The 87,713-nt window shown below is 70.1% G+C and carries 85 protein-coding genes and 1 rRNA gene (1 of these 86 cut by a window edge); 40 read left to right on the forward strand and 46 right to left on the reverse strand.

What is annotated here, in order from left to right; all coding sequences use genetic code 11:
• The 3 genes in view from ACYVIO_RS31405 to ACYVIO_RS31415 are tightly spaced (at most 35 nt apart) and all read right to left on the reverse strand, a layout consistent with a single transcriptional unit that may run on beyond the window.
• A protein-coding gene (locus ACYVIO_RS31405; protein WP_460654542.1) for a DUF998 domain-containing protein crosses the window boundary here: on the reverse strand, position 1 shows a 1-nt sliver of it. The gene continues 611 nt to the left of window position 1, outside the view; only 1 of the gene's 612 nt is visible here; the start codon is cut by the window's left edge — 1 of its three bases falls inside, at position 1; the stop codon falls past the left edge of the window.
• A gap of 35 nt (positions 2–36) precedes the next feature.
• The gene (locus ACYVIO_RS31410; protein ID WP_460654543.1) at positions 37–528 is read right to left on the reverse strand and encodes a Clp protease N-terminal domain-containing protein; all 492 of its coding nucleotides are present in this window, start codon (positions 526–528) and stop codon (positions 37–39) included.
• Positions 528–752: a hypothetical protein gene (locus ACYVIO_RS31415; protein WP_460654544.1), complete on the reverse strand. Its 225-nt coding sequence runs from the start codon at positions 750–752 to the stop codon at positions 528–530. The genes ACYVIO_RS31410 and ACYVIO_RS31415 overlap by 1 nt, the downstream gene beginning before the upstream one ends.
• Positions 753–875: 123 nt before the next feature.
• Between ACYVIO_RS31415 and ACYVIO_RS31420 the strand changes: the two genes are divergently transcribed.
• Genes ACYVIO_RS31420 through ACYVIO_RS31430 form a run of 3 tightly spaced genes read left to right on the forward strand, consistent with a single transcriptional unit; the run spans position 876 to position 2,292 of the window.
• Positions 876–1,214, forward strand: coding sequence for an ArsR/SmtB family transcription factor (locus ACYVIO_RS31420; RefSeq protein WP_460654545.1), 339 nt, complete (start codon positions 876–878; stop codon positions 1,212–1,214).
• Positions 1,211–1,690, forward strand: coding sequence for an SRPBCC family protein (locus tag ACYVIO_RS31425; RefSeq protein ID WP_460654546.1), 480 nt, complete (start codon positions 1,211–1,213; stop codon positions 1,688–1,690). Before ACYVIO_RS31420 ends, ACYVIO_RS31425 begins: the two co-directional genes overlap by 4 nt.
• Positions 1,687–2,292 carry a dihydrofolate reductase family protein gene (locus ACYVIO_RS31430; RefSeq protein ID WP_460654547.1) on the forward strand — a complete coding sequence of 202 codons (606 nt, stop codon included), beginning with the start codon at positions 1,687–1,689 and terminating at the stop codon, positions 2,290–2,292. Before ACYVIO_RS31425 ends, ACYVIO_RS31430 begins: the two co-directional genes overlap by 4 nt.
• A gap of 1 nt (position 2,293) precedes the next feature.
• Here the strand turns inward: ACYVIO_RS31430 and ACYVIO_RS31435 are convergent, their stop codons facing one another.
• Positions 2,294–2,950, reverse strand: a complete 657-nt coding sequence (locus ACYVIO_RS31435) for a peptidyl-tRNA hydrolase (protein ID WP_460654548.1) — start codon at positions 2,948–2,950, stop codon at positions 2,294–2,296.
• Positions 2,951–3,054: 104 nt separating this feature from the next.
• Here ACYVIO_RS31435 and ACYVIO_RS31440 point away from each other — a divergent pair, with 104 nt between their 5' ends.
• The 12 genes from ACYVIO_RS31440 (at position 3,055) to ACYVIO_RS31495 (ending at position 16,642) form a co-directional block, all read left to right on the forward strand.
• A complete protein-coding gene (locus tag ACYVIO_RS31440; RefSeq protein WP_460654549.1) occupies positions 3,055–3,846 on the forward strand; it encodes a thymidylate synthase in 792 nt (263 codons plus the stop codon).
• Entirely contained in the window at positions 3,843–4,304 is a 462-nt protein-coding gene (locus tag ACYVIO_RS31445; protein WP_460654550.1) for a dihydrofolate reductase, read from the forward strand. Before ACYVIO_RS31440 ends, ACYVIO_RS31445 begins: the two co-directional genes overlap by 4 nt.
• A gap of 139 nt (positions 4,305–4,443) precedes the next feature.
• Positions 4,444–5,724 (forward strand): toxic anion resistance protein, encoded by a 1,281-nt coding sequence (locus tag ACYVIO_RS31450; protein WP_460654551.1) that lies wholly within the window; start codon positions 4,444–4,446, stop codon positions 5,722–5,724.
• 36 nt (positions 5,725–5,760) lie between these two features.
• Positions 5,761–6,345 carry a hypothetical protein gene (locus ACYVIO_RS31455; RefSeq protein ID WP_460654552.1) on the forward strand — a complete coding sequence of 195 codons (585 nt, stop codon included), beginning with the start codon at positions 5,761–5,763 and terminating at the stop codon, positions 6,343–6,345.
• Positions 6,342–7,742, forward strand: coding sequence for an AAA family ATPase (locus ACYVIO_RS31460; protein ID WP_460654553.1), 1,401 nt, complete (start codon positions 6,342–6,344; stop codon positions 7,740–7,742). Before ACYVIO_RS31455 ends, ACYVIO_RS31460 begins: the two co-directional genes overlap by 4 nt.
• Positions 7,739–9,067 carry a hypothetical protein gene (locus ACYVIO_RS31465; RefSeq protein ID WP_460654554.1) on the forward strand — a complete coding sequence of 443 codons (1,329 nt, stop codon included), beginning with the start codon at positions 7,739–7,741 and terminating at the stop codon, positions 9,065–9,067. The genes ACYVIO_RS31460 and ACYVIO_RS31465 overlap by 4 nt, the downstream gene beginning before the upstream one ends.
• Positions 9,064–10,050, forward strand: coding sequence for a glutamate ABC transporter substrate-binding protein (locus ACYVIO_RS31470; protein WP_460654555.1), 987 nt, complete (start codon positions 9,064–9,066; stop codon positions 10,048–10,050). The genes ACYVIO_RS31465 and ACYVIO_RS31470 overlap by 4 nt, the downstream gene beginning before the upstream one ends.
• A complete protein-coding gene (locus ACYVIO_RS31475) occupies positions 10,050–11,198 on the forward strand; it encodes a hypothetical protein (protein WP_460654556.1) in 1,149 nt (382 codons plus the stop codon). The genes ACYVIO_RS31470 and ACYVIO_RS31475 overlap by 1 nt, the downstream gene beginning before the upstream one ends.
• Positions 11,199–11,572: 374 nt before the next feature.
• Positions 11,573–13,549, forward strand: coding sequence for a serine/threonine-protein kinase (locus tag ACYVIO_RS31480; RefSeq protein WP_460654557.1), 1,977 nt, complete (start codon positions 11,573–11,575; stop codon positions 13,547–13,549).
• Complete coding sequence (locus tag ACYVIO_RS31485) at positions 13,534–14,610, forward strand: protein phosphatase 2C domain-containing protein (protein WP_460654558.1); 1,077 nt, start codon at positions 13,534–13,536, stop codon at positions 14,608–14,610. The genes ACYVIO_RS31480 and ACYVIO_RS31485 overlap by 16 nt, the downstream gene beginning before the upstream one ends.
• A 29-nt stretch (positions 14,611–14,639) precedes the next feature.
• Entirely contained in the window at positions 14,640–15,917 is a 1,278-nt protein-coding gene (locus ACYVIO_RS31490) for a vWA domain-containing protein (RefSeq protein WP_460654559.1), read from the forward strand.
• A complete protein-coding gene (locus tag ACYVIO_RS31495) occupies positions 15,914–16,642 on the forward strand; it encodes an FHA domain-containing protein (protein WP_460654560.1) in 729 nt (242 codons plus the stop codon). The genes ACYVIO_RS31490 and ACYVIO_RS31495 overlap by 4 nt, the downstream gene beginning before the upstream one ends.
• On the opposite strand, the gene ACYVIO_RS31500 is transcribed toward ACYVIO_RS31495, so the two are convergent.
• Together ACYVIO_RS31500 and ACYVIO_RS31505 are read right to left on the reverse strand one after the other, a co-directional pair.
• Positions 16,639–17,079: a hypothetical protein gene (locus ACYVIO_RS31500; RefSeq protein WP_460654561.1), complete on the reverse strand. Its 441-nt coding sequence runs from the start codon at positions 17,077–17,079 to the stop codon at positions 16,639–16,641. The two genes, ACYVIO_RS31495 and ACYVIO_RS31500, sit on opposite strands and share 4 nt — an antisense overlap.
• A 118-nt stretch (positions 17,080–17,197) precedes the next feature.
• Positions 17,198–18,130: a GNAT family N-acetyltransferase gene (locus ACYVIO_RS31505; protein ID WP_460654562.1), complete on the reverse strand. Its 933-nt coding sequence runs from the start codon at positions 18,128–18,130 to the stop codon at positions 17,198–17,200.
• A 211-nt stretch (positions 18,131–18,341) separates the two neighbouring features.
• On the opposite strand from ACYVIO_RS31505, the gene ACYVIO_RS31510 reads away from it, so the two are divergent.
• The 3 genes from ACYVIO_RS31510 (at position 18,342) to ACYVIO_RS31520 (ending at position 20,349) form a co-directional block, all read left to right on the forward strand.
• Positions 18,342–18,764 carry a guanyl-specific ribonuclease gene (locus ACYVIO_RS31510; RefSeq protein WP_460654563.1) on the forward strand — a complete coding sequence of 141 codons (423 nt, stop codon included), beginning with the start codon at positions 18,342–18,344 and terminating at the stop codon, positions 18,762–18,764.
• 33 nt (positions 18,765–18,797) lie between these two features.
• Positions 18,798–19,310 (forward strand): DinB family protein, encoded by a 513-nt coding sequence (locus tag ACYVIO_RS31515; RefSeq protein ID WP_460654564.1) that lies wholly within the window; start codon positions 18,798–18,800, stop codon positions 19,308–19,310.
• Positions 19,311–19,386: 76 nt separating this feature from the next.
• On the forward strand, positions 19,387–20,349 hold the full coding sequence (locus tag ACYVIO_RS31520) for a glycoside hydrolase family 6 protein (protein ID WP_460654565.1): 963 nt from the start codon (positions 19,387–19,389) through the stop codon (positions 20,347–20,349).
• A 72-nt stretch (positions 20,350–20,421) separates the two neighbouring features.
• On the opposite strand, the gene groL (ACYVIO_RS31525) is transcribed toward ACYVIO_RS31520, so the two are convergent.
• A complete protein-coding gene (gene groL, locus ACYVIO_RS31525) occupies positions 20,422–22,047 on the reverse strand; it encodes a chaperonin GroEL (RefSeq protein ID WP_425835083.1) in 1,626 nt (541 codons plus the stop codon).
• Between the two features lie 253 nt (positions 22,048–22,300).
• Positions 22,301–22,636: an MmcQ/YjbR family DNA-binding protein gene (locus ACYVIO_RS31530; protein ID WP_460654566.1), complete on the reverse strand. Its 336-nt coding sequence runs from the start codon at positions 22,634–22,636 to the stop codon at positions 22,301–22,303.
• Between the two features lie 143 nt (positions 22,637–22,779).
• Here ACYVIO_RS31530 and ACYVIO_RS31535 point away from each other — a divergent pair, with 143 nt between their 5' ends.
• Positions 22,780–23,121 carry a PspC domain-containing protein gene (locus tag ACYVIO_RS31535; protein WP_460654567.1) on the forward strand — a complete coding sequence of 114 codons (342 nt, stop codon included), beginning with the start codon at positions 22,780–22,782 and terminating at the stop codon, positions 23,119–23,121.
• 122 nt (positions 23,122–23,243) lie between these two features.
• Positions 23,244–24,512, forward strand: a complete 1,269-nt coding sequence (locus ACYVIO_RS31540; RefSeq protein WP_460654568.1) for a M48 family metalloprotease — start codon at positions 23,244–23,246, stop codon at positions 24,510–24,512.
• Here ACYVIO_RS31540 and ACYVIO_RS31545 read toward each other — a convergent pair.
• Complete coding sequence (locus tag ACYVIO_RS31545) at positions 24,509–25,477, reverse strand: glycerophosphodiester phosphodiesterase (protein ID WP_460654569.1); 969 nt, start codon at positions 25,475–25,477, stop codon at positions 24,509–24,511. The two genes, ACYVIO_RS31540 and ACYVIO_RS31545, sit on opposite strands and share 4 nt — an antisense overlap.
• Positions 25,478–25,611: 134 nt before the next feature.
• On the opposite strand from ACYVIO_RS31545, the gene ACYVIO_RS31550 reads away from it, so the two are divergent.
• On the forward strand, positions 25,612–27,333 hold the full coding sequence (locus ACYVIO_RS31550; protein WP_460654570.1) for an ABC transporter ATP-binding protein: 1,722 nt from the start codon (positions 25,612–25,614) through the stop codon (positions 27,331–27,333).
• Positions 27,330–29,066 carry an ABC transporter ATP-binding protein gene (locus ACYVIO_RS31555; protein WP_460654571.1) on the forward strand — a complete coding sequence of 579 codons (1,737 nt, stop codon included), beginning with the start codon at positions 27,330–27,332 and terminating at the stop codon, positions 29,064–29,066. The genes ACYVIO_RS31550 and ACYVIO_RS31555 overlap by 4 nt, the downstream gene beginning before the upstream one ends.
• A gap of 49 nt (positions 29,067–29,115) precedes the next feature.
• Here the strand turns inward: ACYVIO_RS31555 and ACYVIO_RS31560 are convergent, their stop codons facing one another.
• Both ACYVIO_RS31560 and ACYVIO_RS31565 read right to left on the reverse strand, forming a co-directional pair.
• Complete coding sequence (locus ACYVIO_RS31560) at positions 29,116–29,658, reverse strand: rRNA adenine N(6)-methyltransferase family protein (protein WP_460654572.1); 543 nt, start codon at positions 29,656–29,658, stop codon at positions 29,116–29,118.
• 72 nt (positions 29,659–29,730) lie between these two features.
• The gene (locus tag ACYVIO_RS31565; RefSeq protein WP_460654573.1) at positions 29,731–30,861 is read right to left on the reverse strand and encodes a CapA family protein; all 1,131 of its coding nucleotides are present in this window, start codon (positions 30,859–30,861) and stop codon (positions 29,731–29,733) included.
• 134 nt (positions 30,862–30,995) lie between these two features.
• Here ACYVIO_RS31565 and map point away from each other — a divergent pair, with 134 nt between their 5' ends.
• Complete coding sequence (gene map, locus ACYVIO_RS31570; protein WP_460654574.1) at positions 30,996–31,766, forward strand: type I methionyl aminopeptidase; 771 nt, start codon at positions 30,996–30,998, stop codon at positions 31,764–31,766.
• Positions 31,767–31,891: 125 nt separating this feature from the next.
• Here the strand turns inward: map and ACYVIO_RS31575 are convergent, their stop codons facing one another.
• Together ACYVIO_RS31575 and ACYVIO_RS31580 are read right to left on the reverse strand one after the other, a co-directional pair.
• Positions 31,892–33,028 (reverse strand): Rv2578c family radical SAM protein, encoded by a 1,137-nt coding sequence (locus ACYVIO_RS31575; RefSeq protein WP_460654575.1) that lies wholly within the window; start codon positions 33,026–33,028, stop codon positions 31,892–31,894.
• Positions 33,029–33,065: 37 nt separating this feature from the next.
• On the reverse strand, positions 33,066–33,905 hold the full coding sequence (locus ACYVIO_RS31580; protein WP_460654576.1) for an NmrA family NAD(P)-binding protein: 840 nt from the start codon (positions 33,903–33,905) through the stop codon (positions 33,066–33,068).
• Positions 33,906–33,993: 88 nt separating this feature from the next.
• Between ACYVIO_RS31580 and ACYVIO_RS31585 the strand changes: the two genes are divergently transcribed.
• From ACYVIO_RS31585 to cpt, 6 genes are all read left to right on the forward strand, one after another.
• A complete protein-coding gene (locus ACYVIO_RS31585) occupies positions 33,994–34,776 on the forward strand; it encodes a TetR/AcrR family transcriptional regulator (RefSeq protein WP_460654577.1) in 783 nt (260 codons plus the stop codon).
• Between the two features lie 54 nt (positions 34,777–34,830).
• Complete coding sequence (locus ACYVIO_RS31590) at positions 34,831–36,594, forward strand: HSP90 family protein (RefSeq protein ID WP_460654578.1); 1,764 nt, start codon at positions 34,831–34,833, stop codon at positions 36,592–36,594.
• Positions 36,591–39,248: a hypothetical protein gene (locus ACYVIO_RS31595; protein WP_460654579.1), complete on the forward strand. Its 2,658-nt coding sequence runs from the start codon at positions 36,591–36,593 to the stop codon at positions 39,246–39,248. Before ACYVIO_RS31590 ends, ACYVIO_RS31595 begins: the two co-directional genes overlap by 4 nt.
• Positions 39,249–39,338: 90 nt before the next feature.
• A complete protein-coding gene (locus tag ACYVIO_RS31600) occupies positions 39,339–39,851 on the forward strand; it encodes a SigE family RNA polymerase sigma factor (RefSeq protein ID WP_460654580.1) in 513 nt (170 codons plus the stop codon).
• Positions 39,848–40,474, forward strand: coding sequence for a hypothetical protein (locus tag ACYVIO_RS31605; RefSeq protein WP_460654581.1), 627 nt, complete (start codon positions 39,848–39,850; stop codon positions 40,472–40,474). The genes ACYVIO_RS31600 and ACYVIO_RS31605 overlap by 4 nt, the downstream gene beginning before the upstream one ends.
• 335 nt (positions 40,475–40,809) lie before the next feature.
• Positions 40,810–41,343: a chloramphenicol phosphotransferase CPT gene (cpt, locus tag ACYVIO_RS31610; protein WP_460654582.1), complete on the forward strand. Its 534-nt coding sequence runs from the start codon at positions 40,810–40,812 to the stop codon at positions 41,341–41,343.
• Positions 41,344–41,347: 4 nt separating this feature from the next.
• Here the strand turns inward: cpt and guaA are convergent, their stop codons facing one another.
• The 8 genes from guaA to ACYVIO_RS31650 form a co-directional block, all read right to left on the reverse strand.
• Entirely contained in the window at positions 41,348–42,898 is a 1,551-nt protein-coding gene (gene guaA / locus ACYVIO_RS31615) for a glutamine-hydrolyzing GMP synthase (RefSeq protein WP_460654583.1), read from the reverse strand.
• Positions 42,899–42,900: 2 nt separating this feature from the next.
• Positions 42,901–43,599 (reverse strand): dethiobiotin synthase, encoded by a 699-nt coding sequence (gene bioD / locus ACYVIO_RS31620; protein ID WP_460654584.1) that lies wholly within the window; start codon positions 43,597–43,599, stop codon positions 42,901–42,903.
• Positions 43,596–44,750, reverse strand: a complete 1,155-nt coding sequence (locus ACYVIO_RS31625; RefSeq protein WP_460654585.1) for an 8-amino-7-oxononanoate synthase — start codon at positions 44,748–44,750, stop codon at positions 43,596–43,598. The genes bioD and ACYVIO_RS31625 overlap by 4 nt, the downstream gene beginning before the upstream one ends.
• Positions 44,750–46,051, reverse strand: coding sequence for an adenosylmethionine--8-amino-7-oxononanoate transaminase (bioA, locus tag ACYVIO_RS31630; protein WP_460654586.1), 1,302 nt, complete (start codon positions 46,049–46,051; stop codon positions 44,750–44,752). The genes ACYVIO_RS31625 and bioA overlap by 1 nt, the downstream gene beginning before the upstream one ends.
• Complete coding sequence (bsaP, locus tag ACYVIO_RS31635; RefSeq protein ID WP_460654587.1) at positions 46,044–46,229, reverse strand: biotin synthase auxiliary protein BsaP; 186 nt, start codon at positions 46,227–46,229, stop codon at positions 46,044–46,046. The genes bioA and bsaP overlap by 8 nt, the downstream gene beginning before the upstream one ends.
• The gene (gene bioB / locus ACYVIO_RS31640) at positions 46,226–47,215 is read right to left on the reverse strand and encodes a biotin synthase BioB (RefSeq protein WP_460654588.1); all 990 of its coding nucleotides are present in this window, start codon (positions 47,213–47,215) and stop codon (positions 46,226–46,228) included. Before bioB ends, bsaP begins: the two co-directional genes overlap by 4 nt.
• Before the next feature lie 444 nt (positions 47,216–47,659).
• On the reverse strand, positions 47,660–49,369 hold the full coding sequence (locus tag ACYVIO_RS31645) for a GMC oxidoreductase (protein WP_460654589.1): 1,710 nt from the start codon (positions 49,367–49,369) through the stop codon (positions 47,660–47,662).
• A gap of 1 nt (position 49,370) precedes the next feature.
• Positions 49,371–50,963 carry a succinic semialdehyde dehydrogenase gene (locus ACYVIO_RS31650; protein WP_460654590.1) on the reverse strand — a complete coding sequence of 531 codons (1,593 nt, stop codon included), beginning with the start codon at positions 50,961–50,963 and terminating at the stop codon, positions 49,371–49,373.
• Positions 50,964–51,100: 137 nt separating this feature from the next.
• Here ACYVIO_RS31650 and ACYVIO_RS31655 point away from each other — a divergent pair, with 137 nt between their 5' ends.
• Both ACYVIO_RS31655 and ACYVIO_RS31660 read left to right on the forward strand, forming a co-directional pair.
• Positions 51,101–52,546, forward strand: coding sequence for a hypothetical protein (locus ACYVIO_RS31655; RefSeq protein ID WP_460654591.1), 1,446 nt, complete (start codon positions 51,101–51,103; stop codon positions 52,544–52,546).
• A 76-nt stretch (positions 52,547–52,622) separates the two neighbouring features.
• The gene (locus tag ACYVIO_RS31660) at positions 52,623–53,201 is read left to right on the forward strand and encodes a TIGR03086 family metal-binding protein (RefSeq protein WP_460654592.1); all 579 of its coding nucleotides are present in this window, start codon (positions 52,623–52,625) and stop codon (positions 53,199–53,201) included.
• A 44-nt stretch (positions 53,202–53,245) separates the two neighbouring features.
• Here ACYVIO_RS31660 and ACYVIO_RS31665 read toward each other — a convergent pair whose 3' ends face one another.
• The 8 genes from ACYVIO_RS31665 to groES form a co-directional block, all read right to left on the reverse strand.
• On the reverse strand, positions 53,246–53,626 hold the full coding sequence (locus ACYVIO_RS31665) for a hypothetical protein (protein ID WP_460654593.1): 381 nt from the start codon (positions 53,624–53,626) through the stop codon (positions 53,246–53,248).
• 78 nt (positions 53,627–53,704) lie between these two features.
• Positions 53,705–54,433 carry an alpha/beta hydrolase gene (locus ACYVIO_RS31670; protein WP_460654594.1) on the reverse strand — a complete coding sequence of 243 codons (729 nt, stop codon included), beginning with the start codon at positions 54,431–54,433 and terminating at the stop codon, positions 53,705–53,707.
• A complete protein-coding gene (locus ACYVIO_RS31675) occupies positions 54,430–55,536 on the reverse strand; it encodes a GuaB3 family IMP dehydrogenase-related protein (protein WP_425835189.1) in 1,107 nt (368 codons plus the stop codon). Before ACYVIO_RS31675 ends, ACYVIO_RS31670 begins: the two co-directional genes overlap by 4 nt.
• Positions 55,537–55,569: 33 nt before the next feature.
• Positions 55,570–57,081 carry an IMP dehydrogenase gene (gene guaB, locus ACYVIO_RS31680; RefSeq protein ID WP_460654595.1) on the reverse strand — a complete coding sequence of 504 codons (1,512 nt, stop codon included), beginning with the start codon at positions 57,079–57,081 and terminating at the stop codon, positions 55,570–55,572.
• Between the two features lie 220 nt (positions 57,082–57,301).
• Positions 57,302–58,708: a hypothetical protein gene (locus tag ACYVIO_RS31685; RefSeq protein WP_460654596.1), complete on the reverse strand. Its 1,407-nt coding sequence runs from the start codon at positions 58,706–58,708 to the stop codon at positions 57,302–57,304.
• The gene (shbA, locus tag ACYVIO_RS31690) at positions 58,701–59,321 is read right to left on the reverse strand and encodes an RNA polymerase sigma factor ShbA (RefSeq protein WP_460654597.1); all 621 of its coding nucleotides are present in this window, start codon (positions 59,319–59,321) and stop codon (positions 58,701–58,703) included. Before shbA ends, ACYVIO_RS31685 begins: the two co-directional genes overlap by 8 nt.
• 220 nt (positions 59,322–59,541) lie before the next feature.
• Positions 59,542–61,161 (reverse strand): chaperonin GroEL, encoded by a 1,620-nt coding sequence (groL, locus tag ACYVIO_RS31695; RefSeq protein ID WP_460654598.1) that lies wholly within the window; start codon positions 61,159–61,161, stop codon positions 59,542–59,544.
• 120 nt (positions 61,162–61,281) lie between these two features.
• The gene (gene groES / locus ACYVIO_RS31700; protein ID WP_184798551.1) at positions 61,282–61,578 is read right to left on the reverse strand and encodes a co-chaperone GroES; all 297 of its coding nucleotides are present in this window, start codon (positions 61,576–61,578) and stop codon (positions 61,282–61,284) included.
• Between the two features lie 285 nt (positions 61,579–61,863).
• On the opposite strand from groES, the gene ACYVIO_RS31705 reads away from it, so the two are divergent.
• The 3 genes from ACYVIO_RS31705 to ACYVIO_RS31715 all read left to right on the forward strand — a co-directional run bounded on the left by ACYVIO_RS31705 (position 61,864) and on the right by ACYVIO_RS31715 (position 64,267).
• Entirely contained in the window at positions 61,864–62,376 is a 513-nt protein-coding gene (locus tag ACYVIO_RS31705) for a peptidoglycan-binding domain-containing protein (protein ID WP_460654599.1), read from the forward strand.
• A 93-nt stretch (positions 62,377–62,469) separates the two neighbouring features.
• Entirely contained in the window at positions 62,470–63,081 is a 612-nt protein-coding gene (locus tag ACYVIO_RS31710) for a peptidoglycan-binding domain-containing protein (protein WP_460654600.1), read from the forward strand.
• 22 nt (positions 63,082–63,103) lie between these two features.
• Positions 63,104–64,267 carry a class I SAM-dependent methyltransferase gene (locus ACYVIO_RS31715; RefSeq protein WP_460654601.1) on the forward strand — a complete coding sequence of 388 codons (1,164 nt, stop codon included), beginning with the start codon at positions 63,104–63,106 and terminating at the stop codon, positions 64,265–64,267.
• Between the two features lie 151 nt (positions 64,268–64,418).
• Here ACYVIO_RS31715 and ACYVIO_RS31720 read toward each other — a convergent pair whose 3' ends face one another.
• Entirely contained in the window at positions 64,419–64,868 is a 450-nt protein-coding gene (locus tag ACYVIO_RS31720) for an SgcJ/EcaC family oxidoreductase (RefSeq protein ID WP_460654602.1), read from the reverse strand.
• A 77-nt stretch (positions 64,869–64,945) separates the two neighbouring features.
• On the opposite strand from ACYVIO_RS31720, the gene ACYVIO_RS31725 reads away from it, so the two are divergent.
• Entirely contained in the window at positions 64,946–65,398 is a 453-nt protein-coding gene (locus ACYVIO_RS31725) for a MarR family winged helix-turn-helix transcriptional regulator (protein ID WP_460654603.1), read from the forward strand.
• Between the two features lie 42 nt (positions 65,399–65,440).
• Here the strand turns inward: ACYVIO_RS31725 and ACYVIO_RS31730 are convergent, their stop codons facing one another.
• The 13 genes from ACYVIO_RS31730 to ACYVIO_RS31790 form a co-directional block, all read right to left on the reverse strand.
• Positions 65,441–66,136, reverse strand: a complete 696-nt coding sequence (locus tag ACYVIO_RS31730) for an NUDIX domain-containing protein (RefSeq protein WP_460654604.1) — start codon at positions 66,134–66,136, stop codon at positions 65,441–65,443.
• Entirely contained in the window at positions 66,133–67,872 is a 1,740-nt protein-coding gene (locus ACYVIO_RS31735; protein ID WP_460654605.1) for a CTP synthase, read from the reverse strand. Before ACYVIO_RS31735 ends, ACYVIO_RS31730 begins: the two co-directional genes overlap by 4 nt.
• Positions 67,873–67,893: 21 nt before the next feature.
• A complete protein-coding gene (locus tag ACYVIO_RS31740; protein ID WP_460654606.1) occupies positions 67,894–68,919 on the reverse strand; it encodes a glycosyltransferase family 4 protein in 1,026 nt (341 codons plus the stop codon).
• The gene (murJ, locus tag ACYVIO_RS31745; protein ID WP_460654607.1) at positions 68,916–70,451 is read right to left on the reverse strand and encodes a murein biosynthesis integral membrane protein MurJ; all 1,536 of its coding nucleotides are present in this window, start codon (positions 70,449–70,451) and stop codon (positions 68,916–68,918) included. Before murJ ends, ACYVIO_RS31740 begins: the two co-directional genes overlap by 4 nt.
• An 82-nt stretch (positions 70,452–70,533) precedes the next feature.
• Entirely contained in the window at positions 70,534–71,337 is an 804-nt protein-coding gene (locus ACYVIO_RS31750) for a hypothetical protein (RefSeq protein WP_460654608.1), read from the reverse strand.
• Positions 71,337–72,281, reverse strand: a complete 945-nt coding sequence (locus tag ACYVIO_RS31755; protein ID WP_460654609.1) for a copper transporter — start codon at positions 72,279–72,281, stop codon at positions 71,337–71,339. Before ACYVIO_RS31755 ends, ACYVIO_RS31750 begins: the two co-directional genes overlap by 1 nt.
• Positions 72,278–73,459 (reverse strand): putative cytokinetic ring protein SteA, encoded by a 1,182-nt coding sequence (steA, locus tag ACYVIO_RS31760; protein WP_460654610.1) that lies wholly within the window; start codon positions 73,457–73,459, stop codon positions 72,278–72,280. Before steA ends, ACYVIO_RS31755 begins: the two co-directional genes overlap by 4 nt.
• Before the next feature lie 117 nt (positions 73,460–73,576).
• Positions 73,577–75,301, reverse strand: coding sequence for a DNA repair protein RecN (gene recN / locus ACYVIO_RS31765; protein ID WP_460654611.1), 1,725 nt, complete (start codon positions 75,299–75,301; stop codon positions 73,577–73,579).
• A gap of 6 nt (positions 75,302–75,307) precedes the next feature.
• Positions 75,308–76,252, reverse strand: coding sequence for an NAD kinase (locus ACYVIO_RS31770; RefSeq protein WP_460654612.1), 945 nt, complete (start codon positions 76,250–76,252; stop codon positions 75,308–75,310).
• 18 nt (positions 76,253–76,270) lie between these two features.
• Positions 76,271–77,089 (reverse strand): TlyA family RNA methyltransferase, encoded by an 819-nt coding sequence (locus tag ACYVIO_RS31775; protein ID WP_460654613.1) that lies wholly within the window; start codon positions 77,087–77,089, stop codon positions 76,271–76,273.
• Positions 77,090–77,103: 14 nt separating this feature from the next.
• Positions 77,104–77,976 (reverse strand): hypothetical protein, encoded by an 873-nt coding sequence (locus ACYVIO_RS31780; protein ID WP_460654614.1) that lies wholly within the window; start codon positions 77,974–77,976, stop codon positions 77,104–77,106.
• 1 nt (position 77,977) lies between these two features.
• On the reverse strand, positions 77,978–78,526 hold the full coding sequence (locus tag ACYVIO_RS31785) for a phasin family protein (protein ID WP_460654615.1): 549 nt from the start codon (positions 78,524–78,526) through the stop codon (positions 77,978–77,980).
• A gap of 188 nt (positions 78,527–78,714) precedes the next feature.
• Positions 78,715–79,824: an HAD-IIA family hydrolase gene (locus ACYVIO_RS31790; protein ID WP_460654616.1), complete on the reverse strand. Its 1,110-nt coding sequence runs from the start codon at positions 79,822–79,824 to the stop codon at positions 78,715–78,717.
• Between the two features lie 24 nt (positions 79,825–79,848).
• Between ACYVIO_RS31790 and ACYVIO_RS31795 the strand changes: the two genes are divergently transcribed.
• The 4 genes from ACYVIO_RS31795 to ACYVIO_RS31810 all read left to right on the forward strand — a co-directional run bounded on the left by ACYVIO_RS31795 (position 79,849) and on the right by ACYVIO_RS31810 (position 83,624).
• Positions 79,849–81,003 carry a DUF1015 family protein gene (locus tag ACYVIO_RS31795; RefSeq protein WP_460654617.1) on the forward strand — a complete coding sequence of 385 codons (1,155 nt, stop codon included), beginning with the start codon at positions 79,849–79,851 and terminating at the stop codon, positions 81,001–81,003.
• Positions 81,004–81,082: 79 nt separating this feature from the next.
• The gene (locus ACYVIO_RS31800; RefSeq protein ID WP_460654618.1) at positions 81,083–81,667 is read left to right on the forward strand and encodes a DUF1989 domain-containing protein; all 585 of its coding nucleotides are present in this window, start codon (positions 81,083–81,085) and stop codon (positions 81,665–81,667) included.
• Positions 81,664–82,776, forward strand: a complete 1,113-nt coding sequence (locus ACYVIO_RS31805; protein WP_460654619.1) for an oxidoreductase — start codon at positions 81,664–81,666, stop codon at positions 82,774–82,776. The genes ACYVIO_RS31800 and ACYVIO_RS31805 overlap by 4 nt, the downstream gene beginning before the upstream one ends.
• A complete protein-coding gene (locus ACYVIO_RS31810) occupies positions 82,773–83,624 on the forward strand; it encodes a polysaccharide deacetylase family protein (RefSeq protein ID WP_460654620.1) in 852 nt (283 codons plus the stop codon). The genes ACYVIO_RS31805 and ACYVIO_RS31810 overlap by 4 nt, the downstream gene beginning before the upstream one ends.
• Here ACYVIO_RS31810 and ACYVIO_RS31815 read toward each other — a convergent pair.
• Both ACYVIO_RS31815 and ACYVIO_RS31820 read right to left on the reverse strand, forming a co-directional pair.
• Positions 83,615–85,171, reverse strand: a complete 1,557-nt coding sequence (locus ACYVIO_RS31815) for a PucR family transcriptional regulator (RefSeq protein WP_460654621.1) — start codon at positions 85,169–85,171, stop codon at positions 83,615–83,617. The genes ACYVIO_RS31810 and ACYVIO_RS31815 overlap by 10 nt on opposite strands.
• Before the next feature lie 84 nt (positions 85,172–85,255).
• Positions 85,256–86,149 (reverse strand): hypothetical protein, encoded by an 894-nt coding sequence (locus ACYVIO_RS31820; protein ID WP_460654622.1) that lies wholly within the window; start codon positions 86,147–86,149, stop codon positions 85,256–85,258.
• Here ACYVIO_RS31820 and ACYVIO_RS31825 point away from each other — a divergent pair.
• On the forward strand, positions 86,114–87,055 hold the full coding sequence (locus ACYVIO_RS31825) for a hypothetical protein (RefSeq protein WP_460654623.1): 942 nt from the start codon (positions 86,114–86,116) through the stop codon (positions 87,053–87,055). The two genes, ACYVIO_RS31820 and ACYVIO_RS31825, sit on opposite strands and share 36 nt — an antisense overlap.
• A 555-nt stretch (positions 87,056–87,610) precedes the next feature.
• Here the strand turns inward: ACYVIO_RS31825 and rrf are convergent.
• Positions 87,611–87,713: ribosomal RNA gene (gene rrf, locus ACYVIO_RS31830) — 5S ribosomal RNA — on the reverse strand; the annotation flags it as partial.

Raw genomic sequence — 87,713 nt, forward strand, 5'->3', positions numbered from 1 at the left:
CCCGGGAGCGAGCAGACCGTGGGCGGGCGAGTGTCATCAGCGCTCGCCGCGATTGGCTGACGCTGCGACCTCGGCGCGCAGCGCCGGGCGGTCGACGGCGAGCAGGTCGAGGACGCGGGAAATCCTGCCCAGCTTGGTGTCGAGTACGCCGACGAACATGTGGGCGGCGGTGATTCGACCGCCGCCGAGTTCGGGGGACGCCTCCATGGCGCGCTTCAGGAGTTTGACCGTGGACTCGCCGATGCGGGGTTTGCGGGCGGGGTCTGGCGTTGCCGAGGGCAACTGTGCGACGTCGATCCGGACGCCGGCGACGGCGAGGCTCTGTTCCCACTCGCGATCCAGGGCAGCCCGTACGGCGTCGCGCGTCAGCCCGGCGGCGGCGAGCAGCCGGGCGGTCGCCGTACCGTCCAAAGCGGCCAGCGCCAGCAGGACGTGCTCGGGCTCGATCGTCGACGAACCGTCGTGCTGCGCCTCCTGGCGCGCTCCGCGAACCAGGACCGCGCGGACATCCTTGGCAGCAGTGTTCATCAGCGCCTCCTCAGGGCGACACCCGCGGCGATCAGCCGCTTGGCGTGTTTCTTGTGCACGGCCTGCCGGGTGACCCCCAGCACCTCGGCCACGTCGGACCAGCTCCAGCCGGTCCGCATCGCCTGCTCCACCTGGCTGTCCTCCAGCCGATCGGCCAGCCGCCGCAACGCGACGACCGCCGCCAGCCCGGCACCGGGATCTTCCGGATCCACCAACTCGTCCATCTAAGCAACCTAGGTTGACAGTCCCTGGATGTCAACCGGAGTTGCTAAAACCTCACCCTTGACCTCCGCGAATCCCAGCTCTATATTCAACACATCGGTTGATCAAGGAATTGGTTGATAAAGATGGAGTACGACGAAGCAGCACTCGACCGGGCCTTTCTGGCCCTGGCCGACCCGGTCCGGCGGTCGCTGATCGCCCGGCTGTCCCGCGGTCCGGCGACGGTGAACGAGCTCGCCGAGCCGTTCCCGATCACGCTCCAGGCGGTCTCCCGGCACATCTCCGTGCTGGAGTCCGCCGGGCTGATCACCCGGACCCGCGACGGCCAGCGCCGGCCGTGCCACCTCGCCCCGAGCGCCCTCGAGCAGCTGACCAGCTGGATCGACCAGTACCGACTGACCACCGAGCGCCGGTTCCGCGCAATCGACGCCGTCCTCGAAACCGTGAAGGAGCAGGACCAGTGAGCGACACGATCATCAACGCGCCCGCGAACACCCCGTTCATCGAGGTGCTCCGCGACTTCGACGCCACCCCGGCACAGCTGTTCAAGGTCTCCACCGACCCGAACCTGGTCTCGCAGTGGCTCGGCCCGAACGACCTGCAGATGGAGGTCGTCGAGTACGACGTCCGCCCGGGCGGCCGCTACCGCTACCTCCACCGCGACGCCGACGGCAACGAGTACGCCTTCCGCGGCGTCTTCCACGCGATCGAGCCCGGCGCGATGGTGATCCAGACCTTCGAGTTCGAGAGCTTCCCGGGCGAGGTCAGCCTGGAGAAGGCGACCTACACCGCGACCGAGAAGGGCGTGCAGCTGCGGGTCTGGTCGGTGTTCCCGTCGATCGAGGCCCGCGACGGCATGGTCGCGAGCGGCATGGAACGCGGCCTGAACGAGGGGCTGGACAACCTGACCGCCCTGGTCGCGAAGGAGACCGGCCGATGAGCCCGGTCGTCGTCGACATCACCGTCTCGCTGGACGGGTACGTCACCGGGCCGAACGCCGGCCCGGGCAACGGCCTCGGCGACGACGGCGAGGCGCTGCACGGCTGGGTCTTCGACGGCAACGACGACGACCGGGCCGTGCTCGACCGGAGCTTCGCCGAGACCGGCTCGGTGGTGCAGGGGCGCGGGCTCTTCGACGTGATCGACGCCCCGGACGGCTGGAGCGACGAGATGGGGTACGGCGCGAAGCCCACCGGCGAGGTGAACCCGCCGATCTTCGTCGTCACCCATGAGGCTCCCGCCCAGACCCGGCTCGGCGACCGCTTCACGTTCGTCACCGACCTCGCCGACGCGATCGACCAGGCCCGCAAGGCCGCGGGCGACAAGGAGACGGTGGTGATGGGAGGCGGCGAGATCTGCCACGCGGTCCTCGCGGCCGGCCTGGCCGACGTACTCCGCCTGCACGTTGCGCCCGTCGTACTGGGCGGTGGGACGCGGTTGTACCCAGCGGGCGACGCACCGAGAGTCGACCTGGACCTGACCAGCGCGATCTCGACGCCCCAGGCCCAGCACCTCACGTACGCCGTACGGAAGAAGGAGTGAGCTACTGCGGCTGGGCTGGGTGATCCGCGACGACGGTGCGGCTGCCGGGTTCTACCTCGGTGAAGCCTGCATCCTGTACGACGGGGAGGTTGCTGCGGAGCAACTGCTTCCACTGGGTGGGTGTGGCTGTCCGGACTGCCAGGTGGAAGTCGTCGGCGAGCCAGGCCTTGCGGGCGGTGTCCGACAAGGCCCACCAGGTCAGGTGGGCGGCGTGGCCTACCTGGGCCATGGTCTTGCCGGTGGACATCTCTAGGGTCGGGTTGACCCACAGCGTCGGCACTCCAGGCGACACGGCCGGTAGCTCGTCGTCTTCCAGGTCGGTGCCGGTGACCTGCAACTTCGAGAGGTCCTTCGGTACTTCGTCCAGCGGTACGGGTGGGAAGACTCTGACTTCGGCAGTTCCTCCGGTGATGGTGATCCCCGGGAGCGCCTCCGCTCGGCGCCACTCGATACCTCGCGCCCGGCGTACGACCTTGCGGATGCGGGCGTCCTGCCAGGCGTGCATCGCCTCGGCCCACTCGCCCTCGCCGGTCGAGCGCTCGTCGGCCAGGATCGCCAGTACGGCGCGCGCCGCGGTCTCCAGCGCGTCCGTCTGGGCCGGCCGGTCGTTCTTCTCCACGTGCAGCACCAGCGTCAGCACGTACTCCACATCACTCACCCGCGCGAGTCTGCCAGGCCGCCGTGAACGCTCAGCGGACACCCGGCGCCCAGCCCGCGAGTGCCTCCGATCCGGCCCGAGGCGACAGTTGTAAGGTCGGCGTCATGCGGCAGTACTTGGAGCTCCTCGACCACGTTCTCACCCACGGTGTCGAGAAGGGCGACCGCACCGGCACCGGCACGCTGAGCGTGTTCGGGCACCAGACCCGGTACGACCTGAGCGCGGGATTCCCGGCAGTGACCACCAAGAAGCTGCACCTGAAGTCCGTGGTCGGCGAGCTGATCTGGTTCCTCAGCGGCTCGACGAACGTGAAGTGGATGCAGGAGAACGGCATCTCGATCTGGGACGAGTGGGCCGACGAGAACGGCGAGCTCGGCCCGGTCTACGGCTACCAGTGGCGCTCCTGGCCGACGCCGGACGGCCGGCACGTCGACCAGATCAGCGGCGTGATCGAGGCGATCAAGAAGAACCCGGACTCCCGCCGCCACCTGGTCAGCGCCTGGAACGTGTCGGAGCTGGAGAACATGGCGCTGCCGCCGTGCCACACGATGTTCCAGTTCTACGTCGCCGAGGGGAAGCTGTCCTGCCAGCTGTACCAGCGCTCGGCCGACATCTTTCTGGGCGTCCCGTTCAACATCGCGTCGTACGCGCTGCTGACCCACATGGTCGCGCAGCAGACCGGGCTTGAGGTCGGTGACTTCGTGCACACGCTCGGCGACGCACACCTCTACCTGAACCACCTCGATCAGGCCAAGCTGCAGCTCACCCGCGCACCGCGCCCGCTGCCGACCCTCGAGCTGGCCCGGCGTGAATCGATCAACGACTACGAGATCGCGGACGTCGTCCTGACCGGCTACGACCCGCACCCGGGGATCAAGGCGCCGATCGCGGTATGAGCGTCGTCCTGATCGCGGCCGTCGGCCGCAACGGCGTGATCGGCCGTGACAACGACCTGCCCTGGCGGATCCGCGAGGACCTGCAGCACTTCAAGCAGCTCACCCTCGGCCACACGCTGGTGATGGGCCGCAAGACCTACGACTCCATCGGCCGCCCGCTGCCGGGCCGCCGTACCGTCGTCATCACTCGGCAGCCCGACTGGTCCGCAGAAGGTGTCGAGGTCGTCCACACCATCGACGACGCCCTCAAGCTTGCTGATGGCAACGACATCTACGTGGCCGGCGGCGGCGAGATCTACCGTCTGGCGCTCCCGTACGCCGACCGACTGGAGCTCACCGAGGTCGACCAGGCCCCCGAAGGCGACGTCACCTTCCCCGCGATCGACCCCGCCGCCTGGACCGAGACCGCCCGCGACCCCCGCGAAGGCTTCACGTTCGTCAGCTACCTGCGGTCCTGACCGTTTAGCTGCGCTGACAACGAACCCGCAACGCCTGGCCCCAACGGACCGGGAACCGCGTAGATTGTGTGCGCGTCACGGAGTGTGTGACAGGGGACGCGGGCGCGGGCCCGTGGCAGGCCACCGGAGGGGAACGACGATGACCGAAGCCGACAACACCGCGGGGACACCGGCAGCAGGGGCGGGAGCGGGTGCCGCACAGGCCCAGCCGGCCGTGTCGCCGCTGCAGCCGCCGACCGCGACCGCACCGGGACTGATACTCACCGCACCGGCGCCGACACAGGCGGTGGCCGCGACGGCCGCGCCGAGCATGGCGCCGGCGGTCGACCCGGCCGCGCTGCCGGGGCTGGACTCGAAGGTCGACACCTTCCTCACCTCGCTGATGACGGCCGCGCCGCGCTCGCCGGAGTTCGCCGCCAAGGCGACCGACGTCCGCAGCATGGGTGACGCCGACATCCGGCACGCCGCCGAGAGCTCGAACCGGCTGCTCCAGTCGCCGGTCAAGGCGCTGACCAGCGGCGGTCTGGCCGAGGGCTCGACGGTCGGCAAGACGCTGCTGGAGCTTCGCCGTACGGTCGAGAACCTCGACCCGAAGGAAGCCACCGGGCCGAAGAAGCTGCTCGGGATGATCCCGTTCGGCGACAAGATCGAGGACTACTTCCGCAAGTACCAGAGCGCGCAGAGCCACCTCGAGGGCATCCTGCACTCGCTGCGCAACGGCCAGGACGAGCTCGGCAAGGACAACGCCGCGCTGAACCTGGAGAAGCAGCAGCTCTGGGACGCGATGGGCCGGCTGAACCAGTACGTGTACGTCGCCGAGCGGCTGGACGCTCGGCTGTCGGCGACGATCGCCGAGCTGGACGTGACCGACCCGGACAAGGCCAAGGCGCTGCGCGAGGACGTGCTGTTCTACGTCCGCCAGAAGCACCAGGACCTGCTCGTCCAGCTGGCCGTGTCGATCCAGAACTACCTGGCCATCGACATCGTGATCAGGAACAACATCGAGCTGATCAAGGGCGTCGACCGGGCCTCCACCACGACCGTCTCGGCACTCCGTACGGCGGTCATCGTGGCGCAGGCGCTGGGCAACCAGAAGCTCGTGCTGGACCAGATCACGGCGCTGAACACGACCACCAGCGGGATGATCGAGCGCACCTCGCAGATGCTGCGGGACAACTCGGTCGCGATCCAGCAGCAGGCCGCCTCGGCGACCATCGGGCTGCCGCAGCTGCAGGCGGCGTTCGCCAACATCTACGCCACGATGGACGCGATCGACACCTTCAAGGTGGAGGCGCTGGACAGCATGGCCGCCACCATCGGCACGCTGGAGAGCGAGGTGACCAAGTCCCGCAGCTACCTGGACCGGGTCGCCCAGCAGGACCAGCGCGTGATCCAGGGCAGCCTCGACCTCGGTCGCTGAGCCATTCGGTACTAGCGGGGGGACGGGACGGACTGCATGGCGCTGGGTGACTTCTTCGCGCGGCTCACGGGCCGCAAGGCGGAGCCCGAGCCTGCCCCGACCCCTCGTGCACCGACCACCGACGACCTGCTCGCCGCGCTGGTCCGGGTCGAGCAACTGGTCGCGGACGGCGCCGTACCGGCCGTGGTCGCGTCGCGGGTCAACCGGGTGGTCCGGATCGTGCGGGAGACCATCCCGCGGCTCGGCAACCTCGGCGGCAGCATGCAGGCGTACTCGGTGATGGCCACGGCGACGGACTACCTGCCGGAGGCCATCGGCGGGTACCTGCGGCTCCCGCGGCAGTGGGCCGACAGCCGTCCGGTGGACCGCGGCAAGACGTCGCTGATGCTGCTGATCGACCAGCTGGACCTGCTGGGGGCGACGATGGACAAGGTGTTCGACGCGGTGAACCGGGCCGACGCGGCCGCGCTGGTCGCGCACGGCAGGTTCCTGCAGGAGAAGTTCGGTACCGGGTCGACCGGTGGCAGTCTCGCCCTGGGTGAGACGCCGTCCAGTCCGGCGCCAGACGTCCCGCCAGGTGCGGGCCCATTGCAACCACCGCCAGGACGAGGAGGGGCATGAGCAGCGCGGGGGGTACTTCGCTGAAGGACGCACTGGCCGGTCTGCTGACCGTTGCCGCACGTGCGGGAGTGGCTGAGACCGCTGCGCGAGCAGAGGCGCTCTCACTCGCCGCCGCGCTGGCCGAGTCGGCTCAGGGTGCTTCGGCGGACTGGGCTGCGGTGACGCCGGGTGCGACCACCCAGGACTTCTTCGACGCTGCAGTACGCGGCAGGAGATGGCGTGGCTCGCCGACTGCTGTGCTGAGTGAGCTGGTCGCGCAGAGCTCGCCGGAGAAGGTCCAGTACGCCGAAGCGCTGGCTGAGGTGGCGTCGGCCGCCTGCTCGCTCGGTGAGCCGACCATGCGGGTCATCGGCAACGCGTCGGTCGCCGCAGCCGCGCAGCTGCAGGCGGCGGGAGCCCGGCCGCTGCAGGTGGCAGGCCACACACCGCCGCCGAGCGCTGGTGCTCAGCAGGCAGTCCCCCAGGCGGCGGCTCAGGTGGAGGAGGCTCCCGTACCCGAGCGGTCGGTGGAGGAGCTGCTGGCTGAGCTGGACGAGCTGACCGGGTTGGAGAAGGTCAAGCGGGAGGTGCACCGGCAGGTCGCCGTACTGCGGGTGGAAAAGCTGCGGACCGATGCCGGCCTGAAGAGCCCGACGATCACCCGGCACCTCGTCTTCGTGGGGAACCCGGGGACCGGCAAGACCACGGTGGCCCGGCTGGTCAGCGGGATCTACAAGGCGCTGGGACTGCTCTCGAAGGGCCAGCTGATCGAGGTCGACCGGTCCGAGCTCGTCGCCGGGTACCTGGGGCAGACGGCAACGAAGACGGCCGAGGTGGTCGCGTCGGCGGCCGGTGGCGTGCTGTTCATCGACGAGGCGTACAGCCTGACCTCCGGCGACCAGGGCACCGACCAGTACGGGCGGGAGGCGGTCGACACCCTGGTGAAGGAGATGGAGGACCGCCGCGACGACCTGGTCGTCATCGTCGCCGGGTACCCCGAACCGATGGAGACGTTCATCGCCGCGAACCCCGGACTGGCCAGCCGGTTCAGGACCACGATCGGCTTCGAGGACTACACCGACGCCGAGCTCACCGACATCCTGACCGGCCTGGCCGAGGCCGCTGACTACGAGCTGACCCCGGAGGCGCTGGAGCACTTCCAGGTGGTCCTGTCGTCGACGGCGCGGAACCGCTCGTTCGGCAACGGCCGGTTCGCCCGCAACACGCTGGAGGCCGCGATCGGCCGGCACGCCTGGCGCCTGCGCGACGTGACGGCACCCACGACCGACCAGCTGCGTCAGATCCTGGCCGAGGACCTCACCGACGAGGACCTCCACCCACCTGCGGCGCCCAGCACTTCTGAGGTTGGAACAGAGCTGGTCAGTGAAGAGCTGCCCGAGCAAGGAGAACAGGCGTGACCCAGACAGTCAGTGCGCCCCCGGCGACCTGGTCGCCGCCGGCCACGCCCGCTGCCCCGAGCGGCGCGCCACAGCAGGCACCAGGGCCCCGCAAGCCACACGGCCTGCTCAACGTCTTCTTCTACGGCACGCCGGGCCGCATGCGCGCCCTGCTCATCCTGTCCGCGGTGATCGCGGTGCTGTTCGGTCTGGCCGCCGCGCAGGGGTTCCGCCAGTCCGACGGCGCCCTGAAGCGGGCCGAGGCCAACACCGCCCAGCTGGTCCGGGTCCAGGCGATCCACACCAACCTGGTCGCGGCCAACGCCGACGCCACCAACGCCTTCCTGGTCGGTGGCCTCGAGCCGCCGGCCCAGCGCCAGCACTTCGTCGACTCGCTCGCGACGGCCTCCAAGCTGATCGCCCAGGCCTCGACCGCGCAGCCCGCCGACCAGACCGTGCTCGGCGCGCTCAACGCGACGCTGCTCACCTACGCCGGCGAGATCGAGCAGGCCCGGACCAACAACCGGCAGGGCCTGCCGATCGGCTCGCAGTATCTGAAGGACGCCAACGCGACCCTGCAGAACGAATCGCTCCCCCTGCTCAACGCGCTGGTCTCGGCCAACGAGGACCGCGTCGACACCGAGTTCGACGGGGTCGGCGGCGGCAACGTCTGGCTGATCGTCGGAGGGATCATCAGCCTCGCCGTCCTGGTGCTGACGATGGTGTGGCTGGCCAAGCGCACCCACCGGTACCTGAACGTCCCGGTCGCCGCAGGCGCCGTGCTGGTGCTGCTGACGATGGTGGTCGGCGGCGCCGGCCTGGCCGGTGCGAGCAGCTCGGCGAAGGACACCTTCGCCGACGAGTACTCCGACGCACTGGTGCTGGCGCGGGCGCGGATCGCGGCGTACGACGCGAAGTCGAACGAGAGCCTGACCCTGATCGCCCGCGGCTCCGGCGCGGACTTCGAGAAGGCCTGGAAGGCGGCGTCCGACCAGGTGGACGAGCAGCTCGCCACGATCGGGTCAGGCGCCGGGAACGCAGCCAGCGCGTGGGAGGAGTACAAGATCGCCCACGTCGCGATCCGCAAGGCCGACGACAGCGGCAAGTGGGACGCCGCCGTGGACCAGGCGATCGGTACCGGGCCGAACACGGCGACCGCGCCGTTCACGAACTTCGACAAGTCCTCGACCTCGAAGCTCGCCGACGCCAGCGACGCGGCGCAGGCGCAGCTCGCCGACGCGCGCGGCTCGCTGCCACCGATCGGCTGGCTCGGCCTGCCGATCGGGATCCTCGCCGCACTGCTCGCCGCCTGGGGCCTGTCCCAGCGTCTGGGGGAATACCGATGAAGAAGCAGCTGATCGCCGCCGGCAGCACCGTCGCGCTGCTCGCTCTGGCCGCGTGCGGTTCGGGCGACTACGCGGCCACCGAGATCCCGCCGGACCCGGCCGCCCCGACCACTACGGCGCCGCCGCCGCCCGGACCGACCTGCACGAACAACCTGCGGGACGAGCTGCGCTCCTACGCGCCGACCGGTGCATTGCCGGCGCCGGGCAGCCAGATGCCGGTCGGCTCGAAGATGGCCGACATCGAGCACCGCGGCAGACTGCGGGCCGGGATCTCGGCCGACAGCCTGAACCTGGGCTCACGCAACCCGATCAGCGGCGCGATCGAGGGCTTCGACATCGACATGATCCGCGAGGTCGCGCGGGCGATCTTCGGCGACCCGAACAAGGTCGAGCTGGTGGTGATCTCCAGCCCGCAACGCATCCCGGTGCTGCAGAACAAGAACTCCGACATCGACATCGTCGCCCGGAACATGACGATCAACTGCGCGCGCTGGCAGCAGATCGCGTTCTCGGCCGAGTACTACCGGTCGGGCCAGAAGACGCTCGTGCAGCGCGACTCGCCCGCCAAGAGCCTGGCCGACCTGCGTGGCAAGACGGTCTGCGCGCCGGCCGGCTCGACCAGCCTGGACAACCTGAACAAGTACAAGGACCGCGGCGTCAAGGCGATCACCGCCGACACCGACACCGGGTGCCTGGTGCTGTTCCAGCAGGGCAAGGCGGACGGGATCACGGGGGACGACACCGTGCTGGCCGGCGAGGCCGCGCAGGACCCGTACGCGCGGATCATTCAGGACGAGCGGATCAGCGACGAGCCGTACGGGCTGGGCATGTCGAAGGACGACAAGGACTTCGTCCAGTTCGTCAACGGCGTGCTCGCCCAGATGAAGGCCGAAGGGCGCTGGAAGGCGTCGTACGACAAGTGGCTCGCTCCGACGCTCGGCCCGGCGCCGACGCCGCCGGTGGCCCTGTACGGCAGGGGCTGATGACCGTTCGTACGCCGACCGCCGTCGCGCCGGCACCACCGGGCAGGATCGGCAGCAGCATCCCGGCAACGGAGCTGCTGGCGTTCCTCGACGCGCTCGGGAGCTGGCGGGACCGGCGGCGGGCCGAGCTGGACGAGCTCGACCAGGCCGCCCTGCACGCCGCCGATGCCGACGCGCTGAGCGCGGACGTCGTGCTCAGCATGGCGGTCTGGAAGGCGGTCTCGGACCGGTACGAGCTGATCCTGCTGACCTGGGACTCCGGGCGGGTCGGCGCGACCGAGACCGAGCGGATCTCGACGCTGATCTGGGGCGGGCTCGACACCACCTCGGGGGCCGGTGGCGCCGGCGGGTCGCTGGCCGTTTCGTTGCCTGAGGCATGCACTTTGTCGGACGCGCTGGCGGCGACGCTACGGGCCAAGCTCGCGCTGGAGCCCGGCGACGCGGATCTGGCGGCGCGGCTGCGGCAGCTGCGGGCACAGGTCGAGCGGATCAACGACCTGGTCACGCGGGAGCCCGCGGCGAGCCGGAACGATGCGATCGCGAAGCACCACGACCTGGATCGGCGCGTGACCGACCTGACCGAGCGGTCCAAGCGGGGCGCTGATGTCGGTGGGCTGATCGGGCCGCTGGAGATCGACGCGGCACTGGCCGAGCGGGACCTCATCGTCGGGTCGGCGACTCGGCGGGAGCGGGCTGCTGACGTGGCGCGGGCGCGGACCTTGCGGACCGAGCTGGAGGCACAGGGGACGGCAGTGCGTGCGTTGGCCGACCAGTGCGTCGCCGCGGTCACGCCGGCGCCGCGGCTCGGCGTACCGAATGTGGCTGCTCTTGGAGCCGTGCCGAACACGCCTGCTGAGCTGGACAAGTACCTGAAGCGGCTGGACGCCGTACGGCGTGCGCTCGGGCAGGCGCAGTCGGCGTACGGCGCTGCGCTGGCGCGGCGGGACGAGCTGGCTGCTCGGCTGGACGCGTACCAGGTGAAGGCGGGCAGTGTCGCTCGCACACCGGGAACTACGGAGGACCTGGCCGAGCTGTACCGGCGAGGACGGGAAGTACTGAAGGCGGAGCCAGTGGATCTGGTCCGGCTGGCCGCGCTGACCGCGGCGTACCAGACCTACTTGGACAACAGTGTCGGAGGGACAACATGACCTGCACCCAGCCGGGATGCACCGGCACCATCGCCGACGGCTACTGCGATGTCTGCGGCTCACCTGCAGCAGTAGCTGTCACCACTAACAGTGGCACGGCTGGGCTGGGCGCACCTGCTGCAGCCGGCGCCTGCCAGCAGCCTGGCTGCGACGGCACGGTTGTCGACGGGTACTGCGATGTCTGCGGCACACCTGGCGGTGCCGGCGGTAGTAGTACGAGCGCTGCGGCCGAGCCGATCAGCTCGCCTTCGACAGTGTCTCGGGCTTCCAACCGGTTGGCGTCCACTCCCCTGGGGTCGGCTCGGGCGCAGGCGGCCGGGTCGAAGCTGACGCGCCGGCTTGGCACCTCGTCCACCCGGTTGCGCGGAGCCCGCTTGGGCGCCGGTCTGACCAGCGTGCCGTCGATCCCGCCGATCGACGCGAGCAAGGCGATCCTGAAGAACCCGATGGTCCCCGAGGACCGCAGGAACTGCCCGAACTGCGGGAACGCGGTCGGTCGAGGGCGTGACGGCCAGCCGGGACGCACCGAGGGCTTCTGCCCGAAGTGCCGCAGCCCGTTCTCGTTCTCGCCGAAGCTGCAGCCGGGCGACCTGGTCGGCGGGCAGTACAAGGTCGCGGGCTGTCTCGCGCACGGCGGTTTCGGCTGGATCTACATGGCCCAGGACCAGAACGTGTCCAACCGGTGGGTCGTGCTCAAGGGCCTGCTGAACTCCGAGGACCCCGACGCGGTCGCCGCGGCGATCGCCGAGCAGCAGTTCCTGGCCCGGGTCGAGCACCCGCTGATCGTCGAGATCTACAACTTCGTCACCCACGACGGCGCCGGCTACATCGTCATGGAGTACGTCGGCGGCACGTCGTTGAAGACCCTGCTCAAGCAGCGCATGCAGGCCAACAACGGCCGGTACGACGCCCTGCCCGTCGACCAGGCGATCGCCTACCTGCTGGAGATCCTGCCCGCGTTCTCCTACCTGCACGACCTCGAACTGGTCTACTGCGACTTCAAGCCGGACAACATCATCCAGGTCGGCGACGCCGTGAAGCTGATCGACCTGGGCGGCGTCCGGCAGATCGACGACATGGACTCCGCGATCTACGGCACGGTCGGCTACCAGGCCCCCGAGGTCCCGGAGGTCGGTACGTCGATCGCCTCGGACATCTACACGCTCGGCCGCACGCTGACGGTGCTGGCGATGGAGTTCCGCGGCTACCAGTCGACGTACCTCTCCTCGCTGCCGCCGGTGTCCGACGTCCCGCTGTTCCAGGAGTTCGACTCCTTCTACCGCCTGCTGCTCAAGGCGTGCGCGAAGGACCCGGCCGACCGCTTCGTCTCCGCCGACGAGCTGCGGGTGCAGCTGCTCGGCGTACTGCGGGAGGTGGTCGCTGCCAAGCAGCCGTACGGCGCTGCGCAGCACTCCACCTCCTCCCTGCTCTTCGGCAGCCCAGGTGACCGGGCGACCGGCCTCGGTGAGGCTGCGCTGCCGTGGCAGCGCCTCCCCTCGATGCTGCCCGACGACAGCGACAAGATGGCCAACTGGCTGAAGACGGTCAGCGTGCAGGACCCGCTGCAGCGGCTGGAGGCGGTGGCCAACGCACCGGAGCAGACTCCGCAGACACTGCTGGAGTTCGCTCAAGCCGCCCTGGACGTCGGCCAGTACGAACTGGTCGACACTGCCGTCGCCGACCTGCTGAAGCTGGACCCGTGGGAGTGGCGCGCGGTCTGGATGGCCGGACTGGTCGCCCTGGCCCGCAAGGACTCGGCCAGCGCGCAGTCGGCGTTCAACGCGGTCTACGGCCAGGTGCCCGGCGAGCTGGCGCCGAAGCTGGCGCTGGCGGAGTCGTGCCGGCTCAGCGGCGAGTACGACGTGGCCGAGGGGCTCTACCTGACCTGCGCCCGCACGGACGCCAACTACATCGCCCCGTCGGCCTTCGGGCTGGCGGCGATCCGGTCGGAGCGTGGCGACCTCGACGGAGCGGTCGCGGCACTCGACCTGGTCCCGCCGACCAGTGGCGCGTACATCCGGGCTCGCCGGATGCGAGCCGGTCTGCTGGCAGGATCGGGGCGTGGACTGGGCGCACTGGCCGAGGCCATGGGCAGTATCGACGACCTGACGATCGACCCGGTGGACCGGGCGAACCTGTCGGCGAGCGTGTTCCGGACGGCGCTGGACGTCGTCCTGGCCAACGGCCCGGACCCGCAGGTGGTGATCTCGCAGCGCGCCGCGACCGAGTCGGACCTGCGCGCCGGCCTGGAGTCGGCCTACCGTGAGCTGGCCGGCCACGCCACCAGCCGGGAGGAACGGATCGCCCTGGTCGACCTGGCCAACGAGGTTCGAGGATGGACGCTGCGATGACGAGTACGACCCGGACGGTTTGCCCGAGCTGCGGCGAACCGGTCTCCGACGCCGACCTGTACTGCGAGAGCTGCGGCGCCGAGCTGCAGCCCGGCGCGGCACCGAGCACTCCGGCGCTGGACACCGACACCGAGCCGACGATCGAGCTGCACACCGGTGCCCCGGCCGAGGCGTTCACGCCCGGGCCGTGCCGCTCCTGCGGCGGCACGGTCAGTGCCGACGGCTACTGCGAGACCTGCGGTACGAAGGCCAGCAAGCCGCGTGACCACTTCAGCGAGCAGCCCGCACCCTGGGTCGCCGCGGTCTGCGACCGAGGCATCCGGCACAGCCGCAACGAGGACGCCGTGGCCATCGCTGCCGACCCGGAGCCGGGCAGCCGGGCTCTGCTGGTCGTCTGCGACGGCGTGAGCTCCTCGCTCGACTCGGACGTGGCCAGCCTGGCCGCGGCCCGCGCCGCACGCGACGTACTGGCCGCAGGTCACGCGCAGGGCATGGGCACGGAGTCGTCACGCGAGGCGGCGGTCATTGCCCGGCTCAACGCGGCCGCTGACGCCGCGAGCGACGCCGTACTGGAGAACACGAGTCCGGACAGCCCGAACCCGGCGTCCTGCACGTTCGTCGCCACCGTGCTCGAGGCGGGCCTGCTGGTGGCCGGCGTGGTCGGCGACAGCCGGGCGTACTGGTTCCCGGACAACGCCGAGGCTGTCGGGCTCACCGTGGACGACTCCTGGGCCGCCGAGCTGATCGCCACCGGCGTACCGCGGCACGAGGCCGAGACCGGTCCGCAGGCACACGCGATCACCCGCTGGCTGGGCAAGGACGCCCCTGACCACACACCGCGAACGACCACGCTCCGGGTGGACGGTCCGGGCTGGCTGCTGGTCTGCTCGGACGGGCTGTGGAACTACTGCTCCGAAGCGGCACCGCTGGCCGACCTGGTCCGTCAGACCGCTGCGGCCCACGGTGGCGAGCCGCTGGCCACCTCGTCCGCACTGGTCGACTGGGCGAACGCCCAGGGCGGCCAGGACAACATCACCGTCGCGCTCGCGCGCCTCCCCTGATTTCGCCGGAACGAAAGGAACCCCACGAGATGGCCGAGTTCTCCGCCACCGTCTACCAGAACGAGTTCCTGCCCGACGGCGGCACCGACGTGCACGCGATCGTCACGGTCGACTGCGCCGGCGCCGGTACCGCGGGCCAGTCCGGCGGCGGTGACGTCGGCGAGATCATCATCGTCGACACGTCGGGCTCGATGGGCGCCGAGGGCGTCCGCGCCGCCGCGTACGCCGCGCAGACCGCGATCGACCAGATCCTCGACGGGGTCTGGTTCGCGGTGATCTCCGGCAACGACCGGGCCCAGCTCGCCTTCCCGCCGTCGGCCGAGCCGGTGATGGTCCGGATGGACGCCTACACCCGGCAGGCCGCCAAGGAGGCCGTGTCCCGGTTCTACGCCGACGGCGGGACCGCGATGGGGACCTGGCTGCGGCTGGCCGCGCGGGTCTTCGCGACCGTGCCGTCGCTGTCGCAGAAGCACGCGATCCTGCTCACCGACGGCGAGAACCAGCACGAGACGCCGGAGGCGCTGACCGCGACGATCCAGGCGGTCACCGGCCAGTTCCAGTGCGACTGCCGCGGCGTCGGGGTGGCCTGGCAGGTCGACGAGGTCCGCCGGATCGCCACCGCCCTGCTCGGAACGGTCGACATCATCCCGGCCCCGGAGCAGCTGGCGGCCGAGTTCCAGAAGCTGATCCAGCAGGCGATGAGCAAGGGCGTCGCCTCCGCCGACCTGCGGGTGTGGGCGCCGCAGGGTGCGCAGGTGCTGTTCGTCCGCCAGGTCGCGCCGACCGTGGACGACCTGACCGCCCGGCGTACCGAGGTCAACGCGCTGACCAGCTCCTACCCGACCGGCTCGTGGGGTGACGAGTCCCGCGACTACCACGTCGCCGTACGGCTTGCGGCCAAGGGCATCGGGCAGGAACAGCTCGCCGCCCGGGTCCAGCTGGCCATCGGCGACCAGGTGCTCGCCCAGGGCCTGGTCAAGGCGCTGTGGTCGGCCGACGAGGCTCTGACCACCCGGATCAGCCCGGAGGTCGCCCACTACACCGGGCAGACCGAGCTGGCCGACGCGATCCAGGAGGGCCTGGCGGCGAAGGCGGCCGGCGACACCGCGACCGCGACCACCAAGCTCGGCCGGGCCGTCCAGCTCGCGGCCCAGACCGGCAACGAGGAGGCCACCTCGCGACTGCGCAAGGTGGTCGACATCGAGGACCAGGACACCGGCACCGTGCGGCTCAAGCGCACGGTCGAGAAGGTGGACGAGATGGCCCTCGACACGGCCTCCACCAAGACGACCCGGGTGAAGAAATGAGCGCAGTGACGTGCCCGAGCGGGCACCCGTCCACCTCGACCGACTACTGCGACGTCTGCGGGCTGCCGATCGGAGCAGCGGCCACACCGGCCGCTGCCGCCGTACCGGCTCCTGCTGTCGCGGCGCCTGCTCCGGCGGCTCCGACGACTCAGGCCTGTCCGAACTGCAGCGAGTCCGCTGCCGTGGACGCGCTGTTCTGCGAGTCCTGCGGCTACGACTTCACCACCGGCACGATGCCCCGGCCGGCTTCGTCGCTGGACCTCGGACCGAGTACGGCGCAGCCGCCGTTGCCGCCTGCTCCGCAGGAGGTTGCGGAGTGGGTCGTCGAGCGCTGGGTCGACCCGGACTGGTACGCCGTCCAGCAGAGCGACGACCCGTGCCCGTCCCCGGGCCTGCCGGTCGTCGTACCGCTGACCGAGAAGAGCGTGCTGGTCGGTCGGCCGTCACGCAGTCGCGGGATCAGCCCGGAGGTCGACTGCGGTGACGACACCGGCGTCAGCCGCCGCCAGGCCCAGCTGACCACCGACGGCCAGCGCTGGTGGGTCGAGGACCTGCAGTCCTCCAACGGCACCTTCGTCGGACCCGCCTCGGGCCCGCTGCCCGAGGACCCGGTCCCGCCGGGTCAGCGCCGCGAGCTCAACGCCGACGACCGCATCTACGTCGGCGCCTGGACCCGGCTGGTCGTCCGCAAGGCCACACCGGAAGAGCAGGCCGGGCAGGCCTAGACCCGGGTCCACGCGAGCGCGGGCCGGAAGCAGAGCCACTCGATCAGGGCGGTGCCGAGGACGATCGGTACCGCCCAGGTCCAGGGGTGGTCAGCGACGCTGACGACCAGGATCGCTGTCCACAAAGCGATCCAGCCGCCGCCGTACCCGCGCAGGACGCCGCGGTACCAGAGGCCGCCGGGCGCCTCCGCCGAGCGCTGGCCGAGGTACACGAACAGGTACGACGCCAGCGAGATCGGCCAGAACATCCACAGCCCGGCCCAGTCGTACGGGACCATCACCAGCGCCGACAGGCAGACCAGGGCGACCAGCCAGTGGTAGACCTCGCCGACCCAGTTGAGCCCTCTGCGCCGCAGCGTCACCACGATCGCGAACGGCCCGGCCACGATCGCCAGTGCCCCCGTCGCCACGTGCAGAATCAGCGCGATGTCGCGCATCGTCCACCCTCAACCCCGCCCCGATCAGACCCGAAGGTCTCTGACATGTCAGGGAGCATAGGGCGCGTCCGCCCGGCCGTCTGCCCCTCGGAACAACTTTTCCGAGGGGCAGCTCCGGTCAGGCGATCGGGTAGCTGGCGACCATCCGGACCGCGTGGTTGCGGTAGCCCTGCCGCTCGAAGCTCGCGGCCATCGGGCGGTTGGTCAGATCGGTGTCGGCGCGGATCCGCTCGGCCCCGGTCCCGGCGAGGATGTGGGTCCCCTCGGCGAGCAGGTCGTCGCTGTAGCCGTGCCCACGCTGCTCGGGCAGTACGCCGACGTACCCGATCACCGGGCCGCCGTTGTTGGCCGACGGGAGAATGAAGCCGACCAGCGCCCCGGCGTCGTCGTACGCGAGACGCCACCAGTCCCGCTCGCCCGGCATCTCCTTGTAGATCGCGAGGTCCTCCTTGGCCGACGCCTCGGCGCTGCCGCGCGCGACGGCCCGCGCGGTCGAGGCGTCCAGGCTGCCCTCGATCACCCGGACGAAGACGTCGAGGAACGCGTCGTCGTCGGCCGGCTCGAAGCGCAGCCGCGTCGACCGGGCCGGCAGCCCGTACGACGGGAGCCACTCGTACCGCAGCCGCTCGGTCAGCTCGGACAGTCCCGCCTGCGCGGCCGCCGCGAGCCGCGGCTCCAGGGCGGCGACGATCTCGGGCTGCTCGCGCCAGCCGTTCGGCACGAAGATGTGGTACTCCGGCTGCTCGGCGCCGGCCGGCATCGACTCGAGGCCGTGCCGGATCAGCTCGGCCCAGACCGGGACGGGATCGCCGTCGCCGGCGTAGTACAGGCCGTCGACGCTGAACGGGTGGTCGAACTGCGGCATCCCCCACCAGACGGCGAGGGCGATGATGCGGCCGTCCTGCTCGACGACCCAGGTCCAGTTGTCGCGGTAGTAGCCGACGCCGACGTACTCGTCGTACCGCTCACGGGTGACGGTGTTGACCGACTGGTCGGCGATCAGGGTGTGAATGGTGTCGAGATCGGGCTCGACGATGGTGCGGATGGTCACGGTACCTCCGGAAAGAGGCGCGGGCTCCGCTCAGTGCGAGCTGGACGAGCGGACCGGACGCGCCGTGGAACACGTAAGAGTGGTCATCGGTCGCTCCTTTCGCTCGAGTCGTTCTCGCAGCCAGAACACTAGGGCCGGCCGGGGTCATAGTCCACCGGTTAACCACAGGTGGGATGTACGACGGCCGGTTGGACCGGGAAGCCTCCTGCCCATGCGAACCTCCTCCGTGAAGGTCCTCAGCGCCGTCGTCGCCGTGCTCGCCTCGGTCCTCCTGGGCTTCAGCACCGCCACCGCGGCTCCCGCCCCGCCCACCCTGTACGCCGTACCGCAGCTCGCCGCGATCCCGGACTGCGATCTCAGCTCGCTCCCCGCCGAGGCCTCCGACACGCTCGGTCTGATCCACTCCGGCGGCCCGTTCCCGTACGACCAGGACGGCACCGTCTTCCAGAACCGGGAGGGCATCCTGCCGGACGAGTCCACCGGCTACTACCACGAGTACACCGTCAAGACGCCCGGCTCCCCCGACCGCGGCGCCCGCCGGCTGATCGGCGGCGGCACCACCACCGACCCGGCCTTCGTCTACTACACCGCCGACCACTACGCCTCGTTCTGCCTGGTCGACGAAAACGCCTGAGAGCTTGTCCGTCGTCTTTGAGAGAATCTCCCGGTGACGATCACGGGTGTGTTGCGAGGCCAGTTCGAGCTGACCTGGTCCCTGTTCGAGTACCACTTGGACCGGCTGGTCCCGGAGGATCTGCTCTGGGAGCCGGCCGGGCTCAACTGGACCGTGCGGCCGGACGCGGCCGGGATCTGGCGGCCGGACTGGGCCGACGACGAGCTCGACCCGATCCCGGTGCCGACGGTCGGCTGGCTGACCTGGCACATCGGCTGGTGGTGGACCACCGCGCTGGCCCACGCCCGCCAGACCGTGCCGCCGCACCGCACCGACGTCCCGTGGCCGGGCACGCTGCTCGGCACGCGCGACTGGATGCACCACCTGCGGGACGAGTGGTCCGTCGTACTGGAGGACTCGTCGCGGCTCACGCTTCCGGTGGCCTTCCCCTGGCCACCGGAAGCGGGCCGGACGGTGGCGGACATGTACGGGTGGGTGAACGCGGAGCTGATGAAGAACGCCGCGGAGATCGGGCAGCTGCGTTTGCTGCGCGCCGCCCAGAGCTGACCACAGTTGTCCACTGGGACAAGGGCTTCCTGATCGCTCTAGTCTCGCCGTGACCGCCCCTAACGGAAGGACCTCCATGGCCCGCCTGCGTACCGTCTTGTCCACAGTGCTTGTCGCCGCCGCTCTGTCCACCTCCAGCTCGGTTGCCCTGGGCAACGCCGGCGACCCGGTGTCGATGACCAGCGGCTTCTACGTCGACCCGAGCTCGAACCCTGCCGTCTGGGTGCGCAACAACCCGTCGCACGCCGACGCCGCGCTGATCCGGAGCCGGATCGCCGAGCAGGCCGGTGGGCGCTGGTTCGGGAACTGGTCCGGCGACATCCGCGCGGCCGTCTCGGCGTACACGTCGGCCGCGGACGCCGCCGACAAGCTGCCGATCCTGGTCGCGTACAACATCCCGGGGCGCGACTGCGGCAGTCACTCCGGTGGTGGCGCCGGGTCGCCGGCGGCGTACAGGACGTGGATCAGCGCGTTCGCGGCGGGGATCGGGAACCGGCCGGCGGTGGTGGTGATCGAGCCTGACGCGCTCGCGCAGCTCGACTGTGTCCCGGCCGCGGAGAAGAAGACGCGGACCGATCTGCTCAAGTACGCCGTCAACGAGCTGGCCGCGAAGGCGCCGAACACCTGGGCCTACATGGACGGCGGCAACGCGACCTGGATCGACGCGGCCGAGATGGCGCGGCGGCTGAAGCTGGTGGAGGTCGGCAAGATCCGCGGATTCGCGCTGAACACGTCGAACTACTACCCGACCGCCGACTCGGTGGCCAAGGGCAACGCGATCCGCGGTGCGCTCGGCAGCAACGCGCAGTTCGTCGTCGACACCAGCCGCAACGGCAACGGCTCCAACGGCGAGTGGTGCAACCCGGCCGGCCGCAAGCTCGGCGAGACCTCGCGCGACGGAAGCCATCTCTCCGGCACGCTCGACATGCTGCTGTGGCTCAAGGTCCCCGGCGACTCCGACGGCGACTGCGGCATCGGCGCGGGCATCCCGGCCGGCACCTTCTCCCCGGTCCTGGCCAAGAAACTGATCACCGGCTGAGCACAGCAAAGCGGTCCCGGGCTGGGACCCGGGACCGCTTCGTTTGCTACTGGTACTGCGAGGAACTTCCGGTCAGAAGTCCATGCCGCCCATGTCGGGGGCACCGCCCGGGGCGGCACCGGCCTTCTCGGGCTTGTCGGCGATGACTGCCTCGGTGGTGAGGAACAGAGCCGCGATCGAAGCCGCGTTCTGCAGCGCCGAACGCGTGACCTTGGCCGGGTCGATGATCCCGGTCTTGATCAGGTCGACGTACTCACCGGTCGCGGCGTTCAGGCCGTGACCCGGCTCGAGGTTGCGGACCTTCTCCACCACGACGCCACCCTCGAGGCCGGCGTTGACGGCGATCTGCTTGAGCGGGGCCTCGACGGCCGACCGCACGATCGCGGCACCGGTCGCCTCGTCACCCTCGAGCTCCAGCTTCTCGAACGCGATCACCGACGCCTGGAGCAGCGCGACGCCACCTCCGGCGACGATGCCCTCCTCGACGGCCGCCTTCGCGTTGCGAACGGCGTCCTCGATGCGGTGCTTGCGCTCCTTCAGCTCGACCTCGGTGGCCGCGCCGACCTTGATCACCGCGACGCCACCGGCCAGCTTGGCCAGCCGCTCCTGCAGCTTCTCGCGGTCGTAGTCGGAGTCCGACTTCTCGATCTCGGCGCGGATCTGGTTGACCCGGCCCTGGATCGAGTCGGCGTCGCCGACGCCCTCGACGATGGTGGTCTCGTCCTTGGTGACGACGACCTTGCGGGCCTGGCCGAGCAGCTCCAGGTCCACGGTGTCGAGCTTGAGGCCGACCTCCTCGGAGATGACCTGACCACCGGTGAGGATGGCGATGTCACCGAGCATGGCCTTGCGGCGGTCACCGAAGCCCGGCGCCTTGACGGCGACGGTCTTGAAGGTGCCCTTGATCTTGTTCACGACCAGGGTCGCCAGCGCCTCACCCTCGAGGTCCTCGGCGATGATCGCCAGCGGCTTGCCGGTCTGCATGACCTTCTCGAGCACCGGGACGAGGTCCTTGATGCTGGAGATCTTGCTGTTCACCACGAGGATGTACGGGTCGTCGAGGACCGCTTCCATCCGCTCGGTGTCGGTCACGAAGTACGGCGAGATGTAGCCCTTGTCGAAGCGCATGCCCTCGGTGAGCTCGAGCTCCAGACCGAAGGTGTTGCTCTCCTCGACGGTGATGACACCTTCCTTGCCGACCTTGTCCATCGCCTCGGCGATGATCTGGCCGACCTGGGTGTCCGCCGCCGAGATCGAGGCGGTGGCCGCGATCTGCTCGCGGGTCTCGACCGGCTTGGCCAGCGCGAGCAGCTGCTCGCTGACGGCCTCGACAGCCTTCTCGATGCCCTTCTTCAGGCCCATCGGGTTGGCGCCGGCGGCGACGTTGCGCAGACCCTCGCGCACGAGCGCCTGGGCCAGCACGGTCGCGGTGGTGGTGCCGTCACCCGCGACGTCGTCGGTCTTCTTGGCAACTTCCTTGACGAGCTCGGCCCCGATCTTCTCGTACGGGTCCTCGAGCTCGATCTCCTTGGCGATCGAGACACCGTCGTTGGTGATCGTGGGGGCGCCCCACTTCTTCTCCAGAACGACGTTGCGGCCCTTGGGGCCAAGCGTCACCTTGACGGCGTCGGCGAGGGTGTTCATTCCCCGCTCGAGGCCGCGGCGCGCCTCTTCGTTGAACGAAATCAGCTTGGGCATTCTCCGCGAGTCCTCCCGCGTCGAGTTTCTGGTGGTTCAGCCGGCCGGATGCCCGCGACGGACGGTACCGAGGTCGTCGCGGTCACGTCCCGCCTGACTCCGGCACCTCATCGAGGCCGTCTTCTAACAGCTCCCAGCAGGCACGAGCGTTATCACTCTCGCCCACTGAGTGCTAACCAAGTATTAGCACTCGACCCAACCGAGTGCAAGCCAGCCGACCGCGGCGGGCGGCCCCTCGAGGCCTGTCCCAGGCTCAGTTCTCCCACTGGGCGATCAGGTACTTCGGGGCGTTCAGGCGCCACGCCTCGGTGAGCAGTTCCCCGACCTCCTCGTCGTCGGCGAGCTCGAGGGTGACCTCCAGCCAGCCGAAGCGGCCGGACTCCCACCAGGACGCGTAGACCTCCGGGTTCTCGGCGATCAGCGCCTGCTGCTCCTCACGGAAGGCCTTCACGAACAGCTTGGACTCGTCCTCCGACAGGTACGCGAAACCCTTCTTGCGCACCTTGAAGGCCGGCTGCCCCGCCCAGCCCTCGTGCTCCTCCACCCCTGGCAACCGCAGCGCCAGTTTCTGCACCGCTTCCGCGTCCATCCACTCACGCTAACCCCGGCCGCCGACAGTTCCGGTCCATAAGTCGTCAGGGGCGCTCGACCAGGGTTCCCGGGGTCCGGTCAGGGGCCGGTCGGTACCGATCCTGATGTGCGGGAGGGTCCCCGGGCGGCACAGTTGTGGACATGACGAACAACACCGCACCCTTCCAGAACCTGTCCGGCAAGACCCTCCGCCGTTCGCGCGACCAGCGGATGCTGTCCGGTGTCTCCGGCGGCATCGCGGAGTACCTGAACATCGACGCCACCCTGGTCCGCCTGGGCATCGTCGCGCTGACCCTGCTCACCGGTGGCACCGCGCTGATCGGGTACGTGATCGCCTGGGTCGTGATGCCGGAGTCCGACGGCAAGGCCGTCTGGCAGAGCGCCCAGCAGGCCGCTCAGCAGAACCACCAGCCGCAGCCGCAGACCACGCCGGAGGGCGACATCGCCGCCCGCATCTACGACGACAAGCCGCCGGCCGCCTGACCCAGCTGCAGCAGTAACAGCACTCCGTCGACCGCGCGTGGGACCGCGGTGCCGTCAACTGCCCGGGCTCCGAGGAGCCCGGGCTTCGGCATTTCCGGCGACCGCGCTGCCACACTGCTGCAGTGCAGACCGATGCCGGCGTCACCCGCTGCCCGCAGTGCGCCCAGCAGATCCGCGTCGACCCCGGCTACGTGACCTGGTGCGACCAGTGCGACTGGAACGTCGACCCGACCGGGCAGGACCGCAAGTCCCCTGCCTGGCGCCGCAAACTCGAGCACCAGCTGGCCGACACCCTCTACCGCGAGCTGGAGACCGGTCGGGTCCACCGACCCGGGTGGGACTTGGCCCGCGTCACGGCGTACCTACTGTCTGCTGTCCTGCTGGTGCTTCCGCTGGTCGCGCTGGTTGGTGGAGTCGCTCTGCTGGTGTTCTACCGCCCGCTCTGGCTCAGCATCCCGCTCGCGGCGATCGCCATCGTGATCGGCCTGATGCTGCGCCCCCGCGCCGCCCGCCTCGACCCCGACGCGCAGGTGGTCCACCGCGAGGAGGCGCCGGTCCTGTTCAGGCTGCTGGACGAGATCGCGGCGAGCATCGGCACTCCGCGGGTCGCCGCGGTCGCTCTGGACGCCGAGCCGAACGTCTGCTTCATCCGGGTCGGCTGGCGCTTCCGTCCGGTCATCGGGCTGGGCCTGCCGCTCTGGACCGGGCTGCGCCCGCAGGAGCGGGTGGCTGTGCTGGCTCACGAGCTCGGCCACGGCAAGAACGGCGACGCCCGGCACGGCTGGGTGGTCGGTGCGGCCGAGTCGGTGCTGGAGCAGCTGGAAGAGGCGTTCACCGAGCAGCCGTACGACGAGTACAAGCTGGACGCGGCCCACGCGATGGATACCGACACGTCGGTCGGTCACCTCACCAGGCTGATCAACGGCACGGTCGGTCCGGTCATCCGCGGCTACGCCTGGCTGCTGGATCGGGTGAGCCTGCGGGGCAACCAGCGGGCGGAGTACCTGGCGGACCGCACGTCCGGTGAGGTCGCCGGCTCCGAGGCCGCGGCCTCGGCGCTGGAGCGGACTCTGCTGGCCGACTCGTCGTACCGGGCGCTGGAGCGAGCCCTGCGCTTCGAAAAGGACCTGCCACCACTGGAGGCCGTACGACGTGCTGTGACCGAGACGCCGAAGCGGGAGATCGAGCGGCGGCTGCGGATGAGCCGGCTGCGCGAGACGCGGACCGACTCCAGCCACCCGCCGACGTACCTGCGGACGAAGCTCATCCGCACCCGCCCAGCTACCAGCGCCCGCGTCGTACTGGGACTGAGCGACAGCCACACGATCGACCGCGAGCTGGCGCCTGCTGCCGAGCGGGTGCTGAAGGACCTGCGGGCCGAGTTGCGCTAGACCTTCTGCGTGGCGCGGCGGGTCATGGTGGCTACGGCGATGTCGGGGTGGTCGGCGAAGACCCCGTCGATGCCGGTGGCGGCGAAGGCCCTCAGCTCGGCGGCCAGGTCCATGCCGGTCGGCAGGAAGCGGCGCTCGGCGCGGAACGTCCAGACCTGGACCTTGAGGCCGGCGCGGTGCGCCTGGTCGACCAGCTGGGTCGGCTCGCCCAGGGAGCCGTCGGAGCGGCGTGGGATGACCAGGTCCTTGTGCGGCGCCAGCACGTCGGCGTACGTCGAGATCTCGCGCAGCCCGGCCGGTGCGGTCAGGTCGGTGAAGGTCCGGTCGTCGCCGAAGCGCAGGAAGTCGTTCGGTGTGCCTTCGGAGTCGACCAGCTGGACCAGCGGCACGTCCGTCATCACGGCCAGGCGGCGCAGGCTGGTCGGTTCGAAGGACTGCACCATCGCCTCACCACGCCGTACGCCGAGCGTGGTCAGCCGTTCGGCCAGCAGCTCCTCCAGCGGCAGCCCGAGCCGACGGAAGTACGCCGGGTGCTTGATCTCCGGGATCACCCCGATCGGTCGGCCGAGCCGGGCCGACTCCTGCCGGGCCAGCGCGACCACGTCGTCGAAGGTGGCGATCGCCTCGCGGCCGTCGTACGCGGTGTTGGCCGCGCGCAGGGCGGGCATCCGCTCCCGGGCGCGCAGCGTGCGCAGCTCGGCGTACGTGAAGTCCTCGACGAACCAGCCGGTGACGGCCTCCCCGTCGACGATCTTGGTGATCCGGCGATCGGCGAACACCGCGTGGTCGGCGACGTCCGTCGTCCCGGAGATCTCGTTCTCGTGCCGGGCCACCAGGACGCCGTCCAGCGTGGCGACCAGGTCCGGCTCCAGGTAGTCGGCGCCGAGCGCCGCGGCCAGGCGGTACGCCGCCGGCGTGTGTTCCGGGCGGTACCCGCTCGCTCCCCGATGCGCGATGACCAGCATGTGATCCAGGACAGGCGGCCGAGGTGGCCTTCGGGGAACTGGTTGCCCAACGCAAGATGAAGCTCTCCCGAGGTCGCGGGGGCCGGTTAAACCACATGCAATTTGTCGGTGGCCAGGCCTAGCCTGAAACGGTTATGAAACAACTTCCTCTCGCCGATCCCGGCACTCCGGATCACCGTTCCGCCGCGCGCTACCTGTTCTGGGTGGCCCGCGGCCAGAAGGCCACGCTCCTGGGCGGCATGACCTTCGGCATGCTCTGGATGGGCGCGCAGGCGTTCGTCCCGGCGATCCTGGGCAAGGCCATCGACGAGGGCATCGCCGGCGGTGACGTCGACCGGCTGCTGCAGTGGACGGCGCTGCTGTTCGCGGTCGGCGTGGTGCAGGCGCTGGCCGGCATCATGCGGCACCGGTTCGCGGTGTCGAACTGGCTGAGCGGCGCCTACCGCACGGTCCAGGTGATCACCCGCAAGTCGGCCGACCTCGGTGCCACGCTGCCGAAGAACCTGGCCACCGGTGAGGTGGTCAGCATCGGCGCCGGCGACCTGGCCTACATCGGGAACCTGCTGGAGATCTCGGCCCGGTTCAGCGGCGCGATCGTCGCCTTCGTCGTGGTCGCGGTCATCCTGCTCACCACCTCGACCACGCTCGGCCTGGTCGTGCTGATCGGCGTACCGCTGATGCTGTTCGCGCTCGGCCCGATGCTGCGTCCGCTGCACCAGCGCCAGTCCGCGCAGCGCGAGGCCGTCGGCGAGCTGAACTCACTGGGCTCCGACATCGTGTCCGGTCTGCGCGTGCTGCGCGGCATCGGCGGCGAGGAGTCCTTCTCCAAGCGGTACCGCGCCGAGTCGCAGCGGGTCCGTGGCGCCGGCGTGAAGGTGGCCGGTATCCAGTCCGTGCTGGACGCGGCGCAGGTGTTCCTGCCGGGCATCTTCGTGGTCAGCGTGGTGGGCCTCGGTGCGCACTTCGCCGTCCGCGGCGACCTGAGCGCGGGCAGCCTGGTCGCCTTCTACGGGTACGCGACCTTCCTGGTCCTGCCGCTGCGGACGGCGACCGAGATGGCCAACGCGCTGATGCGTGCGCTCGTCGCCAGCCGCCGGATCATCCGCGTGCTCGAGCTGACCCCCGACGTCGCCGACCCCACCGAGCCGGTCCGCCTGCCCGACGGCGGAGACCTGGTCGACCCGGTCTCCGGCATCCGGGTGCGCCACGGACGCCTCACCGCGATCGTCTCCGCCGAGTCCGACCAGGCAGCGGTCATCGCCGACGTCCTGGGCCGGTACGACGACGCCAGCGAGGTCCGGTACGGCGGAGTGACGCTGGCGAGCGCCACCCGGGCCGACGTCCGGCAGCGCATCCTGGTCAGCGACACCGGCTCCCAGCTGTTCACCGGCGTACTGCGCGAGGAGCTGGACCCGACCGGCCGAGCGACCGACGACGAGCTGATGGCGGCGATCCGGACCGCGTCGGCCGAGGACGTGCTGGTCGCACTGGCCGACGGACTCGACGCGGACGTGGAGGAGAAGGGCCGGTCGTTCTCAGGCGGCCAGCGCCAGCGGCTCGTCCTGGTCCGTGCACTGCTCGCCGACCCGTCGGTGCTGGTGCTGGTGGAGCCCACGTCCGCAGTGGACGCGCACACCGAGGCCCGGATCGCCGAACGGCTCCGGGAGCACCGGCAGGGCCGCAGCACCGTCGTACTGACGTCCAGTCCGCTGCTGCTCGACCGGGTCGACGAGGTGATCTTCGTTGCCGAGGGCCGGGTCGTCGCGACCGGTCAGCACCGGCAGCTGCTGGAGACCGAACCGCAGTACCGCAGGACAGTCACCCGCCAGACCGAGGAAGAGGAGGTGCTCGCGTGAAGCGGATCCTGCCCGTCGCAGACTCCGCACAGGTCCGCCGGCATGCCCGTCGGCTGGCCCGACGGCACCCGCGCGCTCTGCTGATCGCGCTCGGCCTGCACGGCGTGGCGGCAGTCACCGGCCTGGCCACGCCCCGGCTGATCGGTGAGCTGGTCGAGGACGTCCAGCGCGGTACGACGGCCGCCGCCGTCAACAAGGTGATCGTCGTGATCGCCGTGTTCGTGGTGGCGCAGTCGCTGCTCACCCGCTGGGCCCGGTACCGGTCGTTCGCGCTCGGCGAGCAGGTGCTGGCCGAGCTGCGTGAGGACTTCGTCGACGACGCGCTGGCGCTGCCGATCGGCACGGTCGAGCGGGCCGGCACCGGCGACCTGCTGTCGCGTACGTCGCGCGACGTGGACACGCTGTCGAGGACCGTGCGGTTCGCCGTACCGGAGACGATCATCGCGTTCGTCACCGTGCTGTTCACCGTCGCGGCCGCGATGCTGGTCGGTGTCTGGGTGCTGGTGCCGCTGCTCGCGATGGTGCCGGTGCTGTGGGTCAGCACCAAGTGGTACCTGCGCCGCGCCAAGGACGGGTACCTGCGGGAGAACGCGGCGTACGCGCAGATGACCAGCTCGCTCGCCGAGACGGTCGAGGGTGCTCGGACGGTCGAGGCGCTGCGCCGGTACGAGGCGCGCGTGCGCCAGGGCGACCGCGACATTCGCGGCTCGTACGACGCCGAGCGGTACACGTTGTTCCTGCGCACGATCTACTTCCCGGTGGTCGAGGTCGGGTACCTGGTGCCCATCGTCGGCACGCTGCTGTTCGGCGGCTGGCTGCACATCAACGGCCACGTCTCGCTGGGTGCTGTCACGGCTGCCGTGCTCTACGCCAGCCAGCTGATCGACCCGGTCGACCGGCTGATCTCCTGGCTGGACGAGCTGCAGTCCGGTGGCGCCGCGCTGGCCCGCCTGCTCGGTATCACCGACGTACCGGACGACCGCACGCCGTCCGGCGAGGAGCCGGCCGGTGAGCTGGTCGAGGCTCGCGATGTGCGGTTCTCCTACGTCGACGGTCGCGACGTGCTGCACGGCGTCGACCTGACCGTCCAGCCGGGCGAGCGGATCGCGATGGTCGGACCGTCCGGCGCGGGCAAGTCGACGCTCGGGCGGCTGATCGCGGGCATCCACCCGCCGCGGACCGGTTCGGTCAGCGTCGGCGGGGTCGGCATGACCGACCTGCCGCTGGACGAGCTGCGCCGGCAGGTCGCGCTGGTCACCCAGGAACACCACGTGTTCGTCGGCACCCTGCGGGACAACCTGTCGATGGCGTCACCCGACGCCACCGACGAGACCCTGCTGGAGGCACTGGACGCCGTCGACGCGCGCGAGTGGACCGAGGCGTTGCCGGACGGGCTGGACACGCGGGTCGGGTCGGGGCAGTTCGCGTTGACTCCGGCGCAGGCACAGCAGTTGGCGCTGGCGCGCCTGGTGCTGGCGGATCCGCACACGCTGGTGCTGGACGAGGCGACCTCGCTGATCGACCCGCGGGCCGCTCGGCACATGGAGCGCTCGCTGGCCGCCGTACTGGAAGGGCGGACGGTGATCGCGATCGCCCACCGGCTCTACACGGCGCACGATGCCGACCGGGTCGCTGTCGTCGAGGACGGGAAGATCAGCGAGCTGGGCAGCCATGACGAGCTGGTCGCCCGGGACGGTTCGTACGCCGCGCTGTGGAAGTCCTGGCACGGCTGAGCTACGACGAAAGGCCCGCTCCTGGTGTGGAGCGGGCCTTTCGTGCTTTCTAGCGTCGGGTCCTGCTGATCCGCAGGACGGCGGAATCGACATGGGGTGGTGGGGTGAAAGCCTTGCGGGGAAGGCGAATTCCGATCGAAGCGTCGTAGTGCCGGGTCCAGCGTGCGGCTCCGGGGGCGCGGCCTTCGACCCACCGGTTCACCACCTGCCGCTGCAGCACGAGATCGGCCGACACCAGGCGCGAACCTGGGGCCAGCAGTCTCTTCAGCAGCGCGGTGGAGACCCCGTACGGCGGGCTCGAGACCACCCGGAACGGCCGGGTCGGCAACCGCAGATCGGCGGCGTCGACCCGGACCACCTTGACCTCGCTGAACCGTAGGCGCAGCTTGTCGGCCCGGCCGGGATGGAGTTCCACGGCAACGACCTCGGCGCCTGCTCGGACCAGTGGTCCGGTCAACGCACCGAGTCCGGCCCCTACGTCGAGGACGAGGTCACCGGGACGAACCCCGGCAGCGTCGACGACGCGTTGGGCCCAACGACTATCGAGCGGATGCCATCCCCAGGCACCCCTCGCCTGCCCGGAGGCGGGCACGACGGACCATCACGAAGTACGTAATCATGCGGGCGAGCTTAGAGCGCCAGGTGTCCTGTGCTCAAAGGGTTTTCACAGTGCTTTCGGCGCCGAGGTCAGCCGCTCGACGGTGGCGGTCGTCCGGCGCTCGGCCAGCTCCAGCCGCCGGCGCAAGCTGTCGGACAGGTCCGCCTTCGCGAGCTCCCGGCGTACGTCGAGCACGCGGACCGGGAGCGTGTCGGTCATCAGCAGCGGCGCGTACTCCGGCGACGCGGCGGTCCATCGGTCGCCGTCACGCCTGAAGGTGAACTTGACCAGCAGGCCCTCGGCCTTCGGCGCGTTCGGGGCGCGGTGCGCGGCGACCAGGTTGCCGAGGCCGTAGACGACCCACTTGCCGTTGAGCTGCTGGATCGGCTGGACGACGTGCGCGTGGTGGCCGAGGATCAGGTCAATGTTGCTGTCGGCAAGCAAATCGGCGGCGATCGTGCGCTGGTCCTGGCTCACGGCGCTGGAGTACTCGTCGCCCCAGTGACAGCTGACCACGACGATCTGCGCGCCGGCATCACGCGCCGTGCGGGCCATCGCCTTGATCCGGGTCGGATCGAGCTTGCCGGCCCGCCAGGTCTCGCCGTTCGGGTACGGCATGCCATTGAAGCCGTAGGTGTAGCTGAGCAGCGCGACCTTGACGCCCTTCACGTCCACGATCGTGGGCGTCTCGGCCTCCTGCGGCGTACGGGCTGTGCCCGTGTGCTTCAGTCCGGCCTGGTCGAGGATGCGCAGCGTGCGGTCGATGCCGGAGGCACCTTTGTCGAAGCTGTGGTTGCTGGCGGTCGAGCAGGCGTCGTATCCGGTCTTCTTCAGTGCGGGGACGATCTGCGGCGGGCCTTGGAAGAGCGGGTAACCGGAGTACGGCGAACCGATTGGTGTTTCCAGGTGACAGACGGCGAGGTCGGCGCTCTGGACGAGTGGCTTGACGCCGCTGAGCAAGGGCGCGAAGTCCCACTGGCCGTCGCGGCCGTCCTGGCGGGCTGTGGTCCAGAGGCGTTCGTGCAGGAGGACGTCGCCGGTTGCTACCAGGGTGATCTCCTGCGGGCCGGTTGGCGGTGGGGCGCCTGGGCCTGATCCGGTGCCGGTCGGCGTACTGCCCGGACCTTCGGCGCCCGGCACGTCCGCACAGCCTGCGGCCACGACCAACAAAACCCCCACCGCCAGCAAACGACGCACAGCTCGCATTTCCTTGCCCCCAGGTCTCCACCGGAAAAGGTGGACACCTGACAGACGACGTGACGAGCGGAAAGGTTGATTCCCGGTATAACTATCCCGTGGGGTTTCCGACGCCGTGGAGGAAGAACAAGCCGATGGTGGACCTGAAGACACCGGCCGAGATCGACGCGATGCGTGCAGCCGGGCAGGTGGTCGCGTCGGCTCTCACCACGGTGAAGAAGGCCGCGGCCGTCGGCGTCTCCCTGCTCGAGCTGGACGAGCTCGCCCGCGACGTCCTGCGGTCGGCCGGCGCGGTCTCGCTCTTCGACGGGTACCAGCCGGGCTTCGCGACGTTGCCGTTCAGCGGCGTCATCTGTACGTCGGTCAACGACGGCGTGCTGCACGGACTGCCGACCGACCAGCGCTTGCAGGACGGTGACCTGCTGAACGTCGACTGCGGCGCATCGGTCGACGGCTGGTGCGCCGATTCCGCCACCAGCTTCGTCGTCGGTACGCCGCGCGCGGAGGACCTCGAGCTGATCGCCACCACCGAACGAGCCCTCGCCGCGGGTATCGCGGCCGCCGTACCGGGTGCTCGCCTCGGTGATGTCGGCGCGGCCATCGGCGCCGTCGGCCTGGAAGCCGGGGTCGGCACCAACCTCGACTTCGGCGGCCACGGCATCGGCCGCCGCATGCACGAGGAACCCCACATCCCCAACGGCGGCCGCCCCGGCCGAGGCCTCAAACTCCGCCCCGGCCACGTCCTCGCGATCGAGCCGTGGTTCTGGCACGGCCCCGGTTCCACCTACGCCATCGACCCCGACGGTTGGACGCTCCGCTCGGCCGACGGCACCCGAGGAGCCCACGCCGAACACACCGTCGCCATCACCGACGATGGACCGAAGGTCCTCACCCTCCGCCACTAGCCGAGCCGATCGCCGCAGGCCGGCACTCCCACGGTGCGCGACCTCGAGCACCACACTCCTGCGACCGCCCGGTGAGCTCCAGGACGCGCCCGAGCTCCGGGTCCAGCCCCCTCCGCTGACTTCCTTCAGAACAAGGGCTGTTGGTCCGGCTCTGGGATGACCGGTGGGACTGGCGCGCGGTGGCGGCGGGTGGTGGAGGTGTTGAAGGGGGCTGGGCTCGAGCGACGACTGCGGAAGCGGGCGGTGGGTTCGCCCCAGCCGGAGGAGGAGCCTTGGCCTGCGGCTTCGACGACGTTCTGGGAGTTGCGGTGGGACGACGTACCGAAGCCGTGTTTCTCCAGCAGGGGGCGGACCTTGGACTCGAAGGCGTTGCGGTAGCTGGGGGCGGCGTTGGGGCCGTGCGCATAGAGGGATTCGTAGCGCTTGACCAGCTCGGGGTGGTCTTCGGCCAGCCACTTCATGAACCACGGTTTGACGCCAGGGCGTAGGTGGAGGACGAGAGTAGTGACGCCAGTTGCGCCGGCGTCGGCCAACTGGCCGAACAGGTAGTCGAGGTGTTCGGCAGAGTCGGTCAACCAGGGCAAGACAGGCGCGACCATGACACCGCACGGGAGGTCGGCCTCGCGCACAGCGCGGATCAGGTCGAGGCGACCACGGACAGACGGTACGCCGGGCTCGAGTCGGCGACGTAACTCTTCGTCGGCCAGCGCCAGCGAAACGCCGATCCCGACCGGGACCTGCTCGGCCGCTTGCTGCAGCAGTGGCAGGTCGCGGCGGAGCAGCGTCCCCTTGGTCAGGATCGACAGCGGCGTACCGGAATCGGCCAGCGCCGAGATGATCCCGGGCAGCAACCGGTACCGCCCCTCGGCGCGCTGGTACGGATCCGTATTGGTGCCCAGGGCAACTTGTTCACCACCCCAGGACGGCCGGGCCAGCTCCTTGCGCAGGACGTCGGCGACGTTCGTCTTCACCACGATCTGCCGGTCGAAGTCCAGCCCCTCGTCCAGCTCGAGGTACTTGTGCGTCGGCCGGGCGAAGCAGTACCGACACGCATGAGTGCAGCCGCGGTACGGATTCACCGTCCAGTTGAAGGGCAGCCCCGTCCCCGGCACCGAGTTCAGCGCCGATCGCGCGAGCACCTCGTGGAACGTCACGCCCTGGAACTCCGGCGTCGTCACCGACCGGACCAGGCCCGCGATCGAGCCCAGCCCCGGCAACGTCCCGGGAGCCTCCGCGTCGAGTTGCTGACCTGCCCACCTCATGGAGTACAGTCGAACACATGTTCGCCCAGCTTTCAAATCATTCCCGGAAGGCCGCCACGTTGTCCCGCGCCCACTCCCGGTAGGGCTTGGCCTGCCGCCCGGTCACCTCCTGCACGACAGGCGACGGCTCGGCGGCATGCTCGGCCATCATCCGGAAGCCGTCCACCAGCCACTCGGCCGACTCGGCACCCATGAACGGCGCCCACGCCGCCACGGCCTCCTCGTGCGTCAGCTCCTCGAACCGCAGTTCCCGCCCGAGCGCCTCCCCGATCAGCGCGACCTCCTGCGGCTGCGTCAGCTGCTCCGGCCCACTCATCCCGAGCTTCTGCCCGGTGTAGCTCTCGTCCTGCAGTACGACGCTCGCCACCGCCGCGATGTCACCGAGGTCGATCGGCAACTGCACCGCCCCGGCGTACGGACCGCGTACGACGCCCTCGGCCTTGATCGAGGGCGCCCAGTCGAGCGTGTTGTTCATGAACTGCCCGGGCCGCAGATGCACGAACTCGAACCCGCCGTCCTCGATCGCGCGCTCGACCTTGTAGTAGTGCCAGCTCTCCGGCTCCCCCATCGCCTCGTACTCGGCAGGCTCACCCGACAGCACGACCACCCGCCGCACGCCGGCCTTCTGCGCCGCCGTCACGAACTCGTCGACGTACGCCGGAAGCGGCGCGAGGTACACCGTGTCGACTCCGTCGAGCGCCGCGGGCAGCGTCGCGGGCTTGCCCAGGTACCCACGCGCCACCTCGACACCGGACGGCAGCGCTGCCTTCGCCGGATTGTTCGTCAGCGCCCGGACGTCCTGAACGCCCGCCGCCACCAACTCGTCCACCAGCAGCCGCCCGACACTGCCCGTCGCACCCGTCACCAAGATCGTCATTTCCCCAGTCCCAACACCTCGGAAGCAATTCTCGTAGGGTATACGACAATTGGCTCTCATAGGATGCGGCGACGGGAAGAGGTGCGACATGACGGTGCAGCACAGCGGCGGCGGTCCGGCCGCGCGCACGCTCGCGTTGCTCTGGCGGAAGACCGCGCCGGCCCAGGAAAGGGCTCGCGGCCGCAAGCCCACATTGCAGCTGGACACCGTGGTCGACACCGCTGTCGCACTGGCGGACGAGCGTGGCATCGCCGCCGCCTCGATGGGCAACGTCGCGAAGGCCCTCGGCGTCGGGACCATGACGCTCTACACCTACGTGCCGTCCAAGGAGGAGCTGCTCGACCTGATGATCGATCAGGTCCTGCTCGAACGCCCACTGCCCGGCCCCGGCGAGGACCGCCCGGCCGACTGGCGTGCGCAGGTCGAGCTGTACTCCGACGAGACCCGCGCGCTGTACTCCCGCCACCCCTGGCTCGGCCGCGTCTCCACGATCCGCCCGCCGGTCGGCCCCGGCATGCTGGCCGCGCGCGAGTACCTGCTGTCCACCATGTTCGCGCTGGGCCTGCCACCGGCTCGCGCCAACCTCGCCGCCCTCGCGATCGCGACGTACGTCGACTCCGCCGCCGGCGGCGAGGCCGAGAGCGACCTGCTCGAGCGCTCCACCGGCCAGACCCACGACGCCTGGTGGCACGAGCGCGGCGACCTCTGGGAGAACTACTTCGACGTCGACCGCTACCCGACGATGACCGCGGTCTGGAACGACGGCGAAGGCGGCGGTACGTCGTACGGCGACGGCACCCGCGAGGTCACCACCCAGGCCTACCGCTTCGGCCTCGACCACCTGCTCGACGGCATCGCCGCGAGCAAGTAGCCGGACCACCCATGCCGTAGCGTTTGGGCAGCTTTGAGCTGGAGGGGCTGGGCAATGGGTAGCGAGAACTTCCGGGTGGATCTGCAGGGTGTCGTCGACCTGCTGAGTCACCACCTGTACAGCAGTCCGCGGGTCTACCTGCGGGAGCTGCTGCAGAACGCCGTGGACGCGGTGACGGCGCGACGGGCCGTGGACGCAGCGGCGCCGGGCACGATCGGGATCGTCGTCGACGGGCAGCGGCTGAGCATCAGCGACAGCGGGATCGGGCTGCGGCCGGACGAGGTGCGCGAGCTGCTGGCGACGATCGGGCGGAGCTCGAAGCGCGACGAGATCGGGTTCGCGCGGACCGAGTTCCTCGGGCAGTTCGGGATCGGGCTGCTGTCGGCGTTCATGGTGGCCGACGAGATCGAGGTCGTGACCAGGCCGGCCGACGGGCCGACCACGCGCTGGAACGGTACGGCGGACGGCCGCTACACGATCACCGAGGCGGCGGACCGCGAAGCGGTCGGTACGACGGTGACGCTGCAGGCCCGTCGCGGTGCCGAGCAGTGGTTCAAGGCCGCGACGGTGATCGAGCTGGTCAAGCTGTTCGGAGCCCTGCTGCCGTTGGAGATCACGGTCAACGGCGAGCGGGTCACCGACGGCGTGGCGCCCTGGGAGGGCAACGGCCGGGCCGACCTGGTCGGCTACGCGCAGGACCACCTCGGCTTCACGCCGTTCGACGTGATCCCGCTGAACAACCCGGCCGCCGGACTGACCGGTGTCGCCTACGTTCTGCCCTTCGCGGCCAACCCTGCCGAGCGGGCCACCCACCGCGTCTATCTGAAGCGGATGCTGCTGGCCGAAGGCGTCGAGGGGCTGCTGCCGGACTGGGCATTCTTCGTCCGCGCGGTGATCGACACCTCCGAGCTGCGGCCCACCGCGAGCCGGGAGGCCCTGTTCGACGACGGCCACCTGGAGACCACCAGGGAGGCGCTGGGTGAGCAGCTGCGCGGCTGGATGGTCCGGCTCGGCAGCACCGACCCGCAGAAGCTGGACCGGTTCCTGGGGATTCATCAGCTCGGTGTGAAGGCCCTGGCCCTGCACGACGACGAGATGCTCCGCCTGGTGCACCGCTGGCTCCGCTTCGAGACCAACCACGGCCGGATGACCGCTGCCGAGCTGCAGGAGCGCAAGAGCGAGATCCGGTACGTCGGGACGATCGAGGAGTTCCGCCAGCTCGCAGCGGTCGCCTCGGCGCAGGACCTGACCATCGTCAACGCCGGCTACACCTACGACGCGGAGTTGCTGCACCGGCTGCCCGACGTCGTACCCGACCTGGTCACCAGCAGGTTCGACCCGACCGAGCTGAGCACCAGCTTCGACGGTCTGGACCCGCAGACCGAGCTGCAGCTGCGTCCGTTCGTCCAGCTGGCCCAGGAGGCGCTGGACGCGGTCGGCTGCGAGGTGGTCGTCCGTGCGTTCGACCCGGCGTCACTGTCGGCCATCTACCTCGTGGACCGGTCCGCACAGTTCGCCAGCGAGCTGCGCGCGACCAGAGAGCGCACCGACGCGCTCTGGTCGGAGGTGCTCGGCGCACTCGACACCAACGACGACAGCCGTCCCCAGCTCGTGCTGAACCACCGCAGCCCGCTCGTACGACGGATGGCCGCGCTGGCCGACCCGGAGCTCGCCCGGCTCGCTGTGGAAGGCCTGTACGGGCACGCGCTGATGCTCGGCTACCACCCGATCGGCCCGGCGGATTCCGCGCTGGTGAACCGGTCGTTCCTCGGTCTGCTCGACCAGGCCGTCCCTACTGCGGAGGACCCGACGCGATGACAGACGACCTGGTCGACCGCCTGCACCAGGCCCAGCAGACGCCGTACGGCAAGGCCCGGGCCGCGATGCTGGAGGACGTGGTCCGCCGGGCCGACGCCGAGGGCGCCGAGGACCTGGCGTTCTTCGCACGGCTCAGCCTGGTGACGGCGTACGTGATGGGTGGGGAGCCGCGGAAGTCGCTGGTGCCGTTCGCGCGCTGCGTGGCGGACTGGGACGCCGACCCGGCCAAGTACCAGGAGCACTCGCACCTGTTCCTGTGGTGCTTCAAGTACGCGCCGAACACGCTGACCAAGTTCCCCGAGGTCCCGCTCGACCGGACGTACGCCGTACTGGACGACATGGAGCGGCGCTGGCGGGTCGGTGGGCACAGTCCGCACGCCGTGCACCAGCACCGCTGGCAGGTGGCGGCACACATCGGTGACGACGAGACAGCGGCCGAGCAGTTCCGGCTCTGGTCGACCTCACCGCGCGACGACCTGTCGGACTGCATCGGCTGCGACCCGACGAGCAAGGTGCTGCACCTGACGACTACTGGCCAGACTGCTGAGGCAGTGGCGCTGTCGGTCGGTGTACTGGACGGGCAGCTGACCTGCAATGAGCAGCCGCAGCAGATGCTCACCACACTGCTGCCTGCCTACGTTGCTGAGGGCATGTACACCGAGGCCGTCGACGCGCACCGGCGGGCGTACCGGATCCTGCGCAACCAGCCCGGTGAACTGAGCGCGTACGCCGACCACATCCGCTTCTGCGCACGCACCGGGAACCTGCCGCGTGCTGTCGAGCTGATCGAGCGGCACCTGCCGGACCTGGCCGACTCCCCCAGCCCGCTCGCCACCATGGACTTCGCGGCCGCCGCATCGCATGCGCTGAGTCGCGTGGACCTGCGGATCCGTCGGTCGTCCAGCGAGGACGTGGCCTCTGGGCAGCTCGCGGAAGAGCTGGCCCAGCAGGCGCTGGCGCTGGCCGCGCAGTTCGACGAGCGGAACGGGACGAAGCGGCAGAGCGAGAACGTGAGCGCTGTCCTGGCCGCGGAGCCGTGGGTCGACTACCTGCCGCTGTCGGAGACGGCCCGCAAGGCTCACCAGCGGGCGCAGGTGGCGGCTCCTGTTGTCCCGGAGGCGCCGCTGCCGGAGGGTGTCGGAGGGGTCTGGCTAGACCGGGCCGAGGAGGCCTGGCAGACGGACCGTCGGACGGAGGCGATCGCTGCGTGGGCGGCGTTCGAGCAGGAGATCCCGGAGGGTGACCGTACGCCGCTGGACCAGGCCCGGGTGCTCGACGGGCGCGGATTGGTTGCCTCGAACAACGAAGACGTCGAGCTCGCGCTGGAGTCGTGGCGAGAGGCGCTGACCGTCTACGCGGAGCTGGGCGAGGACGTCCGAGTACTGCGTGACCGCGGGCGGATCGGCCGGGTGCTGTGCGACGCCGGGCAGCTGGACGAGGGGCTGGCCACTGGCGAAGCCCCGCTGCGGCAGCTGATCGAGGAGGACGAGCCGCGACGCCGTGGCGGGTGGCAGTACTCGCTGGCGACGATGCTGGCTCAGGCCGGTCGCAGTGAGGAGGCGCTGGCCGAGCTGTCGGTACTCCGGACCCGTCCGGACACTGACCCGGATCTGCAGTCGGGCGCTGGAATCCTGCAGTGCAACCTGCTGCTGCAGCTGGAGCGGCTGGACGAGGCCGAAGAGGCTGCAACCGCTGGGACTGCGACGCGGGAACAGATGCCGCGCTCGTTCGCCTACCGTCAGCGCGGGTGGATCCGGCTCGCACTGCAGCGCCCGGCCGAGGCGGTCGGCGATCTGGAAGAGGCGATCGCACTGGCGACCGGTACGCCGGACAGCGAGGTGCACCTGGCGATCTGCCGGCTGGAGCTCGCCAAGTCGTACCTGTTCAGCGGTCGCGCGCTGGAGGCGGCTGAGACCGCCGAAGAGGCGTTGCCCTCGCTGCACGACCCGGAACTGGCTGGCCTGCTCGGCGACGTACGCGGCGTACTGGCTGATGCGTATAGGGCGCTGGGCGAGCTGGAGTCGGCTCTGACACAGACGCGGGCGCTGCTGGCGGAGGCCCCGGCTGACGCGCACCCGTACTGGCTTGCGCAGACCAAGCAGGACGAGGGGAGCCTGCTCGAGCGGCTCGACCGCGACAAGGAGGCTGTGGACGCGTTCGTGGCTGCGGCGGCGTACTTCGAGGCCTCTGAGCAGCCGCTGGAATACGTCCAGGCTCTGCGACTTGCTGGGCAGTCCGCTCGCTACTCCGGTGACTTCGCTCAGGTCCGCGAGCTGCTGGACCGCGCCGAGCCCGTGCTGGAGGCGCTGCCGTCAGCTGACGAGCAGGTGCTCTTCCAGCAGGCAGGCCTCCACTGGGACCGGGCCATCCTGGCTCTGCAGCTGGGCGAGGTGGCGGTGTTGGTCGCCGAGGCCACCCGTGCGGCAGAGGCCTACGAGCGCGGTGGCTACGAGGATCAGCACCTCAACGCCCAGCTCCTGCTTGCTGAGCACGCCAGTAGCGATGAGACCGCGCTGCAGCAGGTCTTCAGCACCTTGCCGACCAGTCACCCTCACTACCACCGGGCCGGCTACCTGCTGGCGGACCGGCTGCGTCAGCTGGACCGGCACCAGGAAGCGGACGCGTTGGAGGCCCAGCTCAGCCAGGTGGGGTGAATCCGGGGTTCGGGGGCGTGCAACCTTCGGCGACCGTTCTGCCTCTTGTCCGGTATGCAGGCTGACGCTGGGGTTGTGGAGGTTCGGGTGATGGAGGGACGCACCCGCGCCGATTTCGAGGCCTACGTCTCCGCTCGGTACGGCGCGTTGCTGGGCCTGGCCTACCTGCTGACGCAGGACCGCGGCCTGGCCGAGGACCTGGTGCAGACCACGCTGACCAGGTGCTGGCTGTCCTGGCGCAAGGTGCAGGCCGAGGACCCGACGGCGTACGTGCGCCGGGTGATGGTCAACACCCACACCGAGTGGTGGCGCCGGCGGCGGGGTGGCAAGGAGGTGCCGACCGACGACCTGACGGCGGTCGCGCCGACGGCGTACGGGGGTTCGGTGCGTCTGGTCGAGCACTCCGACCTGATGCAGGCGCTGCGGCGACTGCCGAAGCGGATGTGCGCCGCCGTTGTCCTGCGGTACTTCGAAGACCTGTCCGAGGCCGAGACGGCCGACGTACTGGGCTGCTCGATCGGGACGGTGAAGAGCCAGACCCACCGGGCACTGACCAAGCTGCGCGTCGACCTCGCCTCCCAAGAGACCACGGAGACCCGATGAACACCGACGAACTGCGCACGATGCTCAAGGAAGCCGGGCGGCCGGTCGCCTCCCCTGGCGACCCGGTGCCGGTCATCCGCCACCGCGCCCGGCGCCGCCGCCGCAACCAGGCCGTCGCAGCTGTTGCCTGTACGGCGGTTGTGGTCGCCGGTGTGATCGGCGCGGTGGACCTGTGGCCGGGCGACTCGGTTGAGCCGGCTGGACCTGTCGCCACGGACCTCCCGTCGCTCGGCGATCCCCCGCCGGAGGTCGGCGACCGGAAGCTGCTGTCCGACCCGGCGCCGCACCACGAGGTCGAGTCCAACGGCGGGCTCTACCTGGGTCTCGACGGGCTCCGGAGCAACGACCTGGTCCGGATCCGGTTGCTCTGCCCGACGGCCAGCGGGCCCGACCCGGTGATGCTGGAGGTGTCGCTGACCGGGTACACCGAGCAGCAGCTCGACCCGCCGCCGACTCCGCCGGGCGACGCGGTGGCCGGTGCTCGCGAGGTGCCGTGCGTTGGGTCGGTCACGAGCACCGACTTCGTCGTACCGGCTGCTTGGCCGCGGTACGGCGTCGCACAGGTGGACATGAAGCCCAACGAGACCCGCAGCGTAATGATGGAGGTCGCGGCGTACCGGTAGCCGCTGGAACTGACCTCGTCGCCCACCACCTCTCAAGTACCAGCCCCCGAGCGGTGGTTGGTACTTGAAAGGCACAGGCGACCGCCGGTCTCGTCTTTCAAGTACCAGCCCCCGACCGATGGCCGGTACTTGAAAGGCACAGGCGACCACCGGCCTCGTCTTTCAAGTACCAACCCTCGAGCGGTGGCTGGTACCTGAGAGGTGTTGGCGGCTGCCGGCCTTGTCTTTCAAGTACCAGCCCCCGATCGGTGGCTGGTACTTGTGAGGTGATGGGTGGTTGGTGTTCGAGAGGTACAGGCGGGTGGCGAGGACCCTGGCGCGGTTAGCGTGGCGGGGTGACTCAGGTGATCGTGCTGAACGGTGGGTCGAGCTCGGGGAAGTCTCGGCTCGCGCGGGAGCTGCAGAAGGTGCTGCCGGGGGCTTGGTTGAGTTTGAGCGTCGACGACCTGGTCGACGCGATGCCGCCTGCGCTGGTGGACGGCGGGGACGGGATCGGCTTCGGCGACCAGGGCGAGGTATCGGTCGGCGACGACTTCCGCGCACTGGAAACCGCGTGGATGGCAGGGATCGCGGCGATGGTGCGCGCAGGAGCGAGGATCGTGCTCGACGACGTGTTCCTCAGCGGCGCCCAGTCACAGGCGCGCGTACGCACTCAGCTCGAAGGCCTGGACGTCCTCTGGGTAGGCGTCCGCTGCGCCCCCGAGATCGCCGCCGCACGCGAGCTCGCCCGCGGCGACCGCACACCAGGCATGGCAGAACTCCAGGCACACGTCGTCCACGAAGGTGTGTACTACGACCTGGAAGTCGACACCGGTACGACGGAGTCGCCGGAGTGCGCCCGCGCCATCGCGGCGCGGGTCACCTCCTAGCGAACTACTCCCACTCGATGGTGCCCGGCGGCTTGCTGGTGATGTCGAGGGTGACCCGGTTGATCTCGTCGACCTCGTTGGTGATGCGGGTGGAGATCTTCTCGAGCACCTCGTACGGCAGACGCGCCCAGTCGGCGGTCATCGCGTCCTCGCTGGTGACCGGACGCAGCACGACCGGGTGGCCGTACGTGCGGCCGTCGCCCTGGACGCCGACCGAGCGGACGTCGGCGAGCAGCACGACCGGGAACTGCCAGATGTCGCGGTCCAGACCGGCGGCGGTCAGTTCGGTGCGGGCGATCAGGTCGGCGGCGCGGAGGATCTCCAGCCGGTCCTTGGTCACCTCGCCGACGATCCGGATGCCGAGGCCCGGGCCTGGGAACGGGTGCCGGTAGACCATCGTCTCGGGCAGGCCGAGCGCGACGCCGAGCTCGCGGACCTCGTCCTTGAACAGCGTCCGCAGCGGCTCGATCAGCGAGAACTGCAGGTCGTCCGGCAGCCCGCCGACGTTGTGGTGCGACTTGATGTTCGCAGCACCCGTCCCGCCGCCGGACTCGACGACGTCCGGGTAGAGCGTGCCCTGGACCAGGAACTCGATGTGCCGCTCGGCGTCCAGCTTGCGCGCGGTCGCCTCGAAGGTCCGGATGAACTCCCGGCCGATGATCTTGCGCTTCTGCTCCGGGTCGGTGACGCCGGCCAGCGCGGTCAGGAACTGGTCCTCGGCGTCGACCATCTCCAGCCGGGTCCCGGTCGCGGCGACGAAGTCCTTCTCGATCTGGTCGGACTCACCGGCGCGCTGCAGCCCGTGGTCGACGTACACGCAGGTCAACTGGTCGCCGATCGCCTTGCTGACCAGAGCGGCGGCGACCGCGGAGTCCACACCGCCGGACAGCGCGCACAGCACCTGCTTGTCACCGACCTGCTTGCGGATCAGCTCGACCTGCTCGTCCACGACGTTGCTGGTCGTCCAGTCGCCGGTGCAGCCCGCGATGTCGTACAGGAAGTGCTCCAGCACGGCCTGCCCGGCCTGCGAGTGCAGGACCTCCGGGTGCCACTGGACACCGGCCAGCTTGCGGTCCAGGTCCTCGAAGGCCGCGACCGGCGCACCGCCCGACGCAGCCAGTACGGCGAAGCCCGCCGGCGGCGCGTGCACGGCGTCGCCGTGCGACATCCAGACGTTCAGGTCCTCGGGAATCCCGGCCAGCAGCGTGCCGCCCTCGCTCACCGTGACCGGCGTCCGGCCGAACTCGCGCAGCCCGGTCTTGCGGACGTCGCCGCCCAGCGTCTGCGCCATCGCCTGGAACCCGTAGCAGATCCCGAACGCCGGGACGCCTGCGTCGAACAGCGACGAGTCCACCCGCGGTGCGCCCTCGGCGTACACCGACTGCGGCCCGCCGGACAGGATGATCGCCTTCGGCTTGCGCTCGAGCATCTCCTCGACGGCCATCGAGTGCGGCACGATCTCGGAGTACACCTTCGCCTCGCGCACCCGGCGGGCGATCAGCTGCGCGTACTGCGCCCCGAAGTCGACAACGAGAACCAGGTCATGATCAGTCACGCCTAGAGGGTATCGGTGCAGGTCAGCCGGGCTGTAATCGCGCCGGTGAACCACCCGGCGGCCGCCGACGTGAAGGACCGCTGGTCCAGCTGCCCGGCACCGGCCGGGATCCGTCCGAGAACCGGTACGCCGGTGGTCGCGGGCAGGTCGTCGGCGTTGCACTGCTCGGCCAGATCCGGCTCGTCGGGCCAGGAGCCGATGACCAGGCCGGCGATCGGGAGCTGCCGCGTGCGCAGCGCCTCGACTGTCAGGCCGGTGTGGTTCAGCGTGCCGAGTCCGGCACGGCAGACCACGACGAACGCGAACGGGACGGTCAGCAGCGCGGCCAGGTCCGCCAGGTCGTGGCCGTCCTCGTCCAGCCCGACCAGCACTCCCCCGGCGCCTTCGACCAGTACGAGGTCGTGGTCGGCGGCCAGGTCGTCGATCGCCTTCGCGTGGGTGTCGATGGAGGGCAGCGCGAGTCCCTGACGGCGACCAGCCGTCGTGGGAGCGAGCGGGTCGAGCAGCCGGACTCCCTCGTGCAGGTCGGTCAGGCCGGTGAGGCGCTGGATGTCCTGCAGGTCGCCCGGCTCGTCGGCAGTCACACCTGTCTGCGCGGGCTTCATCACCGCGACGCTGCCGGGTGCAGTGGCAGCCAGTGCAGCGGTGACGACGGTCTTGCCGACCCCGGTGTCGGTCCCGGTGACGATGAGGACGGTCACGAGACCTCCTGGATAGCTGTGGTGATGGTGTGGCAGGCGTGGTCGAGTTCTGCGGCTGTCAGCCCGGCCCGAGCGGTCAGACGGAGACGGCTGATGCCGTCCGGCACCGAGGGCGGTCGGAAACTGCCCACCCGTACGCCGTCCGCCAGGCAGAGCTCGGCAGCCCGGACCGCCTCGCGTGGTCCAGGCATCGGCACGGAGACGACCGCTCCGGCCGACGGCGTCACGCCGCACTCGTCAGCCAGCCGGCGAGCAGTCGCGTGGATGGAGTCCGGTCGGGTCGGCTCGTCGGTGAGGATCCGCAGCGCGGCCAGGGCTGCCGCGCAGGCTGCTGGGTTCAGGCCGGTGTCGAAGATGAAGGAGCGGGCCCGGTTGACCAGGTGCTCGCGCAGCACGGCCGGGCCGAGCACTACTCCGCCTTGGCTGGCCAGTGCCTTCGACAGCGTGACAGTGACGACGACGTGGTCCAGCCCGGCCAGCTCGGTCGCTGCAACAGAGCCGCGCCCACCGCCGGTGACACCCAGCCCGTGCGCCTCGTCGACCAGCAGGACCGCCTCGTGCTCCAAAGCTGTGGCGGCGAGTGCGGTCAGCGGGGCGGCGTCGCCGAGCACGCTGTAGACGGACTCGACCAGGACGAGCGCGCGCGGTTCGTTGCGGTTGGCAAGGGCTTTGCCGACCGCCTCGACGTCGTTGTGCGGCACGATCTCGACCCGCGAGCGGGACAGCCGACAGGCATCGACGAGCGAGGCATGGACGTGGGCGTCGGAAACCACCAGCGTCTCGGCGCCACCCAGCGCGGTGACGACGCCGAGGTTCGCCAGGTACCCGGAGGAGAAGGCCAGCCCGGCAGCGTGCCCGGTGTAGGAAGCCAGGGCCGACTCCAGCTCGGCGTGCAGCGCCGTGGTGCCTGTGACCAAGCGGGACGCGGTCGCGCCGGCACCCCACTCACGGACGGCGGCCACCGCGGCCTCCACCACCCGAGGATCGCGAGCCAACCCCAAGTAGTCGTTGCCCGCCAGGTCGACCAGATCCTCACCGGAGTCCCGCGGCCGCAGCCGACGAGTCAGCCCGCGGGCATCCCGGTCCGCGGCGAGCGGCGACAGCCACCGCGCGAGCAGCCCGTCACCGCGCGCTTCACCATCCGGCAGCATCAGTTGCCCTCGGCAATTGCTTCGGTGATCGCGGTGGTGATCGTCGCGATCTCCTCGTCCGTGCACACGTACGGCGGCATCGTGTACACCAGATCGCGGAACGGCCGCACCCACACGCCCCGCCGCAGTACAGCCTCAGTCATCCGCGGCAGGTCGACCGGCCCACTCAGCTGGACCACGCCAACAGCACCAAGCACCCGAACGTCCTTCACCCCCGGCAACGAAGCAGCCGGAGCCAGACCAGCAGACAGCCCGGCAGAGATCCGGGAGACCTCAGCAGACCAGTCGGACGCCAGCAGCAGGTCGATGCTCGCCAGGGCGACCGCACAGGCCAGCGGGTTCGCCATGAAGGTCGGTCCGTGCATCAGCGCACCACCAGGGCCGCCCGACACCGTCCGCGCGACGTCCGTCGTACAGAGGGTGGCTGCCATCGACAGGTAGCCGCCGGTCAGCGCCTTGCCGACGCAGAGGATGTCCGGGTCGACTCCGGCGTGCTCGGACGCGAACAGCGTGCCGGTACGGCCGAAGCCCGTAGCGATCTCGTCCAGGATCAGCAGGAACCCGTACTCGTCCGCCAGCTCACGCAGCAGCCGCAGGCAGGCCGGGCTGTACGGGTACATGCCACCGGCGCCCTGCAGGATCGGCTCGACGACGATCGCCGCCACCTCGTCCCGGTACTGCGCCGCCAGCGCACGCATCACCTCGGCCCAGGCCAAGTACTCCGGGTCGTCAGCAGGCCGGTCGAACCCGGCCGGAGGCTGCGGACCGAACACCTGCTCCTTCAGCGCGCCGGTGAACAGCGAGTGCATCCCATTGATCGGGTCGCACACGCTCATCGGCGCGAACGTGTCGCCGTGGTACCCGCCACGCACGGTCAGCATCCTCGTACGGCCCCGGAAGCCGCGCGCGACCTGGTACTGCAGCGCCAGCTTCAGTGCGACCTCGACGGACACCGAGCCGGAGTCGCAGAAGAACACGTGCCGCAGCGGCTCCGGCGTGATCTCGACCAGCCGCTCCCCCAGCCGGACCGCCGGCTCGTGCGTGAGGCCGCCGAACATCACATGGCTGAACGAGTCGATCTGCTCCCGCAGTGCCGCGTCCAGCACCGGGTTCCGGTAGCCGTGGATCATGCACCACCACGACGCCATCGCGTCGATCGCCTCGACCGAACCACCGGCACCGTCGTCCAGCGTCAGCCGTACGCCGGAAGCACCGGTGACCAGCCGCGTCGGCGACGGCTCGGTCAGCGAGGCGTACGGGTGCCACAGCAGCGCCGCGTCCTGCTTCAGCAGGTCATCCATGGATCTCACCGTGCACCGAGCAGCGGGCGGTCCAGCCCATCGGGTGCACCTGCACCACCATCCGCCGCCGGCACTGATCGCAGTACCGCGGCGGCTCCATCGACAACGCCGTACGGCAGCTCTCGTGGCCGCCGTCGGTCAGCTCCTGGCCACAGTGGCCGCAGTACACGAGCGTCATAGCGTCTTCTGGAGTTCCTTCACCGGCATCTTCAGCTCGGCCAGCAGGTCCAGGTCCGCCGTCGCCGGACGGCCAAGGGTGGTCAGGTAGTTGCCGACGATGACCGCGTTGATGCCGCCGAGCAGGCCCTCGCGGGTGCCCAGGTCGCCCAGGGTCAGCTCGCGGCCCCCGGCGTACCGCAGGATCGTCTTCGGCATCGCCAGCCGGAACGCGGCGATGGTGCGCAGCGCGTCCTTGCCATCCATCACCTCCATGTCACCGAACGGCGTGCCCGGCCGCGGGTTCAGGAAGTTCAGCGGGACCTCGTGCGGCTCCAGCTCGGCCAGCTGGGCGGCCAGCTCGGCCCGCTGCTCCAGCGTCTCGCCCATCCCGACCAGGCCGCCGCAGCACAGCTCCATGCCGGACTCCTTGACCATCACGCAGGTCTCCCAGCGCTCCTCGAAGGAGTGCGTGGTGACCACGTCGCCGAAGTACGAGCGGGCCGACTCGAGGTTGTGGTTGTAGCGGTGCACGCCCATCGCGCGCAGCTCGTCGACCTGCTCCTGGCTGAGCATGCCGAGCGAGCAGGCGATGTTGATGTCGACCTCGGCGTTGATCGCCTCGATGCCGGCCTTCACCTGGGACATCAGCCGCGCGTCAGGACCGCGTACGGCGGCCACGATGCAGAACTCGCTCGCACCGGTCTTGGCCGTCTCCTTGGCCGCCTCGACCAGCTCGGGGATGTTCAGCCAGACCGCGCGGACCGGCGAGGTGAACTGACCGGACTGGGAGCAGAAGTGGCAGTCCTCGGGGCAGCCGCCGGTCTTCAGGGAGATGATCCCCTCGACCTCGACCTCCTCACCGCACCACTTCACCCGGACGTCGTGGGCCAGCGCCAGCAGATCGGCCAGCTGGTCGTCCGGCGACCGCAGCACCTCCACCAGTTGCTCCTGGTTCAGACCGACACCACGGCCAAGGACCTGCTCACGGGCGACGTCGAGGATCATGCGGGTCACAGTAGGCCAGCCATGCCGATCCGCACTGCGAGGGGCGTCACGCCGACCGTCAGAAAGGCCGGAAAAGTTTTTGGAGAACCTCGTAACCCCTTGTGGGCGGGCTCGTTGATGTGTGCAGAGGCGGTCACCGCAAGGAGACCGCCGCTCCGAAACCCAGAGTATTACGAACAGCACGCAGAGTGATCACATTCATTCGCAGCAGCTCGAAACTCCAGGATTCGGATGTAGAGTGGGGTTCATGAGCTCGGGTCGCCAGCTGTGGTTGGTGACCCGATCCCAAAGCGCCGGGCGCCTCACCCCGGCTTGAGTGGGTCCCTCGGGAAACGATTTGGGCGGAAACGTTCCCGAGGGACCTGCTCCCTTTTACGGCACTAATTCACTAACCCTCAGCCGCGGAATTCACCGCAACTGAGGGTTTTTCACATTGTCGTGGCGTTACGGTTTCGTCACAGCCTGCTGGTTGGTGATGCCGACAATGGGCAAACGCAACGCACCCGGAGCATCAGCCGGTACGACGGGCCGCTCGGGCACCACCGCCGCCACCCGCTCGTACGGCGTACCGACCGCCGGCCGCGGATCGTCCTGACCCTTGTTCGGCCAGAACGCGAGCGCCCGCTCCGCCTGCGCCGTGATCGTCAGCGACGGGTTCACGCCCAGGTTCGCCGAGATCGTCGACCCGTCCACGATGTGCAACCCGTCGTACCCGTAGATCCGCTGGTACGCGTCGACCACACCCGTCTCGGCCGAGTCGCCGATCGCGCAGCCGCCGATGAAGTGCGCCGTCATCGGCACGTTGAACGGCTCCCCGATCGTGCCGCCCGGCGTCCCGCGCATGATCGTCGCCATCCGCCGGACCACCTGGTTCGCGACCGGGATCCAGGACGGGTTCGGGGCGCCGTGCCCCTGCTTCGACGTCAGCCGCCAGCGGCCGAACCGGTCCCGCTTGCCGAACGTCGTGATCGAGTTGTCCGCGGTCTGCATCACCAGCGCGATCACGGTCCGCTCCGACCAGTGCTTCAGGTCGTACAGGCGGCGGATGTTCTTCCGCTGCACGCCCAACTCCCGCAGCCAGGTCCGCCAGCGCGGCTTGTCGCCGTCGCCGTCGGTCAGCACGGTCTGCAGCAGCGACATCGCGTTGCTGCCCTTGCCGTACCGGACCGGCTCGATGTGGGTGATCTCGTCGGGGTGGAACGACGACGTGATCGCGACGCCGCGGCTGTAGTCCACCGACCGGTCCCCGGCGATTGCCCCCAGCAACGATTCGGAGTTCGTCCGGGTCAGGACACCGATCCGTTCCGACACCTTCGGCAGCTTGCCCTCGTCGCGCAGCCGGTGCAGCAGCTTCGCCGTCCCGAGCGCGGACGCCGCGAAGACGACCTGCTCGGCGGTGAACCTGCGCGTGAGCTTGCGGTTCGACGTACGGCGGGTCTCGACCGCGTAGCCACCGCCGGGCAGCGGCTCGACCGACGTCACCGTGGTCATCGGGAAGACCTGGGCGCCGGCCTTCTCGGCCAGGTAGAGGTAGTTCTTGGTCAGCGTGTTCTTCGCGTTGTGCCGGCAGCCGGTCATGCACTCGCCACAGTCGATGCAGCCGCTCCGCCGCGGCCCGGCGCCACCGAAGTACGGGTCCTCGACCTCGACCCCGGGCTCGCCGAAGAACACCCCGACCGGCGTCGGGTGGAAGGTGTCCCCCACGCCCAGGTCGTCGGCGACCTGCTTCATCACCTCGTCGGCCGGCGTGAAGTGCGGGTACGTCGTGACGCCCAGCATCCGCTTGGCCTGGTCGTAGTACGGCGCCAGCTCGGACTTCCAGTCGGTGATGTGCGCCCACTGGCGGTCGGTGTAGAAGGCCGGCAGCGGTTCGTACAGGGTGTTGGCGTAGACGAGGCTGCCGCCGCCGACGCCCGCGCCGGACAGGATGATCACGTCCCGCAGCGCGCTGATCCGCTGGATCCCGTACCAGCCGAGCTTCGGGGCGAACAGGAACCGGTTCTTGTCCCACGAGTTCTTCGCGAACCCGGCGTCGTCGAACCGCGCGCCCGCCTCCAGGACGGCGACCTTGTAGCCCTTCTCGGTCAGCCGGAGCGCGCTCACGCTGCCGCCGAAGCCGGAGCCGATGATCACGACGTCGTGGTCGAAGCTCATGTCAGGCCCGGCCCAGCTTCTTGAGGAGCCGCAGCGCGGTCGTCATCACTTCGGCGTACGTCTCGTCGCTGAGGCCGTGCGAGGGCGCGATCGGCACCACCCGCTGGGTCGCGATCGCCTGCGGGTCGACGTACCGGCGGATGCCCTCGACGCCCTGGCGGCGGCCGAGGCCGGACGACCGCATGCCGCCCATCGGGGTGTCGATCGAGCCGAAGGTGGCGGCGTAGCCCTCGTTGACGTTGACCGTGCCGGCCACCAGCTGGGCGGCGATCGCGCGGCCGCGGCGGCCGTCGCGCGTCCAGACGCTGGCGTTCAGCCCGTACTCGCCCTCGTTGGCCCGCTCGATCGCCTCGGACTCGTCGGAGAACCGGTAGAGCGACACGACCGGCCCGAAGGTCTCGTTGTCGAAGCACTCCATCTCGGGCGTCACGCCGGACAGCACGGTCGGCTCGTAGAACAGCGGGCCGAGATCCGGCCGGGCCTTGCCGCCGGCCAGGACGACGGCGCCCTTGTCGCGGGCGTCGTCGACGTGCCGGCTGACCGTCTCGAGCTGCGCCTTGGAGATCAGCGAGCCCATGTCGACGTCCCAGCCGGTGCCGGCCGAGACCTTCAGCTTCTTCACCCGGTCGAGGAACGCGGTCACGAACGCGTCGTAGATCTGGTCGGCGACGTACAGGCGTTCCATCGAGACGCAGAGCTGGCCGCCGCTGTTGAAGCAGGCCCGGACAGCGCCCTCGGCGGCGCGGTGCACGTCGGCGTCGCGCAGTACGAGCATCGGGTTCTTGCCGCCGAGCTCGAGGCTGGCGCCGATCAGCCGCTCGCCGGCCTGCTTGGCGACCAGGCGGCCGGTCTTGGTGGAGCCGGTGAAGCAGACGTAGTCGACGTTCTGGATGATCGCGCCGCCGACGGTCGGGCCGTCGCCGTTCACGACCTGCCAGGCGTCGCGCGGCAGACCGGCCTCGTACAGCAGCTCGACCGCCCGCAACGCGGTCAGCGGGGTCTGGCTGTCCGGCTTGAGCACGACCGCGTTCCCGGCCAGTACGGCGGGCAGACCGTCGGACATCGCCATCGTCAGCGGGTAGTTCCAGGGCGAGATGATCCCGACGACACCCTTCGGTACGAACCGCTGCTCGGCCCGGGTCAACACCGGGAACATGCCGAGTTTGCGCTGCGGCCCGAGCAGCTCGGCCGCCTTGCGGGCGTAGTACCGGGCGGTCAGCGCGACGTGCGCGACCTCCTCGAACGCCTGCTTGCGGGCCTTGCCGGACTCCAGGATGACCAGGTCGACCAGCTCGTGGCGGTGGTCCAGCACGAGGTCGTGGTAGCGCAGCAGGATCGCGGCGCGGTCGGCCAGCGCCGTGCCCTTCCAGCTGCGCTGCGTACGCCGGGCGGAGCGGATCGCGGCGACCACGTCGTCCGCACTGGACAGCGGCAGCTCGGCGACCGGTTGCCCGGTGGCCGGCGCGTACGACGTACGGGTACCCGCCGTGGCCCGCAGCAGCCCGGTCAGCCGCCGGACGACCGACTGGTCGGTGGCCCAGGACGCGGTCGGGTCCAGCTCGGGGTCCGCGGGGATCGAGGTCTGCTCGCTCATCTCCCCAGGCTACCTGTGGGTAATCAGATGTGTCAGTACCGCGCCAGTGGCACGGACTCACGGGGTCGGGGTGAGGTGGATCACTGCGGTTGGCACTAAGGTGATCCGTTGAGTCAGCGAAGGGGTGGAACGTCAAGATGGTGGACAGCGGGGGGCTTTGGACGCCTCCTGAGGACGAGCTCGGTGAGGCGCTGCAGACCGCCCAGGTGCTGATCGAGGAGGGCCGCGCCGACGAGGCCGGGCCCTACCAGCAACGGGTGATCGAGCTGGCCCGGGAGCGGGCCAGTGACCGGCCGGACCACTACGAGGCCAAGCACCTGATGGCGGCCACGCAGTACGAGCTTGCGGGCTCGCTGAACGCCTCAGGTCACCACGAGGAGGCGCTGGCCGCGCTGCACGAGGCTCAGCTGGGCTACACCGAGCTGAGCGACGCCGGCGTACTGGATGCGACCTCGTTCCTGGCTGACGTCCGCGCCCGACGTGCGATGACCCAGGCCCACCGCGGCTGGGGCGCTACCGCCGTACTGGAGATGGACGGCGCCGTGATCGCGTACGGCCAGCTCGTCGGCGGTCCGGACAGCCTGCACCACCAGCCCGACTTCGCCCGGGTGCTGGCGATGAACGCCCTGATCCTGCGCCGGTACGGCGACCCGGATCTCGCGGTGGCCTCTGCCGACGCCGCCGTACAGCTGTTCCTGCAGCTGGCCGGTCAGATCAACGAGAGCGCGCAGTCGCTGTCGTACGCGCGCTACCTCTGCTCGGCGACGGCGGTCTCGGCCGACATCCACGCCGCGGAGAGCCGGCTCGACCTGGCCCTGGAGGCCGACGAGATCGGACTCAGTACGGCGGACACGCTCGCCGACTCCGAGTCGGCGACCGACCTGCGCACGCTGGTCGCGGCGCTCGCGCGCAAGGGCCGCCACCTGAACCAGGTCGGTCGGGTCCTGGAGGGCGAGAACTGCCTGCGGACCGCATTCGCCACCGACGAAGAGGCCGCGCAGCGCGTCGTGGACGAGCTGGACCGCGGCATCCCGCCGTCGCTGCGGACCGCGCTGGAGACGGCCGAGATCAAGCTCGGGCCGTTCGAGCAGTACTACCGGCTGCTGGCGCTGAGCGAGCCCGCGCCGGGGATGACGCTGGCGACCGTGTCTGGCCGGACCGACCCGGAGTCGGCCTGCGTCCGCGCCACCGAGCTGGCCGAGCTGGTCCGCCCGCTGCTCGCGCACGACGCGGAGACCGCGCTGACGCTCGGTCTGGAGGCGCACTACCTGTTCGCGATCTCGTCGGAGCGCGAGTCGCAGCGGATGCGGTACGAGACCAGCACGTACGCGCCGATCTGGGCGCGACTGCTGCTGGACATCTCCGAGGCGTACCACGCGGCCGGTCAGACCGAGATGGCACTCGACCTCGCCGGCTGGAGTGCGGAGGTCGCGACGGCGCTGATCCCGTTCACCACCAGCAACGTCGAGGTCGCCGACCTGGCCGGCTCCTGCTACCGCCACCACGGCGACCTGCTGGCCGCCAAGGGCGACTTCCTGGCCTCACAACACGCCCACGAGGCCGCCGCCCAGCTCCAGATCTAGGCCTGGAGCTGCTCGGGCCCGAACCGTTGACCGGGTGCTGCGCCGGGCGCACTCTGGCGCCAAGGGGGCGAGGGCCATGGACGTCGTCGAGATGCATCGCCGGGCTGGTGCGGAGTTCGTTCGGCAGGTGGAGAGTGTCAAGCCCGACCAGTGGGACGGGCCGACGCCGTGCGCCGACTGGGACGTGCGAACGCTGGTGAATCACGTGGTCGGCGAAGAGCGGTGGACGGTCCCGTTGCTCGCCGGGCGAACCATCGCGGACGTCGGCCAGGCGCTGGACGGCGATCTGCTCGGCGAGGATCCGGCCGCTGCCGCGGCCAGTGCCGCGACCGAGGCACAGGCGGCGACGGCCGATCCGGTGCCGACCGTCCATCTCTCGTACGGCGACGAGGACACCACCGAGTACCTCCGCCAACTGATCGCCGATCTGCTGGTCCACGGCTGGGACCTCGCGGTGGCAATCGAGTCCACGCCCCAGCTGGACCCCGAGCTGGTCACCGAGGTTGCTGCGTGGTTCGAGCAGCGAGAAGCCATGTACCGGGACGGCGGTGCGATCGCCGCCCGCGTCCCGAGCGGCCCCGACCCGGTGGACCGCCTGCTCGGCGCTTTCGGCCGGGACGCGTCGTGGACGCCCGGTGGCGCCGTGCCGTCCTGACCCGCCGGGCAGGGCTCAGTTCCTGCGAGGCGCCGGCGCTGGACCTAGGCCTGCAGCGCTCCGACGAACAGACCGGCCTCTGCCTCGGTCATGCCGGTCTCGCTGACCACCAGAGCAGTGGCCTGGTGCAGGTCACCGTTGGCCTTGAGGGCTCGGGTGCGCTCGGCCAGGTTCGTACCGGGCATGCGGACGACCGGCGTACCGGTGACCGGCGGCACGAAGCGGCCGAGCCGGATGTCGTCGACCACTTCCTTGGCGTGCTTGAGCTCGGAGTTGGTCCGATCCATCACGTACTTGACCGCGAAGACGCTCTTGCGCGTGGTCAGCAGGAACCTGACCTGGTCGACGTCCTCGGGGGCCAGTTGCGCCCGCGCAGCGGCGAGGGCGACGTTGTCGGCTTCGGTGCGGCGGCTGAACAGTCCCATAGCTCAATCCTTCCAGAACCACCCAACCCGCGAGCAGCCGCCGCAGGTGTCTCACCTCACGAACGGCGAGTCCACGCCTCAACCAGCAAGAACCCTCAGAATGTGCGGCCAGACCTGTACGCCGAACGCCCGGTCGGCCTCGTCGCTGCCACCCCGAGCCATCTGCTGCCCGGCGTTCTTCGGCTGCTCGCCCGGCAGGATCAGCCGGTGCCCGGCCTGCTCCGACACCAGCACCTCGGTGACCAACGATCCCCGCTGGGCCACCAGGTGCTCGGCGAACTCCGTCGACGGCCAGACCTTGTCGTCGCCACCGGCCAACAGCAACAGCTCACCGCGGAACCGCTCGGCCGGGATCTCCGCTTGCTTCGCCTCGGCCGGGAACGTCCGCAAGCGGTGCCGGTAGCCGTCGACGTACGCGGGCGGATCGTCGTCCGGCTCCCAGTCCAGGTCGAACGGGACGAACGGCAGCGGCTTGCCCTGCCAGGTCCAGTGCGAGGTCTGTACGCCGTCCTCGATCCAGGCCCAGACGTGCGCGGACGGCGACAGCGCGACGACCCCGTCGATCCGGTCGTCCACGGTGCCGAGCAGCAGGGCCGCCTCGGCACCGAACGAACTGCCTATCACGACCAGCCGGTCGTTGCGGGCCGCCAGCTCGTCCAGCGGGAACGACTCCAGCGGAATCTCGCTGACCCGCGCGTCGAACCACTTCGGCGCGAGAACGTCGTACCCGGCGGCTTCCAGGATCCGCGCCCGCCCGGCATCCGGCGTACCGCTCGAGCCGTGCAGCAGCAGGACGCCGGTACTCAACCTACGACGACCTCGACCCGCTGGAACTCCTTGAGCTCCGTGTAGCCCGTGGTCGCCATGGCGCGCTTGAGGGCGCCGACGAGGTTCATCGTGCCGTCGGGGACCCAGGACGGGCCGAACAGGATCTGCTCCATCGTGCCGGTGACGCCGACCTCGACGCGCTCTCCGCGCGGGAGGTCCGCGTGCCACGCCTCGGCGCCCCAGTGGAAACCGCCGCCGGGGGCGTCGCTCGCGCGGGCCAGTGGCGAACCGACCATCACCGCGTCGGCGCCGCAGGCGATCGCCTTCGCGACGTCGCCGGACCGGCCGACCGAGCCGTCGGCGATGACGTGCACGTACCGGCCGCCGGACTCGTCCATGTAGTCCCGGCGAGCAGCAGCAACGTCGGCGACCGCGGACGCCATCGGCACCGCGACGCCGAGCACCTTGCGGGTCGTGTGCGCGGCGCCACCACCGAAGCCGACCAGTACGCCGGCAGCGCCGGTCCGCATCAGGTGCAGCGCGGCCTGGTGGGTCGCGCAACCGCCGACGATCACCGGGACGTCGAGGTCGTAGATGAACTGCTTCAGGTTCAGCGGCTCGGCCTGGCCGGAGACGTGCTCGGCCGAGACCGTCGTACCGCGGATGACGAACAGGTCGACGCCCGAGTCCACCACGTGCTTGGCGAACTGCTTGGTCCGCTGCGGCGACAGCGCGCCGGCCACGGTGACCCCGGAGTCGCGGATCTCCTGCACGCGCTGGGAGATCAGCTCGGGCTTGATCGGCGCCGAGTAGATCTCCTGCAGCCGGGTGGTCGCCTGCTCACGGCCGAGGGTGACGATCTCCTCGAGCAGCGAGGTCGGGTCCTCGAACCGCGTCCACAGGCCTTCCAGGTTCAGCACCCCGAGACCGCCGGCCTTGCCGATCGCGATCGCGGTGGCCGGCGACATCACCGAGTCCATCGGCGCCGCCAGGATCGGCAGCTCGAACCGGTACGCGTCGATCTGCCAGGCGACCGAGACCTCCTCGGGGTCCCGGGTCCGGCGCGACGGCACGATCGCGATGTCGTCGAACGCGTACGCCTGCCGGCCGCGCTTGGCCCGGCCGATCTCGATCTCGGTCATCTGGTGGTCTTCCTTACGGGTTGCAGGCGGAGGTCAGCGGCCGGAGTAGTTCGGCGCCTCGACCGTCATCTGGATGTCGTGCGGGTGCGACTCCTGCAGGCCGGCCGAGGTGATCCGGACGAAGCGGCCCTTGTCCTGGAGCTCGGCGACGGTGCGGGCGCCGGTGTACCACATCGACTGGCGCAGGCCACCGATCAGCTGGTGCGCGACCGCGGCGAGCGGGCCCCGGTACGGGACCTGGCCCTCGACGCCCTCGGCGATCAGCTTCTCGTCGCTGCCGACGTCGCTCTGGAAGTACCGGTCCTTGGAGTACGACTTGCGCAGGCCGCCGGACTGCATCGCGCCCAGCGAACCCATCCCGCGGTAGGCCTTGAACTGCTTGCCGTTGATGAACACCAGGTCGCCCGGCGACTCCTCGCAGCCGGCCAGCAGCGAGCCCAGCATCACGGTGTCCGCACCGGCGACGAGCGCCTTGGCGATGTCACCGGAGTACTGCAGGCCGCCGTCGCCGATCACCGGGACGCCGGCCGGCTTGCAGGCCAGCGACGCCTCGTAGATCGCGGTCACCTGCGGGACGCCGACGCCGGACACGACGCGCGTCGTACAGATCGAGCCCGGTCCGACGCCGACCTTCACGCCGTCCGCGCCGGCGTCGACCAGCGCCTGGGCACCGGCCCGGGTGCCGACGTTGCCGCCGACGACGTCGACGCCGCGGGTGGCCGGGTCGGCCTTGAGCTTGCGGATGATCTCCAACTGGGACTGGGAGTGACCGTGCGCGGTGTCCACCACGAGCAGGTCCACGCCGGCCTCGACGAGCGTCATCGCGCGCTTGTACGCCTCGCCGAAGAAGCCGATCGCGCCACCGACGCGCAGCCGGCCGGTCTCGTCCTTGGTGGACAGCGGGAACTGGTCGCGCTTGACGAAGTCCTTCAGCGTGATCAGCCCGGTCAGCTTGCCGGCGTCGTCGACCAGCGGCAGCTTCTCCACCTTGTGCTTGCTCAGCAGCGCCATCGCATCGTCCGCGGAGATGCCCTGCTTGCCCAGGATCAGCGGCTGCTTGGTCATCACCTCGCGGACCGGGCGGTCCTGGCTGGTCTCGAAGCGCATGTCGCGGTTGGTGACGATGCCGACCAGGACGCCGGCGTCGTCGACGACCGGGACACCGGAGATCCGGTACTGCCCGCAGAGCGCGTCGGCCTCGCCGATGGTCGCGTCCGGGCCGATCGTGATCGGCTGCGCGATCATGCCGGACTCCGAGCGCTTGACCAGGTCGACCTGCTGGGCCTGGTCCTCGATCGAGAGGTTGCGGTGCAGCACGCCCAGGCCACCCTGGCGGGCCATCGCGATCGCCATCCGGGCCTCGGTGACGGTGTCCATCGCGCTGGACAGCAGCGGGATGTTGACCTCGATGTTGCGGCTGACCCGGGACCTGGTGACCGCCTCCGACGGGATCACGTCGGACTCGTTGGGCTGCAGCAGCACGTCGTCGAAGGTCAGACCGAGTACGGCGAACTTGTCGGGAACTCCGGAGGGGGTGATGTCCATGAGGGTTGCAGGCACCTTTGCACGGCGAGAACGGGACACCATGGTATGCCGCCCGGCGCCGTCGCCCTGCATCGGTCCCGCCGTGCTGTGGACAACCGCGAGCCGCCGGGGAACTCCCCGGCCCCCGACCTGGCGACGGCGCCGGACAGATCCGCTCGCCGGCGCTCCCCCCGCCTGACCCCGGTCCCGCCTCCTACGAGGGGGACCGGGTCGGGCAGGCTCAGCGGCCGGTGGGGTGGTTCAGGACCCAGAGGATCTGCCGGAGCGTCACCGGGTTCATCGAGCCGTGGGCCCGTTCGAACGCGGCGTGCTTGCCCTCGACGTACTGGCCGTTCGAGTGCTTGCCCTTGGCGTACTGCTGCTTGACCCAGCCCAGCGAGTACTGGCCGTTGGAGTGCTTGGCGTTCGCCTGCAGCTGCTTGTTCACGTACTGCTCGAGGCGGGTCGGCTCGACCGGCGTCTCGGGCGGCAGGGCCGGCTTGGTGTCGTCGGCCGGCTTGGAGTCACCCGCGGGCTTGGAGTCGTCGGCCGGCTGGTCCGCCGGCTTGGAGTCCGTCGAACCGCCGGTCTGGTCGCCCGTCCCGTCGGTCTGGTCACCGGCCGGCTGGTCCTCCGGCTTGCTGTCGTCCTTGCTGTCGCCGGACTCCGGCTGCTGGGTCTCGCCGTCGCCGACACTGGTCTGGCCGCCCGGCGCACCGGTCTCGCCAGAGCCTTCGCTCGGCACCGTGGTCGCGTCCGAACCCGGCGTCTCGCCGGACTCGCCGGTCTGGCCGTTGCCGCCGTCGTCCGTCGGCTCGGTGGTCGGCGGCGGGTCGGTCGTCTCGGTCGGCGGCGGGTCGCTCGGCGTAGTCGGCGGCGGCTCGGTCGGCTCGTCCACCGGTGTGGTCGGCGGCGGGTCGCTCGGCTTGTCCGTCGGCTCGTCGATCGGCTCGTCCACCGGAGTGGTCGGCTTGTCGACCGGCTTGTCGTCGACCGGCTGGACTGGCGGCAGCAACGGGTCGCGCGTACCAGCCTTGATGTCCACCCGCGGCGGCTGCGGCCGCGCCAGCGGCGGCTTCAGCTGAACCGTGTCGAGGTCCTGCATCAGGATGGTTCCCAGCGGGTCGTTCAGCCGCTGCTCGGCCTTGCGCTCCTCGACCTCGCGCTGCTGCTTGATCCGGTCCTTGTAGTCCTTGTTGACCTTGACGATCTGGGACTTGTCCAGCAGCGGTGATCCGTCGAGCTTCTCCTGCGGGAAGCTGGTCTGCGGCCGCAGCTGCTCGACGACCTTCTCGACGATCTTCTCGTACGGCGCCAGCGGGTCGCCGTTGACGGCGGCCGCGACTCCCGACACCGACAGCGCCGCCACCGCGGCGACACCGACGGCAAGACCGCGGGCGGCGATCTTGCGGGTGAACTGATCGGAGACCGGGTTCAGGGCCGCGCAGCGGGCCAGGAAGCTCTCCGGGTCGTCGATCGTCTCCACCGGGAGCTCGCCCTCGACCTCCACCGCCAGCCGTAGATCGGCCAGCAGCTTCAGGGTCGGGTCGTGCTCGCCCGCCTCCCACGCGGACTCCCCACCGGCTGCGAGCAGGTCGAGCAGCGCATCATCGGCTTCGATCGCGTCTAAATCAAAGCGCTCAGCCATGTCGCTCCTCCCCTGCTCCTCTTTCCTGCTTTGCCTCATGCCCCACAAACCCCCTGAGCGTGTTCAACGCCCGATGCTGTGCGACCCTCACCGCCCCCGGTGTCATCCCCAGTGCCCGGCCGGTCTCCTCGGCTGACATCCCCGCTACCACCCGGAGCCGCAGGATCTCCCGCAGTTTCTCCGGCAATCTTTCCAGCAGGCCCACGATGTGCTGGACCTCGGAGTGTCTGACCGCGTGCTCCTCCGGCGTCGGGGACTCGTCGGCCCCGTCCGGCAGGTCCGGCGTCGACACGTCGGCGACCGCGAACGCGCGCTGGGCGTCGGCGACCTTGCGGGCCGCGATCCCGTACACGAACGCCTCGAACGGCCGGCCCTCGTCGCGGTAGCGCCCGAGCGCCCCGAACACCGCTACGCAGACCTCCTGCGCGACGTCGTCGACCATGTCGGCCCCGCCCGGATAGGTCCACAGGCGGGAGCGCACGTAACGGTGTGCGACCGCGCGCACCCTCGTGAGCAGATCGTTCAGAGCCCCCGGATCCCCACCCGCCGCCTGCGCGGCCAGATCCCTGAGCTCGACCCGGTCGTGGGTGTGCGGCATTTGTACCTCGGTCACCCCTCGCCCCCTCGTGTCGGACCGGTCAGCCTGCAAGATGCTACGGCCCGGACGCCCCCCTGCCTAGTGGCAATACGTGATCACTGAGCATTTTTCATTACAACCTGTCACTACTCCCGGGTATCCACAGGATGGACGACCTCGGCGGCCGGAAAAGAGAACTGCCCGGCGGGTCCGAGGACCTGCCGGGCAGTTCGGGTACTACGGGTGGTGCGAGGAATCAGTGACCGTGGCCGTGGCCGTGACCGGCCGCCGCGGGCTCTTCTTCCTCGGGCTTGTCGACGACCAGGGTCTCCGTGGTGAGGAGCAGGGCCGCGATCGAGCCGGCGTTGGCCAGCGCGGAACGGGTCACCTTGACCGGGTCGAGAACACCCTGCGCGAGCAGGTCGCCGTACTCACCGGTGGCGGCGTTGAAGCCGCTGCCGACCTCGAGCTCGGCCACCTTGGCGGTCACGACGTAACCCTCGTAACCACCGTTCTCGGCGATCCAGCGCAGCGGCTCGACCACCGACTTGCGAACGATCCGGACCCCGGCGAGCTCGTCGCCCTCCAGGCCCAGGCCGTCGGCCAGCACCGAGGCGGCGTGGACGAGAGCGGAGCCGCCACCGGCGACAATGCCCTCCTCGATCGCCGCACGGGTCGCCGAGACGGCGTCCTCGATGCGGTGCTTCTTCTCCTTGAGCTCGACCTCGGTGGCCGCGCCGACCTTGATCACGCAGACGCCACCGGCCAGCTTGGCCAGTCGCTCCTGCAGCTTCTCGCGGTCCCAGTCGGAGTCGGTGCGCTCGATCTCGGCCTTGATCTGGTTGACCCGGGACTCGATCTCGTCGGACTTGCCGGCGCCCTCGACAACGGTGGTGTTGTCCTTGCTCACGACGATCCGCCGCGCGGTGCCGAGCACCTCGAGGCCGACCTGGTCGAGCTTGAGCCCGACCTCGGGAGCGATCACCTGCGCGCCGGTCAGCGCGGCCAGGTCCTCCAGCATCGCCTTGCGGCGGTCACCGAAGCCCGGCGCCTTGACGGCGACGGAGGTGAAGTTGCCACGGATCTTGTTGACCACCAGGGTCGACAGGGCCTCGGCCTCGACGTCCTCGGCGATGATCAGCAGCGTCTTGCCGGACTGCACGACCTTCTCCAGCAGCGGGAGCAGGTCCGCGACCGCGGAGATCTTGTTCTGGCTGATCAGGATGTACGGGTCGTCCAGCACCGCTTCGCCGGCCTCGGCGTCGGTGATGAAGTAGGGCGAGATGAAGCCCTTGTCGAACTGCATGCCCTCGGTGAACTCGAGCTCGGTGCCGAAGGTGTTCGACTCCTCGACGGTGATCACACCGTCCTTGCCGACCTTGTCGAAAGCGTCCGCGATCAGACCGCCGATCTCGGCGTCCCGGGCGGAGATGGTGGCGACGTGGGCCATGTCGCCCTTGTTGTCGACCGGACGCGCGGTCTCGATCAGCCGGGCGGAGACAGCCTCGACGGCGGCCTCGATGCCCTTCTTCAGGCCCATCGGGTTGACCCCGGCCGCGACGGCCCGCAGGCCCTCGTGCACGAGCGCCTGGGCCAGCACCGTGGCGGTGGTGGTCCCGTCACCGGCGACGTCGTTCGTCTTGGTGGCGACCTCCTTGGCCAGCTGCGCGCCGAGGTTCTCGAACGGGTCGTCCAGCTCGACCTCACGGGCGACGGTGACACCGTCGTTGGTGATGGTCGGGGCGCCCCACTTCTTGTCCAGCACGACGTAGCGGCCCTTGGGCCCCAGCGTCACCTTCACCGTGTTCGCGAGCTTGTCGACGCCACGCTCCAGGGCGCGCCGCGCGTTCTCGTCGAACTCGAGGATCTTCGGCATGGAAAAACCAGTCCCTCTCTGAATTCTTGCGTTCAATGGCCCAGCCGGTTCTGGACCGACTCCGCCCCGGCGCCGGTGTTCGGCACCGGGGCGGTGTCAGTCAGAAACTCTGAGCAGTCGTCACTTGCTGACGACGGCGAGGATGTCGCGGGCGCCCAGGATCAGGTAGTCCTGGCCGTCGTACTTGACCTCGGTGCCGCCGTACTTGGAGTAGATGACCTTGTCGCCGACGGCGACGTCCAGCGGGACGCGGTTGCCGTTGTCGTCGATGCGGCCGGGGCCGGTGGCGAGGACCTCGCCCTCCTGCGGCTTCTCCTTGGCGGTGTCCGGGATCACCAGGCCGGACTTCGTGGTCTGCTCGGCTTCGAGCGGCGCAACGAGGACACGGTCCTCGAGCGGCTTGATCGTGACCGACACTTGCTGACCTCCACGGTCGAGTTCTTGATGATTCACAGTGCGTCAGGACGGCCGTCCCGCCGCCTGCCGTCGCGGGGGTCAGGGGCCGGGGCCGCTGGCACCCTCCTAGGGAGAGTGCCAACACCGAATCTAGGCCGCGATTAGCACTCGGTCAACTCGAGTGCCAGAAATAGGCCACCGGCGAACATCACGAACCGGACGGTGGCTCAACCTTCGGCCGGGTCCAGGTCGTCTCAGCGGTACAGGACGCCGACCGATCGGGGTCCCTCGGGAGGGAGCACCACCATGTCCGTTCTCACCAAGCTCCGGCGGGCGGCCACGGCCCGCAGGGTCGCCGTCGTCGCCACCGCCGCCGCGGTCGCCGCCGTACCGCTGACCGTCGTCGCCTCCAGCGCGTCGGCCGGGACGCAGGCGCTGACCCAGTGCCAGCAGGTCCTCGACAAGACCGTCAACTCGGCCGGCTGGACCGTCCCGTTGCTGTCGATCTGGGAGGAGGGCAGCAGCAACTGCAACCTCAAGTACGGCGACAACCCGTTCCGTGACCCGCGCTACGACACCGGTGACCCGGAGCGGGCCATCAAGACGCTGCAGCGGAACCTGAACTACTGCTACGGCTCCAAGCTCACCGTCGACGGGCGCTACGGCAGCAAGACCAAGGCGGCGGTCGCGGCGGTCCAGCGCCGGCACAAGATCACCGCGGACGGGGTCTACGGCCCGCAGACCCGCTCGGCGATGAACTGGCGGCTGTGGAACCCGAAGCTGGGCCTGTCGAGCGAGCTCTGCTACAGCCCGCTGTAACCCTTCCCGCACTTTCTGCGATCGAGCACTGGGCCTGGGCGGTCCGACGTGGGACCGTTCTGAGTGGAGCGACCACCAGTTCGAGGAGCCCAGATGAAACTCCCCCTCGCGTTGAAGAAGCCGTCGGGCAAGGCCCTGGTCGCGATCGCCGTACTGGTGGTCAGTCCGATCGTCGTGGGAGTGGCTGCCGCTGGTGGCCACTCCGCCACGGACACTCCGCAGGCAGCAGGTGCACCGGCAGCCGCGACAGCACCCGAGCCGGCGCCCGGTGAAGTGGCCGGGCCGACCGGCGACCTCGGCGTACGGGCTGCTGCTGCGGCGGCTGCACTCGAGCAGTGCCGGAGTGCCCGGCTCGTGTCGGTCGGCAACGGGTGGGGCGTACCGGCGCCGTCGGTGTGGGAGAGCAGCAGCACCCGCTGCAACCTGATGTACGGCGACGACCCGCAGCGCGGCAACGAGCGGTTCGGCGACCCGGACACCGCCATCCGCACGCTCCAGCGGAACCTGAACTACTGCTACGGCTCGAAGCTCACCGTCGACGGTGTCTACGGCAGCAACACCCGCGCGATCGTCAAGCAGGTGCAGAAGCGCCACAAACTCGCCGCGGACGGCATCTACGGCCCGCAGACCCGTTCGGCGATGAACTGGCGGCTCTACCACTCGGCCAAGGGCATCTGGAGCAGCGGCTGCTACAGCTCGCTGTGAGTGCTCAGCGCAGAATGAGCGCGTGACACCCCACTCGATCACCACACTGCTCACCCCACCGGGATCCGAGGTCCTGGCGGAGGCCTGTGCGTCCTTCACTCCCGGCGGCGAGCTGCAGCTGGTCGAGAAGCTCCGCCGCCGGTACGACGCGGCGGTGGTCACCGCAGCGGTCACGCAGGCGTCGCTGCGGCACCGGGCGGTCGCCAAGTTCGGCGCGGACGACGCGGCCCGGATGTACTTCACCCCGGACGGGCTGGAGCAGTCGACGCGGACCGCTGTCGCCGGGCACCGCTCGGCCCGGATCGCTTCGGCACTGCCTGGTGCTTCGGTCATCGACCTGGGCTGTGGGATCGGCGGCGACCTCATCAGCGCGGCGCGGGCCGGCCTGCGCGTCACCGGCGTCGAGCGCGACCCGGCGACAGCCGCGGCGGCTGCGGCCAACCTGTCGGCACTGGGCTTGTCCGGTGAGGTGTTGCTGGGCGATGCGGAGAAGCAGGACCTGTCGCCGTACGAGGTGGTGTTCGCCGACCCGGCGCGACGGGCGGACGGGAGGCGGGTGTTCGACCACAACGCCTACTCGCCGCCCTGGTCGTTCATCAGCTCGCTGCTGGAGGGCACGGCGTGCGTGAAGGTCGCACCAGGGATCCCGCACGACGCCGTACCGGAGGGGGTCGAGGCGGAGTGGGTGAGCGACGCCGGCGAGGTCAAGGAGGCCGCGCTGTGGTCCGGCAAGCTGTACGGCGGTGCCGCGCGTCGGGCGACGCTGCTGCCGGGTGGCGCTTCGGTTGCTGACGCACCTGAGGCTGAGGTCGGGCCGGTCGGTCAGTACATCTACGAGCCGGACGGCGCTGTGGTGCGGGCCGGTCTGGTCACGGCGGTCGCAGCCGAGGTCAGCGGCTGGCTGCTGGACCCGCGGATCGCCTACGTGACCGGGCCTTTCCTGGTGGAGACGGCCTTGGCGTCGGCGTACGAGGTGATCGAGACGCTGCCGTACAAGGAGAAGGCGCTGAAGTCGTGGGTGCGGACCAACGACATCGGGACGCTGGAGATCAAGAAGCGCGGCGTCGACATGGATCCGGCGGTACTACGGAAGAAGCTCGCACCGAAGGGCTCGCAGTCCGCGACGCTGATCGTCACGCGGATCGGCCGGGACGCTGTCGCGTACTCGTGCCGGCGACCGAGCTGACTTGCGCTCGCGCAGTATTCGAACATATACTCGAACACGAGAGCGGGCCCCCGGGAAGCCTGCCGACGGGCGAGGTGCTGCGCTCGTTGCCGACGACTCCCGGGGGTCCGCCACTAATCCGCCGACCTCGCCCACCTGCGATCGCCGCCAATCACGACCGGGCCGCGAGCGGCGCACTGGCCGGCAGGAAGCGGAACGAGATCGCCTCCATCAGGCGGGCGTGCTTGGTGTTGTGGAAGGCCGCGACCCGCCATCGGCCGTCATCTTCGCGGACCAACAAGTAGGTCTGCACCTTCGCCGGCTTCGCGGGCTTCTTCTTGGCGACGTCGCCCCGGGTGACCACGATCGCGGTGTGCTCGCCGTACAGCCGCAGGTCGAGCACCTCGGAGTACAGCTTCGTCCCCTTCAGGAACTTGCCGAACAGCGCCTCGTGCGAGGCCACGATATCGGCCCGACCCGCGTAGACGGTGCCGACGAACGTGACGTACGTGGCGTCCGCGGTGAAGTTCTCGCCGTACGCCGTCGCGTCACCGCGGTCCCAGCTCTCCCCCAGCCGGTCCAGCACCTGGCGAACCTCGGCCTCGATCAACGTGTCGGTCATGATAGCTTCTCCCAGTCAGTAGTTGCATCACGTAAGTATCTGCACTGATGCAGATACTAGCCGAGGAGAGACCGCCGATGTCAACCAGGAAAGAGTCCAGCGCGTTGTTCCGGCGCTACCTGAGCTCGATGGTGCTGCACAGCCTGACGAGCGCCGAGGCCGCCGGGCTCAACGCGACCGACTACTTCACGCTGAACCTGCTCGACCTGGAAGGAGCCCTGACCTCCGGGGAGCTGGCGACCCGGACCGGCCTGACGACCGGCGCCACCACGCGGCTGATCGACCGGCTGGAGAAGGGCGGACACGTCCGGCGGGTCCACGACCCGGCCGACCGCCGCAAGGTGATCGTCGAGATGGCCGAGGCCCCGGAAGGCGTCGCCCGGGCCGTCGCGGGCGCGCGCCGGCGGCTCGGCGCGGTGATCACCAGTTACCCGCCCGAGCAGCAGGCGGTCCTGTTCGACTACTTCGCCCGCGCCGCCACGGCGTACCAGGAATCGACGCAGGAGCTGGTCGAGCAGCGCAACAGCTGATGGCGTCCGGGCCAGGAGCCCGGACGCCGGCCAGCCGATCGGTCAGTTGTCCTTTGCGGGCCAGGGGGAATTGGCCGGGCGCAAGGCGTCGAAGCCTTCGCCGTTGAGTGCTGCCCAGGCGGCCAGTGAACCCATGACCAGGATCGGGTTGTGCAGGTCGCCGGCCAGGGCTGCCTTGACGACGTCCTCGAGTGGTGCCCAGACCGTCTCCATGTCGGCTTCCTCGTGCAAGCGGTCGTACACCTCCTCGGCCGGCGAGAGGTCGCGTGCGAGGAAGATCCGTACCGCCTCGGTCGTCAAGCCAGGCGAGGTGAACGCGTCCACGAGGATCCGCCAGTCGGCGGCCTTGGTCGAGGCCTCCTCCCACAGCTCCCGCTCGGCGCCGAGCCGGTAGGCCTCACCCTGTACGTCGAGCAGCCCGGCCGGCGGCTCGAGCAGGCGGTAGCCGACCGGGTGGCGGTACTGGCGGACCAGCAGCATCCGGTGGTCCTCGTCGAGCGCGACCACGCCGACCGCACCCGGGTGCACGACCACGTCACGAGTGAACGGCTCACCACCCGCCGGCGGGACCACCTGGTCCCGCCGTACGGAAATCACCCGCCCGGTCGCGTGCACCGTCTCCGAGGAGCTCACCTCCCAGGAGGTCGGCACATCAGCCAGCCCAGCCCCGAACCGCAGCTCAGCAGCTCCCGCTCCGTCGCCGGACCCCGAGGGGCCTGGCGTCCCGGCGTCGGTCATCGGGCCTTGGCCTTGGCGGCGCCGGCCTTGACCGGCTCCTTGGCCTCGGCGGCCTTGGCGGCGGCCGGGACCTCCTCGACCGGCAGACGCGACTCGCGCTGGCGGACCAACGCCGCGGCGATCAGGCCGGAGAACAGCGGGTGCGGCTTGGTCGGCCGGGACCGCAGCTCAGGGTGCGCCTGGGTCGCGACGAAGAACGGGTGCTTGTCCTTGTCCAGCTCGATGAACTCGACCAGCTCGTTGTCCGGCGACAGCCCGGAGAACACCAGCCCGGCGTTCTCCAGCTTGTCGCGGTACGCGTTGTTGACCTCGTAGCGGTGCCGGTGCCGCTCCTGCACCGACGGAGCGCCGTACAGGTCGCGGACGATCGAGCCGTCGGCCAGGTTCGCCGGGTAGAGGCCGAGACGCATCGTGCCGCCGAGGTCACCGGAGCCGGAGACGATGTGCTTCTGCTCCTCCATCGTCGCCACCACCGGCTGCGTGGCGTCCGGGTCGAACTCGCTGGAGTTCGCGTCGACCAGCCCGGCCAGGTCGCGGGCGACCTCGATCACCATGCACTGCAGCCCCAGGCACAGCCCGAGGATCGGGATGCCGGCCTCGCGGGCGTACCGGATCGCGCCGATCTTGCCCTCGATGCCCCGCACGCCGAACCCACCGGGGATGCAGACCGCGTCCACGTCACCGAGCAGCTTCGCGGCCGCCTCCGGAGTCGCGGCCTCGTCGGAGGCGACCCAGCGCAGGTTCACCTTGGCGTCGTTGTCGAACCCGCCCGCGCGCAGTGCCTCGGCGACCGACAGGTACGCGTCCGGCAGGTCGATGTACTTGCCGACCAACGCGACGGTGACCTGGTCCTTCGGGTGGTGCACGACCCGCAGCAGCTCGTCCCAGCGGGTCCAGTCGACGTCGCGGAACGGCAGGTTCAGCCGCCGTACGACGTACGCGTCGAGCGCCTCGCTGTGCAGCACCTTCGGGATGTCGTAGATGCTCGGCGAGTCGACGGCGGCCACCACGGCCTCCACGTCGACGTCGCACATCAGCGAGATCTTGCGCTTGACCGCGTCCGGGATCGGCCGGTCGGCGCGGCAGACGATCGCGTCGGGCTGGATACCGATCGAGCGCAGCGCGGCGACCGAGTGCTGGGTCGGCTTGGTCTTCAGCTCACCGCTGGGCGCCATGTAGGGCACCAGCGAAATGTGCAGGAAGAAGACGTTGTCGCGGCCGACGTCGTGCCGGACCTGGCGGGCCGCCTCGAGGAACGGCAGCGACTCGATGTCACCGACCGTGCCGCCGATCTCGTGCAGCACCACGTCGACGTCCGGGCCGGCCATCGCCAGCATCCGGTCCTTGATCTCATTGGTGATGTGCGGGATGACCTGGACGGTGTCGCCCAGGTACTCGCCGCGGCGCTCCTTGGCGATCACCGAGCTGTAGATCTGCCCGGTGGTCACGTTGGCGACCTGCGACAGGTCGCGGTCGAGGAAGCGTTCGTAGTGCCCGATGTCCAGGTCGGTCTCGGCGCCGTCGTTGGTGACGAACACCTCGCCGTGCTGGAACGGGTTCATCGTGCCGGGATCCACGTTGAGGTACGGATCCAGCTTCTGCATGGTCACCCGGATGCCCCGTGCCGTCAGCAGACTGCCGAGGCTGGACGCTGTCAGCCCCTTGCCGAGACTGGAGGCGACGCCGCCGGTGACGAATACGTGCTTGGTCTGCTGGGAATTCGAAGCCCTGTCCACGGGCCTTCAGCCTACCTGCTGTCAAGCAGTGGTCGCGACGAGCCCCGCGTAGATGTCCAGAAGATTCTTCGCGACAGCGTCCTCGTCCGGCCATCCGGCGGCCAACTGGAGGCCCTCCGCCCGCCGTAAAGCGGCCTCTTCCGGCTCGGAAAGAAGTTTCCGTACGCCGTCCGCGAGCCCGCGCGTGTCGCCGGGAAAAGCCAGGATCGCTGCGTCACCGACCAACTCCGGTACGCCGCCGACCGCGGTCGCCACCGCCGGTACGCCGACCTGCAGCGCCTCCTGCAGCACCAGCGCCCGGGCTTCCCAGTGCGACGTGAGCAGGAAAACGTCGGCCGCGCCGAGCAGGTCAGCGACGTCGCTGCGGTGCCCGAGCAGGCGGACCGGCAGGCTCTCGGCGTCGATCCGGGCTTGCAGGTTCTCCCGCAGCGGCCCGTCGCCGACCACGGCGAACACCACGCCCGGTTCGGTCTTCGCCACCTCGGACGCTACGGACAGCAGCGTCGGGTAGTCCTTCTGCGGCGCCAGCCGGCCCACGGTGAGCACCAGCGGCGCGTCACCGATCCCCAGCTCCTCCCGGACGGCAGCGGACGGCGTACTGACCTCTGGCATCGCTGGAGCCGCGACGGGCGCGAGCCGGGCCTGGCGGGCTCCTAAGCGTCGGGCGAGGTCAACCAGGTCAGTGGACGCACCGAGCGTCAAGTCGGCGCCACGGGCCACTAGGCGCTGTCCCAGCCGCATCACGAGGCCACGAGGGCCCGGCGCGATCACCGCGTTGTGCCAGGTGACCACCAGAGGCCGCAGGTGGGACCGGTCGCGCAGTGCGGCCATGCCGGCCCGGTACCCGTGCGCGTGGACCACGTCGGAGCCACGCAGGCCCACCGCGGTCGGGACGACTGTGGCGTCACCGAAGTCGAAGTGCTCGGCTGTACCCGGCGGTGCGCAGACCACGACCTCGTGACCGGCTGCCAGGTAGCGCGGGACCAGTGAGGCGACGTGCTGACCGATCCCGCCACGCGACTCCGCCAGCAGCAGGCCGATCCTCATTGCTTCTCCTCCACCACGGTTGGGACGCCCCGGCGCAGCAGCGCACGGGCATCCGGACGGTCAACCAGTACGGCGACCACGGCGTACACGATCACGACAGCCAGACCGGACAGTACGGCGAACAGCAGCGCACTCCCCCAGCCTCCGTCGTCAGCAGGCAGCGACACGGCCCAGCCGGCCGCACCGGCCAGAGCAGCGCCGGCCACAGCAGCAACGGTCGCCCGGGACAGCCCTTGCAGCACACCAGCTCCAGCAAGGCGCTGCAACACCACGAGCAGGACAACCGCGCCGGCGAGCATGCCCACGGACATGGCAGCGGCCAGAGCCGGTACGGCGTCCCACTCCAGCGTCAGAATCAGTCCGGCGATCGCTACGAGCAGCCAGGCGCCACCGGTGACCAGTGCCACCGAGCGGCCCAAGTGCCGCGCGTAGAGGATCCGGCCGACGTGCATGAGCACGGCGAAGCCGATGATCGCCGGGGCGAACCAGACCAGGCCGTTGGCCAGTGACGTCGCCTGCGCCTCCTGCACGCGGCCGTCGTTGTAGGCGAAGATGCGGGCGACCGGAACCGCCGTACCGACCAGCAGCGCGGCACCTGCTCCCCCGGCGAGCATGACGGCCCGGGTGGACGTTGCGGCGTACAGGTCGAAGGCCGGCTCGTCCTTGGACTCGAAAGCCGCTGCCAGGCGCGGGAAGACCGCAGTGGTGATCGGCACCGCAAGTACGGCGTACGGGAGCAGGTAGACCGCGTTGGCCCAGGTGTAGACGGCGATGCTGCCCGGTACGCCGCGGTGGTTGGCCAGCCAGGTGGTGACGAGGAAGGCGAGCTGCTGCGCGACCAGTACGGCGAGGCCTGCTGCTGCGAGCTTCCGCAGTACCGGGCCGACACCTGGATCCAGCCGGAGCGTCGGCCGGATCGGCAAGCGCAGCAGGAGCATCGGGACGAGCACGGTCAGCGCCAGGGCCAGTACGCCGGCAGTGGTGCCCCAGGCGAGCAGGTCGGCCGCACCGCGCGACGCCTGGTCGGCCACGGGCGCTTCGACCGCGAAGACGAAGTAGGTCCCGACGACGACCAGGCTGGAGATCAGCGGCGCGATCGCACCGGCCGCAAAACGCTTGTGGGACTGGAGAACCGCCGTCGCGACCACGGCGATCGCGTAACCGAAGATCTGCGGCACGAAGATCACCAGCATGCGCGTGGCCGTCGCGCTGGAGGCGCAGTCGTCGGAGTCCAGCATCGCCGACGTGTACTGCGACGCCAGAAGCCAAGCCAGCAAGGCGAACGGCGCGAGCAGCACCAGGGACCAGGTCAGCAGCGCACCGATGATCCGGCCTTGGGCGGCCTTGTCGCCGCGGGACACCGGCCCGGCCAGGACCGGGATCACCGCACCGGCGAGCGCACCGCCGACAACCACCTCGAAGAGCACGTTGGGCAGCTGGTTGGCCGTGGCGTAAGCCTCAGCCAGACACCCGGCGCCGACCGTCTTCGAGAAGACCAACCAACGACCGAAGCCGACCACACGCGCCAGCACCGTGACACCCGCGACCAGAAGTGCGGCGCGAGCGATCCGGCCCCCGGCGCTCACCGGGATCGAGCCGGCGAGACCGACCCGCTCACCGGGGCCGTCGGCCCCACTGGTCGATCTTGTCGAGCGTCGGGTTCCCGGCGATCACCTTGGTGAAGCTGACCTTCTCGCTGGCCAGGTTGAGCGCGACGACCGCACCCAGCGCCAGCACCTTCAGCGGTCGCGGCAGTGACGCCGCCAGCGCCGTACCGGTGATGGCACCCAGTCCGTTGGCGCCGCAGTCACCCAGCATCGACCGCTCGCCGAGGTCCGACGGAGCCGAGGCGACAGCCGCACCGACGACCGCACCGGCAGGACCACCGGCGACCGGTGCGCTCACCGCCGCAAGAGCTTTCAGTGCCCGCCCGGGACGCAGGTCGAGCAGGTTCGCGAGGTTCGCCGTACCGGCGATCAAGGCGCCGTCGGCAACGATCTCCGCGACCGCGCCGACGCCCTTCGAGCTGCGCGGCAACAACGCGGCGGCAGCCAGTCCGGCCGCACCGACGCCGAGGATCTTCACCGCGCCGCTGGTCACCTCGCCGCGCTTCAACGCCGACAGGTGACCCCGAAACCCCTTGGTTTCCGTGGCTCCCGCGAGATCGTCGTACGCGCCGACAGCACCCGACACCGACCCGGCCAGCAACGCGGCGGCCTTGACCCGGCCACTGCCGGACCCGGCGGCGACACCGGCCAGCGCACCCAGTACGGCGATCGGTCCCTCGAGCAACGTGACCGTCTCGCCGCGGTGGTTCGTCCGCTCGAACGGCGCCCGTTGCTCCTTCGGCAACTTCGCCGCGGCACGCTCCAGCCCCGCGGTGGCCGCGGCCGCGACGACCGCTCCGAGCAGACCCATCAGTTCTCCTTCGCCTGCACCGCGGACGGCGCCACACCGTTCTTCGCGTCGACCCCGCCGTACTGGCCGGCCTTGCCGCCGGCCTGCTCGACCAGGGCGAAGACGACCGTGGCCTGGCCGCTCGGCATGTTCGCGACGTCGACCGAGGAGACGATCTTGGTGGCGTCGTTGTCGCCGCGCAAGGCCTTCAGCATGCCGCCGTTCTGCGCGGTGTCCGGCGTCCCCGCGACGACCGCGCCGGAGCTGCCCAGGTCGAGGCCTTCGACGAAGTCGACGATGTCGGCGTACGACGAGTTGTCGGGAAGCGGCGTCGGCGGCTTGGCGGCGACCACGACGACCAGGTTGGCCCGGTCCTTCGGGGTCGGCTTCACCGAGAGCAGCTTGGAGTCCGACAGCCCGCTGAGGATCTTGGTCGACTCGGCGTCGACGGTCTTGGTGTTGTCGTGGGCGAGCACGCCGCGGGCCAGGATCAGGCCGGCCCGCTGGTAGGTGTTGCTGTCGGCCGGGAAGGTGATGTCCGGCGTGACGAGCTCGTTCACCAGCGGCTCGATCAGCTGACGCTGGCCCGGGTCGAGCATCTTGCTGTCCAGCGCGACGCGGGTGGTGACCTGGGCGCCGGCCTTCTCCAGCGACTCCTGCAGCGCGTTGGTCATGTCGCCGTCGGCGCCGGGCGCGGTGACGATCGCGACCTTCTGCGTCGACAGCTTGGCGTCGGTCAGCCCCGCGGTCACCTTCGCGACGTAGTCGTCGCGGTACTTGTCCAGCGACTTGGCCTGGATCGCGTCCGCCCGCGCCTGCTCCAGCGCTGTCCGGTCCCGTTCGGCCTGGTCCGCGACGACCTGCGACGCGGTGCCCTTCAGCGGTCCGGCACCGAGTACCACGCCGGCTCCGAGGGCGAAGAAGATCGCCACGATCGAGACGATGTGGTAGCGAAAGTCGATCACGTGAACAGCTCCCGGATGTGGAAGTAGATTTCGTTCCAGCGCGCCCGCAGGATCGACCAGAGCACGTCGTCGGCCCCGATGGCGACCATCGCCACCGCGAGCACGAACAGCCCGGACGCGATCAGCGCGACCATCTGGAAGGTGGAGACGCGACTGCGGTAGAGCCGGCCGACACCCTTGGCGTCCACCAGCTTCGCACCGACCCGCAACCGGGTGATGAACGTGCTGGCCATCCCGGCGCGTCCCTTGTCCAGGAACTCGATCAGCGAGTTGTGCGTACCGACCGCGACGATCAGCGACGCACCCTTGGAATCGGCCAGCAGCATCGCGACGTCCTCGCTGGTCCCGGCCGCCGGGAACTCGATCGAGTCCACCCCGAGCCGCTCCAGCCGCTCCGAGCCCGGCGCGCGGCCGTCCCGGTAGGCGTGCACGACCACTTCGGCGCCGCACTTCAGCGTCTCGTCCTTGACCGAGTCCATGTCGCCGACGATCAGGTCGGGGACGTAGCCGTTCTCGACCAGAGCGTCGGCGCCGCCGTCGACGCCGATCAGGACCGGGCGGTACTCACGGATGTACGGCCGCAGCGCGACCAGGTCCTCGCGGTAGTCGTAACCCCGGACGACGATCAGCACGTGCTTGCCGTCCATCGCAGTGTGCACGGCCGGTACGCCGACGCCGTCGAGCAGCAGGTCCCGCTCGCGGCGCAGGTACTCCAACGTGTTGGCGGTGAACGCCTCGAGCTGGGTCGACAGGCCCGCGCGGGCGTCGTCCATCAGCTGCGCGACGGTCTGGCTGTCCTGGACGACACCCTTGGCGACCACTTCCTCGCCGCGGTACAGCTCGCCCTCGTGCAGCCGGACCCGCTCGCCCTCGTGCAGGACCGAGAAGACCTCACGGCCGATCCCGTCGACCAGCGGGATGCCCGCCTCGACCAGGATCTCGGGGCCCAGGTTCGGGTAGCGGCCGCTGATCGAGTCGGCGACGTTCACCACCGCGGCGACCTGGCAGTCGACCAGCGCCTCGGCGCTGACCCGGTCCAGGTCGACATGGTCGATGATCGCGATCTCTCCCGGCTTCAGCCGTTTGGTGAGATCCTTGGTACGGCGGTCCAGCCGAACCACTCCGGCAATCCCGGGCAGCTCAGCGGGGCGTGCTCTTCGCAGGCTGGGCAGTTTCATCGCCCTCTCATCCTGCCATGTCAAGAGTGTCCTCCCGACCTTTTACCGGCCGGAAGGGAGCATTCATCGACAAGTACCCGGGTGACGCAGCGTTAAATCATTCCTTTGAAGGAGCGCTCAGCGCTTCTTCTTGCGCGGCTTCGTACGACGCTCCGCAGCCAAGGCGAGCAGTTCCTCGGCGTGCGCCTGGGCGGCGTCGGAGTTCTCCAGGCCGGCCATCATCCGGGACAGCTCCTTCAGCCGGGCGTCGTCGTCGAGCGCGACCAGTCCGCTGGTGGTGACCGAACCGTCGTCACTCTTCAGTACGACGGCGTGACGGTCCGCGAACGCGGCCACCTGCGGCAGGTGGGTGACGACGATGACCTGCGCCTTCTCCGCCAGCCGGGCCAGCCGCTTGCCGACCTCGACCGCGGCCCGGCCACCGATCCCGGCGTCGATCTCGTCGAACACCAGCGTCGGCACCGGGTGGGTGTCGGACAGGATCACCTCGAGCGCCAGCATCACGCGCGACAGCTCACCGCCGGACGCCGCCTTCTGCAGCGGGCGGGCCGGGCTGCCCGGGTTCGCCGCGAAGCAGAACTCGATCTCGTCCGCGCCGTACGGGCCCGGCGTCGTCTCGTGCACCTCGACGGTCAGCGTCGCGTGGGGCATCGCCAGCCCGCTCAGCTCCTCCGACACCGCGACTCCGAGCCGCGCGGCCGCTTCCCGGCGGGCCGCACCGATCGTGCCGCCCAGCTCCGCCAGCTGGGCCTGCAGCTCGCCGCGCTCGGCGGTCAGCTGCTCGACCCGCTCGTCGCTGCCGTCCAACTCGATCAGGCGCTCGGCGGACCGCTTGGTCCACGCGATCACCTCGTCGACCGTGCCCTCGACATCGCCGTACTTGCGCACCAGACCGGTCAGCAGGCTGCGCCGCTCGCTGACGACTGCCAGCCGCGCCGGGTCGGTGTCGACGTCCGCGACGTACGACGAAAGCTCGCCGGCCAGGTCCGCGGCCAGGTAGCCCAGCTCGCCGGCCCGGTCGGCCAGCTCGGCCAGCTTCGGGTCGTGCTCGCGCTCACCGTCGAGCACCTGCTTGGCCAGCGACAGCAGGCCCAGTACGTCGCCCGGCCGGGTCGCGTCCAGGTCCTCCGACGCGAGCGCCTCGCCGGCAGTCGTTGCCGCGGTCCGCAGGCCGTCGGCGTACGCGAGCCTGCCCTCCTCGGCGGCCAGCTCCACGTCCTCACCGGGCAGCGGCTCCGCCTTGGCGATCTCGTCCAGCCCGAAGCGCAGCAGGTCCGCCTCGGCCAGCCGGTCGCGCTGCCGGGTCGTCAGCTCGGTCAGCTCGGCCTCGACCTCGCGGTGCCGCCGGTACGCCGTCGTGTACTCGCCGAGCGGAGCCAGCACCGGCTTGCCCGCGAAAGTGTCCAGCGTCTCGCGCTGCCGGGCCGGCTGCAGCAGCCGCCACTGGTCGGCCTGGCCGTGGATCGCGACCAGGTCACCGGAGACCTCGGCCAGCACTGAGACCGGCACCGACGCGCCACCGAGGAACGCCCGGGAGCGGCCCTCCGACGACAGCTCGCGCGCGATCAGCAGCTCGTCGTCGTCCAGCTCGCCGCCGCGGTCCTCGGCCTGCTGCACGATCGAGCGCGGCACGTTGCTCGCCCGCCCCTCGACCCGCGCCCGCCGTACGCCGTGCCGGACCAGGCCGCTGTCGGCGCGGCCGCCGAGCAGCATGTTCACCCCGGTCACGACCATCGTCTTGCCCGCGCCGGTCTCGCCGGTGACCGCGGTGAAGCCCGGGTCGAGCTCCAAAGTGGCGTCCTCGATCACGCCCAAGCCGGTGATTCGAATCTCCGAGAGCATGGTGACTCAGGTCTCCTCTTGTGCACTTCTCTTGCGGCGGTGTTCGGCGGCGCCACGCCAGCCCAGCACCGGGAGGTCGAACTTCGCGACCAGCCGGTCGGTGAACGGCGCCTCGTGCGCCCGGGCCAGCCGGACCGGGGTCTTGCCGCGACGGACCTGGATCCGGGCACCCGGTGGCACCTCGACCATCCGCCGGCCGTCGCACCACAGCACCCCGCGACCGTGCCAGGCCGCGACCAGCTCGACCATCAGCTGCGAGTTCGGCGCGACGACGATCGGCCGGGAGAACAGGGCGTGCGCGCTGATCGGGACCAGCAAGATCGCCTCGACGTCCGGCCAGACGATCGGCCCACCCGCGGAGAACGCGTACGCCGTACTGCCGGTCGGTGTCGCCAGCACGACCCCGTCGCAGCCCCAGCGGGACAGCGGACGGCCGTCGACCTCGACCAGCACCTCGAGCATCTTCTCGCGGGCGGCCTTCTCGACGCTCGCCTCGTTCAGCGCCCAGGTGTCGAAGATCAGGTCGTCCCCGACGTACACGTCGACGGCGAGCGTCATCCGCTCCTCGACCGTGTAGCTGCGGTCGACCACGACCTCGACGATCCGCTCCAGGTCCTCCACCTCGGCCTCGGCCAGGAAGCCGACGTGGCCCAGGTTGACGCCGAGCACCGGCGTCCCGTGCGGGCGGGCCAGCTCGGCGCCGCGCAGGATCGAACCGTCGCCGCCGAGCACGATGATCAGCTCGACACCTTGGGCCGCCTGGTCGGTGTCTTCGGCGATCTCCACCGGGTGCAGGTCGAGCTCCGCGGCCTCCGCGCCGACCAGCCGGACGATGATGCCCGCCTCGGTCAGCAGCCGGTGCGTCTGCCGGGCGACGTCGACGGCCTGGTCGCGGCCGGTGTGCGTGACCAGCAGGACGCGCCGCGGCTCGGTGACGACCGGCTCAACCACGCGGGGCCTGCTTTCTGCTCACTGGGGACCGTTCTGAACGGCTTCCTGGAGCATCGTCTCATCGAGAGGCGGTGCGGAACGCCGTATCCACAGGAAGTACTCCACATTTCCGGACGGACCGGGCAGCGGGCTGGCCGCGACGCCCTCGACGCCCCAGCCGAGGTCGGCCGCCTTCGCGGCGACTCCGCGGACGGAGTCGGCGCGCAGCTCGGGGTCGCGGACGACGCCACCCTTGCCGAGACGTTCCTTGCCGACCTCGAACTGCGGCTTCACCATCAGCACCAGGTCGCCGTCGGACTTGACCACGCCGAGCAGCGCCGGCATCACCAGGGTGAGCGAGATGAAGCTGAGGTCGCTGACGACCAGATCGACCGGGTCGCCGCCGATCGCTTCGAGGGTGAGTGTGCGGACGTTGGTCCGGTCCATCACGGTCACGCGGTCGTCGGTCTGCAGGGCCCAGACGAGCTGGCCGTAGCCGACGTCGACGGCGATCACGCTCGCGGCGTCGTTGCGCAGCAGTACGTCGGTGAAGCCGCCCGTCGACGCGCCTGCGTCGAGAGCGCGCCGGCCTTTGACCTGTACGCCGGTGAACGCCTCCAGGGCACCGATCAGCTTGTGCGCGCCGCGGCTCGCGTAGCCCGGGTCGTCGGTCTCGGACGTGTCGACGAGGATCGCCGCGTCCGCTCCCACGCCGGTGGCGGGCTTGGTCGCGACGGTGCCCGCGACCTTCACCTTCCCGGCCGCGACCAGCTCACTCGCATGCTCGCGGGATCGAGCCAGCCCACGCCGTACCAGCTCCGCATCGAGCCGAGACCGCTTGACGCCTCCCTTGGCCACGCGTCCCTTCCCGGTCAGCCCCGGTCGCCCGGTTCGGCGTCCGCCTCCACCAACGCCGCCTGCAACCGCTCGTGCAGCTCGGCGTACACCTCCGCATGCTCGCCCACCGGCAGCTCCCGCAACCCGTCGAGCCGAGCCATCGTCTCCTCCACCAACGGATGCACACCGTCTTCGTCGGCTTCGTACGAACGCTCCGCAGACGCCGAGCTGACCTCGCCCCGCGCCTCTTCGTAGTCACTCTGCCCGATGGGCTCCCGCACCGGAGCAGGCTCCTGCAGGGGCGAACCATCCGACGACACCTGCTGGAACCCAGGCACCACAGGAGGTGCAGGGCGCGGCTGGACAGGTGTGCCGTCTGCTGAGACCTGCTGGAAGCCTTCTACTGCGGGCGGCGCAGGGCGCGGCGCTGGCGGCTGCACAGGCTCCGCCACCGGCGTACCGTCCGCTGACACCTGTTGGAAACCAGGTACTGACGGCGGCGTCGGGCGCGGCTGGACAGGGGTGCCGTCTGCTGAGACCTGCTGGAAGCCGGGCACCGCGGGCGGTGCTGGCCTTGGGGTGTACGCCGCAGGTGCTGCGGGGCTTGGCGCAGGTGCTGGCTGGGACTTGGCGGCTTCTTCGGCCTCCAGCTCCGCCATCAACTCAGCTTCAGCTCGCCGTTCAGCTTCTTCTGCTTCCAGCTCGGCCTGGAACTCGGCTTCCGCCAAGCGCTCGGCCTCAGCACGCGCAGACTCCTCCAGCGAGGCCGCGAAGGTCTGCTCGGTGTCCTCGGGCTCCGGCTCGGTGTCGTAGTCGGGCGCCGGGCGCTCGGTCGGCTCAGGATCGAACCCAGGCTCGACGTCGGGGTCGAACGCGGGCGAAACCTGCTCACCGGGGTGTTCGGTCACGTCACGCCTTCTTCGCCGGAGCCTTCTTGGCGGTCTTCTTCGCAGCCGTCTTCTTGGCAGCAGCCTTCTTGGCCGGCGCCTTCGTCGAGGCGACCTTCTTCGCAGGCACCTTCTTCACCGGCGGCTTGCTCGTCTTCCGCGGCGCGAGCGCATCACCAGCAGCCCCACCACCAGCCGCAGCCGGGCGCGCGGCAGCGGCAACGGTGCTCGAAGCAGCGGCAGCAGCCGCACGCGCCTCGACGAGCTCCTTCTCGAGCTTGTCCACCCGCCGGCTCAGCCCGCCGACCTCCTCCTGACGCACGAACCCGAGCCGCGACACCGCGCCCTCGACCTCGTTCGCCACGATCGCCTGCAGCAGCTGGCGGTTGCTCTTGCTGGTAGCAACGATCTCGTCGGCGAGGTCGGTGACCTTGGTGGTCAGCCCGGACGTCAGCGCGTCGGCCCCCGTCTGCTGCAGCAGCGCTTTCGCCGCCTGTTGCGCCCGCTGCCGAGTCACCTCGGTCAGCCCGTTCGCCAGCTGTACGTAGCCGCGCAGTGCGTCCATCACCATGTCTGCCTCCTCGCGTCGTCCCCGCAACGGTATCGCGCCACTCGCGTTACACCACCCCGGACGCCCTCCGCCACCCCGATCACCCGGCCGGAACCCCGCACCTCGAACAGCAATCCGGGACCTGGAACACCGAATAGCGTGTCCCAGGTCCCGGTTTCGTGTTCAAGGTCCCCAGCGCGGAGCCGGAGCTACTTGTCCAGCCCCACCCGGTGCAGTGCCGCGTCGATGGCGATCGTGCCCAGCGCCGGTCCCGGCTTCGGCAACGGCCGCCTGCCGCGACCGACCGCCTTCGCCGCCGGCTTGGCCTTCCCGGCCGGCTCGTCGGTCGCCGTCCAGACCGCCGACAGGATCGCCCGCAGCCCGTCGTACGGCTCCCCTTCGCCCTTGATCGCCACCGCACCGTTCACAACCTCGGCCGTCCATCCGCCACAGGTGTGCTTGGCCCCGTCGACCGCAACGCCCGGCTGCTTCCGCCCCAGCGCGCTCAGATCAGCAGCGATGTACGTCGGCCGCTCGTTCTTCGGCGCCCGCGCCAAGTCGTGCGCGTCATGCACCCCGGTGGCCACCCACAGACTCGCGATCCCGACCGCATGCGCCCCGGCGATGTCCGAGTCGAGCCGGTCCCCGATCATCAACGGGTTCTTCGCCTTCAACCGCTCGATGCTCGTCTCCAGCAACGGCGGCTCAGGCTTCCCGGCCACCACCGGATCCACCTCGACCGCGGCGCGAATCGCCTGCACCAGCGTCCCGTTCCCCGGCGCCATCCCGCCTGCCGTGGGAATCGTCAGGTCAAGATTCGTCGCGTACCACTTCGCGCCCTCGTTGATCGCGTGCGCACCGTCGGCGAGCATCACCCAGCTCACGTCCGGGTGGAACCCCTGCGCCACCGCGACCGGTTGCGCGTCGCTCGACCGGACGGGCTTCATCCCGTACTCCTCGAGCGCCGTCGTCAGCCCCTCGCCACCGACCACGAGCACCGGCGACCCCTTCGGGAACTCCTCCGAGATCAGCTTCGCCGCGGCCTGCGCCGACGTGACGACGTCCTCCGCGATCACGTCCAGCCCGAACGACGCGAGGTGCTCGGCAACCACCGAGGCCGGCCGGCTCGCGTTGTTGGTGATGTACCCGATCCGCAGCCCGTCCTTGGCGGCCTTCCGGAGGTTCTCCGGCGCGTCCGGGACCGGGTCCGGCCCGACGTAGACGACGCCGTCGAGATCCAGCAGCGCCACGTCGTACGCACTGGCGAGCGGTTCGTCACAAGCGGACAGTGGTGCTGGTGATTCGCGCTTGTCAGTCATCGGTCCCCCCGTACGATGCCGCCCATGTCTGATGCCACCCTGCGCCTCGATCCGTTGCGGGCCTGGCGGTTCGTCGCAGGCAAGGTGAGTGCGCTCGGCGCGGTCACGTCGCCGCCGTACGACGTGCTGGAACCGGCTCTGGTCCGGCGGCTGACTGACTCTGATCTGCACAACATGGTGAGGCTCATCCTTCCACGCGACCCCGACCTCGGTTCCAGCCGGTACGACGGTGCCGCGCGGCGCCTGGTCGACTGGCAGGAGGCCGGGGTCGTCATCCAGGACAGCAGGCCCGCCCTCTACGTCTACGAGCAGCAGTTCCGGGGTGCTGTGCTCTGCGGACTGGTCGGCGCACTCGCCCTCGATCCGGAGCGCCGGGTGGTGCTTCCGCACGAGGACGTGATGCCGCAGTGGGTCGACGACCGCTTCGAACTGATGACGGCCACCGACGCGGATCTGGAGCCGATCCTGCTCGCGTACGGGGGTGGTGGGGCGGCCAGTGACGCCGTCGACGCGGCCCGGTCGGGCCACCCGTGGCTGGTGGCCGACACCGAGAACGGCGCGCACCACCGCATCTGGCGGATCGACGACCCCGAGCAGCTGGCCATGATCGCCGCGGAGCTGGCCACGCACGAGGCGCTGATCGCCGACGGCCACCACCGGTACGCCGCGTACCTGGAGCGCGCCCGGCGCGAGCCACACCGCCCGGGCACGGCAGTAGGCCTCGCCATGCTGGTCGACAACGACAGGCACCCGCTGACCCTCGACCCGATCCACCGGCTCGTGCCAGGCCTGTCGCTGGAGACAGTGGCCCGCCGTACGCCGGAGAGCTGGGAGGTGCTCCCCGGACGCGTCGACGGCGTACCGGACCGGGTGGCTGTGTCCGACGGGACCTCCTGGGTCACACTGCGCTCTACTGCCCACCGGATCGAGCCGACGGTGGCACTGCTGCACGAGGAGCTGCTGCCCGCGTGGGGCATTCCGGCAGACGACGTGACCTTCCACCACGCGCTCAGCGACGTACTGGCACTGGCTGGGCCGACACAGGCCGCTGTCGAGCTCGTAGCTCCCCGGCTGGACCAGGTGCTGCAGTCAGCCGTTCGCGGCATCGTGCTGCCGCAGAAGGCGACGTCCTTCGGCCCGAAGCCGCGCGTCGGCCTGCTGTTCCGCACGCTCGACTAGAGAATCCTCCAGGCCGAGCCTCGAACGCTGGAGGATCGTCCCTCCCGATCCCGGGTCCCGCGCTGCTTGAGTTGCCGTCATGCACATCACCGTGCCGGCACGAACCGGCCGAGCCGTCGAGCTCAAGCGCGGTACGTCGCTCCGGATCACCGACGTTGCCGGGCAGCAGGTCGGTGACCTCTTCGCCTTCGCCGCCGACGAGTACCTGAGCGCATCACACACCCGTACGGCGACCAGCAGACTCTTCCCCGCGATCGGCGAATCGTTCGTCACGAACCGCCGCCGCCCGATCCTCACCCTCACCACCGACACCTCGCCCGGCGAGCACGACCTGCTGATCGCCGCCTGCGACCCGGCCCGGTACGCCGCGCTCGGCGTACCGCATCACCCGTCCTGCGCGGAGAACCTGACCCGCGCGCTCGCCGGCCTCGGCTACACGACGCCCGTCGTACCCCAGCCGGTGAACGTGTTCATGCGCGTTCCCGTCACGCCCGACGGCAGCTTGAAGTGGTTGCCCGCGGCAACTTCAGCCGGTGACTCGATCACCGTCCGGGCCGAGCTCGACTGCGTCGTCGTGCTCTCGGCCTGCCCGCAGGACCTGACCGTGATCAACGGATCAGGCCCGACCGATCTCGCTCTCGACGTCCTGGAGGACCTTCGATGACCGCCCATCCCGCCTTGTCCCCCGCCGTTCTCGGCCCGCTCCAGCTCCCGAACCGCCTGGCCGTCGCACCGATGACCCGTACGTCGGCAACGCCCGAGGGCGTCCCGACGCCGGAGATGGCCGAGTACTACGGCTCCTTCGCGGCCGGCGGTTTCGGCCTGGTCGTCACCGAGGGCACGTACACGGATCGCCTGTACAGCCAGGCGTATCTCAACCAGCCAGGCCTCGTCACCGCCGAGCACGTCGAGGGCTGGCGCGAGGTGACGAGCCAGGTCCACGCCAACGGCGGCCGCATCGTCGCCCAGCTGATGCACGCCGGCGCGATCTCCCAGGGCAACCCGTACGCCGAGGGCACGGTCGGCCCGTCCGCGATCCAGCCGCTCGGCGAGATGATGCCGGACTACGGCGGCCGCGGCCCGTGGCCGGTCCCGCGCGAGCTGACGCCGGCGGACCTCGACCTGGTCGTCGACGGCTTCGTGACGGCCGCGCTCAACGCTCTCGCCGCCGGGTTCGACGGCGTCGAGCTGCACGGCGCGAACGGCTACCTGCTCGACCAGTTCCTCACCGACTACACGAACCAGCGGACCGACTCGTACGGCGGTTCGGTGTCCAACCGCGTCCGGCTGATCGCACGCATCACAGCCGCTGTCGTGGAGGCCGTGCCCGCGTCGTTCGTCGTCGGCGTCCGGCTGTCGCAGACCAAGGTGAACGATCTCATCCACCGTTGGGCCGGTGGAGCTGCCGACGCCGCAGTGATCTTCCCGGCGGTCGCCGACGCCGGAGCGTCGTACCTGCACATCGCCAGCGAGGGGCGGAACTGGATCGACACTGCTCGGCTTGCAGGAGGCCAGACCATCACCGGCCTGGCTCGTCGGCTCACCGGTCTGCCGGTGGTCGTCAACGGCGGCATGCACAACCCGGACCAGGCCGCTCAGGTCCTGGACGACGGCCACGCGGACCTGCTGGCGATCGCCCGGGGCGCACTGGCCAACCCGGACCTGCCGCGGCGCCTGGCGGAGGGGCGTGAGCTGGCGACGTTCGACCGGACGATGCTGCACCCCGCGGTCACGCTGGCGAACGCCCAGGCGTGGCAGGCTGTCAGGTCATGACCTGGCACGACGGAGCAGCAGCGGTGGCAGCACTCACGTTCGACGTGGACGCCGAGTCCCCGGTGCTTGCCCGTGGCGGCCAGTACGCCGAGCACCTCACCACGATGTCGCACCAGTCGTACGGGCCGGACGTCGGCGTACCGAGGATCCTGGACCTGCTGGACGACCTGTCCGTACCGGCGACGTTCTTCGTCCCTGGCTGGGTAGCAGAGCAGCGACCCGCTCTGGCGGCGTCGATCGTCGAGCGCGGGCACGAGGTGGCTCACCACTCGTACAGCCACTGCCCGCCGACCTCGCTGACGCCAGCTGAGGAGCGGGCCGACTTCGAGCGGGCGCTGGCCGTGTTCGATGCCCAGGGCATCACCGTGAGCGGGCACCGGGCAGCACTGTGGGAGGCGAGTCGGCAGACGCCTGCACTCGTGGCAGAGCACGGCCTGCTCTACGACTCGTCGCTGATGGGTGACGACCGGCCCTACCTGCTGGAGGCAGGCGGTGTGGTCGAGCTGCCGGTGCACTGGTCGCTGGACGACTGGGAGCAGTACGCGTATCTGCCGGCACCAGAGATCGGCTCGGTGATCGAGTCGCCGCGTAAGGTGCTCGAGCTGTGGAAGGCGGAGCTGGACGGGATGCGCGTTTACCGCTGCCTGTTCACGCTGTGCCTGCATCCGTTCCTGTCCGGGCGGCCCGGGCGGCTGCTCGCACTGCGCGAACTGATCGAGTACGCCTTGTCCTGTGGGGATGTGAGCTTCATGAGGTGCCGCGACCTCGCCGTACGGGCTGCTGCGGACGAGTCGTTGACGGTCCGGCCGGTGTCGCTGCCGGCCGTCGACCCGGCGGTCTACCCCTGAGACAGCTCGTCGGCTTCCAGGGCGAGGTAGAGGTCGACTCGGTCCTCGGTCCGGGCGGCGTCGCGGCCGGTGAGCTCGGTGATCTTGGCCAGCCGGTTCCGGAGGGTGTTGACGTGGACGTAGAGGGCGGCGGCGGTTGCGGCGTACTGGCCGTCGTACTGGAGGAAGGCGCGGAGCGTGCTCTCCAGACCGGCGTCCCGTCTGCGGTCGTAGTCGCGTAGCGGCTGCAGTACGCCGGCGGCGAAGCTGCGCAGGGTCTCTGGGTCCTGGAGGCCGAGCAGCACGCGGTGGGTGCCCAGCTCGTTGAAGGTGGCTACTGACTGGCCTGGGCGGCGTCTGAGCACCTGGCAGGCCTTGCGGGCCTGGACGAGTGGCTCGCGGAGGAGGTGCGCCGTGGGGGCTGGTTCGCCGAGGCCGATGACTACGCGCTGGTCCGGGAAGCGCTTGGTGATGGCCTGGCGGAGTTCGTCCGCCAGTTCGCGCGTCTCCTGGTGGGGGCGTTGCAGTACGGCGACGACGTCCTGGCTGCCGCCTGCGACGACTACTGCGAGGCTGCGGTCTAGGAAGAACGCTCCGACTGTCTCCGAGAGGCCGGGCAGGGTCGCGTCGCTGTCGGCGAACGCCGTGACGAGGACCAGTAGTTCGCCGTACGGGTCTACGCCGAAGGCGCGCAGCCGGTCCGGGACCTCGGCGGCGCGCTGCGCTCCGGACAGGATCATGTCGAGCAGCTCACTGGCGAACCGCAGCTCGATCGCCTGGACTGCCTGCTGCTTCGCTACCTCCAGGCTCAGGAACCGGGCGGCCTGGTCGAGGGCATCCTGTTCGGCCCGGCTCAGCTCGGTGACTGGCTTCAGGCAGAGCAGTGCGGCGTCGGTGTCGCCTACAGCGCCGACCAGGAAGACGGTCGCCTTGCCGTGCTCGCCGCCGAGGTCGATCTCCAGCGGCGGTGGGTGCCGAGTCAGGCCGTCAGCAGCCAGGCGCAGCTGCTCCGGCGACAGCGTCGTACCGGCTGACGCCAGCGGACGCGCCATCCGGTCGACGACGGCGAGGGGAAGGTCGTGCTCTCTCCTGAGCACAGCCAGTACGCCGGACGCGCCTGCGCCGTGCGAGATCGCCTGCGCCAGCGCGTCGCCTCGCCTGACCAGGTCAACCAGGGCTTCGCGGCGCTGGTCAGCCTGGGTTGCCGAGGCGGCTTGGGTGACGGCGGTGAACGGGACGTCGACGGAGATCTGCAGGAGGGGTAGTCCGTGCTGCTCGCAGGCCTGGATCAGGTCTGTCGGCGTCTGCGGTGTCTCCGTGCGCAGGCCGAAGACGATGCCCGCGGCTCCTGCTCGGTGGACGGCCTCGACGAACGCGCTGGGGGTCGTCTCAGGCAGCCAGAGGCCGTTGGTGAGGACGATCTCACCTTCACGCAGGTACGGCGAGGGGTCGGGCAGTTCGGTGTTGTGGACCCAGAGCGCCTCGCGCGTGAGCGCACCGTCGGTCCCGGTGACGAGCAGGTCGAGCTCCAGCGAGGTGTCCTGCAGGAGCCCGGCCAGTGTCAGCACGGTCTGAATGTACCGAAACGACAAACGGCCCGGGCGGACGGTGATCACTCACCATCCACCCGGGCCGTTCACCCGTGCTGTTGCTCAGTCCTTCTTGTCCTCGTCGACCTCAACCTCGCCGTCGAGCGCGTCGTCGACAATCACGTCGTCCTCCGCGTCGTCGTCCTGGTCGTCATCGTCCGCGTCGACGTCGGCCGGGGCCTGGTCGCTCACGGCCGTGAGGTCGTCGCCCTCGTCGTCCGCGTCGTCGTCCTGGTCGAGGTCGTCGCCGTCCTCGTCGGTGTCGACCTCGTCGACGTCGTCCGAGTCGTCGTCGTCCGCGTCGGCTTCGTCGATGACCTCGATGATCGTGTCTTCGTCGTCCTCGTCGTCGAGGTCGGTGAAGCTCAGGCCCTCGAGCTCAGCGGCGCGCTCGGCAGCACCCGTCGAACCGTCCTGGTCGGAACCGGCAGCGCGGTGGAACCAGATCAGCGCGTCCTCGTCCCGGCCGGCCTCGGCCAGCGCGTCGGCGTACGCGTACCGCAGGCGCGGCAGCCAGTCGGCGCGCGTCCGCTTGTTCAGCTCGGGTACATCGAGAGTCTGGATCGCCGCAGCCGTCTGGCCCATGTCACGCCGGGCCCCGGCCGCCACGATCAGCATCTCGATCTGCGTGGACTCCTCGAGCTGCAGCACGATCGGCTCCCGCGACAGCGCGAGCGCCTTCTCCGGCCGGCCGAGCGCGCGCTCGCAGTCGGCCATCATCGCCATGACCTCGTGGTTGCCGGTCATCCGCCGTACCGCACGGAATTCCGTCAGCGCCTCGTCGTAATGCTCAGCCAGGTACGCCGTGATGGCGACCGCCTCGCGGACACCACCCAGGCGTGCCGCCAGCCGGCGCGCAACCCGGGCGTGCTGGTACGCGAGCTCGGGCTGGTCGTCCAGGAACTGTCCGGAAGCGACCAGGTGCTGGGCGACCAGGTCGGCCAGGCTGCGCGGCAACGACCGCAGCTCCGCCTTGACCCCACGGTCGAGCTCCGCACCGGTGATCCCGGCCGGGATCGCCGGGTCGTCGCGCCGCGGACCAGCCTTCTCTTCCTCACGCCGGTCGTCCCGCCGGTTGTCGCGGCCCCGGACGTCTCGACGTCCCGCAACCCGCTCATCCCGCCGAGGCCCACCGGTCCCGCGCTGATCACGCCCACCACGCTCCGGCCGCTGGAACCCGCCGGACCGCGCACCGCCCCGGTCTCCACCAGAACGCTCGCCACCGCGCGAGGCTCCACGGTCGTCGCGCTGGAAACCGCCCGAGCGCTCTCCACCACGCGCCGCACCGCGGTCGTCGCGCTGATATCCACCGGACCGCTCGCCACCGCGAGCCGCACCGCGGTCATCCCGCTGGTACCCGCTGCGGTCGTCCCGCTGCTGGAACCCACCAGAACGCTCTCCACCACGCGAGGCCCCGCGATCGTCGCGCTGCTGGAACCCGCCGGAACGCTCTCCACCACGCGAAGCGCCACGGTCGTCCCGCTGGTAACCGCCGGACCGCTCGCCACTCCGCGAAGGGCCACGGTCGTCCCGCTGCTGGAACCCACCAGAACGCTCTCCGCCGCGCGAAGCGCCGCGGTCGTCGCGCTGGTAACCGCCGGTCGGGCGCTCAGAGCGTCCACCAGAACGGTCGTCGCGGCGGAAGCCGCCCTCACGGGCGCCGCCACGGTCGTCACGCGAACCGCCGCGGTCGTCCCGGGAAGCACCCCGGTTGTCGCCGCCTGCGCGGTACCCACCGCGGTCGTCTCTCGAGCCGCCACGGTCGTCGCGCTGTCCTCCGCGCGGACCGGCCGGCCCGTCTTCACGGCGGTCGCGACGGAATCCGTCCTCGTCACGCCGGCCGGGACGTCCACCGCTGCGTGAGTCACCGGAGAGCTGTCCCTTGAAGGGGTCGCGCTCAGCCTTGTCGTCCCCGCGGGACCCAGCGAAGCCTCGCCGGTTGTCACCGTCACGGGAAGGTCCACCGTCACGGGAAGGTCCACCGGTACGAGGAGCGCCCCCACTGCGGGGTGCTCCACCCGTACGAGGAGCTCCGCCCGAACGCGGCGCACCACCACTCCGCGGTCCACCAGCGCGGGGACCGTCGCCACGACCCGATGCACCCCGGTAGCCGGAGCCACCGGAAGAGCCCGAACCGCTGGATCCTCCCGAGCTGCCGGCGCCGGACCGACCACGGCCAGTGGAGTCGGAACGCCCACCGCCTGCCCGACCGGGACGGCCGGCTCCACCGGACGAACCACGGCGATCACCCGAGCCGGGACGGGGGTTACGAGGTGGCGTAGCCACGGTGACTCCTAACGGTCGTGCGTAGGTGTTGCGCTCAGACAGACAAAAATACAGGGTCGTACGAACAGCTCCGGACCCCCCACAAAATGCTAAGGGCCACCCCGGTGTGGGGTGGCCCTTAACAGTGTGAATGTCCGGCGACGTCCTACTCTCCCACGACCTCCCGGTCGCAGTACCATCGGCGCTGAAGGGCTTAACTTCCAGGTTCGGAATGGAGACTGGGTGTTTCCCCGAC

Source organism: Kribbella endophytica, assembly GCF_054781295.1.

Excerpts from the sequence above, each read along its gene's own strand:
- ACYVIO_RS31575 (WP_460654575.1), bottom strand. The coding sequence starts at position 33,028 with ATGAGGTGGGCAGGTCAGCAACTCGACGCGGAGGCTCCCGGGACGTTG.
- ACYVIO_RS31585 (WP_460654577.1), top strand. The coding sequence starts at position 33,994 with ATGACGGTGCAGCACAGCGGCGGCGGTCCGGCCGCGCGCACGCTCGCG.
- ACYVIO_RS31500 (WP_460654561.1), bottom strand. The coding sequence starts at position 17,079 with ATGCGCGACATCGCGCTGATTCTGCACGTGGCGACGGGGGCACTGGCG.
- ACYVIO_RS31650 (WP_460654590.1), bottom strand. The coding sequence starts at position 50,963 with ATGAGCGAGCAGACCTCGATCCCCGCGGACCCCGAGCTGGACCCGACC.
- ACYVIO_RS31660 (WP_460654592.1), top strand. The coding sequence starts at position 52,623 with ATGGACGTCGTCGAGATGCATCGCCGGGCTGGTGCGGAGTTCGTTCGG.
- ACYVIO_RS31530 (WP_460654566.1), bottom strand. The coding sequence starts at position 22,636 with ATGGACGCGGAAGCGGTGCAGAAACTGGCGCTGCGGTTGCCAGGGGTG.
- map (WP_460654574.1), top strand. The coding sequence starts at position 30,996 with ATGGTGGACCTGAAGACACCGGCCGAGATCGACGCGATGCGTGCAGCC.
- groL (WP_460654598.1), bottom strand. The coding sequence starts at position 61,161 with ATGCCGAAGATCCTCGAGTTCGACGAGAACGCGCGGCGCGCCCTGGAG.
- ACYVIO_RS31430 (WP_460654547.1), top strand. The coding sequence starts at position 1,687 with ATGAGCCCGGTCGTCGTCGACATCACCGTCTCGCTGGACGGGTACGTC.
- ACYVIO_RS31720 (WP_460654602.1), bottom strand. The coding sequence starts at position 64,868 with ATGACCGACACGTTGATCGAGGCCGAGGTTCGCCAGGTGCTGGACCGG.
- ACYVIO_RS31420 (WP_460654545.1), top strand. The coding sequence starts at position 876 with ATGGAGTACGACGAAGCAGCACTCGACCGGGCCTTTCTGGCCCTGGCC.
- ACYVIO_RS31605 (WP_460654581.1), top strand. The coding sequence starts at position 39,848 with ATGAACACCGACGAACTGCGCACGATGCTCAAGGAAGCCGGGCGGCCG.
- ACYVIO_RS31520 (WP_460654565.1), top strand. The coding sequence starts at position 19,387 with ATGGCCCGCCTGCGTACCGTCTTGTCCACAGTGCTTGTCGCCGCCGCT.
- ACYVIO_RS31445 (WP_460654550.1), top strand. The coding sequence starts at position 3,843 with ATGAGCGTCGTCCTGATCGCGGCCGTCGGCCGCAACGGCGTGATCGGC.
- ACYVIO_RS31675 (WP_425835189.1), bottom strand. The coding sequence starts at position 55,536 with ATGACCGAGATCGAGATCGGCCGGGCCAAGCGCGGCCGGCAGGCGTAC.
- ACYVIO_RS31580 (WP_460654576.1), bottom strand. The coding sequence starts at position 33,905 with ATGACGATCTTGGTGACGGGTGCGACGGGCAGTGTCGGGCGGCTGCTG.
- ACYVIO_RS31740 (WP_460654606.1), bottom strand. The coding sequence starts at position 68,919 with ATGAGGATCGGCCTGCTGCTGGCGGAGTCGCGTGGCGGGATCGGTCAG.
- ACYVIO_RS31475 (WP_460654556.1), top strand. The coding sequence starts at position 10,050 with ATGACCGTTCGTACGCCGACCGCCGTCGCGCCGGCACCACCGGGCAGG.
- ACYVIO_RS31625 (WP_460654585.1), bottom strand. The coding sequence starts at position 44,750 with ATGCTGCCGGATGGTGAAGCGCGCGGTGACGGGCTGCTCGCGCGGTGG.
- ACYVIO_RS31460 (WP_460654553.1), top strand. The coding sequence starts at position 6,342 with ATGAGCAGCGCGGGGGGTACTTCGCTGAAGGACGCACTGGCCGGTCTG.
- ACYVIO_RS31795 (WP_460654617.1), top strand. The coding sequence starts at position 79,849 with ATGTCTGATGCCACCCTGCGCCTCGATCCGTTGCGGGCCTGGCGGTTC.
- bsaP (WP_460654587.1), bottom strand. The coding sequence starts at position 46,229 with ATGACGCTCGTGTACTGCGGCCACTGTGGCCAGGAGCTGACCGACGGC.
- ACYVIO_RS31790 (WP_460654616.1), bottom strand. The coding sequence starts at position 79,824 with ATGACTGACAAGCGCGAATCACCAGCACCACTGTCCGCTTGTGACGAA.
- ACYVIO_RS31725 (WP_460654603.1), top strand. The coding sequence starts at position 64,946 with ATGTCAACCAGGAAAGAGTCCAGCGCGTTGTTCCGGCGCTACCTGAGC.
- ACYVIO_RS31710 (WP_460654600.1), top strand. The coding sequence starts at position 62,470 with ATGAAACTCCCCCTCGCGTTGAAGAAGCCGTCGGGCAAGGCCCTGGTC.
- bioA (WP_460654586.1), bottom strand. The coding sequence starts at position 46,051 with ATGGATGACCTGCTGAAGCAGGACGCGGCGCTGCTGTGGCACCCGTAC.
- ACYVIO_RS31590 (WP_460654578.1), top strand. The coding sequence starts at position 34,831 with ATGGGTAGCGAGAACTTCCGGGTGGATCTGCAGGGTGTCGTCGACCTG.
- ACYVIO_RS31600 (WP_460654580.1), top strand. The coding sequence starts at position 39,339 with ATGGAGGGACGCACCCGCGCCGATTTCGAGGCCTACGTCTCCGCTCGG.
- ACYVIO_RS31800 (WP_460654618.1), top strand. The coding sequence starts at position 81,083 with ATGCACATCACCGTGCCGGCACGAACCGGCCGAGCCGTCGAGCTCAAG.
- bioB (WP_460654588.1), bottom strand. The coding sequence starts at position 47,215 with ATGATCCTCGACGTCGCCCGTGAGCAGGTCCTTGGCCGTGGTGTCGGT.
- ACYVIO_RS31750 (WP_460654608.1), bottom strand. The coding sequence starts at position 71,337 with ATGGGTCTGCTCGGAGCGGTCGTCGCGGCCGCGGCCACCGCGGGGCTG.
- ACYVIO_RS31410 (WP_460654543.1), bottom strand. The coding sequence starts at position 528 with ATGAACACTGCTGCCAAGGATGTCCGCGCGGTCCTGGTTCGCGGAGCG.
- ACYVIO_RS31485 (WP_460654558.1), top strand. The coding sequence starts at position 13,534 with ATGGACGCTGCGATGACGAGTACGACCCGGACGGTTTGCCCGAGCTGC.
- ACYVIO_RS31705 (WP_460654599.1), top strand. The coding sequence starts at position 61,864 with ATGTCCGTTCTCACCAAGCTCCGGCGGGCGGCCACGGCCCGCAGGGTC.
- ACYVIO_RS31535 (WP_460654567.1), top strand. The coding sequence starts at position 22,780 with ATGACGAACAACACCGCACCCTTCCAGAACCTGTCCGGCAAGACCCTC.
- ACYVIO_RS31645 (WP_460654589.1), bottom strand. The coding sequence starts at position 49,369 with ATGAGCTTCGACCACGACGTCGTGATCATCGGCTCCGGCTTCGGCGGC.
- ACYVIO_RS31550 (WP_460654570.1), top strand. The coding sequence starts at position 25,612 with ATGAAACAACTTCCTCTCGCCGATCCCGGCACTCCGGATCACCGTTCC.
- ACYVIO_RS31730 (WP_460654604.1), bottom strand. The coding sequence starts at position 66,136 with ATGACCGACGCCGGGACGCCAGGCCCCTCGGGGTCCGGCGACGGAGCG.
- ACYVIO_RS31490 (WP_460654559.1), top strand. The coding sequence starts at position 14,640 with ATGGCCGAGTTCTCCGCCACCGTCTACCAGAACGAGTTCCTGCCCGAC.
- guaB (WP_460654595.1), bottom strand. The coding sequence starts at position 57,081 with ATGGACATCACCCCCTCCGGAGTTCCCGACAAGTTCGCCGTACTCGGT.
- ACYVIO_RS31785 (WP_460654615.1), bottom strand. The coding sequence starts at position 78,526 with ATGGTGATGGACGCACTGCGCGGCTACGTACAGCTGGCGAACGGGCTG.
- ACYVIO_RS31665 (WP_460654593.1), bottom strand. The coding sequence starts at position 53,626 with ATGGGACTGTTCAGCCGCCGCACCGAAGCCGACAACGTCGCCCTCGCC.
- steA (WP_460654610.1), bottom strand. The coding sequence starts at position 73,459 with ATGAAACTGCCCAGCCTGCGAAGAGCACGCCCCGCTGAGCTGCCCGGG.
- ACYVIO_RS31440 (WP_460654549.1), top strand. The coding sequence starts at position 3,055 with ATGCGGCAGTACTTGGAGCTCCTCGACCACGTTCTCACCCACGGTGTC.
- ACYVIO_RS31595 (WP_460654579.1), top strand. The coding sequence starts at position 36,591 with ATGACAGACGACCTGGTCGACCGCCTGCACCAGGCCCAGCAGACGCCG.
- ACYVIO_RS31805 (WP_460654619.1), top strand. The coding sequence starts at position 81,664 with ATGACCGCCCATCCCGCCTTGTCCCCCGCCGTTCTCGGCCCGCTCCAG.
- ACYVIO_RS31685 (WP_460654596.1), bottom strand. The coding sequence starts at position 58,708 with ATGGCTGAGCGCTTTGATTTAGACGCGATCGAAGCCGATGATGCGCTG.
- ACYVIO_RS31510 (WP_460654563.1), top strand. The coding sequence starts at position 18,342 with ATGCGAACCTCCTCCGTGAAGGTCCTCAGCGCCGTCGTCGCCGTGCTC.
- ACYVIO_RS31655 (WP_460654591.1), top strand. The coding sequence starts at position 51,101 with ATGGTGGACAGCGGGGGGCTTTGGACGCCTCCTGAGGACGAGCTCGGT.
- recN (WP_460654611.1), bottom strand. The coding sequence starts at position 75,301 with ATGCTCTCGGAGATTCGAATCACCGGCTTGGGCGTGATCGAGGACGCC.
- ACYVIO_RS31470 (WP_460654555.1), top strand. The coding sequence starts at position 9,064 with ATGAAGAAGCAGCTGATCGCCGCCGGCAGCACCGTCGCGCTGCTCGCT.
- ACYVIO_RS31450 (WP_460654551.1), top strand. The coding sequence starts at position 4,444 with ATGACCGAAGCCGACAACACCGCGGGGACACCGGCAGCAGGGGCGGGA.
- ACYVIO_RS31415 (WP_460654544.1), bottom strand. The coding sequence starts at position 752 with ATGGACGAGTTGGTGGATCCGGAAGATCCCGGTGCCGGGCTGGCGGCG.
- groL (WP_425835083.1), bottom strand. The coding sequence starts at position 22,047 with ATGCCCAAGCTGATTTCGTTCAACGAAGAGGCGCGCCGCGGCCTCGAG.
- ACYVIO_RS31545 (WP_460654569.1), bottom strand. The coding sequence starts at position 25,477 with ATGCTGGTCATCGCGCATCGGGGAGCGAGCGGGTACCGCCCGGAACAC.
- ACYVIO_RS31455 (WP_460654552.1), top strand. The coding sequence starts at position 5,761 with ATGGCGCTGGGTGACTTCTTCGCGCGGCTCACGGGCCGCAAGGCGGAG.
- ACYVIO_RS31495 (WP_460654560.1), top strand. The coding sequence starts at position 15,914 with ATGAGCGCAGTGACGTGCCCGAGCGGGCACCCGTCCACCTCGACCGAC.
- ACYVIO_RS31810 (WP_460654620.1), top strand. The coding sequence starts at position 82,773 with ATGACCTGGCACGACGGAGCAGCAGCGGTGGCAGCACTCACGTTCGAC.